Origin of the sequence: uncultured Ruegeria sp. (genome assembly GCF_947500045.1) — a bacterium.
GTDB lineage: Bacteria > Pseudomonadota > Alphaproteobacteria > Rhodobacterales > Rhodobacteraceae > Ruegeria.
This window is the reverse complement of sequence record NZ_CANMQQ010000002.1, coordinates 338,773-451,118: the sequence shown is the minus strand read 5'-3', so window position 1 is coordinate 451,118 and position 112,346 is coordinate 338,773. Positions and strand designations below refer to the sequence as shown.

Annotated in this window: 113 protein-coding genes, 1 tRNA gene, 1 pseudogene and 1 riboswitch (1 of these 116 running past the window's edge); of the genes and pseudogenes, 64 read left to right on the top strand and 51 right to left on the bottom strand. The window is 57.0% G+C overall.

The window, feature by feature from the left end:
- On the top strand, positions 1-237 hold the 3' portion of the coding sequence (locus Q1B46_RS05775; RefSeq protein WP_299945731.1) for a DUF6151 family protein. It extends 348 nt beyond the left edge of the window; only the last 237 of its 585 coding nucleotides appear in the window; its start codon lies beyond the left edge, outside the window; it ends in the stop codon at positions 235-237.
- Here Q1B46_RS05775 and Q1B46_RS05770 read toward each other — a convergent pair.
- The 5 genes from Q1B46_RS05770 to Q1B46_RS05750 form a co-directional block, all read right to left on the bottom strand.
- Complete coding sequence (locus Q1B46_RS05770) at positions 234-944, bottom strand: alpha/beta fold hydrolase (RefSeq protein WP_299945729.1); 711 nt, start codon at positions 942-944, stop codon at positions 234-236. The two genes, Q1B46_RS05775 and Q1B46_RS05770, sit on opposite strands and share 4 nt — an antisense overlap.
- 73 nt (positions 945-1,017) lie before the next feature.
- On the bottom strand, positions 1,018-1,632 hold the full coding sequence (locus Q1B46_RS05765; RefSeq protein WP_299945778.1) for a hypothetical protein: 615 nt from the start codon (positions 1,630-1,632) through the stop codon (positions 1,018-1,020).
- A 20-nt stretch (positions 1,633-1,652) separates the two neighbouring features.
- Positions 1,653-2,078, bottom strand: a complete 426-nt coding sequence (locus tag Q1B46_RS05760; protein WP_299945727.1) for a VOC family protein — start codon at positions 2,076-2,078, stop codon at positions 1,653-1,655.
- On the bottom strand, positions 2,078-3,070 hold the full coding sequence (locus Q1B46_RS05755; RefSeq protein WP_299945725.1) for an alpha/beta fold hydrolase: 993 nt from the start codon (positions 3,068-3,070) through the stop codon (positions 2,078-2,080). The genes Q1B46_RS05760 and Q1B46_RS05755 overlap by 1 nt, the downstream gene beginning before the upstream one ends.
- Positions 3,070-3,819: an alpha/beta hydrolase gene (locus tag Q1B46_RS05750; protein ID WP_299945723.1), complete on the bottom strand. Its 750-nt coding sequence runs from the start codon at positions 3,817-3,819 to the stop codon at positions 3,070-3,072. Before Q1B46_RS05750 ends, Q1B46_RS05755 begins: the two co-directional genes overlap by 1 nt.
- 215 nt (positions 3,820-4,034) lie before the next feature.
- Here Q1B46_RS05750 and thrS point away from each other — a divergent pair, with 215 nt between their 5' ends.
- The 5 genes from thrS to Q1B46_RS05725 all read left to right on the top strand — a co-directional run bounded on the left by thrS (position 4,035) and on the right by Q1B46_RS05725 (position 8,720).
- On the top strand, positions 4,035-5,993 hold the full coding sequence (thrS, locus tag Q1B46_RS05745) for a threonine--tRNA ligase (RefSeq protein ID WP_299945722.1): 1,959 nt from the start codon (positions 4,035-4,037) through the stop codon (positions 5,991-5,993).
- Between the two features lie 222 nt (positions 5,994-6,215).
- Positions 6,216-6,518 carry a DUF2282 domain-containing protein gene (locus tag Q1B46_RS05740; protein WP_299945719.1) on the top strand — a complete coding sequence of 101 codons (303 nt, stop codon included), beginning with the start codon at positions 6,216-6,218 and terminating at the stop codon, positions 6,516-6,518.
- A gap of 71 nt (positions 6,519-6,589) precedes the next feature.
- Complete coding sequence (locus Q1B46_RS05735) at positions 6,590-7,447, top strand: DUF692 domain-containing protein (RefSeq protein ID WP_299945717.1); 858 nt, start codon at positions 6,590-6,592, stop codon at positions 7,445-7,447.
- Entirely contained in the window at positions 7,444-8,205 is a 762-nt protein-coding gene (locus tag Q1B46_RS05730; protein WP_299945714.1) for a DNA-binding domain-containing protein, read from the top strand. Before Q1B46_RS05735 ends, Q1B46_RS05730 begins: the two co-directional genes overlap by 4 nt.
- On the top strand, positions 8,202-8,720 hold the full coding sequence (locus Q1B46_RS05725) for a DoxX family protein (protein ID WP_299945711.1): 519 nt from the start codon (positions 8,202-8,204) through the stop codon (positions 8,718-8,720). The genes Q1B46_RS05730 and Q1B46_RS05725 overlap by 4 nt, the downstream gene beginning before the upstream one ends.
- 1 nt (position 8,721) lies before the next feature.
- Here the strand turns inward: Q1B46_RS05725 and Q1B46_RS05720 are convergent, their stop codons facing one another.
- Together Q1B46_RS05720 and Q1B46_RS05715 are read right to left on the bottom strand one after the other, a co-directional pair.
- Positions 8,722-9,090: a hypothetical protein gene (locus tag Q1B46_RS05720; protein WP_299663746.1), complete on the bottom strand. Its 369-nt coding sequence runs from the start codon at positions 9,088-9,090 to the stop codon at positions 8,722-8,724.
- 42 nt (positions 9,091-9,132) lie between these two features.
- On the bottom strand, positions 9,133-9,450 hold the full coding sequence (locus Q1B46_RS05715; protein WP_299945709.1) for an ArsC/Spx/MgsR family protein: 318 nt from the start codon (positions 9,448-9,450) through the stop codon (positions 9,133-9,135).
- Between the two features lie 214 nt (positions 9,451-9,664).
- Here Q1B46_RS05715 and Q1B46_RS05710 point away from each other — a divergent pair, with 214 nt between their 5' ends.
- Positions 9,665-9,871, top strand: a complete 207-nt coding sequence (locus tag Q1B46_RS05710; RefSeq protein ID WP_074735253.1) for a cold-shock protein — start codon at positions 9,665-9,667, stop codon at positions 9,869-9,871.
- Positions 9,872-9,995: 124 nt separating this feature from the next.
- Here the strand turns inward: Q1B46_RS05710 and thyX are convergent, their stop codons facing one another.
- Positions 9,996-10,907: an FAD-dependent thymidylate synthase gene (gene thyX, locus Q1B46_RS05705; RefSeq protein ID WP_299945706.1), complete on the bottom strand. Its 912-nt coding sequence runs from the start codon at positions 10,905-10,907 to the stop codon at positions 9,996-9,998.
- A gap of 177 nt (positions 10,908-11,084) precedes the next feature.
- Here thyX and Q1B46_RS05700 point away from each other — a divergent pair, with 177 nt between their 5' ends.
- Positions 11,085-11,513 (top strand): VOC family protein, encoded by a 429-nt coding sequence (locus Q1B46_RS05700; RefSeq protein ID WP_299945776.1) that lies wholly within the window; start codon positions 11,085-11,087, stop codon positions 11,511-11,513.
- Between the two features lie 8 nt (positions 11,514-11,521).
- Positions 11,522-12,214 (top strand): DUF1194 domain-containing protein, encoded by a 693-nt coding sequence (locus Q1B46_RS05695; protein WP_299945704.1) that lies wholly within the window; start codon positions 11,522-11,524, stop codon positions 12,212-12,214.
- Positions 12,215-12,256: 42 nt separating this feature from the next.
- On the opposite strand, the gene Q1B46_RS05690 is transcribed toward Q1B46_RS05695, so the two are convergent.
- The 3 genes from Q1B46_RS05690 to Q1B46_RS05680 all read right to left on the bottom strand — a co-directional run bounded on the left by Q1B46_RS05690 (position 12,257) and on the right by Q1B46_RS05680 (position 13,478).
- Entirely contained in the window at positions 12,257-12,754 is a 498-nt protein-coding gene (locus Q1B46_RS05690; protein ID WP_299945702.1) for a winged helix DNA-binding protein, read from the bottom strand.
- 77 nt (positions 12,755-12,831) lie between these two features.
- A complete protein-coding gene (locus tag Q1B46_RS05685) occupies positions 12,832-13,089 on the bottom strand; it encodes a succinate dehydrogenase assembly factor 2 (protein WP_299945699.1) in 258 nt (85 codons plus the stop codon).
- Positions 13,086-13,478 carry a helix-turn-helix domain-containing protein gene (locus tag Q1B46_RS05680; protein WP_299663755.1) on the bottom strand — a complete coding sequence of 131 codons (393 nt, stop codon included), beginning with the start codon at positions 13,476-13,478 and terminating at the stop codon, positions 13,086-13,088. The genes Q1B46_RS05685 and Q1B46_RS05680 overlap by 4 nt, the downstream gene beginning before the upstream one ends.
- A 92-nt stretch (positions 13,479-13,570) precedes the next feature.
- Between Q1B46_RS05680 and Q1B46_RS05675 the strand changes: the two genes are divergently transcribed.
- Together Q1B46_RS05675 and Q1B46_RS05670 are read left to right on the top strand one after the other, a co-directional pair.
- The gene (locus Q1B46_RS05675; protein WP_299945697.1) at positions 13,571-14,773 is read left to right on the top strand and encodes a pyridoxal phosphate-dependent aminotransferase; all 1,203 of its coding nucleotides are present in this window, start codon (positions 13,571-13,573) and stop codon (positions 14,771-14,773) included.
- A gap of 14 nt (positions 14,774-14,787) precedes the next feature.
- Positions 14,788-15,189, top strand: a complete 402-nt coding sequence (locus Q1B46_RS05670; RefSeq protein WP_299945695.1) for a hypothetical protein — start codon at positions 14,788-14,790, stop codon at positions 15,187-15,189.
- A gap of 3 nt (positions 15,190-15,192) precedes the next feature.
- Here the strand turns inward: Q1B46_RS05670 and Q1B46_RS05665 are convergent, their stop codons facing one another.
- The 3 genes from Q1B46_RS05665 to Q1B46_RS05655 all read right to left on the bottom strand — a co-directional run bounded on the left by Q1B46_RS05665 (position 15,193) and on the right by Q1B46_RS05655 (position 18,421).
- Positions 15,193-16,548 (bottom strand): MATE family efflux transporter, encoded by a 1,356-nt coding sequence (locus Q1B46_RS05665; protein WP_299945692.1) that lies wholly within the window; start codon positions 16,546-16,548, stop codon positions 15,193-15,195.
- Between the two features lie 148 nt (positions 16,549-16,696).
- Positions 16,697-17,626: a polyphosphate kinase 2 gene (gene ppk2, locus Q1B46_RS05660; RefSeq protein ID WP_299945690.1), complete on the bottom strand. Its 930-nt coding sequence runs from the start codon at positions 17,624-17,626 to the stop codon at positions 16,697-16,699.
- A 186-nt stretch (positions 17,627-17,812) separates the two neighbouring features.
- Positions 17,813-18,421 carry a peroxidase-related enzyme gene (locus Q1B46_RS05655; RefSeq protein ID WP_299945688.1) on the bottom strand — a complete coding sequence of 203 codons (609 nt, stop codon included), beginning with the start codon at positions 18,419-18,421 and terminating at the stop codon, positions 17,813-17,815.
- Positions 18,422-18,975: 554 nt separating this feature from the next.
- Here Q1B46_RS05655 and Q1B46_RS05650 point away from each other — a divergent pair.
- The 5 genes from Q1B46_RS05650 to Q1B46_RS05630 all read left to right on the top strand — a co-directional run bounded on the left by Q1B46_RS05650 (position 18,976) and on the right by Q1B46_RS05630 (position 25,570).
- Complete coding sequence (locus Q1B46_RS05650) at positions 18,976-21,624, top strand: S1 RNA-binding domain-containing protein (RefSeq protein ID WP_299945685.1); 2,649 nt, start codon at positions 18,976-18,978, stop codon at positions 21,622-21,624.
- Positions 21,625-22,115: 491 nt separating this feature from the next.
- Complete coding sequence (parE, locus tag Q1B46_RS05645; protein WP_299945683.1) at positions 22,116-24,074, top strand: DNA topoisomerase IV subunit B; 1,959 nt, start codon at positions 22,116-22,118, stop codon at positions 24,072-24,074.
- Positions 24,071-24,619 (top strand): hypothetical protein, encoded by a 549-nt coding sequence (locus Q1B46_RS05640; RefSeq protein WP_299663768.1) that lies wholly within the window; start codon positions 24,071-24,073, stop codon positions 24,617-24,619. Before parE ends, Q1B46_RS05640 begins: the two co-directional genes overlap by 4 nt.
- Positions 24,619-25,035 (top strand): hypothetical protein, encoded by a 417-nt coding sequence (locus tag Q1B46_RS05635; RefSeq protein WP_299945680.1) that lies wholly within the window; start codon positions 24,619-24,621, stop codon positions 25,033-25,035. The genes Q1B46_RS05640 and Q1B46_RS05635 overlap by 1 nt, the downstream gene beginning before the upstream one ends.
- Before the next feature lie 256 nt (positions 25,036-25,291).
- Complete coding sequence (locus tag Q1B46_RS05630) at positions 25,292-25,570, top strand: hypothetical protein (protein WP_299945678.1); 279 nt, start codon at positions 25,292-25,294, stop codon at positions 25,568-25,570.
- Between the two features lie 22 nt (positions 25,571-25,592).
- Here Q1B46_RS05630 and Q1B46_RS05625 read toward each other — a convergent pair whose 3' ends face one another.
- The 8 genes from Q1B46_RS05625 to Q1B46_RS05590 form a co-directional block, all read right to left on the bottom strand.
- Entirely contained in the window at positions 25,593-26,363 is a 771-nt protein-coding gene (locus Q1B46_RS05625; protein ID WP_299945676.1) for an alpha/beta hydrolase, read from the bottom strand.
- A gap of 58 nt (positions 26,364-26,421) precedes the next feature.
- A complete protein-coding gene (locus Q1B46_RS05620; RefSeq protein WP_299945673.1) occupies positions 26,422-27,567 on the bottom strand; it encodes an iron-containing alcohol dehydrogenase in 1,146 nt (381 codons plus the stop codon).
- 67 nt (positions 27,568-27,634) lie between these two features.
- On the bottom strand, positions 27,635-29,017 hold the full coding sequence (locus tag Q1B46_RS05615) for an aldehyde dehydrogenase family protein (RefSeq protein ID WP_299945670.1): 1,383 nt from the start codon (positions 29,015-29,017) through the stop codon (positions 27,635-27,637).
- Positions 29,018-29,111: 94 nt separating this feature from the next.
- Positions 29,112-30,464: a glutamine synthetase family protein gene (locus Q1B46_RS05610; RefSeq protein ID WP_299945668.1), complete on the bottom strand. Its 1,353-nt coding sequence runs from the start codon at positions 30,462-30,464 to the stop codon at positions 29,112-29,114.
- 90 nt (positions 30,465-30,554) lie between these two features.
- A complete protein-coding gene (locus Q1B46_RS05605; protein ID WP_299663782.1) occupies positions 30,555-31,589 on the bottom strand; it encodes a TRAP transporter substrate-binding protein in 1,035 nt (344 codons plus the stop codon).
- 51 nt (positions 31,590-31,640) lie between these two features.
- Positions 31,641-32,960, bottom strand: coding sequence for a TRAP transporter large permease subunit (locus tag Q1B46_RS05600; protein ID WP_299945666.1), 1,320 nt, complete (start codon positions 32,958-32,960; stop codon positions 31,641-31,643).
- The gene (locus tag Q1B46_RS05595) at positions 32,957-33,538 is read right to left on the bottom strand and encodes a TRAP transporter small permease subunit (protein ID WP_299945663.1); all 582 of its coding nucleotides are present in this window, start codon (positions 33,536-33,538) and stop codon (positions 32,957-32,959) included. Before Q1B46_RS05595 ends, Q1B46_RS05600 begins: the two co-directional genes overlap by 4 nt.
- Positions 33,535-34,329, bottom strand: coding sequence for an N-formylglutamate amidohydrolase (locus Q1B46_RS05590; protein ID WP_299945661.1), 795 nt, complete (start codon positions 34,327-34,329; stop codon positions 33,535-33,537). Before Q1B46_RS05590 ends, Q1B46_RS05595 begins: the two co-directional genes overlap by 4 nt.
- 123 nt (positions 34,330-34,452) lie before the next feature.
- On the opposite strand from Q1B46_RS05590, the gene Q1B46_RS05585 reads away from it, so the two are divergent.
- Positions 34,453-35,322, top strand: coding sequence for a MurR/RpiR family transcriptional regulator (locus Q1B46_RS05585; protein WP_299945659.1), 870 nt, complete (start codon positions 34,453-34,455; stop codon positions 35,320-35,322).
- Positions 35,323-35,402: 80 nt separating this feature from the next.
- Positions 35,403-36,158: pseudogene (locus Q1B46_RS05580) on the top strand (hypothetical protein); the annotation flags it as partial.
- 7 nt (positions 36,159-36,165) lie between these two features.
- Here Q1B46_RS05580 and Q1B46_RS05575 read toward each other — a convergent pair.
- On the bottom strand, positions 36,166-36,840 hold the full coding sequence (locus Q1B46_RS05575) for a TIGR04283 family arsenosugar biosynthesis glycosyltransferase (RefSeq protein ID WP_299945656.1): 675 nt from the start codon (positions 36,838-36,840) through the stop codon (positions 36,166-36,168).
- Between the two features lie 73 nt (positions 36,841-36,913).
- Between Q1B46_RS05575 and Q1B46_RS05570 the strand changes: the two genes are divergently transcribed.
- Together Q1B46_RS05570 and Q1B46_RS05565 are read left to right on the top strand one after the other, a co-directional pair.
- Positions 36,914-37,651: a folate-binding protein gene (locus Q1B46_RS05570; RefSeq protein ID WP_299945654.1), complete on the top strand. Its 738-nt coding sequence runs from the start codon at positions 36,914-36,916 to the stop codon at positions 37,649-37,651.
- A gap of 113 nt (positions 37,652-37,764) precedes the next feature.
- Positions 37,765-38,703, top strand: a complete 939-nt coding sequence (locus tag Q1B46_RS05565; RefSeq protein ID WP_299945652.1) for an ABC transporter transmembrane domain-containing protein — start codon at positions 37,765-37,767, stop codon at positions 38,701-38,703.
- A 55-nt stretch (positions 38,704-38,758) separates the two neighbouring features.
- Here the strand turns inward: Q1B46_RS05565 and efp are convergent, their stop codons facing one another.
- A complete protein-coding gene (gene efp, locus Q1B46_RS05560; protein ID WP_299945650.1) occupies positions 38,759-39,322 on the bottom strand; it encodes an elongation factor P in 564 nt (187 codons plus the stop codon).
- Between the two features lie 219 nt (positions 39,323-39,541).
- On the opposite strand from efp, the gene Q1B46_RS05555 reads away from it, so the two are divergent.
- Positions 39,542-39,862: a DUF6280 family protein gene (locus Q1B46_RS05555; protein ID WP_008757056.1), complete on the top strand. Its 321-nt coding sequence runs from the start codon at positions 39,542-39,544 to the stop codon at positions 39,860-39,862.
- A gap of 64 nt (positions 39,863-39,926) precedes the next feature.
- On the opposite strand, the gene Q1B46_RS05550 is transcribed toward Q1B46_RS05555, so the two are convergent.
- The gene (locus Q1B46_RS05550) at positions 39,927-40,496 is read right to left on the bottom strand and encodes a cobalamin biosynthesis protein CobQ (protein ID WP_299945648.1); all 570 of its coding nucleotides are present in this window, start codon (positions 40,494-40,496) and stop codon (positions 39,927-39,929) included.
- Positions 40,497-40,556: 60 nt separating this feature from the next.
- On the opposite strand from Q1B46_RS05550, the gene Q1B46_RS05545 reads away from it, so the two are divergent.
- Entirely contained in the window at positions 40,557-42,014 is a 1,458-nt protein-coding gene (locus tag Q1B46_RS05545) for a cobyric acid synthase (RefSeq protein WP_299945646.1), read from the top strand.
- 3 nt (positions 42,015-42,017) lie between these two features.
- Here Q1B46_RS05545 and Q1B46_RS05540 read toward each other — a convergent pair whose 3' ends face one another.
- The 3 genes from Q1B46_RS05540 to Q1B46_RS05530 all read right to left on the bottom strand — a co-directional run bounded on the left by Q1B46_RS05540 (position 42,018) and on the right by Q1B46_RS05530 (position 45,025).
- Entirely contained in the window at positions 42,018-42,785 is a 768-nt protein-coding gene (locus Q1B46_RS05540; RefSeq protein WP_299945644.1) for a hypothetical protein, read from the bottom strand.
- A gap of 72 nt (positions 42,786-42,857) precedes the next feature.
- Positions 42,858-44,276, bottom strand: a complete 1,419-nt coding sequence (locus Q1B46_RS05535; protein WP_299945642.1) for a TolC family outer membrane protein — start codon at positions 44,274-44,276, stop codon at positions 42,858-42,860.
- A 95-nt stretch (positions 44,277-44,371) separates the two neighbouring features.
- Complete coding sequence (locus Q1B46_RS05530) at positions 44,372-45,025, bottom strand: protein-L-isoaspartate O-methyltransferase (protein ID WP_299945639.1); 654 nt, start codon at positions 45,023-45,025, stop codon at positions 44,372-44,374.
- A 227-nt stretch (positions 45,026-45,252) separates the two neighbouring features.
- Between Q1B46_RS05530 and Q1B46_RS05525 the strand changes: the two genes are divergently transcribed.
- Positions 45,253-45,326, top strand: a tRNA-Cys gene (locus Q1B46_RS05525).
- 32 nt (positions 45,327-45,358) lie between these two features.
- Here Q1B46_RS05525 and Q1B46_RS05520 read toward each other — a convergent pair.
- The 6 genes from Q1B46_RS05520 to Q1B46_RS05495 form a co-directional block, all read right to left on the bottom strand.
- A complete protein-coding gene (locus tag Q1B46_RS05520; protein WP_299945636.1) occupies positions 45,359-46,357 on the bottom strand; it encodes a glycosyltransferase family 2 protein in 999 nt (332 codons plus the stop codon).
- 95 nt (positions 46,358-46,452) lie between these two features.
- Positions 46,453-47,064, bottom strand: coding sequence for a class I SAM-dependent methyltransferase (locus tag Q1B46_RS05515; protein WP_299945633.1), 612 nt, complete (start codon positions 47,062-47,064; stop codon positions 46,453-46,455).
- Positions 47,057-48,064: a glycosyltransferase family 2 protein gene (locus tag Q1B46_RS05510; RefSeq protein ID WP_299945631.1), complete on the bottom strand. Its 1,008-nt coding sequence runs from the start codon at positions 48,062-48,064 to the stop codon at positions 47,057-47,059. The genes Q1B46_RS05515 and Q1B46_RS05510 overlap by 8 nt, the downstream gene beginning before the upstream one ends.
- Before the next feature lie 46 nt (positions 48,065-48,110).
- A complete protein-coding gene (locus tag Q1B46_RS05505; protein WP_299945628.1) occupies positions 48,111-48,671 on the bottom strand; it encodes a hypothetical protein in 561 nt (186 codons plus the stop codon).
- Positions 48,668-48,889, bottom strand: a complete 222-nt coding sequence (locus tag Q1B46_RS05500; protein ID WP_299945626.1) for a hypothetical protein — start codon at positions 48,887-48,889, stop codon at positions 48,668-48,670. Before Q1B46_RS05500 ends, Q1B46_RS05505 begins: the two co-directional genes overlap by 4 nt.
- A 291-nt stretch (positions 48,890-49,180) precedes the next feature.
- A complete protein-coding gene (locus tag Q1B46_RS05495) occupies positions 49,181-50,137 on the bottom strand; it encodes an NAD(P)-dependent oxidoreductase (RefSeq protein ID WP_299663923.1) in 957 nt (318 codons plus the stop codon).
- A gap of 145 nt (positions 50,138-50,282) precedes the next feature.
- Positions 50,283-50,489: riboswitch (cobalamin riboswitch) on the top strand.
- An 84-nt stretch (positions 50,490-50,573) separates the two neighbouring features.
- On the opposite strand from Q1B46_RS05495, the gene Q1B46_RS05490 reads away from it, so the two are divergent.
- The 7 genes from Q1B46_RS05490 to cobJ are packed head-to-tail and all read left to right on the top strand — an operon-like array spanning position 50,574 to position 58,542.
- A complete protein-coding gene (locus Q1B46_RS05490) occupies positions 50,574-50,954 on the top strand; it encodes a DUF1636 domain-containing protein (protein ID WP_299945624.1) in 381 nt (126 codons plus the stop codon).
- Entirely contained in the window at positions 50,951-52,006 is a 1,056-nt protein-coding gene (gene cobW, locus Q1B46_RS05485) for a cobalamin biosynthesis protein CobW (RefSeq protein WP_299945621.1), read from the top strand. Before Q1B46_RS05490 ends, cobW begins: the two co-directional genes overlap by 4 nt.
- A 3-nt stretch (positions 52,007-52,009) precedes the next feature.
- Entirely contained in the window at positions 52,010-55,303 is a 3,294-nt protein-coding gene (gene cobN / locus Q1B46_RS05480; RefSeq protein WP_299945619.1) for a cobaltochelatase subunit CobN, read from the top strand.
- Positions 55,300-56,427: a precorrin-3B synthase gene (cobG, locus tag Q1B46_RS05475; protein WP_299945617.1), complete on the top strand. Its 1,128-nt coding sequence runs from the start codon at positions 55,300-55,302 to the stop codon at positions 56,425-56,427. The genes cobN and cobG overlap by 4 nt, the downstream gene beginning before the upstream one ends.
- Positions 56,427-57,056 carry a precorrin-8X methylmutase gene (locus tag Q1B46_RS05470; RefSeq protein ID WP_299945615.1) on the top strand — a complete coding sequence of 210 codons (630 nt, stop codon included), beginning with the start codon at positions 56,427-56,429 and terminating at the stop codon, positions 57,054-57,056. Before cobG ends, Q1B46_RS05470 begins: the two co-directional genes overlap by 1 nt.
- Entirely contained in the window at positions 57,053-57,781 is a 729-nt protein-coding gene (cobI, locus tag Q1B46_RS05465; protein WP_299945613.1) for a precorrin-2 C(20)-methyltransferase, read from the top strand. Before Q1B46_RS05470 ends, cobI begins: the two co-directional genes overlap by 4 nt.
- Complete coding sequence (gene cobJ, locus Q1B46_RS05460) at positions 57,778-58,542, top strand: precorrin-3B C(17)-methyltransferase (protein ID WP_299945610.1); 765 nt, start codon at positions 57,778-57,780, stop codon at positions 58,540-58,542. The genes cobI and cobJ overlap by 4 nt, the downstream gene beginning before the upstream one ends.
- Here the strand turns inward: cobJ and Q1B46_RS05455 are convergent.
- The gene (locus tag Q1B46_RS05455) at positions 58,533-59,264 is read right to left on the bottom strand and encodes a cobalt-precorrin-6A reductase (protein WP_299945607.1); all 732 of its coding nucleotides are present in this window, start codon (positions 59,262-59,264) and stop codon (positions 58,533-58,535) included. The two genes, cobJ and Q1B46_RS05455, sit on opposite strands and share 10 nt — an antisense overlap.
- Between Q1B46_RS05455 and cbiE the strand changes: the two genes are divergently transcribed.
- The 13 genes from cbiE to mdoH all read left to right on the top strand — a co-directional run bounded on the left by cbiE (position 59,263) and on the right by mdoH (position 73,982).
- Positions 59,263-60,462, top strand: a complete 1,200-nt coding sequence (cbiE, locus tag Q1B46_RS05450; RefSeq protein ID WP_299945604.1) for a precorrin-6y C5,15-methyltransferase (decarboxylating) subunit CbiE — start codon at positions 59,263-59,265, stop codon at positions 60,460-60,462. The genes Q1B46_RS05455 and cbiE overlap by 2 nt on opposite strands.
- Complete coding sequence (locus Q1B46_RS05445; protein WP_299945774.1) at positions 60,459-60,827, top strand: cobalamin biosynthesis protein; 369 nt, start codon at positions 60,459-60,461, stop codon at positions 60,825-60,827. The genes cbiE and Q1B46_RS05445 overlap by 4 nt, the downstream gene beginning before the upstream one ends.
- Positions 60,824-61,618, top strand: coding sequence for a precorrin-4 C(11)-methyltransferase (cobM, locus tag Q1B46_RS05440; RefSeq protein ID WP_299945602.1), 795 nt, complete (start codon positions 60,824-60,826; stop codon positions 61,616-61,618). Before Q1B46_RS05445 ends, cobM begins: the two co-directional genes overlap by 4 nt.
- A complete protein-coding gene (locus Q1B46_RS05435) occupies positions 61,611-62,939 on the top strand; it encodes a cobyrinate a,c-diamide synthase (RefSeq protein WP_299945599.1) in 1,329 nt (442 codons plus the stop codon). The genes cobM and Q1B46_RS05435 overlap by 8 nt, the downstream gene beginning before the upstream one ends.
- Complete coding sequence (gene cobA, locus Q1B46_RS05430; protein ID WP_299945597.1) at positions 62,936-63,664, top strand: uroporphyrinogen-III C-methyltransferase; 729 nt, start codon at positions 62,936-62,938, stop codon at positions 63,662-63,664. The genes Q1B46_RS05435 and cobA overlap by 4 nt, the downstream gene beginning before the upstream one ends.
- Positions 63,657-64,400, top strand: coding sequence for a precorrin-6A synthase (deacetylating) (gene cobF, locus Q1B46_RS05425; RefSeq protein ID WP_299945594.1), 744 nt, complete (start codon positions 63,657-63,659; stop codon positions 64,398-64,400). The genes cobA and cobF overlap by 8 nt, the downstream gene beginning before the upstream one ends.
- Positions 64,401-64,481: 81 nt before the next feature.
- A complete protein-coding gene (locus Q1B46_RS05420) occupies positions 64,482-64,946 on the top strand; it encodes a DUF302 domain-containing protein (protein WP_299945591.1) in 465 nt (154 codons plus the stop codon).
- A gap of 79 nt (positions 64,947-65,025) precedes the next feature.
- The gene (locus tag Q1B46_RS05415) at positions 65,026-66,645 is read left to right on the top strand and encodes a thiamine pyrophosphate-binding protein (RefSeq protein ID WP_299945588.1); all 1,620 of its coding nucleotides are present in this window, start codon (positions 65,026-65,028) and stop codon (positions 66,643-66,645) included.
- On the top strand, positions 66,632-67,816 hold the full coding sequence (locus tag Q1B46_RS05410; RefSeq protein WP_299945585.1) for a CaiB/BaiF CoA-transferase family protein: 1,185 nt from the start codon (positions 66,632-66,634) through the stop codon (positions 67,814-67,816). The genes Q1B46_RS05415 and Q1B46_RS05410 overlap by 14 nt, the downstream gene beginning before the upstream one ends.
- A gap of 180 nt (positions 67,817-67,996) precedes the next feature.
- Entirely contained in the window at positions 67,997-69,367 is a 1,371-nt protein-coding gene (locus Q1B46_RS05405) for a tetratricopeptide repeat protein (RefSeq protein ID WP_299945583.1), read from the top strand.
- 33 nt (positions 69,368-69,400) lie between these two features.
- Positions 69,401-70,618 (top strand): OpgC family protein, encoded by a 1,218-nt coding sequence (locus Q1B46_RS05400; protein WP_299945580.1) that lies wholly within the window; start codon positions 69,401-69,403, stop codon positions 70,616-70,618.
- Positions 70,615-72,114, top strand: a complete 1,500-nt coding sequence (locus Q1B46_RS05395; RefSeq protein ID WP_299945578.1) for a glucan biosynthesis protein G — start codon at positions 70,615-70,617, stop codon at positions 72,112-72,114. The genes Q1B46_RS05400 and Q1B46_RS05395 overlap by 4 nt, the downstream gene beginning before the upstream one ends.
- On the top strand, positions 72,111-73,982 hold the full coding sequence (gene mdoH, locus Q1B46_RS05390) for a glucans biosynthesis glucosyltransferase MdoH (RefSeq protein WP_299945576.1): 1,872 nt from the start codon (positions 72,111-72,113) through the stop codon (positions 73,980-73,982). The genes Q1B46_RS05395 and mdoH overlap by 4 nt, the downstream gene beginning before the upstream one ends.
- On the opposite strand, the gene Q1B46_RS05385 is transcribed toward mdoH, so the two are convergent.
- Both Q1B46_RS05385 and Q1B46_RS05380 read right to left on the bottom strand, forming a co-directional pair.
- Complete coding sequence (locus Q1B46_RS05385) at positions 73,983-74,807, bottom strand: alpha/beta fold hydrolase (protein ID WP_299945573.1); 825 nt, start codon at positions 74,805-74,807, stop codon at positions 73,983-73,985.
- Positions 74,807-75,277, bottom strand: a complete 471-nt coding sequence (locus tag Q1B46_RS05380) for a rhodanese-like domain-containing protein (protein WP_299663963.1) — start codon at positions 75,275-75,277, stop codon at positions 74,807-74,809. Before Q1B46_RS05380 ends, Q1B46_RS05385 begins: the two co-directional genes overlap by 1 nt.
- 239 nt (positions 75,278-75,516) lie before the next feature.
- Here Q1B46_RS05380 and Q1B46_RS05375 point away from each other — a divergent pair, with 239 nt between their 5' ends.
- From Q1B46_RS05375 to selD, 7 genes are read left to right on the top strand one after another with little or no spacing between them, the layout of a single operon-like run.
- Positions 75,517-78,387, top strand: a complete 2,871-nt coding sequence (locus tag Q1B46_RS05375) for a monovalent cation/H+ antiporter subunit A (RefSeq protein ID WP_299945569.1) — start codon at positions 75,517-75,519, stop codon at positions 78,385-78,387.
- On the top strand, positions 78,387-78,746 hold the full coding sequence (locus Q1B46_RS05370; protein ID WP_074735349.1) for a Na+/H+ antiporter subunit C: 360 nt from the start codon (positions 78,387-78,389) through the stop codon (positions 78,744-78,746). The genes Q1B46_RS05375 and Q1B46_RS05370 overlap by 1 nt, the downstream gene beginning before the upstream one ends.
- Complete coding sequence (locus Q1B46_RS05365; protein WP_299945566.1) at positions 78,743-80,290, top strand: monovalent cation/H+ antiporter subunit D; 1,548 nt, start codon at positions 78,743-78,745, stop codon at positions 80,288-80,290. Before Q1B46_RS05370 ends, Q1B46_RS05365 begins: the two co-directional genes overlap by 4 nt.
- On the top strand, positions 80,290-80,787 hold the full coding sequence (locus Q1B46_RS05360; protein ID WP_299664042.1) for a Na+/H+ antiporter subunit E: 498 nt from the start codon (positions 80,290-80,292) through the stop codon (positions 80,785-80,787). Before Q1B46_RS05365 ends, Q1B46_RS05360 begins: the two co-directional genes overlap by 1 nt.
- Positions 80,784-81,053, top strand: a complete 270-nt coding sequence (locus Q1B46_RS05355; protein WP_299663972.1) for a K+/H+ antiporter subunit F — start codon at positions 80,784-80,786, stop codon at positions 81,051-81,053. Before Q1B46_RS05360 ends, Q1B46_RS05355 begins: the two co-directional genes overlap by 4 nt.
- 7 nt (positions 81,054-81,060) lie before the next feature.
- Positions 81,061-81,447, top strand: a complete 387-nt coding sequence (locus tag Q1B46_RS05350; protein ID WP_299945564.1) for a Na+/H+ antiporter subunit G — start codon at positions 81,061-81,063, stop codon at positions 81,445-81,447.
- 5 nt (positions 81,448-81,452) lie between these two features.
- Complete coding sequence (gene selD, locus Q1B46_RS05345; protein WP_299945561.1) at positions 81,453-83,612, top strand: selenide, water dikinase SelD; 2,160 nt, start codon at positions 81,453-81,455, stop codon at positions 83,610-83,612.
- Here the strand turns inward: selD and mnmH are convergent.
- Positions 83,603-84,655: a tRNA 2-selenouridine(34) synthase MnmH gene (gene mnmH / locus Q1B46_RS05340; RefSeq protein ID WP_299945559.1), complete on the bottom strand. Its 1,053-nt coding sequence runs from the start codon at positions 84,653-84,655 to the stop codon at positions 83,603-83,605. The genes selD and mnmH overlap by 10 nt on opposite strands.
- 150 nt (positions 84,656-84,805) lie before the next feature.
- Between mnmH and Q1B46_RS05335 the strand changes: the two genes are divergently transcribed.
- On the top strand, positions 84,806-86,458 hold the full coding sequence (locus Q1B46_RS05335; RefSeq protein ID WP_299945557.1) for a tetratricopeptide repeat-containing sulfotransferase family protein: 1,653 nt from the start codon (positions 84,806-84,808) through the stop codon (positions 86,456-86,458).
- Positions 86,459-86,509: 51 nt separating this feature from the next.
- Here the strand turns inward: Q1B46_RS05335 and Q1B46_RS05330 are convergent, their stop codons facing one another.
- Positions 86,510-88,087, bottom strand: coding sequence for a bifunctional metallophosphatase/5'-nucleotidase (locus Q1B46_RS05330; protein WP_299945554.1), 1,578 nt, complete (start codon positions 88,085-88,087; stop codon positions 86,510-86,512).
- Positions 88,088-88,195: 108 nt separating this feature from the next.
- Here Q1B46_RS05330 and Q1B46_RS05325 point away from each other — a divergent pair, with 108 nt between their 5' ends.
- From Q1B46_RS05325 to arsC, 3 genes are read left to right on the top strand one after another with little or no spacing between them, the layout of a single operon-like run.
- Positions 88,196-88,534, top strand: a complete 339-nt coding sequence (locus Q1B46_RS05325; RefSeq protein WP_299945551.1) for a DUF952 domain-containing protein — start codon at positions 88,196-88,198, stop codon at positions 88,532-88,534.
- A 49-nt stretch (positions 88,535-88,583) separates the two neighbouring features.
- Positions 88,584-89,642, top strand: a complete 1,059-nt coding sequence (locus tag Q1B46_RS05320; RefSeq protein ID WP_299945549.1) for a quinone-dependent dihydroorotate dehydrogenase — start codon at positions 88,584-88,586, stop codon at positions 89,640-89,642.
- The gene (gene arsC, locus Q1B46_RS05315; RefSeq protein ID WP_299945546.1) at positions 89,639-89,980 is read left to right on the top strand and encodes an arsenate reductase (glutaredoxin); all 342 of its coding nucleotides are present in this window, start codon (positions 89,639-89,641) and stop codon (positions 89,978-89,980) included. The genes Q1B46_RS05320 and arsC overlap by 4 nt, the downstream gene beginning before the upstream one ends.
- Here the strand turns inward: arsC and Q1B46_RS05310 are convergent.
- From Q1B46_RS05310 to Q1B46_RS05300, 3 genes are read right to left on the bottom strand one after another with little or no spacing between them, the layout of a single operon-like run.
- Entirely contained in the window at positions 89,977-91,293 is a 1,317-nt protein-coding gene (locus tag Q1B46_RS05310) for an MATE family efflux transporter (protein ID WP_299945544.1), read from the bottom strand. The two genes, arsC and Q1B46_RS05310, sit on opposite strands and share 4 nt — an antisense overlap.
- Positions 91,294-91,295: 2 nt before the next feature.
- Positions 91,296-91,814, bottom strand: coding sequence for a PaaI family thioesterase (locus tag Q1B46_RS05305; protein ID WP_299945541.1), 519 nt, complete (start codon positions 91,812-91,814; stop codon positions 91,296-91,298).
- A gap of 1 nt (position 91,815) precedes the next feature.
- A complete protein-coding gene (locus Q1B46_RS05300) occupies positions 91,816-92,235 on the bottom strand; it encodes a PaaI family thioesterase (RefSeq protein ID WP_299663990.1) in 420 nt (139 codons plus the stop codon).
- 117 nt (positions 92,236-92,352) lie between these two features.
- On the opposite strand from Q1B46_RS05300, the gene Q1B46_RS05295 reads away from it, so the two are divergent.
- The 8 genes from Q1B46_RS05295 to Q1B46_RS05260 all read left to right on the top strand — a co-directional run bounded on the left by Q1B46_RS05295 (position 92,353) and on the right by Q1B46_RS05260 (position 100,242).
- Complete coding sequence (locus Q1B46_RS05295) at positions 92,353-92,721, top strand: MerR family DNA-binding transcriptional regulator (RefSeq protein ID WP_299945539.1); 369 nt, start codon at positions 92,353-92,355, stop codon at positions 92,719-92,721.
- A gap of 174 nt (positions 92,722-92,895) precedes the next feature.
- Complete coding sequence (locus Q1B46_RS05290) at positions 92,896-93,297, top strand: MerR family DNA-binding transcriptional regulator (protein WP_039536426.1); 402 nt, start codon at positions 92,896-92,898, stop codon at positions 93,295-93,297.
- Between the two features lie 37 nt (positions 93,298-93,334).
- On the top strand, positions 93,335-95,116 hold the full coding sequence (locus tag Q1B46_RS05285; protein ID WP_299945536.1) for an acyl-CoA dehydrogenase C-terminal domain-containing protein: 1,782 nt from the start codon (positions 93,335-93,337) through the stop codon (positions 95,114-95,116).
- Positions 95,117-95,169: 53 nt separating this feature from the next.
- On the top strand, positions 95,170-95,382 hold the full coding sequence (locus Q1B46_RS05280; RefSeq protein ID WP_299945533.1) for a hypothetical protein: 213 nt from the start codon (positions 95,170-95,172) through the stop codon (positions 95,380-95,382).
- Between the two features lie 315 nt (positions 95,383-95,697).
- On the top strand, positions 95,698-96,336 hold the full coding sequence (locus Q1B46_RS05275) for a glutathione S-transferase (RefSeq protein ID WP_299945531.1): 639 nt from the start codon (positions 95,698-95,700) through the stop codon (positions 96,334-96,336).
- A 12-nt stretch (positions 96,337-96,348) separates the two neighbouring features.
- A complete protein-coding gene (locus Q1B46_RS05270) occupies positions 96,349-97,560 on the top strand; it encodes an acetyl-CoA C-acetyltransferase (protein WP_299945529.1) in 1,212 nt (403 codons plus the stop codon).
- Complete coding sequence (locus Q1B46_RS05265; RefSeq protein WP_299945527.1) at positions 97,560-98,048, top strand: cupin domain-containing protein; 489 nt, start codon at positions 97,560-97,562, stop codon at positions 98,046-98,048. Before Q1B46_RS05270 ends, Q1B46_RS05265 begins: the two co-directional genes overlap by 1 nt.
- A complete protein-coding gene (locus Q1B46_RS05260) occupies positions 98,041-100,242 on the top strand; it encodes a 3-hydroxyacyl-CoA dehydrogenase NAD-binding domain-containing protein (RefSeq protein ID WP_299945525.1) in 2,202 nt (733 codons plus the stop codon). The genes Q1B46_RS05265 and Q1B46_RS05260 overlap by 8 nt, the downstream gene beginning before the upstream one ends.
- Before the next feature lie 56 nt (positions 100,243-100,298).
- Here the strand turns inward: Q1B46_RS05260 and Q1B46_RS05255 are convergent, their stop codons facing one another.
- Positions 100,299-100,994: a Hint domain-containing protein gene (locus Q1B46_RS05255; RefSeq protein WP_299945520.1), complete on the bottom strand. Its 696-nt coding sequence runs from the start codon at positions 100,992-100,994 to the stop codon at positions 100,299-100,301.
- 282 nt (positions 100,995-101,276) lie between these two features.
- Positions 101,277-102,209 carry a DMT family transporter gene (locus Q1B46_RS05250; RefSeq protein WP_299945517.1) on the bottom strand — a complete coding sequence of 311 codons (933 nt, stop codon included), beginning with the start codon at positions 102,207-102,209 and terminating at the stop codon, positions 101,277-101,279.
- Between the two features lie 143 nt (positions 102,210-102,352).
- On the opposite strand from Q1B46_RS05250, the gene Q1B46_RS05245 reads away from it, so the two are divergent.
- Complete coding sequence (locus Q1B46_RS05245; protein WP_299945514.1) at positions 102,353-103,366, top strand: hypothetical protein; 1,014 nt, start codon at positions 102,353-102,355, stop codon at positions 103,364-103,366.
- Between the two features lie 3 nt (positions 103,367-103,369).
- Here Q1B46_RS05245 and upp read toward each other — a convergent pair whose 3' ends face one another.
- The 7 genes from upp to Q1B46_RS05210 all read right to left on the bottom strand — a co-directional run bounded on the left by upp (position 103,370) and on the right by Q1B46_RS05210 (position 109,762).
- The gene (gene upp / locus Q1B46_RS05240; protein ID WP_299664007.1) at positions 103,370-104,002 is read right to left on the bottom strand and encodes a uracil phosphoribosyltransferase; all 633 of its coding nucleotides are present in this window, start codon (positions 104,000-104,002) and stop codon (positions 103,370-103,372) included.
- Entirely contained in the window at positions 103,999-104,985 is a 987-nt protein-coding gene (locus Q1B46_RS05235; protein ID WP_299945510.1) for an adenosine deaminase, read from the bottom strand. The genes upp and Q1B46_RS05235 overlap by 4 nt, the downstream gene beginning before the upstream one ends.
- Positions 104,982-106,193 carry a phosphopentomutase gene (locus tag Q1B46_RS05230; RefSeq protein ID WP_299945507.1) on the bottom strand — a complete coding sequence of 404 codons (1,212 nt, stop codon included), beginning with the start codon at positions 106,191-106,193 and terminating at the stop codon, positions 104,982-104,984. The genes Q1B46_RS05235 and Q1B46_RS05230 overlap by 4 nt, the downstream gene beginning before the upstream one ends.
- Positions 106,190-107,497, bottom strand: coding sequence for a thymidine phosphorylase (locus Q1B46_RS05225; RefSeq protein WP_299945504.1), 1,308 nt, complete (start codon positions 107,495-107,497; stop codon positions 106,190-106,192). The genes Q1B46_RS05230 and Q1B46_RS05225 overlap by 4 nt, the downstream gene beginning before the upstream one ends.
- A 4-nt stretch (positions 107,498-107,501) precedes the next feature.
- Positions 107,502-107,894, bottom strand: coding sequence for a cytidine deaminase (locus Q1B46_RS05220; RefSeq protein ID WP_299945501.1), 393 nt, complete (start codon positions 107,892-107,894; stop codon positions 107,502-107,504).
- 97 nt (positions 107,895-107,991) lie between these two features.
- On the bottom strand, positions 107,992-109,095 hold the full coding sequence (locus Q1B46_RS05215; RefSeq protein WP_299945498.1) for a cupin domain-containing protein: 1,104 nt from the start codon (positions 109,093-109,095) through the stop codon (positions 107,992-107,994).
- A complete protein-coding gene (locus Q1B46_RS05210; RefSeq protein WP_299945495.1) occupies positions 109,058-109,762 on the bottom strand; it encodes a hypothetical protein in 705 nt (234 codons plus the stop codon). The genes Q1B46_RS05215 and Q1B46_RS05210 overlap by 38 nt, the downstream gene beginning before the upstream one ends.
- Positions 109,763-109,959: 197 nt before the next feature.
- Between Q1B46_RS05210 and Q1B46_RS05205 the strand changes: the two genes are divergently transcribed.
- Positions 109,960-112,233, top strand: coding sequence for an NADP-dependent malic enzyme (locus Q1B46_RS05205; protein ID WP_299945492.1), 2,274 nt, complete (start codon positions 109,960-109,962; stop codon positions 112,231-112,233).
- Positions 112,234-112,346 lie beyond the last annotated feature (113 nt).

Here is a 112,346-nt window from a genome sequence, read left to right as displayed (position 1 = left end):
ATCCCAAACACCAACGATCTTGGTCCTGTCACAACACGCGGATTTGTCCCCGGACACGACGGCAAACAGACCCATGAAAAAATCCGCTATGCCGCTTGGGGTCTGCTGAAACGGGTTTTGAAGTCGCGCCTGTCTGGAAGCTGGAAGAAAACGCCCTTCTTCAGTTCTGGAACTGGTGAACCGGTCGTACAACCAACTGTTCTAACCAAAGAAGAACGCGCAGCTTTCTACGATTAAACTAGACTCAGCGGTACCTGCAGCCAGCCCTGCAGCAGCGCGTTCACTGTTTCAGGGGTTTCCAGCGTCGGGAAATGTCCGGCCTCATCAATCACACGTAGATCCGCATCCGGGATGAGATCGGCAATGAAAGCATGCCTGCGGACCGGGATCTCAACGTCATGCGCGCCACAAATGACCAAAGTGGGCACCCTGATACGACGAAATGTGCCATGCTGGTCTGGTCGGCGTTGCTGGGTTCGCATCTGGCGTACAAACACATCAGGCCCCAGGGCCTCAGCCATTTGCAGAACATCGTTCAGGATTGGAATGCGCCGCGGCCCCGGAGCCAGCATGTCCGAGCCGATCACCTTGCGCATCACTTCGTCCAACTGGCCGGTCAGCGCCCCAACGATCAGTTCTTCGCGGCCTGCCGCAATCAGAGGAGTGTCGACTTGCGCATCGGTCGCCAACAAGCATAGACGTGTCACCCTTTCAGGTGCGCGCCGCACGATCTCAAGCGCGACGCCACCGCCAAGATCAAATCCACACAAGGCAAACCGATGCGGCAGTTGGTCCAGCAGACCCGACGCGATCTCTTCGATCCGCTCACCACCGGTGATTGGCGCAACTGTCACCGCGCGATCATGCGACAAGGCTGTGATCTGCGCCTCAAACAGTCGCGCGTCGCACATCAATCCGGGCAGCAAAACCAACGGCTCGATCACCTCGGTGCCCTCCGTTCGTTACTTGTGTTTTATTGCAGGATGAGAGGTTTGCCGAAGCCGGGCAAGCAAAACTTCAGGGATAGTTGATTGCTCTGAACGGTGGAAAATCCGCGTACCGCGCTTGCCTTTGGGCCAGCGTTTCTTCTGGATCAGTCCCGGCCCGCAACAGGCAGCCGCGCGGCGCAATATAGCTGTCGATCCGCCTTACAGGCTTGTGTCGCCACACCAGATTGAACGCGCAGAGTTTAGGAAAGAACCAGATTTCAGAATAATCCAGATGGTCATGCATCCACCACGCCAAATCCCGCCAATCGCGTCCTTTTGCATAACGATCAGCAAACCACGGAATTACCACAGACGCACCGGCCACGCGCGCGTCGCCTTCACCCCAGTCCCAGATATGGCACTCTAGCGGGTTGTCATTGCGGGCACAGTTCAACCTGTTTTCATTGCCAAACTGGTTCAGAGCGCGCGAGCGATAGCCCGAGCGCACCGCGATACGCCCAAAGGTCTCTTCCAAAGGATCCATCAGTGTTTCGCAAAACGCACGCCCCGTCTCAATGGCAAGATCAGGGTTGTCCGGAATGTTCTGCAGCGCGTGAAAGTTCCCGATCTCGGAATACAGGAAATCGCGCATGAAGAAATGCCGGGACAAACGCACGCGACCCAATGTCTCGAGGCTCCACATGCTGCCCGGTCGACGCATGTTCAGTACCCGTTCCAACGGAAGGAACCGTCGTCACCTAATGTCGAGAACGGGTTAAACGCAATTTCCCAGATTGTCTGGTCGGGTGCTCGAAAATATCCATGATGCCCGCCCCAGAAAACATCCGCGGCTGGCTTGATCACTTCTGCCCCAGCACGTTCCGCCCGCTCAAGCACCGCCGCCACATCTTCCTTCGCGCGACAATTGTAGCTAAGGGTCATCGCCCCACGCCCCAGGGTGGCGGCGTCTATCCCCATTTCGTCGGCCAGCGCGGCAAGCGGATAAAGACCCAACGTCTGCCCGATCAGATCAAATGCAATCACGCCATCCGGGCTGGTGACGCGCTGCCATCCCAGTTTTTCATAGAAAACTGCTGCAGTTTCCAAGTCTTCCACGCCAATTGTGATCAGGCTTACACGCTGCTCCATCACCGAATCCCTTGCTCTGACAACCAATCCAACATGCCGGTAACCGCCGCATCTGTCTGACCGGGCGACATCAAGTTCCCCGCCACAACGTGCGAGGCTGGATCATCCCCGGGGCCCATCGTAACCAATGAAACCGAGGCCGGGCCACCCCAAGCCTGCGCCACGTCATGCGTTCGGTCTGGCCGTACCACCTGATCGTCATCCGAGAACCAAAACAGCGCCGGAACCTGCGCCCCCGAAAAGTCCAGCGCATAGACCGCATCCACAAGGGCAGACATCGGTACAACCGCCTCCCATGGGTAAATCGTTGTCCAATACTTGTCCTTCTCGGGATCAGAGCTGGAAACATCCCGTTCTGGCCCCATCAGAATCGGCAACCAGCGACGGGCCCAAGGCAAAGATGGCGCCCATGCAGCAACCGTATTTACCCCAAAATTCGGAGAGACCAAAATCTGGGCGGCCACATCCGCTCTCAGTTCGGCATCCAGCGCAGCCGCCGCTGCCAAAGTACCACCCGTCGATGTTGAGATTACAACGACCTGTTCGCCGACCGCGCGTGCGGCGGCCAACCCTTCGGCCACGTCTCGCATCCAGCCCGAGGCCGTGCCTTGGGCCATTGCGTCACCGTCCCGCCCATGCCCTTGAAGCCGGGTGTAAACAAGGTTTGCGCCCAGCGCGTCCGCGACCCGGTCGGGCACTGGCCTTATTTCTTCCGACGAGGCCGAAAACCCATGAACATAGAGCACAGAATACGGTGTTCGCTGCTCGTAAAACCCGTCCCGCCAGACCACCCGTTTTTCGACGCCCGGCACGATGTCATCATAAGCGGATTCGATGCTTTCAAAATATACCTGAACGCCTTCGCCAAATTTGCGTGGATCGAAACGCGGGTGCAGGTCCACGGGTTCGCGGGGGCCAAAAACATAAGCCAGTCCACCAATCAGCACCAACCCCAACAGCAGACGCCCCAGTACCCAGCCAATTCGCTGCATCAGGTGTCTCCCATGACATCCCGTAGGGCCTGCTCAATCAACCCCAGGCAGGGCCCGTCCGAAAATCTGTGATCCGCGTCTTTGACAAGCAGCAATTGCATGTCAGACCCAGTGGCATGATCCAGCAAACGTACCGCCGTATCGGTCGAGACCGCCGTATCAGCAGTCCCCTGCAGGAATCGCACTGGGAATGGCAGATCAAGCGGCGCGCGCAACACCAGCCTCTCGCGCCCATCCTCGATCATCCGTTTTGTGATCACGTATGGTTCCATGTAATCCGAAGGCAGCTCCACATGTCCGACAGTTTCCAGATCAGATTTCTGCTGATCCGAAAATGACGCCCAATATCCGTCTTCGGTAAAATCGGGTGCTGCTGCGATCGTCACCGTGCCCGCAATCCTTTCGGGCATGACACGTGCCAGCAACAACGCTTGCCATCCGCCCATCGACGATCCCACAACAATCAACGGTCCATCGGTCAATCTCGAAACCGCGGCCAGCGTATCTTCGTGCCAGTCTCCAATGCACCCGTCGGTAAAAGCACCCGAGCTTTCTCCGTGCCCCGAATAGTCAAATCGCAGGAACCCCTGTCCACGCGCCTGCGCCCAGGTCTCAAGATGCACAGCCTTGGTGCCCTCCATATCCGACTTCAACCCGCCCAAAAAAACGATGGTCGGCCCTACCCCGTCGCTCTTGTGATAAGCCAAGCGGCGTCCTTGAGCCGTTTCCAGAAATTTCGCCTGTGCCATGAAACCCTCTTTGCTTTCCTCTGCATCATGCACGTCACCACGCACTTCGCAATTCACAGATCCCTTTTCATCTGGCTAAAAATACCTCGGGGAGCGCGAGGGGCAGCGCCCCTCGCTCCCGCCCTTGACACTCGCGCGACCACCTGCCACATGAGCGGAACACATAACCCGCAACCGGGCGTTCAGTGGGCGCCAAACCGACGAGGAGAGCCGATATGGCCCTAGACTCACAGTCAGTCTCCCTTACTTTTCCAGATGGTAACTCCCGATCCTTTGACGCAGGCGTCACGCCGGCGCAGGTCGCTGCCGACATCTCGACTTCGCTGGCTAAAAAGGCGATCTCGGCCACGGTAGACGGTCAGCACTGGGACCTGCAATGGCCCATCAATGCTGACGCACAGATTGCCATCCACACCATGAAGGATGAAGATCAGGCCAATGAACTGATCCGTCACGATCTGGCCCACATCATGGCCCGCGCCGTTCAGGAGATCTGGCCCGACACCAAGGTCACCATTGGCCCCGTCATCGAAAACGGTTGGTATTATGATTTCGACCGGGCTGAACCCTTCACGCCCGAAGACCTTGGCCTGATCGAAAAAAAGATGAAGGAAATCATCAACAAGCGCGATGCCGTGACAACGCAAGTCTGGGATCGCCAGCGCGCAATTGATTTCTACACCGCCAACAACGAGCCCTATAAGGTCGAGCTGATCGACGCCATTCCGGGCGATGAGCCGCTGCGCATGTACTGGCACGGCGACTGGCAGGACCTGTGCCGCGGCCCGCATCTGCAGCATACCGGTCAGGTTCCCGGTGATGCCTTCAAACTCATGTCCATCGCGGGTGCCTATTGGCGCGGCGACAGCGATCGCGCGATGCTTCAACGCATCTACGGCGTAGCCTTCACCGGCAAGGAAAAGCTCAAGGCTCACCTGCATATGCTGGAAGAAGCCGCCAAACGCGATCACCGCAAGCTGGGCCGCGAGATGGACCTGTTCCACATGCAGGAAGAGGCCCCGGGGCAGATTTTCTGGCATCCCAATGGCTGGACCATTTACACACAGCTTCAGGATTACATGCGCCGCAAACAGCGTGCCGACGGCTATCGTGAGATCAACACACCGCAGGTTGTGGATCGCAAGCTGTGGGAAGCCTCAGGTCACTGGGACAAATACCAAGAGCACATGTTCATCGTCGAAGTCGAAGAAGAACATGCCAAGGAAAAGGCAATCAACGCGCTCAAGCCGATGAACTGCCCCTGCCACGTGCAGGTGTTCAATCAAGGCCTGAAATCTTATCGTGACTTGCCCCTTCGCCTTGCTGAATTCGGCTCGTGCTCGCGGTATGAACCTTCGGGGGCGTTGCACGGAATCATGCGCGTACGCGGGTTCACGCAGGACGATGCCCATATCTTCTGCACCGAGAATCAGATCGAAGCGGAATGCGCGAAGTTCATCAACTTCCTCGCCAGTGTCTACAAAGACCTCGGCTTTGAACAGTTCGAGATCAAGTTCGCCACCCGTCCGGAAAAACGCGTCGGCAGCGACGAAAGCTGGGATCATGTCGAAGGCGCGCTGGAAGCTGCGATCAAGGCGACTGGACGTGACTTCACGTTGGAGCCTGGCGATGGCGCGTTTTACGGACCAAAGCTGGATTTCTATCTGACCGACGCAATCGGTCGTGTCTGGCAATGTGGCACATTCCAGGTCGACCCGAACCTGCCGGAAAGGCTGGGGGCGACGTATATCGCGGCTGACGGCAGCAAGCAGCGCCCCTATATGTTGCACCGCGCCTGCCTTGGTTCGTTCGAACGGTTCGTCGGAATCATGATCGAAGAACACGCAGGTAAATTACCTTTCTGGCTGGCACCGCGTCAGGTCGTCGTCGCCTCGATCACGTCCGAGGCGGACGACTATGTGATGGAAGTCGTTGAAACGCTCAAAGCCGCCGGTGTCCGGGCCGAAGCTGATATTCGTAACGAGAAAATCAACTACAAAGTCCGCGAGCATTCGGTTGGCAAAGTCCCGATCATACTGGCCGTCGGTCACCGCGAAGTTGATGAGCGCACCGTCAGTGTCCGTCGTCTTGGCGAAAAACAGACGCAGGTTCAGCCGCTTGAATCTGTAACAAAAGAACTGGGTCAGGCCGCAACACCGCCGGATCTGCTGTAACATTCAGCAGCAAATTGCCCGAAATCCGACCCCTTTTCTGGGGTCGGATTGAAACAAATAGCATTTTTCATTTCAAAAACAGTTTGTTAACCTACAAGAGTGCATGACGGTCTTTGACGGGGTTGTGAGACACGGGCTCGTGAATTCAACTCTGACCATCAAGCTACTACCTTTGTCATTGTCACAAGCAGACACACTAAGTCAGCAGAAGGAAAATTCGAGATGTCGAACACCGCAAAAACACTGGTTATCGCAAGCGCAGTTGCTGCAGCCGTTTCCGGCGCTGCCACAACCGCGACCGCCCAAGCCAAAGAGAAATGCTATGGCGTTTCGCTGGCAGGTCAGAATGATTGTGCAGCTGGCCCTGGCACCACGTGTGCAGGCACTTCGACCGTCGATTATCAAGGCAACGCATGGACCTTGGTAGACGCAGGAACCTGTGCCGATATCGAACTGCCCAAATCGGCAGACGGTGCAGCGCGCGAAGGTTCGCTTGAGCCGTTGGAGCGTGACCTGCCTGCATAAGACTGCCCGAATGAACCGGAAAGGGCGGGCACCATCGCCCGCCCTTTCTGTCGTGATCAGGGGATTTGCACATGTTGGATAATGCTCTCAGATCGAACCGGCTGCCTGCCGCACCGGGCGTCGGATATAAGCCGCAGCATTTCTCGCAGATCCTTGAGCATGCAAAGCCCGTGGCCTGGCTGGAGATTCATGCTGAAAACTACATGGGTGATGGCGGCCGCCCTCTGGCGCAGCTACGCCACCTATCCGAACAGTTTCCCATATCCGTTCACGGTGTCGGGCTTTCCATTGGTGGCGAAACACCGCTGGACCCCGAACATCTGGCCCGCTTGAAACATCTGGTTAGCTGGCTGAAACCAGCCAGCTTTTCTGAACATCTGGCATGGTCTACTCACGACAGTCATTTTCTTAATGATCTTCTGCCCCTGCCCTACACCGACGCCACCCTGGCGCGCGTGTGCGAACATATCGATCAGGTGCAAGAAATGGTCGGGCAGCAAATGCTGTTAGAAAATCCCTCCAGCTATCTGGCGTTCGAGGAAAGCACATGGTCCGAACCTGATTTCCTGCGTGAAATAGCACGCCGTACCGGCTGTGGGCTGCTGTTGGATGTAAACAACGTCTTTGTCTCTGCCACCAATCTGGATTTCTCACCACAGGGCTACATCGATGCTTACCCGCTGGAGCACGTGGCTGAGGTTCACTTGGGCGGTCATGACGAAGACGAGGACGAGCATGGCCATCCCCTGCTGATCGACAGCCACGGGCGCGAGGTGGTTGATCCCGTCTGGGCCTTGCTGGACTACGTTCTGGACAAGTCGGGCCCCAAGCCGGTGTTGATCGAATGGGATACCGATGTGCCGGACTGGCCGATCTTGCGGGCCGAAGCCGAACGTGCCCAATCCGCATTGGACAAGATCCCCGCATGAGTGTGTCGCAAACCACATTCCATGACGCTTTGCTGGACGCCAGCAGGACAGTTCCGGATGGCTTGCAGGACGCGCAGGCCAACGCTGTGGGGCGCCGTTTCAGTGTATATCGTAACAATGTCGCCGTCTCGCTGACCGAGGCAATGCATCAAGCCTTCCCGGTGATCACGAAACTGCTGGGGGCGCAGAACATGGATGGCCTTGCCGGGATGTTTTTGCGCCAGCACCCTCCGTCCTCGCCGCTGATGATGTTTTACGGTGCAGAATTTCCTGCCTTTCTGGAAGGCATGCAGCAACTATCGCATCTGGGGTACCTAGCAGATGTTGCACGCCTGGAACTGGCGCTGCGGCAAGCCTATCACGCTGCTGACAGCCAATCTATCGATGCCGAAGCGCTGAGTATTCCGCCCGAGGATTTGATGCGGGCCAAGCTGACGCTCGCTCCGGCGATGAGGATGCTGCGGTCAAACTGGCCTATTCACGCGATCTGGTTGTTCAATACCGAAGACGACGCCCCCAAGCCAGAAGCGGGTGCTCAGGATGTTCTGATTACACGTCCCGAGTACGATCCTGCCCCGCACCCTTTGCCGTTAGGAGGGGCAGCCTGGATCACGCGCATTCAGGACGGGGTTACTATCGGCGAAGCATTTGAAGCCACCGTGGCGGAAACGCCCGAATTTGACCTTGGAACCACTCTGGCACTGCTTTTGCAGGGCGGTGCAATAACTTCTGTGACTATCGAAAGGCTGGACACATGACTGCCCTGATCTCTACCTACAACGACACGATGGATAAAGTGGCCAACACATCCGGCTGGCTTACGCCAACGCTGGCCCGTGTCGTCTTTATCGCTGTCCTGTTCTTCTACTACTGGAATTCGGCTACGCTGAAGATCGACGGCTCGATCTTTTCACCATCCGCCGGTGCGTTTGGGCAAATCTTCCCCAAAGCCGCCGAGGCAGTGCTGTATGACGTCAGCCAAATGACTTTTTTCCAGCGGATCGTGATATTCATGGGCACAATCGCCGAATTCGCCCTGCCTACTCTATTGCTGATTGGCCTTTTCACCCGACTTGCCGCACTGGGCATGATCGGGTTTGTCTGGGTCCAGACTTTGGTGGACGTCACCGGCCATGGCGTAAAACTAGGCAGTTTGTTCAACGCAGCGCCTGACATCCTCGATCAGCGGGTGTTGTGGACATTCCTGTTGCTGGTGATCGTAATCAATGGTGCAGGTCCACTTTCACTGGATCGGTTGCTGCGACTGAAGTGAATTAGAAATGCGCTTTGGGCTCGTCCGGTTTTCCCGCTGCGAGCCCAAGCAATCCCGCCACGCCTGCAAAGGCAATCGGGAACATGGTGAAAACACCGAATCCAAAGGCATAATACATCCCTGCCGCAGAAATCAGCAGTAAAACACCTGCGATCAGCGCCCGGGAATGGGCCATAGCACCCCCAACAATTGCCAACAGCGGTGCCACGATCGAAGCGGTCTGGATCAAACCAGGGTTATCCACCTGCTCGGCAATCCCGTCGATCTCGCCGAACTGGTCGATCAATTCCACAAAGCCATAGCCGAAAAAACCGACGATCATCCCGATCAGTCCGGCAATGACGCCCAGTATCATGGCAGCGTTTCGCATTCACAGCTCTCCGATTGTTGCCCGTGTCACATAGGCAGTCATTCAAGCAACACCAAGGGCCTCACGGGTTTCAGGCGTCCAGCCCAGGTACATCTGGCCATCGGCTTCGATCAACGGGCGCTTCATCAAGGTTGGATGATCAATCAACAACTCAAGCACCGGTCGATTTCGCGTATCTTCATCCAGACCCCGCCAAGTTGTTGACCGCGTATTGAGCAAGGCTTTGCCGAAAGTCTCATAGGCCTCTGACAGGGTATTTTGGGGAACACCTTGCCCGCGCACGTCGATAAACTCTGCATTCGGAAGAGATTTCAATGCCTTGCGACATGTGTCGCAGTTCTTCAATCCGTAAAGACGCATAGTTTGGTTGATCCTGTCTTCGCTGCAAAATTGGGCAATTCCATTGGCATGGCCCGGTTATTCTTGATTTTTTACTTCACCGTGCAATGTTGAAAAAGGCAAAATACGCAACCCGGGCTGTATCGTGTGGGCGAACAGTGATGTGTTGCGGTCTTGCCAACCACTACCCCCACCGATTTGTGGGACAACGTGTAAGTAGAAGGAGACACGGGAAATGCCAACTGGCACCGTGAAATGGTTTAATACAACCAAGGGCTTTGGTTTCATTGCCCCCGATGAAGGCGGCAAAGATGTGTTTGTACACATCTCGGCCGTAGAACGATCCGGCCTGACCGGACTCGCTGACAATCAGAAAGTCTCGTACGAGCTTGAAGATGGGCGTGACGGTCGCCAGATGGCGGCTGATTTGAAGCCGCTGTAAGGCAAGGCCTGCCCCGGCGGGAAAGACAAAGAAGGTTGGCGGCCAATTTTCGGCCGTTAACCGTTAGCTACCCCCTAAAAACGCGCCCACTTCGGGACGCGCTGTTTTCTTTTTTTCTGGTTGATCAGCTTTCGCGGATCACAGCTTCAAACTCGCGCCATTCCCGCGCTGTCATGCCCGAGTTTTCCTGGTTGACCGCCTCACCACTCAGCATCCGGCGCAGGCATGTTACCATCTGTGCCGAGAGGTTGACCGCGCCCAGGCGGTAATCGTCGAACGCGCGATAGGCAAATGGGACCCAGTCGGCGACGATCTTGCACATGGTGTCAGCGTAAATCCGGATTTCGTACTGCGCATGTGGATCGGCGCGCAGGCGCAGGAAATGGAACAGATTGTGAAGGTCCACCTTCCAATACCATTGCGTGTAGATATTCGCAGGCAGGTTCATCCGCGCCAGTTCACGTGCCAACCCCTGCTGGCCATCCTGACCGATCATCGCTTCGTAGTTATCATAGCACCGAGCGCTGTCGGCCTTCAGTATCTCCAATACGCGCGCGGCTTCTTCGCCTTGCAGCGCGTCACCGCGGCCCTGATTGTTGACTTCGGATTGTGCCGCCACATGCTCGGGCGCGGGAATATAGAACTCTCGATCCAAGATCGAGTAACGGGCTGAATATTCATTCACATTCGCCGTCCGGTGGCGAATCCACTGGCGTGCCACGAACACCGGAAGTTTGACGTGCAGCTTGATCTCGCACATTTCAAACGGGGTCGAATGCCAGTGGCGCATCAGATAGCGGATCAGACCTTCGTCGTTCTGAACCGATTTGGTGCCTTTGCCGTAAGACACGCGCGCCGCCTGACAGATCGCAGCATCATCACCCATATAGTCGATGACGCGGACAAATCCGTGATCCAGCACCTGATGCGCCGTATACAGATGATCTTCCATACCTTCAGCAACGACGCGGCGGGTCGGGCTTGATTGTGCGCGTTGCGCATCAATCTCGGCCAATTGGTCGGAAGACAGCGGCATGAAATTATCCTTTCCAGCAATGAGTCGCCCACCACTATATATCGGCTTAGTAGCCACCGGAACCGCGATATGTGCGGCTTGGCGCGCAAATTCGGAAATGTGTCCGACCTGCCCCTCGACATGACATCGTTGCGCGCTAAGGTGCTGGGCATCACAATCAAAGTAAGGAAAGTCACGATGGGGCTGACATACCTCCACACCATGGTCCGCGTGCAGGACCTTGAAAAATCCTTGGCATTTTATCAGCTTCTGGGCCTGAAAGAGACGCGTCGCTATGAAAGCGAAGCAGGACGGTTCACATTGGTGTTCCTCGCACCGCCAGGACAGGAAGATGCCCCCATCGAGCTGACCTATAACTGGGACGGAGATGATAAACTGCCCAGCGATAGCCGCCATTTTGGTCACCTCGCTTATGGCGTCGACAATATCTATGAAACCTGCCAGCGCCTTCAGGACAATGGTGTTGTAATCAACCGTCCGCCACGCGACGGGCGTATGGCGTTCGTACGCTCGCCCGACAATATTTCGGTTGAATTGTTGCAGAACGGCGAAGCGCTGAACCCGGCAGAGCCTTGGGCAAGTATGGAAAGCGCCGGGCACTGGTGATCCGGTGGATGGCACCCTTGGGGCTGTTCTTTGCGGGCAGCCCCGTTTGGGCCGAGCAGTGTCGCCTTGCTCTGGCCCTTGCGATGGACATCTCAACCTCGGTTGATGCGACCGAGGATGCGTTGCAACGCAAGGGGTTGGCTGCTGCTCTGATCGCGCCAGAGGTGCAAGAGGCGTTCTTCAAGTCTCCGCTGCCTGTCGCGCTAGCGGTCTACGAATGGTCCGGTAACTTTAATCAGAAGCTTCTACTGGATTGGCAGATGATTGAAACTGCCGCCGATCTTGTCACAGCCGCACATGGCATAGGCTTGTCCGAGCGGTCTGCCAATGACTCCCCTACAGCGATGGGACACGCTTTGGCGTATGGTGCCAAACTTATGCAACGCGCCCCCCGTTGCCTTTTCCAAACCATTGATATTTCGGGCGACGGCAAGAACAATGATGGTTACGGGCCACAAATCGCCTACAAGCACTTTCCGTTCGAAAACACGACTGTGAATGGACTGGTGATCAACGCCGCCGATTTTGAAGGTGAAATGGACCTGATACCATTCTTTCAGGAAAACGTCCTGCATGGGCCCGGAGCATTCCTTGAGATTGCTGCGGGTTTTGAGGATTTCGAGCGTGCCATGCGGCGCAAACTTGAACGAGAGCTTAAGGGTTTGGAGCTCAGCGCCTGGCAATCGGGCAAGGTGGACTGATCGGCCTGAGCATCGGTTTCGTGCGCACCAACCTGTCGCGGATCAATAGATGTAACGGATTTGGTCAGTCCAGTACCGCTCAACCCGACGCAGGGAGTTGGTGATCTCATCAATCCCGTCGGCAGCAATCACGTCACGGTTTTGCAACCCTTCCGCATGACGCGCAAACAGCTCTGAAACGATATCACGAATCTCGCGCCCACGCGGGGTCAGGCGCACCCGAACCGACCGGCGGTCAATCTCGCACCTCTGATGGTGCATATAACCCATCTCAACCAGTTTTTTGAGGTTATAGCTGACATTGCTGCCCTGATAGTAGCCACGGCTCTTTAACTCTCCGGCTGTGACCTCATGATCGCCGATGTTGAACAGCAGCAACGCCTGCACTGCATTGATTTCCAAAACACCGACGCGTTCGAATTCATCTTTGATGACGTCCAGAAGCAAACGGTGCAGACGTTCGACCAGCGCCAATGCCTCAAGATAACTTGTCATGAACCCTTTGGTCCCCGGCGCGGTGACCTGCAATTCCATACTCATTCAATCCTCCGATTCATCGCGCTGTTTCTGAAAACATGACGCGAATTCCCGAAAAATCGGTTAAGCCAGAATATTACTTATTTTTGAAAGGTTTGTGCGATATCCGCAATCAGGTCGGCCAGCTGTACTGGAGGGTTGGCCTGACCTGTAACCCATTGATACAGGTCCTGATCATTTTCATGCAGCAAAGCATCGTAGGTATTCAGCCCGTCCTCATCCATCAATGACAGGTTGCGATCGGCATAGGCCGTCAGGATCAAATCCATCTCTTTGATACCGCGCCGCATCGAACGCATCTTCATGCGCTTGATCCGTGTATCCCGAGGCTCGGTCATTGCGCGCGTTCCAGCTTAAGGCGCATAGCCTTTTCCACACGGGCCAAACGCTCGGAACTGGCGCGCATCTCACCCCGGATGGAACGAAGCTCGACCACGAGATCGTGCAGTTCGGCATCTACGTTCCCATCCAGCGCGGTGGCGTCCGTGCCGTCGCCCTCACCGGTCAGCAACCACATGATTGACACGTTCAACATCCCCGCCATCATCGACAGCTTGTTGGCACGGGGCTCGGACAAATCATCCTCCCACGCGGTGATCGTCGCCTTTTTGACCCCAAGACGGCGGGCCAATTGTGTTTGGGTCATACCCGCCACTTCGCGCGCACCAGCAACGCGATCCCCGAATGTAGCGGTATCCGGTCCGAACCAGTCAGTTTCGTTATTCATCGGGGTCTCCAATAGGTGGAAATCAATTGGCTTGATCGATATTTCGGCGCACCCTATGACAGTCAGGCTGAACATACAAATCGAGGCCGTCCATGAGTTTCCTGTCTGCGACATTGTCACGCGTAAAACCCTCACCTACCATCGCGATGACGTCCAAAGCGGCAGAGCTGAAATCCGCCGGGCGAGACGTCATCGGGCTGAGCGCCGGAGAGCCTGATTTTGACACGCCACAAAATATCAAGGACGCCGCCGTCGCGGCCATCGCCGCGGGCAAGACAAAATACACGGCGCCGGATGGTATCCCTGAGCTGAAACAGGCCGTTTGTGCCAAGATGAAACGTGACAACGGGCTGGATTATGTGCCCGCCCAGATCTCGGTGGGGACCGGGGGTAAACAGACGCTTTATAACGCGCTGATGGCGACCCTGAACAAAGGCGATGAGGTGATCATCCCCGCGCCCTATTGGGTCAGCTATCCGGATATGGTTTTGCTTGCCGGTGGGACGCCGGTCGTCGTGGAAACCAGCCTTGAGAACAGTTTCAAGCTGACGCCTGAACAACTGGAAGCTGCCATCACACCGAACACCAAATGGTTCATCTTCAACTCACCCTCGAACCCCACCGGTGCGGGCTATAGCTGGGATGAGTTGAAGGCGCTGACCGATGTGTTGATGCGCCACCCCCAGGTGTGGGTGATGACCGACGATATGTATGAACATCTGGCCTATGACGGGTTTGAGTTCTGTACGCCTGCACAGGTTGAACCCGGGCTTTATGATCGGACACTCACCTGCAATGGTGTATCCAAGGCCTATGCCATGACCGGCTGGCGCATCGGCTATGCTGCAGGCCCGGTCGAATTAATTGCCGCGATGCGCAAGGTGCAATCACAATCCACCTCAAATCCCTGTTCGGTCAGCCAATGGGCGGCAGTAGAGGCGTTGAATGGGACGCAAGATTTTCTCGCGCCCAATAACGAGGTCTTCAAACGCCGCCGCAATCTGGTGGTGGATATGCTGAGCCAGATCGATGGCATCACCTGCCCCACGCCGGAAGGTGCGTTCTATGTCTATCCCTCAATCGCAGGCCTGATTGGAAAAACCACGCCTGCCGGAAGGGTGATCGACACAGACGAGGCTTTCGCGACCGCCCTGCTGGAAGAGGCCGCTGTCGCCGTGGTATTTGGCGCGGCCTTTGGTCTGTCCCCGAATTTTCGCGTCAGCTATGCCACCTCGGACGAAGCCCTGACCGAAGCCTGCACCCGTATCCAGCACTTCTGCGCCGCGCTGACCTAACCCCGGAGGATCATATGTCCACTGCCCTGCCCGAGTACTACTTTCGTGTCCGCGAGAACGGTGCCGCAGTGTTCAAGATCGACACGGAAAATCGCCAACGCCGGATCGAGATGGACCAGATCGCTGTGATCAACATCCGCAACGGCGAGGTTAAGCCGCAGGGTCAACGCGCCCTGACCGATACCGACAAAGCTGAAATCGCCCGTTGGATGGATGAGCGTAGGGAATTGCTGTCCCGCCGCGATATGGATGATATTCACCGCGCGGTCGACCACCTGAACCTCACCACGCAATGGGCGCAATCCAAAGCCACGGATGAGCAACTGGAAGAGATCACTGATCGGCTGTTGATGGCGATGCACGATCTGCGGTCAGTGCTGGTGCGCAAGAAATCTGACCGGTTCACTAAGGACTGAAGCCTATTCGGCGGGAGCAACGCCAACTTCGCGTACCGACCGCAACCAGAACCGTCCCATCAGCAATACAGCGGCAAGGGCCAATCCCAGCACGAGGCCAAGCCAGATGCCAATACCCTCCATACCTTGGGTGAATCCAAAGTAATACGAGGCCGGGATCCCGATTGCCCAATAGCTGAGCGCGGCCATCACCATCGGAATCTTTGCGTCTTGCAGACCCCGAAGCAGGCCCAGCGCGATGACCTGTGCACCGTCGACCAACTGGAACAGTGCCGCCATGGCCAACAGCCCGGTCCCTATTAGTACGATTTGTGGGCGTTTGGGGTCACCCGCCTCAACAAACAGTGAAATCAAAGGTTCGGCACAGGTCAGAAACAAAATGATTGTCAGGACCGACATGACCAAAGACATGGCCGTGATGGTGATTGCACCTTTCTCCAGATGCGCCCGATCTTTGCGGCCAAGCGCGTTGCCAGCCCGGATCGTGGCCACATTTGAAAGGCCAAGATGCACCATGAAAGTTGCCGACGTGAGGTTAAGCGCAATTCCGTGCGCGGCCAACGGGACTTGTCCAATCCAACCCATCATAAATGCAGACGTTGCGAACAGGGAAACTTCGGCCAAAGTAGTCAATCCGATGGGTACACCCAGCCGAAAAACCCTGCCGAACATCTCCCAATCAGGGCGCCAGAATCTTTGGAACAAACTGTGTTCTGGCAACGCCTTGACCGCGTAAACTACAACTGCCACCAAAGACACCAGTTGCGTCATAACCGACGCAATCGCAGCACCAGTTACACCCATTTCGGGCGCACCCCAATTACCGAAAATCAGTGCATAGTTCGTCAGGCCATTCACCACGGCGGCCACGACAGTGATCCACAAAACGATCTGGGTTCGTTCCAGAGCGGCCAGATAGGATTTCAGTACCATCACCAATAGTGCCGGGAATAGCCCCCAACCAGCGACCCGCAAATAGCGCGAAGCGGTTTCGGCGACCTCAGGTTCTTGTTCCAGTGCAATCAGAATGGGATGGGACCACCACAGCAACGGTATTATCACGATGGCATAAAGCAATGACAACCAAAGCCCCATACGGGTAGCGCGGCGAATGCTGGTCTCATCCTCTTCTGCAGCTGAGGTTGCTACCATGGGCATTACCGCCAGCCCAAAACCGGCACCAAATAAAAAGAGCACAAAGAAAAAGCTGCTTGCCACCGTCACCGCTGCCAATGCTTCAACACTGTACCTGCCCAACATGACAGTATCAGTCAGCCCGATTGCAAACTGGGCCAGGTGCCCGCCAATCAAAGGGAGCCCTAACACCGCGATCGCGCGGATATGGCCGGGATATGTCATGACCTTGCTCATCCCGCCAGCCTTAGGCCTGCCCTTGACCAGAGACAAGAGCCCAACCAAAAAAATCAAAGTGAGACTCAAATCAGCTAAGCAATGAAAAGCCACCACCCCGCAGGGTGCTGGCCGCGCTTACACTTTGTTCCCGCAATTAGGTAGTTTTGGAATCAGGGTGTAATGCCGTTCCGAGGATGTGATCTGAGCGTTGGATTACATGATGGGCCTGTCCGACGATCAGCGGATCAGGTTCCCCCACGATCCGGTCGTCCTTATCGGGATAGTCCAGCGTAGACAGGAAGTGACGCATGCAGTTCAGGCGTGCGCGTTTCTTGTCATTGGATTTGACAATGGTCCAAGGCGCATCTGCGGTGTCCGTGTAAAAGAACATCGCCTCTTTCGCCTCGGTATAATCATCCCATTTGCTCAGGCTGGCCTTGTCGATCGGAGATAGCTTCCACTGCTTCAGCGGATCGGTCTCGCGACTCCGGAAGCGGCGTTGCTGTTCTTCCTGCGTGACAGAAAACCAGTATTTATAGAGCTGAATACCCGAGCGCACCAGCATCCGCTCCAACTCGGGCGTTTGCCGCATAAACTCCAGATATTCATTGGGCGAGCAGAAACCCATGACCCGTTCAACACCCGCACGGTTGTACCAGGACCTGTCATAAAAAACCATTTCACCGACAGTCGGAAGTTGTTGGACATAACGCTGATAATACCACTGCCCCTTTTCCTCATCCGTCGGTTTGTTCAACGCAACGACCCGCGCCAGACGTGGATTAAGGTGCTCCATGAACCTTTTTATGGTTCCGCCCTTTCCCGCAGCGTCGCGACCCTCAAACAACAACACAAATCGCTGCCCGGTGTCCCGCGCCCATAATTGGACCTTCAGCAGCTCTGCCTGCAGCTCGGCTTTCTGCGCCTCATAATCCTTGCGCGCCATCTTACGGCCGTACGGATACTTACCGCTTTCAAAAGCCTGCCGGATTTTCTCGGGGCTGGGCGAAGGACTGTCCGCTGCGGGGATAGTTACAGCTTCGATCCGGGGTGATTTCTGTGTGATCTGGGGCTTGGCATCCATGCATGTTCTCCTCGGTTCCACGGTCCGGGGAACGACTAGCACGTGGCTTCAGTCCGCGCTTTGACTGGTGTCAATTTGCCTATGGGTTTCCCGCTGTCCGGACATGAAAAGCCAAACGATCCTCGCTGATCACACTGAACAGCCGCCACTTCAGCATCGGGGAATGGTGGCCCCTCGTTTCCTCGCTCACCGATGTCCCCAATCGTCTGGATTGTCCGAGTTGTTTGGCGACAGCCCCAGAACATCCCCGTCGGTCGAACACCCCAGCCCAAGCACGGTCCTGTTCGCATAGGAAAAATACGAACACACCTGGTTGATCTCAAGGATCTCTCCGTCTTCCCAACCGGCATTGCGCAGGGCGATGATATCCGCCTCGGTCAGATCGCCCGGTGCCTCGGTCAATTTACGCGCATACCCCATCGCGGCCACTTGCGCCGGGTCCAAAGGGGCCGAAGCAGGGTCACCCGCTTCAATCGCGGCCCGGATCGCATCTCCGCGCGCTTCATCTTGCAACAACCGCTGCAGCCCGGAAAAGTGATGTTCAACACAATACCCGCACCGATTCAGCGCACTGACCCAAACACCGAGCACTTCCAGAAACCACTTGGGCACCGTATTGGCCGAGTGGTGCAGCACATTCTTGTAGACCGCCATATGGGCTTCCATCGAATGAGGCCGCAACGAATGCGCCATCATGATGTTATCGACATTGTTATCCGGCCCGGTCACACGGTCATAGAGTTTACGCAGCTTACCCGTCGCCTCAGCGTAGGGGATGGTTTTGATCCAGCTCATTTGGGTTCCTGTTGTCTCGATTGCTTCGTGTCCGCAGACTAAGAGCGCTTTGATCAGGTAGCGAGACGAAATCGACGAGTATTCACTAAGAGCCCACTCCCGCCATTGCCACAAGGAAAGAATGCTGCAATCGCGAAAGGGCGCTCACTGCTCGAAGCAGACGTCCGACCAAACTCCAAGCCCCAGCTAGCGGATCTAGGCAATCTCTCGCTGCATTGGTCATGAGGCTGGACAAACCAGACATTTGCCAGGGTCCAGCTATAGCACTTCTGCACGTTCGACTTGCTCAGCAAATGGGCATTACGTGGCAACCACTTGCGGCACATCATCTCTAAGTGCTCGATGAGTTCGACATCTTCACCATAGAAAAGTAACTTTTTGGCTTGAAGGTTAGAGCAAGTATTTTGTTAGCCCAGTGGGTAACTCAAGCTTGGCGAAGAAGCGAATGGCTACAAAGATCCTGTTGCACCGTTTACTCCTTGCCAATGTCGATGCAAGCCGTACAAATACTACAACGCAACATCTTGTGCTGCCTCAATAATATAGGAAAAACTATGTTCACGGAAAGTGATGTAGAGCAGAAATTTGTTTATGGGCTTCTGACCAAAAGTTCTCCAGATGGCTTGGATTTCTTTCCTGATGATATCCAAACAAAGCGCGACATTCGGAAGATAGTGATTGGTAAGGGGCGTAGTCAAAAACTCTACTATCCTGATTACGCTATAGTTATCGATGGGGTCCCCTCTTTGATTGTTGAGGCGAAAGAGCCAAACGACGATAATCTTGAAGAGGCTTTTCGTGAAGCTCGACTGTATGCGCATGAGATAAATGCGTTGTATGATAATAGAGTAAACCCATGTGAGCGAATTATTGCGACAAATGGGTTGCGGCTGATAGCTGGGTTTTCGGATCAACAGAGCCCTGCAATTGATCTAAACGTTGAGAATTGTAGTGTAACAAACCAAGATTTTATTGACCTTCTGAGGTTTGGCGGAAGAGATGTCGTAGCGTCAAGGGTTTCTGCTATCAGATCTGAAATACGCGGTGTGGCCAAGTACACCAAGCCTGTTTTCTCTCTGGGCGGAAAATCAGTAATCAACGAATCTGTTGGTGCAAACGATTTTGGCTCGAACGTTTCTCTCGAATATCAATCACTATTCAACCCGGAAACCATTGAGGAAAAGGCCGGGATTGTAGAAAATGCCTACATCCGATCTAAACGCCGGGAGTCTCATGTGGCCCCTATCGACAGGGTTCTACGTGCAACTATTCCGCCTCACCAGAGAGACTCTAACACTATTAACGACACAGAGAACCCGACGGAGATTTTCGAGACACTAGGAACTTTCGAGAATAGAGATCGGCTGAAAAACGAACTGTGCTTATTGGTCGGCGGCGTTGGAGCTGGAAAGTCAACATTTACGGAATTTTTGAGGTTAAAAGCCCTCCCACAAAGTCTCGTACAATCCACGCGGTGGGTTAATGTTGACTTGAACAATGCACCGTTGTCAAAGACTGAGATATACGACTGGATATTAGACGCGATATCAAAAAAAATACGATACATTTTTCCGGAAATAGATTTCGAATCCTTGGACTTCTTAAAAAAACTGTACTCAAAGGAGTTGGGTGCGGTTGCTAAAGGGCGAGCCGCATTTTTCCCACCAGATTCAATCCAGCACCTGGAAATACTGGCTGAGGAAATGAAGCGCTTGCAGGGAGACACCAGGCAGACGCTTGTAAATTTGATTTCTCTTCTTTTCGAAGAGAGAGGGCTTCTCCTAGTGATTGTCTTGGACAACTGTGACAAGAGAACACGGGATGATCAGTTGTTAATGTTCGAGGTCGCAGCATGGTTGAAGAATGAATTTAGGTGTCTAATTTTTCTACCTCTTCGGGACACGACTTACGATACTTACTCAGACCTCCCACCGTTGGATACCGTAATTAAGGACTTGGTATTCCGAATTGAGGCACCGCTTCTGGAAAAAGTGCTGTCTGCGAGAATGGGATACCTATTGAGATCTGTCGGTAGCAATCCGGAAAAATTCAGATTCAGTACGGAAAATGGTGTAATAGTAAGCTGTGGCAGAAACGAAGTTGCGAACTTTATGCGGTGTATCATCACCACTCTGTTTCAAGACAAGCACTTCAAATCTATTATCAAAGGATTGGCTGGACGAAATATTCGCCGAGGGCTCGAAGTAGTTCTGGATTTTTGTAAGTCAGGACATATCAGCGCTGATGACATCCTTAAGATGCGCCTCTCGAACGGGGAATACCGCTTACCCTCCCACTTGGTTTATCGAGTGCTCCTAAAAGGAAATCGTCGTTACTTTAGCGATGAAAAGTCTAGGCTAGTCAATGTTTTTCATTCTGACCCACGAGACGAGCTTCCAGATCCGTTCGTTCGACTAGATATTCTATGTTGGCTCAAAGAGAACTTCAAAGTTTCGGGCCCAAACAACACAAAAGGTTTCCACAAAGTTGAAACCTTAGTTCAAGTGATGCAAGGTCTCGGGCATGCTAGGGAACGCACTATTGCTGAGGTAGCATCACTAGTGCAATCAGAACTAGTCATGACAGAAGGATTAACGAAGACTGTTGACATAGATGACTTGGTTGTATTGACAGCGTCTGGGTTCACTCACCTCAACGTAATTCGAAACATCAACTATCTTTCAATTGTCTCGGAAGACACCTTCTTCAGGGACTCCATGGTGGCCAACAGAATTGCGGACAACCTTGTTGGGAGAGGTCTTTTCAAGGCCGGTTCAAAAGATGCCGCGCTAAGCAGTAGTGTTTCCCTGGTGAACTACTTAAGTGGTTACGGGTCGCAGTTTTTTCTTGAAAACCAGATAGCACCAGATAGCTTTTCATGGTCACACACTGAGATGGTTGCTAGCCTCACGAGATTTGTTGAGTCAAAAGAGGTAAAGAGTGATGGCTACTCAGCAAAGAGTCGCATCGCGGAAGATTTCCCACGCGGATCAGAACACTTGGGTCAAGTTGCATCAATTCAGAACTACGGCATTTTTGTTGAACTTGATTCGGGAATGGACTGCTTTGTGCATCAGTCAGACTTTGGCAAGTCGTCTCATGTAGTCTTCAGTGAACTGGAGGAAGGTGATCAAGTCATTGTAAAGATAAAAGAATACAATACAGCCAACGAACGACTGAAAGGGTCGTTAGTAGAATTTTAGGGGATTGATAGCATATTGCGAGCCGTGGTAGGATCCGAAAAAAATAATGCAGTGCCACAACATATATCTTATGAAACGGCAACCTTTGGATGAACCAAAGGTTGCCGTATGATTTTGTTGGGTGACCCAGTGGCTTTGGCCTCAAGGTTGGGCAACATGGCGCGGCAACCGACTATACCCAAATTAGAAGTGCACGCTTTTAGCTGCCAGCTGCCCAGTTGACTCGCAGCATTTGTTCCCGACCCCAATAGACACGCGTCGTGGCTCAAATCTAGCGCAAGGTGTTTTCCCGGCTGAATGTCGGCTTCAGAGAAGCTCGCCAGACTTTACAAGCGCAAAGACAGCGCAAAGCGGACGTTTGGACTTGGTTGGTTGCAAACGCAGCGAAGGACGGCTTGGTGGCCAAACCACCCACAACACCTCGCGCCCCTCTTCCCCCGGACCACATCACCTGCCATAATGGAGGAAACTTAAAAACAAGAGCAGCCCATATGCCCGACGAACTGTTGACGCCAGAAGCGACCACCATATATGACGCCTCGTCCATCGAGGTGCTCGAAGGCCTGGAACCGGTCCGCAAACGCCCCGGCATGTATATCGGTGGCACGGATGAGCGTGCGCTGCACCATATGGTGGCGGAAATCCTCGACAACTCGATGGACGAGGCGGTGGCGGGTTACGCGAACCGGATCGAGGTGGAGCTGCACGCAGATTACGCCCTGACCGTGCGTGACAACGGGCGCGGCATTCCTATCGATCCGCATCCCAAATTCCCGGACAAATCCGCGCTTGAGGTGATCCTGTGTACCCTGCATGCGGGCGGCAAGTTCTCGGGCAAGGCTTATCAGACCTCGGGCGGTCTGCACGGCGTCGGTGCCTCGGTGGTCAACGCCCTGTCGGATTCGATGGTGGTTCAGGTGGCCCGCGACAAACAGCTTTTTGAACAGCGGTTCTCACGCGGTATCCCTCTGGGCCCGGTGGAAAAGGTTGGCGCGGCCCCAAACCGGCGCGGCACCACGGTGACTTTCCACGCCGACCCCGACATCTTCGGCCACCACAAGTTCAAACCCGCCCGACTGTTCAAATCCATCCGCTCTAAGGCTTACCTGTTCTCGGGCGTCGAAATCCGCTGGAAGTCCCACATCGACGATGGCGAGACCCCGACCGAAGCGAGCTTCCACTTCCCCGGCGGCCTTTCGGATTACCTGAAGGAAACGATGAACGGCTCTTCGACCTATGCCGAGCAGCCCTTTGCCGGTACCGTGGACTTTCAGGAAAAATTCAACGCACCCGGAAAGGTCGAATGGGCGATCAACTGGACGCCTTCGCGCGATGGGTTCATCCAGTCCTACTGTAACACCGTTCCTACCCCCGAAGGCGGCACCCATGTGGCAGGGTTCTGGGCCGCCGTCCTCAAAGGCATCAAGGCTTACGGAGAGCTGATCAACAACAAAAAGGCCGCACAGATCACCCGTGACGACCTGATTACGGGCGGCTGCGCGCTGGTGTCCTGTTTCATCAGTGAACCGGAATTCGTCGGCCAGACCAAAGACCGGCTGGCCACGGTCGAGGCACAGCGGTTGGTCGAAAACTCCGTCCGCGACCATTTCGACAACTGGCTGGCCGCGGACACGAAATCCGCCGGCGCTATCTTAGACTTCCTCATCCTAAGGTCTGAGGAACGTCTGCGCCGACGGGCCGAGAAGGAAACACAACGCAAGTCCGCCACTAAGAAACTTCGTCTCCCCGGCAAGCTGGTGGACTGTAGTAGTTCAACACGGGACGGAACCGAATTATTCATCGTCGAAGGAGATTCTGCGGGCGGATCTGCAAAAATGGGTCGCAACCGCAAAACGCAGGCCCTTCTACCCCTGCGCGGCAAGATCCTGAACGTGCTGGGCGCGGCCAGTTCCAAGCTGGGCACCAATGCCGAGATCAACGACCTGACCCAAGCACTGGGGGTTGGCCTTGGCACCCGCTTCAACGTCGATGACCTGCGCTATGACAAGATCATCATCATGACCGACGCGGATGTAGACGGCGCGCATATCGCGGCGCTGCTGATGACCTTCTTCTTCACCCAGATGCGCCCGATGATTGACGCGGGCCACCTCTACCTCGCCTGCCCGCCGCTGTATCGCCTGACCCAAGGCGCCAAACGTGTCTATTGTCTGGACGAGGCCGAGCGGGACGAGTGGCTGGAAAAAGGCCTGGGCGGCAAAGGCAAGATCGACGTCTCGCGCTTCAAGGGTCTGGGCGAGATGGACGCCAAGGACCTGAAAGAGACCACGATGGACCCGGCCTCGCGCAAACTGATCCGCGTCACCATCGACGAGGACGAACCCGGCGAGACCGGCGATCTGGTCGAGCGCCTGATGGGTAAAAAACCCGAACTGCGGTTCCAGTACATTCAGGAAAACGCGCGGTTCGTGGAGGAGCTGGATGTTTGAATAACCCCAAATCCAAGTTAAATAGAGCCCATACTGGTATCCCGGAGGTCCCAGATTCAGGTGCATCTGGAAACCAAAAACACACTTCAATCGAAGGCGAAGTTTTACCTCCTGTGACAGAGGCGAAATACGCAAGCGGTGAATTCGTCGGAACCGTCAAGCGAATTGCGGAGGAGAACGTTCGTGGGATTTCAGGAGCAAACACTTCTTATCTGATTGCCGCTAGACTGAGGGAGTTGGAACAGGAGAACAACGAACTTAGGTCTCAAAATAGAGATTTAACAGAACAGGTTGCCGACCTGAAAAGCGACCTAGCATTATCGCAGGCTGATGTTCGCGTTGAAAGAGAGAAAAGAGACTCTGCAAAGTCGGAGAAGAAGTACTCAACAGCAATTCTGGTCGCGGCCGGTATTCTGGTGACTTTGGCATTTGTCCCAAACGCGGAACCCTTGGAAGGTCGCGATTGGGCAATTCTGGGCGTTGCGGCAATAGCCTATCTCGTTGGGATTTTTGGTACCGCATTTTTCTCAAAAGGGAAGTCATAATGATCGACTCTGCTTTGATGCTAATGGACGTAGTTGATCGCGGCGTACCGAACCTCGAGAGGATTCCAATAAAAGTCGAAGAAGACTTTTATCTTCAATATCAATGGATCGGGATCGGAATAAAACAACCAAATAGCCACATCTTTCCTATCAATGATAACTCCATGTGGCTCGGTATGGGGTGGGTAAAAAAAGGGGATTGGATATTCGTCTACACCGGGAAGGGTGAACCAAGATCCAACAGAATTCCCGGTCTAGAAAATTCGATATATACCGTTCATTGGAATCGAGAGGCTACACTGTTTTCGTCCGACGAGATCCATCCTTATTTGCTTGAAGGGTTAGTTAGCCTTCCTCCAGCTTTCAATGATGCCCCACAGCAAAGTGGACTTTTCCTTGAATCCGGACAGCCGTGAAAAGCGAGCAGAGACTGCAAATTACCTGTGTCGCAAAGTGGTTCGTGCCTGCGGCTAGAGCGAATGCGTAGTGTTTCAATCCTTGCAGGGCTGCAGGACTGATATCCTTGCCCAAATCCACCTTGAACATCCCCTTGCCTAACCCGCTGATCCCGTTCACACTTCCCCTCAATCCGTCATCCAAGAACGACATTTGAGGTTCCGAGCGTCCAAGACCCAATTTCAACGAACACGAGATTTCGAACGGGAGGACGACATGAAAACATTAACCCTCGGGCTGGCTCTGACCCTGCTGGCCTCGGCAGCCCCCGCGCAGCAGATGCTCAGCACCGCATCCCCCATTCCGGACGGGGCTGAAACGCGGTTCTGTTATTATAAAGGCATGGCCTATTCCGAAGATGCATTTGTTCTGATGACGGGCGACAACACCGTCACCTCAACCGTCAACACGCGCGAGGAACGGCTGCTACGGTGCTATCGCAACAGCGACGGCACTCTGACCTGGCGACCTCAGAGCACGTTTTCAACCAATTGATCGGCGATAAAAGGTGGGCGCCCTAGCCCACCTTTTGATCCAACCAATCCGCAATCTGCCCGGCGGGGTCTTCCCATCCCGGCTCCATAAACAGGAAATGCGCGTGGTTTTCGACGGGCAGAAACGTCGCGCGTTCTCCGTAGAGTTTCGCCAGCGCGCGGCAGGTGTTGGGGTTCACGGCCCGATCCTCGGTGCCCGATACGATCAGCACCGGGCAGTCGACCTTGTCGATATCCACCTTCATTGCGTGGTGGTCATCGAACATCCAGAAGAACATCTCAAACATCACCCGCCCGCTTTCAGCGCCCAGCTGGTCGAACACCTCATGCTGCTGCGCCTCGGGCATTTTGTTCAGCGCAAAGGGGGCCATCAGGTCGAAATCGACCCGCATGGGCTGTTTCCAGAACGCACCGCCCTCCATCAACGCGCGCGGAACGGCGCGTTCATCGTCGGTTTCGGGCAACGTGCCCCACGGTGCGTTCGGGTTGATCAGAACAATCGCGCTGGCCAACCCGCGCGCCGCCACCTGCTGCGCCACAACACCCGCGATGGCATGACCCAGCAAGATGGGCTTGCTGTCCAAACCCTGCACAAACTCGGCAATATCATTGGCGTAATCCGTAACGCTGGTATCGGTCATGCTAGGGTCAGGCTCGGCCTTCGGATCGCCGCCATGAAACCGCAGTGCAGGTGTATGAACCGTCCAGCCAAGTGCGCGGAAAAAACCCGCGTAGTCCTTCATACACCACGGCCCAGCGAAAGCGCCGTGGATCAGAACAATCTCTTTTGTCATGAAAATCTCCCTCACCTACACTCAGAATGCATGATGAGGGAGAGTGCGCGCAAGAGGCTTAGAGGGCTGCTTTGAAAAGCACCGTCAGGTTGTCTTCAGTCAGCTCAATCGGGTTGCCGCCGCAGGACGGATCAATGATCGCCCCTTTGACCAACTCGGGGATGGCGTCCTCGGTCACGCTCAAATCGGAGAGCTTGCGTGGGATACCGAGGGCGTCGTTGAACTCCTGTACAAATGTGCGGAAGCCGTCGAAGCCGCCGTCGATGCCCAGATAGTTCGCGGCGTGCTGGAAGCGGTCGGCGATGGCGGGTGCGTTGAAGTCCAGCACCGTGGGCATACAGACCGCGTTGGTGGTGCCGTGATGGGTGTTGAACACCGCGCCTATAGGGTGGCTCATCGCGTGAATGGCGCCAAGACCCTTCTGGAAGGCGGTCGCACCCATCGCCGCCGCGCTCATCATTTGGGCGCGGGCCTCGATATCGGTGCCATCGGCATAGGCGCGCGGCAGGTAGTCCTTGACCAGCCGCATCCCTTCTAGCGCCATGCCTTGGCTCATCGGGTGATAATGCGGGCTGGAATAGGCCTCAACGCAATGGGCGAACGCATCCAAACCGGTGCCTGCAGTGATGAAGTTGGGCATACCCACCGTCAGTTCGGGGTCGCAGATCACAACCGTGGGCAGCACCTTGGGGTGAAAGATGATCTTCTTGGCATGGGTCTCAGAGTTGGTGATGACACTGGCGCGCCCCACCTCGGACCCGGTGCCGGCGGTGGTTGGCACGGCGATGATTGGTGCAATGACATCAGCATCGGCGCGAGTCCACCAGTCGCCGATATCCTCAAAGTCCCACACGGGCCGCGTCTGACCGGCCATGAAGGCCACCATCTTGCCCAGATCCAGCCCCGAGCCACCGCCAAAGGCGATCACCCCGTCATGGCCACCGGCGTTATAGGCCGCGACCCCCGCATCGAGGTTCTTTTCATTGGGGTTCGGATCCACGTCGCTGAACAATCCGCGGCCCAACCCGGCCGATTCCATGATGTCCAGCGTCGCTGTAGTAATCGGCAGATCGGCCAGCCCCTTGTCGGTGACCAGCAGCGGTTTCTTCATACCGGCGGCGGCGCAGGCCTCGGGCAATTCCTTGATCCGCCCGGCGCCGAATTTGATTGCGGTCGGATATGACCAGTTTCCAACAAGTGACATGTCAGGTTTCCTTTGTATTTTGGGGCCTGCTCTGGCGAGGGCGTAAGTTCAGAGCAGGCCGGCGCCCTTAGCCCGTGACCTTTTTTAGGTGATAGGATTTGGGACGTGTCAGGTTGTGGTAGCCGATGACGGACAAGCCACCACCGCGACCGGTATTCTTGCAGCCCGTCCAGCACAGGCCAGGGTCCAGATAATCGGCCCTGTTCATAAATACGGTGCCGGTTTCAACCTGGTCGCCGACCCGAGCGGCACGGTCAAGATCGCGGGTCCAAAGACTGGCAGTCAGGCCGAATTCACTGTCATTCATCAGCGCGATGGCCTCTCCATCCGAGGACACTTTCATGATGCCCACCACGGGGCCAAAGCTCTCATCCCGCATTACGCGCATGTCATGAGTCACGCCTGTCAGGATCTGCGGCGTCAGGTAGGCACCGCCATCATCCTCGGCTAAGGTTTCGATATGGGCCACTGCGCCTGCTGCGACCGCCTCGGCGATCTGCGCGCGCACCTCATTGGCAAAGCGCACATTGGCCATCGGGCCAATCGTTGTCGCAGTGTCCAATGGGTTGCCCAGCTTGTAGCCCTTCACGATCTCCACCGCCTTGGCAACGAAGTCATCATAAAGGCTTTCATGCACGTAAATCCGTTCGATCCCACAGCAGCACTGGCCCGCGTTGAACATGGCTCCGTCGATCAGGGTATCGACGGCCGCATCCAGATCGGCGTCTTCCATGACATAGCCCGGATCCTTGCCGCCCAGTTCTGTGCCAACACCGGTAAAGGTCCCCGCCGCCGCGCGTTCCATCGCCTGGCCACCGCCGACCGAACCGGTGAAGTTCACGAAGTCGAACGCATTGCCCGCGATCAGATCATTGGTCACGTCATGGCTCAGAAAGATATTCTGGAACACATCTTCCGGCACACCCGCTGCATGGAAAGCCCGCGCCATGCGTTCGCCCACCAGCAGGGTCTGCGTGGCATGTTTCAGGATCACGGTATTGCCCGCAATCAACGCCGGTGCAACGGTATTAATTGCCGTCATGTAAGGATAGTTCCAGGGCGCCACCACAAAGACCACACCATGCGGGATGCGCTTGATGTAGCGTTTGAAACTCGCGTCCTCACCCACCGCGATATCAGCCAGAGCCGTCTCGGCAATCTCCGCCATATGGCTGGCGCGTTCATTGAAGCCGCCAAACTCGCCGCCATAGCGCACCGGGCGCCCCATCATATGCGCCAGTTCCGGTACGATCTCATCATTCATCGCGCCAACGGCGGCAACACCTGCCATCACAAGATCAATTCGTTCCTGCAATGGTCGCGCCGCCCAGCCCGATTGCGCAGCTTTTGCCTGCCTCGCGGCTTCAAACGCCGCCTCGCGCGATACCACTTCGCGCTCTGCAAAAACCGACCCATCAATCGGTGAGATGCATTTCAACATCTGCCCCATATCCACTCCATCTCCGAAAGAAACAGGATCCCCTGTTTCATCTGGCTAAAAATACCTCGGGGTGCGCGAGGGGCTGGCCCCTCGCTCCGACCCTCTAAGCTCGCTCGAACCCGCGTGCTATTTCCCAATCGGTCACCACACGTTCGAATTCTTCGATCTCCACCTCAGCCGCGCGGGTATAGTGATCGACCACCTCATCGCCCATGGCCGATCGCAACATAGCCGATCCATTCAACGCATCCCGCGCTGAGCGCAGGTTGCCGGGGATCATCCCGGTCTCGCCCTGATAGACATCCCCTTGGGTCGGAGGCTGCAGCTCCAGCCCCTGTTCTATGCCAGCGATCCCGGCTGCCAGCATCCCCGCCATCGCCAGATAGGGATTCATGTCCGAGCCCGGTATTCGGCACTCCACCCGAACCGATTTGGTTCCATCGCCGCACAGGCGGAACCCGGCCGTGCGGTTGTCCACCGACCAAATGATCCGCGTCGGCGCAAAGGTCCCCTTCATGAACCGCTTGTAGCTATTGATGTAGGGTGCCATGAAATAGGTGTAATCGGCGGCGTATTTCAACAGACCCGCCATGTAGCATTTCATCACATCCGACATGCCAAGCGGATCTTTTTCGTCGAAAAAGATGGGGCGCCCCTCCGCCCAAAGCGACTGGTGGACATGGGACGAACTGCCGACCTTTTCATGGTGCCATTTCGGTAAAAACGTCGCCGCATGGCCATGCTGCCAGGCAATCTCTTTCACGGCGTTCTTGGCGATCGAGTGATACTCGGCCGTCTCCATCGCCGCCGCATATTTGATGTTCAGTTCTTCTTGCCCAGTCTCGGCCTCACCTTTCGAGTTCTCGACCGGTATCCCCGCATTCCACAGATGGTTGCGGATCGGGCGCATCACATGCTCTTCCTTGGTGGTCTGAAGGATATGGTAGTCTTCGTTATAGCCCGAGATCGGCTCCAGATCACGGAAACCTTCTTTGCGGATCTGATCAAAACTTTTCTCGAATAGAAAGAACTCCAGCTCCGTCGCGCACATCGCGTCATAACCCATCGCTTTCAGTCGGTTCACCTGACGCTTCAGGATCGACCGAGGCGCATGCGGCACCTCTTCATGCGTATGATGATCCAACACATCGCACATCACCATCGCCGTGCCTTCAAGCCACGGCACCGGGCGCAGTGTGCTCAGATCAGGCTTCATCACATAATCGCCGTACCCCCGCTCCCAACTGGTCGAGGCATAGCCATCCGGTGTTCCCATCTCCAGATCCGTGGCCAGCAAGTAATTGCAGCAATGCGTCTCTTCCCACGCACCTGCAACAAAGTGACCCGCATGGAAGCGTTTCCCCATCAAACGACCCTGCATGTCAACCATACACACCAATACAGTATCAATCTCACCAGCAGAAACCTGCGTCTTAAGGTGTTCGAGTGTCAGCATAAATTACCTCAAAATGCGCGAGAATTTTCGACGAAAATTCTTGACCCATATAGCGACCGGCCCGCCAGAAAACGGGCCGGTCAAGTTTCATCAGCCGTAGCGATAAGGCCGCCCGGCCTTGAGCATTTCGGCATTGTAGCGTTTGAAGATATCCACGACCTTTGCCTTGGTCTCAGATTCCGCCGCAATCTCATCCCAGAATTTCACGGCCGCTCCTTCAACGGTAGCCCATTCCTCATCTGGGATGGTCGTCAACTGCATCTTTGTGCCGTTGACCCGCAGATTGGCCTCTCCGCCCCAATACCACCACTGGCGATAGTAGTGTGACTGATCACAGCAGACCTTGAACAGGGTTTGCAGATCTTCAGGCAGCTCGTTCCAGCGGTCCATATTGGCAAAGAAGTGACCCGCCCAAGCACCCGAGATGTTGTTGGTCAGGAAATAGTTGGTCACATCCGCCCAACCAACGGTGTAATCTTCGGTGATGCCCGACCATGCGATACCGTCCAACTCACCGGTCTGAACCGCGACCTCGATATCTTCCCATGGCAGCGTCACCGGCACCACGCCGAACTGCGACAGGAACCGACCCGCAGTTGGGAATGTGAAGATACGTTTGCCCTTCATGTCCTCCAGCGAGTTGATCGGATCCTTGGTCGCGAAATGGCACGGATCCCATGCACCAGCGCTGATATGTTTGACCCCAACTTTGGAGTATTCTTCGTCCCATATCTCGTTCAGGCCCCACTGGTTGAACAGAACCGGCACGTCCAGCGAATAGCGCGAGGCAAAGGGGAAGTAGCCGCCGAACACGGTGACCTCAGTGGGCGAGGCCATCGAGTCATCATCGGACTGCACCGCGTCGATTGTGCCCTTTTGCATGGCGCGGAACAGCTCTCCAGTCGGAACCAGTTGGTCGGCGTAGAACAGCTCGATCTGCATGCGGTCGCCAGCGATCTTGTTGAACATCTCGATGGCCGGATCGATCACATGTGCAGCCAGTGCTGGCCCAGCATAGGTCTGCATCCGCCATGTAATCGTACTTTGCGCAAGCGCTGGTGCGGCCAGAGGCGCAGCAGCGACCCCTACCCCGGCAGTTTTCAAAAACTTACGTCTTGTCGTCATGTCAATTTCCTCTCCGTTGAAGTTTATGTGCCCGTTTGCCGGGCCTTCTAATTATTTTCCATAAACATAACCGGGCAGCCAAAGGGCGATCTCGGGGAACATCATGATTATCACGAGCGCCAGAACCATCACGCCGACAAAGGGAAAGATCGAGCGATAGATGTCTTTCAGACTGATCTCTGGTGGGGCCATCGCACGCATCAGGAACAGGTTATATCCGAAAGGCGGCGTCATATATGCGATCTGCGTGGTGATCGTATACAGCACACCATACCAGATCAGGTCAAAACCCAGCGCACCGACAAGCGGCACATAAAGTGGGGCCACGATGACCAGCATCGCCGTGTCGTCCAGGAAAGTACCCATGACGATAAAGCTTAGCTGCATCAGGATCAGGATAACCCAAGGTGACAAACTCAGCTGTTCGGTGAACAGGCTGTCGATTGCCTTGACCGCGCCCAATCCATCAAACACAGCCCCAAAGCCTAACGCGGCAAGAATAATCCACATGAACATGCAGGATATGGCCAGCGTCTGCTTGGTGCAGTCCTCAAAGATTTTCCACGTCATCCGGCGTTTGAGAACCGATGCCACCAGTGCTGCCAGCGCCCCAAGTGCCGAGCTTTCGACAAGCGAAGTCCAGCCATTGACGAATGGGATCATCATTGCTGCGAAGATAATCAGCGGCAACGCGCCCGCACCCAGCAATCGGAGTTTCTCGGCCCGTGGTACTTCGTGCGCGTCTTCCATCGCCGGGCCAAGCTCTGGCTGAATGCGACAGCGTATCCAGATATAAAGGATAAATAGCGATGCCATCAGCAGCCCCGGTACAATCCCAGCCAGCCACAGCTGACCGACAGGTTGACGCGCGATCATGGCGTAAAGCACCAGAACAACCGAAGGCGGCACGAGGATACCAAGGCTCGACCCGGCCTGAATGACCCCTGTCACCATCGTCTTGTCATACCCGCGTCGTAGAAGTTCGGGCAAAGCGATCGTTGCCCCGATGGCCATGCCGGCCACGCTGAGGCCGTTCATCGCCGAAACCAAGACCATCAGCCCGATTGTGCCAATCGCCAGCCCTCCGTTCACAGGTCCCATCCAGACGTGGAACATGCGATAGAGGTCATCTGCCAACCGGCTTTCGCTAAGGACATAACCCATAAATATAAACATCGGCAGCGTGAGCAGTGGGTACCACTTCATCAGCTTCATCGCAGCCGAAAAGGGAATGTCCTGTCCACCTGTGCCCCATAGCACCAGCGCCGCTATGGCCGCGACTGCGCCGATAGCACCAAAAACGCGCTGGCCGGTAAAAAGCATCAGCATCATCGAGGCGAACATGAAGATGGCGATATATTCTTGGCTCATGCCCGCCTGACCCCGATTTCCTGCCCGTTGATCCGCGCAATGTCTTTGAAAAACTCGGAAATTGCCTGCAGCAGCATCAGGAAGAAACCGAACACCATGATCGCCTTAACCGGCCAAATATAGGGTCGCCACGCCGTGGATGAGCGTTCGAGTCTTCCGATTTCCTCGCTTCCGGTGACGAGCCCTGTGAAGTAGGCAACCGGCTCATCCCCCCAATATCCCAGGCTGTAGGCCGTCGAACCCAGCCCCCCATAGAACAGCACACCGAGATAGAGAATAAGCAACAGCACCGTACAAGCGTCGAACCATGCTTTCCGACGCGGGCTCCAGTTATGATAGAAAAGATCCATGCGTACGTTCGAGCCCATCTGGATCGAGTACGGACCTCCGATGATGTAGTAGGTCACCATCGCAAACTGCGCCATTTCCAGCGTCCAGAGAGACGGCAGAAAGAAGGTTTTCGAGATCGAGGACCACAGCAGGATACCCATCATCACAAACAGGCCCCACATCATGATCCGCCCGATCCGATAATTCATCGCATCGACCATGCGCACATATGCGGCCATCAACTTCATTGCACGACGTCCTCGCCCCGAACGACGCTCAGCGTTTTGTCTATCCAAGGAACCAGATCATTGGCTATGGCCTGTTGTTGTTCCGGCGTTTCAACCAGGTCGTTGCGAATTTCGATCATGACGTTCAGCAATCCGCGAGGTGCGGCATGACAATCCAGCGTATGCGCCACGCCGTCTAACGCTGAATACGGCTCATTCAGGCGCGTAACCAGCGGCAGGTCTGAGGGCGTATTTTCCAGCATTTTCAAAGCAAAGCGATCGTCTTCACCATGCAGCAGACCCAATTCGACGGACCGGTTCTGCCCGCGATAGACCGGTGTAAAGCTGTGGATTGTCACCATCAGCTCTAGCGTATCCCGATAGCGGTCCAACATCGTCTCAAGTTCGGCGCAAAAAGGCCGATAGATTTTATCGACCCGCGCCTTGCGTTCACTTTCAGACAAAGAAGCGTTCCCTGGGATGGCGAAATCCTCACTTTGGGAAGGCATCGCATCGCTGGCTTCAGGTGGACGATTGCAGTCATACACAAGCCGCGAAACGCCCCCATAGACCGTTGTTGCAGACATCTGTCGTGCAATGGCTTGTGCCACCGGCAGTGCACCGGGGTCCCACGCGATATGACTGCGCAAGGCCTTCGGGCTTAGGCCCAAATCTTCCAGCCCCTCTGGAATCCGATGCGTTGCATGTTCACAAACCACGATAACCGACGGTTTACCCGTTGGTTCCAGCGTGTGAACGGCCGGCCCAAAATCCAGATGCCCAGCAGGCGAAAGGCTGTCAGGTGATTCCATGGGGAAAGATTTCTACACCCATCAATCTCCTGTCAATAATTTTCCTGAAAAAAATTCACCATAACTGTTTCGGATGTCAAAATTTATACATATGATAGCGAACAACTAAAAAAGGACTATTCTGTGCGCGTAACTGAAAGGCTCCTTGCCCATCGTGAAACGATGACCCCATCCGAGCGGCAGTTGGTGAATGTGCTGCTGGATGATTATCCAATGGCGGGCCTTGGCAGCATTACGGAACTGGCCAGCATCGCTTCGGTTTCGACCACCACGGTTGCGCGGATGCTGCAAAAAACCGGGTTTGGGGGCTATCCCCAGTTTCAAGCCGCAATCCGGGGCGAAGTAAAAGAGATGATCTCGGGGCCAGTTGCCAAGCGGGATGTGTGGCAGAATGATCTGCCGGAAGAACATATTCTCAATCGGTATTCCCGGCAGGCCCTGGAAAACCAGCGCCGTTCGATTGATGAGGTGGATCCGGAAAAATTCGACAGTTTGTGCCGGATGCTGTGCGATCCGGATCGGCGCATTTTCATAACCGGAGGGCGCATTACCGGGACACTGGCGCAATATCTGTATCTTCACCTGCAGATGATACGTCCCGACGTAAAGCTGCTATCTGATGCGGCCTCTTGGACGCATGATCTGCTGGAAGTGCGGGAAGGCGACGTATTGGTGGCCCTGGATGTGCGACGGTACGAAAACACCACCCTACTGATCGGGCAGCTCTGCCACGAACGAGGGGCCGAGGTTGTGCTGCTGACGGATCAATGGCGTTCCCCCATTCACCAACTTGCGAAACACACATTCGCCGCGCGCATCGCGGTTCCGTCAGCTTGGGACTCCATGGCCTCACTTTTGGTTCTGCTGGAATGCGTAATCGCCGAAATGCAGGAACGTCTGTGGGACAGCGTCAAAGAACGCACGGAAGAACTGGAACAGGCGTTCGACCGGACGAAACTGTTTCGCAAATTTGGCCAAAGCTCTGGGTCCTGACGTTGCTGTCGAAGTGTCACGAGATACAACAGCGCGTGAACACAGTTGTCTGAGACATCTCAAACCGTACACTCTGCCACATGACATTCATTGCCGACAATCAACTGCCGTTACTGATTCTTTCGTTTCTGATCGGTCTGCTCGGAACGGGGTTCCTGTTTCGCAAACCTGCGGGCCATCGGGCCTGGAAACTAGCCGATCTGGTTTGGGTCGTATTGGGCGGGATTGGCGCGCTGGTGGCCGTATTGGCCGGGCTCTATACTTCGGACAGTTCGCGACTGGACCGGCAAATTGACGTGGCCTACGCGGCAACTCTGGCCTTTGATCGCGATGCCGCACGTTTCCGACTGCGATTCTGCGACCCGGCCTATGATCCAGATACAGCCGTTTTATGCGAAAAGGTCGAGTTCCTGTCTGCCTCAACCGCCAGCAACGCCGATTTGCCGCTGTTCATCGCGGTCACCAACGAGGTCGCACCGCTGCAGGGCCTGCATTTCCTGTTCGGCCAGACCGCAAAGGACGATATGAAAGACGCCCGGGGCATGGCCGCCAAAGCAGATGCCTTTGATATCCAGCAGTTTCTGGTTTTCACCTCTCTGGACGAAACCACACAAGCTGCCGTCGACAACATGCGCCGCAAAGTACCTGCCATCGCCGGAGACTATCTGATCCTTGCCCAAAGCTACGATGATCTAATTGATCAAGTTGGCAAACTGAAGGAGGAGTGGGAGTATTTGCAGGCTAACGCCCATATTCTGGTCCTGCAGATCGTCGCCTTGTGTCTGGTCAGCTTTGCAGCACCATTTCGCCTTGGGAAATCCGTCGTAGAATTGCGCACCGCCTTTATCCCCGGTACGCCTGAGCCAGCTTCTTCGGATCAGCCCCAAGAAAGTAGCGCATCAGGGTCCAAAGATTCCGCGCGCCGCGCCGAAACCAGCCCTGACGGATATAGCGTTCCGCACTCGTAACCGCGTCAGCGTTCAACAATACAGCGCGCGGCAAGGCGCGGATCAGGGCGACATCCTCCATCAGCGGCTGATCCGGATATCCGCCTGCTGACAGATAAGCCTCTTGCCGCACCAAGAGGCCCTGATCGCCGTAGGGTAACCCGAACAGGCGGCTGCGCAAATTCGCCCAACCGGCGACCCAGAGCGGCCCCAGACCATTTGCACGGAACCGCAAACGAAAGGATGCTGGCCGGTCTGAGTTCAAATGCTCTGCCACTACAGCAGTCCAGCTCGGCTGCAACTCTGTATCGGCATGCAGGATCAGCAGCCACTCGCCCGAGGCTTCGGCGCAGCCTCTTTGCAATTGCCCGCCGCGCGACGCAGGGCCGGTGACGATCCGGGCCCCAGCCTCATCCGCCATCTCAAGCGTTGCATCGTCCGAGCCAGCATCGCTCACAATCAACTCACGGATCAGGCCCTGTTGCAGCCCCTCCATCAACGATTGCAGGGTTGCTGGCAAATCACGTTCCGCATTCAGGGTTGGGATCACGATACTGATTGGGGCGGACACGTCTTAAACCCTCTGGTCATGGCAGCGCGATCTCCTATATCACGAGGCCAGACCAAATGACGAGGATCAACCCATGCCCAATCGCCGCATTCTGCGCCTGACCGGCAAGGATACAGACAGCTTTCTGCAGGGGCTGATCACAAATGATGTCCAAAGGCTGGACGATAGGCTGGTCTACGCCGCCCTCCTGACCCCGCAAGGCAAGTATCTGGCCGATTTCTTTCTCAAACGGGACGACGTATCGGTGTTGCTGGATGTGGCCGAGGATCTGGCCGACGGGCTGGTTAAACGCCTGACGATGTACAAGCTGCGCGCTGACGTCTCGATCGAGGATACCGAGCTTAATCTGCAACGCGGCACTGGCCCGGCGCCTGATGGCGCCCTGCCCGATCCTCGGCATCCCGATCTTGGATGGCGGGCTTATTCCCAAACGCCCGAAAGTGATGATGATACCGATTGGGACGCGATCCGCGTCCGTCATTGCATCCCCGAAACCAGCATCGAACTGACGCCGGATAGCTACATTCTTGAGGCTGGTTTCGAAGCGCTGAATGGGCTGGATTTCAAGAAAGGCTGTTATGTCGGTCAGGAAGTCACCGCACGCATGAAGCACAAAACCGAACTGCGCAAAGGCCTGCGCGTTGTTGAGATTTCTGACACCGCCCCGGTTGGGACCGAGATTCAGTCAAATGGGAAACCCGTGGGAACAGTGTTCACGCAATCCAATGGCAAAGCGATTGCCTATTTGCGACTGGACCGCGCCCAAGGGGACATGCAGGCGGGTGAAGCGATTGTGCGTCTGTCCAGCTGACACCTTGCTGACAGCATCCTAGGAACAACTATCACCCTCTGGTCGTGTTTTCGCTGGTACCTATCGCACTGCGCGGTAACACTGACACCGGAACTTCAAGAGGGATAAAGAACATGTTCCGGCTGTATCGGGCGATTTGGCGGGCCAGCGCGGGTCGGCAAGTTATTCTTATTCTGCTGTCGCTGGCAATTGCAGGGTTGGCCGCAGTTCCACTGGAATTTCAGCGTGACATCATCAATCACCTAACATCGGCAAATGTCGGGGTCGAACGATTGCTGACGTTGGGGGCTGGCATGCTGGCCGTTATTCTTCTGAGCCTTGCCCTGAAATGGGTGCTGGGCTATCGCGCGGGCACATTGGGCGAAGACCTGATCCGTCTGATCCGGCAACGCCTGTTGGTGCGCGCATCTGACCTTAACCAAACCCAAGAGTCCTTTCGCAAAGGAACCATGAGCACTGCCGTATCTGCCGAGGCCGAAGAACTTGGAAAATTTGCTGGCGGTGCCTTTTCTGACCCGGTCGTTCAGATAGGAACCCTAATCAGCGTGATTGGTTATATCTCGTCCACGCAGCCAGGGTTGGGCCTGATCGCATTTTCAATGATTGTTCCCCAGATTGTCATTGTTTTGGTTTCGCAACGGCGCGTGAACGTCTTTGTTGCCGAAAGGGTCCGCATCCTGCGCAAGTCGACCGACCAACTGACGACCGAGGATATCGAAGCAGTGTCGGCGGATATCAACGCCCTGTTTGACGATATATACGAAACGCGCCGCCGCATGTTCATCTGGAAACTGTCTGCCAAGTTTCTGCTCAGCGTCATTAACGGCGCGGGCACGGTCGGCATTTTGATGCTGGGCGGATGGCTCGTGTTACAAGGGCGCACGGATGTAGGCACCGTGGTCGCGGCCACCAGCGGACTAAGCCGCATTCAAGGCCCAACCGCGTTTCTGATTGCGTACTATCGTCAGGTCAGCGCCAATCGGATCAAGTTCGAACTGATGCTTGAGCTGTTCGGCCCCGAGCCCGAGCGATACCGGCGTCCACGGCGCTGACAACAAAAAGACCGCATCAGGGTGATGCGGTCTTTTGATTTGGCTCTGGCAAAGTTCAGGCGCGTTCAGAGTATTCCATGGTGTCTGTGTTCACGATGATCATCTCATCCTGACCGACAAACGGCGGAACCATAACTTTGACACCGTTGTCCAATATCGCAGGCTTGAACGAATTCGCAGCGGTCTGCCCTTTGACGACCGGCTCGGTCTCGACAATTTTGCAGGTCACTTTTTGCGGCACCGTCGCGTTCAGCGCTTCACTTTCGTAGAACTCTACCACAATTGTCATGCCGTCCTGCAGAAACGGACGACGCTCACCCAACAGCTCCGAAGGTAATTCGATCTGTTCGTATGTCTCGGAATCCATGAACACTAGCATGCCGTCGGATTCGTACAGGAACTGTTGATCCTTTTGTTCCAGACGCACGCGTTCCACTTTGTCGGCTGACCGGAACCGTTCGTTCAGTTTCGAGCCGTTGCGCAGGTTGCGCAGCTCGACCTGTGCAAAAGCGCCGCCTTTGCCGGGCTTTACGTGATCTACCTTAACAGCTGCCCACAGCCCGCCGTTATGCTCAAGCACATTGCCGGGGCGAATTTCGTTCCCATTTATCTTGGGCATTACATAAATCCTTCACAAACGGTTGATGCGTCAGTTCTTGTCCCTATATCTGGCGTAACCACACCTGACAAGACAACGAAACCTAGTGCTGCACCTGCAGCAAGCCATGCAGTTGACGCAACGTAGTTATGCAATTTAGGTGTATCCGAATCGCATGTAATAGGTCATAAGGACCGTCACGCCAAAAAGTGCAAGAGCAAGAAAAACGGGAATGACGAGATGAGAGATTTCGTTGACGGCACGGCCTTTAATAACGAACAAGGCAATCGTGCACGTAAACTTTTCGCAGCCGTCGTACTGGCTGCACTGGATGATGCCATTGCTGACGACAAGAAGTATGGCAACGGTCCGGAACAAATAGCCCGCTGGGCGCGTTCGCGCGACGGGCGTGAAGTATTGTCATGCGCCGGTATCGACCCCAACGAGCGGGTTGTTGGCGGATTGATGGAATTCGTTGGCCGCGGCGTACGGACGTCTGTTGCGCTGTCACGCGAAGAAAGCGAACGCCGGAATGCGGCTCAGCAGGCTGAAGCGGCCTGATTGACCCCCGCCTCCGATTGAAAAAGCGCGCCCTACCTTTGGGGCGCGTTTTTCGTTGGCCTGATCAAAAATACATTATCCATTGCCGCGCGACCCAAAGCTCGGCCGCCAACAACAACGCAAAGAAAAGCTTTGTCGAAACCGAAAGGCCCCGGTGCCAAAGGACGACATAGGCGGCGACGCAGATTCCCATCGAAATCGGCGCAGCCCAAACTGCGTGATGCGTGCTGTCCCAATAGCTGATGGGGCTATCAAAGACCCACGAACTGATCGGCCAGAACTGTGGGCGACCATCCCCCGCGTGCAAAAAGAAATCCATCACCAGATGCAGCAGCCCTGCCGACGCGCCTATGGCCAGCAGGTGCCAGCCGCGCCACAGCCCAATCCCAAGCGCCGCCGCCCACAGAAAGAACGAATTATCGATCGCGAAAACAGTTTGCCATGCTGGTGAAAAGTAAAGCTGATCGAACACCACATGTGCCGAGATGTTCAGGATGTACAGCGAGACGCCCGCCATCACATACAGCGACAGGTCTGGCAGCAGCGATCCGAACAAAGCGGCCCACAGCGCCGCCCTCCTGGCTGGGCGCGCAAAAGCGGCGGCGCCAATCAAAAGATGCGCTGGAGTGTTCATCTGGGGCTTTTCCTTTGGCCTTAAATCAGGTCATCTGCGCGTCAACATAGGAGAATGGCCATGGCGCGGTCCATCATGATTCAGGGCACCGGCAGTAATGTCGGCAAATCGGTGTTGGTGGCCGGTCTGGCGCGTGCCTATACACGGCGCGGGCTGAGCGTTGCTCCGTTCAAGCCGCAGAACATGTCAAATAACGCAGCCGTTACGGAAAACGGTGGCGAAATCGGTCGCGCGCAAGCCCTACAGGCGCGGGCCGCGAAGCGGACTACGCATACCGATATGAACCCGATCCTGTTGAAGCCCGAAACCGATACGGGCGCCCAGATCATTCTTCAGGGCCAGCGCGCAGGGACCATGAAAGCGGGTGATTACCGCAAAGATAAATCAAAGCTTCTGGCGGCGGCCCTGGAAAGCTTTGAACGTCTTTGCAACGATGCCGATCTTGTCCTGATCGAAGGCGCGGGCAGCCCGGCCGAAACCAATCTGCGCAAAGGTGACATTGCCAATATGGGTTTTGCCTGCGCAGCGAATGTTCCAGTTGTGCTGGTGGGCGATATCCACCGGGGCGGAGTGATCGCACAGATCGTTGGAACGCAGGCCGTTCTGGATACTGGGGATCAGGAATTGATCCGAGGCTTTGCCATAAACCGGTTCAAGGGCGACGTGTCCCTGTTTGACGAAGGGCGCGACGATATCGCCGCCCGCACCGGTTGGCCCTGCGTCGGTGTGGTGCCCTGGTTCCATGATGCATGGAAACTGCCGGCAGAAGATATGATGGACATTCGCTCTTACGCCGGAGGTGCGTGTAAGATCGTCGTGCCGCAGTTGGAGCGTATGGCCAATTTCGATGATCTCGACCCGCTTTCCGCCGAACCAAGTGTAACGGTCGAAATCGTCCCAGCAGGCCGCCCCCTGCCCGGGGATGCCGATCTGGTGCTCTTGCCCGGTAGTAAATCCACAATTGGCGATTTGGCCTATTTCCGGGCTCAGGGTTGGGACGTCGACCTCTATGCCCATGTCCGCCGTGGCGGCCACGTGCTGGGTCTATGCGGAGGATATCAAATGCTGGGGAAAACCATCGCGGACCCGGATGGCGTCGACGGGCACCCGGGACGGGTCGAGGGGCTTGGCCTGTTGGATGTCACTACCACCATGGCCGGTGACAAGCAGGTTACCCTGCGTTCCGCAACCGCCCTGCCCGGTAATGAACCAGTCAGCGGTTATGAAATCCATATGGGTCGGACCGACGGGCCGGATTGCGCCCGCGCCTGGCTGCAGATCGAAAGCCGCCCAGAAGGCGCTGCCAGCGCCAATGGACGCGTGCGCGGCAGCTATCTGCACGGGATATTCACATCAGACGCATTTCGCGCCAGCTATTTGGCTGAACTGGGCGCCACGTCGGAAACCACCTATGAAGATGGTGTTGAACAGGTATTGGACGACCTTGCCGATCATCTAGAACTGCATATGGATCTGGATCTGCTTCTGTCGATGGCGCAAGCACCAGATCGGGGCTAAGCCTTAGTCCCTGTCGGGCGCGGCAATGACACGCGATATCTCGCGACGGACCATCTTGCGCAAATTCTTAGTGATCCGCTCCCCAAGCGCGCCCTGCAACTCTTCCCGAACGATCTGCGCCACAAGATCACGCAACTGTTCTTCATCAACAATCACACCAGCAGGTTTCTGGGCCTGCTTCGCGACCACGGCCGGATCACGAATAAAGGTTGCCTCGGCCGTTGTCTCTGTCTCAGGCTCAGGCTCAGGCTCAGGTTCAGCGACTTTGGATTGTGCGAAACCTTTTCCTACCGGCCATTCAACGGCTTTTGTCTTAGTACCGGAATATTCATCATCGCTTTCGCCATCCGGCTCCCACTGGTCTTCGGTCCGGGCTATGGCAGCTTCCAAGGCTTCGATCTTCGCGCTTAAACTGCCTGCGAGATCACGCTTTGGTTTTTCGTCATTTGCGTCAGCGCCATCAGCACGCACGCTGTCACCTGGCTGTAAACGCATAGGCGCTTCTGGATTGCCCGGCGCATTCGCGGCCTGATTTGCCGTACCCTCATGAGCAGTATTCTGAGGCATCAACTTCAAAGGTGCGCGTTTCTGGACGATCAGCGGTTCCTCGCTGACACGCAGCGCATCCGTCAAAACCAGCCGCCCCGGCTTGGGTGCCGGGGTCGAAGGGACAAAGATAAATTCCGATTCGCCACTTGCGTCTTCATCGACCATTCGTTTGACCGACGAGAGAACGTCCTGAATATTGGCGCTTACAACACGATCTGACATTTTTTCTACCGCTCTAACCTTGGTCCGATTGTAGCCAATCCGGACCATCGCCACAACAGGTAGCGATACCCTTTAATCCCGGCGCAATGCCTTGAGCACCCGATCCAGATCGCGGCTTTGCTTGCTGACCTGCGACGGCGCTTTTTTCACAAGGTTGTAATACAACGTCGGATCATAGATCTGCACCGCCAGGCCCAGCCGTTCCGCCGTTAGCAATCCTTGCGCCTGCAGCAGTTCATACGCTGCCCGAGACCGTTCGGTCCGCGAGGCAACTTCGGCCAATTGCGCATCCAGCAAATCCTGCTGCGCGTTCAGAACATCAAGGGTTGTTCGTGCACCCAGCGTCGCCTCTTCACGAATACCATCGAACGCAACTTGTGATGCACGGACACGCTCGGTCGATGCCCGCAAACTGGCAGCTGCGGCCTGGAAGGCTGCATACCGGTCGGCGACCCCTTGCGTGATGTTCTTCTGGACATTCAACAGATTCGCACGCGAGGCATCGCGTGTTGCCATGGCCCGACGCACCGCTGCGGCCAAGCCACCACCAGAATAGATCGGCTGATTGAAGTTCAGCGAGATCGTCGCCTCGTTGATATAATCGTCGTTGTCATAGCTTTCAGTAATGCCCGCATCGGCATTCAGGCTGACATTCGGCCCCAGATTGGCGCGCTGCTGCTGCACAATCAAATCCAAAGCACGAACTTGGTGCTGCGCAGAAAGAATTGCCGGGTGGTTACGCTGCGCCAGATTGACCGCATCGGATTCCGAACGCGGCAGGTTCGGCAGCCTTGGCTGACCTGCTGTCCGCCCTGACCTTTTGCCAACGGCGTTTACGTATTCAGCCTGCGCAATACTCAGATTACCACGTGCGACAGCCAAATCCGCTTGCGAACTGGCCAACTGCGCTTCTGACAAGGCAACATCTGTCCGGGTGACTTCACCAACTTCGAAGCGGTCCTGAGAGGCGCGAAGTTCTTCCGCGGACACTTCGACGTTGTTCTCGCGGATCGCAACCGTTTCTTCCTGCAGCAGAACACCCAGATAGGCATTGGCTGCGCGGATCAGGATTTGCTGTTCGATATCAATCAAGGATTGCCGCGTCGATAGCACCGTTTCTTGCGCAGATTGCTTGCCCAGAACAGATGCGCCACCATCATAGATCAACTGACCTAACGTGAGGCCCGAGAAAAAGCTGGACGGCTCGCGAGTACTGATCGCGCTGCTCGTGTTCGTTCTCGTATAGTCACGGCTCACCCGCACGGTCCAGTTGATGATTGGGCGCAGCGCGGACAGTGCGATGGCGACATCTTCATCTGCCGCGCGCAGCAGGGCCCGGTTCTGCTCAAGCAAGCCGCTGGTGTTATAAGCACCGATAAACGCATCCGTCAGGTTGTCAGCCCAAACCGAGCGTCCGGGCACGACACTCAATGCGATGCCCGCCGCCAAAGTCAGGCCTTTGACCAACTTTCCTGTCGTCGTTCCGTGCATAACCAAATCCTCTCAAATCGAAATTACGCAACCACCGAGGCAGTTTGCGCCGCTGTTTTCAAGTAATCAAGGCATCAAAATACTTCTATCGCCAACTATAGCGAAAATGCACACTCAGCGCAAAAGGCAGGCAAAACGGGGGCGCTGGCATTGAAGGCATACCGCCAAGACACACGACCCGCCGACTTGAGACCCACACGAACGGTTCCTAGGTCACCTTCCATGAACAGGCAAACGATCCGGCCTCTATCCTTGAGTTGATCCAGCAGAGCGTCTGGCAACTGCTCAACCCCGCCCTGAATCATGATGACATCATAAGGGCCGTGCTCGTCCGCGCCCTGCTCAAGCGGGCCTGTGTGGACGATGGCATTGTCGACATCCGCTTCCATCAGAACAGTCTGCGCTTCGGCCGCCAAGGCTTCATCGGATTCCACAGCCACAACCAGTTCCGCCATTCGAGCGGCAATAGCGGTCGAGTATCCAAGCCCCGGAGCGATATCCAGGACCACCTCATCATTGGAAATATTCACAGCATCCAACATCTTGGCCAGTGTCCGGGGCTCAAGCAGGCAACGCCCTCCTCCCAACTCTACCAGGTCGCCGACATACGCCGCCTCACGCTGCGAGTCTGGCACGAAATTCTCACGCGCCACAGCCAACATCGCATCGATGATAGGAAACTTAGTCACGTCCGACGGCCTGACCTGAGTATCAACCATCGTAAGACGCCGGGCTGCGAAATCTGTCATATGACCGCTCATTCCTTGTCAATCTGCTATCAGGCTTGTGCCATATCCGCCCGCCCGCAGCAACGGGCCAGACGCCAATTACTGGCGCGGCAAAAAGCACTCACTCGGCGGGCGCATCGATTTTCCTTCAGGGACAGGAATAATCGCATTCAATACTCTGGACGTTCATCCTGAAAGCTGATAGAACGCCCACCACACCACGGCAAGTGATTGATATTACTTGAAAAGGCGAGTTGGCGGAGTGGTGACGCAGCGGATTGCAAATCCGTGTACACCGGTTCGATTCCGGTACTCGCCTCCATTTATTTCCAAGCACTTAGCTCTCTCCACGATTCAACGGACGGGACGGTTGATCTTGTAACGGAGCAAGAATGCTCGGAAATCCGCCCAATCGGGTCTTTGACATAATTCGGCAATCTTCTTTTTGTGCCAAGTACAGGCCGCTGCATGTAACGAGGCCAGTTGATCATCTGACATCAGGCGATCCCGCTCGGTCAGGGCCTGCTTCCAAAGCGGCAGAATGGACCGATCCTCAACAAGGTTGGCATTCATGTTGCGCCAATAAACCTCGGCCTGGTCGCCGTGAATGTGGTTGGTTTTGCCCCGGTCGCGTTTAACCATAAACGACCCGATTGAGCGGGTCACATAGTGATGAATACGTGCGAAATCATGGCGATATCCGCTTGTGGCGCGCCACGTCACAGCTTCGGGGTCAAGCAGCTGACCTCCGCCATCGACCCATTTGATCTCGGACATACGCTCGGGCGCCACCCCTTTGGGCCGGTGTGGGCCATATCGTGTAAACAGCCCGTTGTTGCGCGTGATGCTCTTCAGCCCGCCCGCGACCCCCGAATAAAAACCTTTTTCGGTATCACAAAGAAAAAACTGCGCTGCGACCGGAGTATCGTTAAAGTTCTCAATACCACCGCATCCGAATATCTTCCATGCAAAGGACGCAACATCGAAAGGCGCGCCTGCGGTATCCTGAAGTTTTCCCAGCAGCTTGTGCATGGATGGGTCAGGAAGACGGATGTTCAGATATTCATCGACGTCCAATGAAAACGTCCAGTCCGCATCCAGAAACTTCGGATGCGAACGAACACGCCTGAGCATCGTGTTCTGCGGGCTTTGATTTGGTTTGACCGAATTGTCGACATGGGTCGCAACGCCAAGTTCCCCAAGCCGTTTCGCGATCAGATCGGTGCCATCGTCGCAGTCGTTGGTGTAGATGAGGAAATGGTCAACGCCAAGCGACAGGTAGTAGGACACCCAATCAATCATGAATGGGCCTTCGTTTTTCATCGTCGTGTAGACAACTATCCTGTCAGTCATAGAAAATCCTGCGGTTGAACCAAACTCGCGCCATCTTCGGCAGGCCTATGCCGGATCTCAACATCCCCAAGTCGGTAGGAAATTGGCTTCATTGATTAGAGCTTTTGAACCGCTACCTGAGCGCCTTTGATCGCCTTAAGACGCAAACTCGCCGAGTTTGACCCAAGGAACTCGTGGAACGCACGCATCACTCCATCTTTCCACCACCCTCGACGGTGGTAGTCATCTAACATGATGACGCCACCTTCGATCATCTTCGGCAACAGCGCATCCAAATCCGCTTTGACCCCTTCATAGGAATGGTCGCCATCAAGATAGGCAAACCCGATGCTCTGATCTTCGAACAAGCGCAGCGCAGGAACAGAAAAGTCACGAATAACCGACACTTGCCCCTTTGCTATCTCTGATGCGTATGTATCTTTCACCGCTTCATAGATCTGGTCCATGTCGTTCTGGCTGCGCGCGCCTGCCAAAGAAGCACCGCCATCAGAGTCGGGCTGCACTCCCCATGGATCGATGAGGCACAGCTTAGAAGGCTTCAATACATCGAGCAATATCCGCGAAAACTCACCCCGCCAAACGCCGATCTCAACACTGAGCCTTCCGTTGGGCATAGTCCTGAGCATTTCGCGCCTCAGCGCATCTTTCCGCTCACGCTGCTGTTGTTGTTTATTGCGGCGGTCTTCGGCGGACACAGGTTCAGCCATGCGCTTCTTCTCCGGTATGGGAATTCTGCAATGCATCGACCAGATCAGCCCAGTCCGTCCGGGCCTTCAGCTCTTCGGCTTTCGCTTTGTGCCATTCACAGGCTTGATGATGGAGGTCTGCCAGCTGTGGATCAGCCATCATTTTGGCCTTGATCTCATGCATGGCAGGCATGTGATCCAGTATGGAGCGATCTTCGGTGTCGTTATGGTTCATCACCAGCCAGTATTTCAGCCCCTGATCCTGACCAACATGGTTGGTCCGGCCTCGATCACGTTTGACCAGAAAGCTATCGGTGCTGCGGACGGCATAATGATGAATACGCGCGAATTCATGACTGAACCCGCGCCAAGCCTTCCATTTCACTTGGTCCGCAGGATAGAGGTTTCCGCCTGCATCCCTCCACAATACGCCCTCGTAAGGCGCATCAGGGTTTGGTGTATCTTCGGGATTGGTCCGGGGTCGATGGGCGCGAAATCGGCTGAACTTACCGTTGTTTCGAAACAGCGTTTTGAAGCCTTTTGTCCGGTGATGAGGGTATCCTTCTTCTGTGGCGGCAAGAAAGAAAGTCTCAGGAACAGGCTGGTCCACAAAATCGTTCAGGCCGGCATTCCCAAACATGCGCCAACAGATCGAGATTGCGTCTGCTTCTCCGCTGGCATCGACAAGGCTTTGGATATCGCCCTGAGGCAAACGGATATTGATATACTCGTCCACATCCAGGCTCATGATCCAATCAGAAGACAAATAGCTTGGGTGGCTGCGTGACAGCGAAAACGCCCGGTTTTGCGGCGTGGCGCGCGGCCCCAGTCGGTTTCTTTCATGATGCGCCCAGCCCAATGCCTGCAAACGCTCACCCATCGCGTCGGTGCCATCGGCGCAATCATTCGTATAGATCAGAATGTCATCAAAGCCGATTGCGCGGTTGTAGGCCACCCAATCGATCATGAAAGGCCCTTCGTTCTTCATCGTGGTCACGATAAGAAAGGTCTCATTCGCCATATGTTGTTCTCTTGCCTGTACGAGTAACGGTCTGTTGTTGACCTGTTTAGAATAGCCTCAGAATTTTGTCCAACTCGGCCATTACCTCTGATGGTGCAACCTGTCTGGCGACGCTGGCCATCCGGGTCTGTGCCTTTTCCCATTGTGCACCACCAAACTCTGCCGATGCATGTCTGACACCATCGCTGATCGCACAAGTATCTGTACTATCTATGAAAAACGGATAATCCGAACCCAAGTAGTACTCTGCATCATGAACCTGACGGTTCACCAGAACATTGGCCCTGACCGCGGCTGCATTGAAACCTTTGGTGAAGGGCTTGGACGACAGGATTCCGCGGGTCAATGATGGGCTCGGGTCGCGCGTGCATATGTGGAAGTTGGCGTCGGACAGTTGCGCGATAAAGGCGCTTACGTCGCCTTTCCCATCGCAACCGGGAACAACGGCTTTTTCCGCCATTTCAGGCGGTAAGACCACGTTGTCGGGCAAGCCGAAGTAACCCAGTTGAAACTGGTCGACCGGCACTGATCCTGCGGCAAAACGTGGATCTGCATGATGGCGCAGATAGCGCATCTTTACGCCCGGTGTCGGGTCAAGTGCGCTCAATACCCGCACAAGTTCCGCTCGGCCTCATAAGAGGCAGCGATGTGTACATCGACAAATCGGCGACACGCATGCGGTCGCGAACTTTTGGGTGCAAGAGCTACTTCAAAGGCATAGCGCTCTGACAAATGCGCCTGCGCCATGGCCGCCAACTGATCGACCCGCATCGCCTTTCCGCCCATTGCCTTTTGGCCGATCCGATATGCGAAAACGACTTTCATCTCTGATGGCCCTGCACATGCGATGCATAACAAGCGCCTGCGCTGTGCGTTGCCAAGCTCTCACGAACAAAGATGCAGGGTGCCGCAATCTCAGGCGCGGTGCTCGGGCGGGATCGGACTGATTCCAAATTGAGATTTCCTTAGCCTGACTTCGTACACAACGCAGACGACCGGCATCGCAAGACAGCGCTCGTGAGGCCGTGTCAGGTCGCAACACATCACAAACCGCCCGCGATTTGAAGTGGTTCTGACCGCGCAGTCGCAATCGGTGTGAGGTGTGTGCCAGCGGTTTCAGGCATTCTGTCGGTTTTGGGGGATCACCTCATAGCCCGGTTCTTCTGGCTCATCGTCCTGCATCTCGGGTGGAAAACCCGGCGCCCGAATATCCAGACCTGTGGCGTCTTCGAGGCGCTTGATGATGTTCGGCGACAGCTCGCGATCACCATACCGTTCGATACCATCCTCAAAGATTTTGATCATCACCGGGTTCATCTCAAGCGGCACCCCGGCACGGTCGGCGACCTCCTGAAACAGGCCGATGTCCTTTTTGACCAGATCCATGGTGAACGAGATATCGCGCGACCCATTCAGGATCACCTGACTTTCTGTTTCATGCACGAAAGAGGTGCCCGAAGATATCTTGATCGCCTCGTAGGTTGTGCCAAGGTCCATCCCGGCGGCCTTTGCCGTCACCAAAGCTTCGGCACAGGTGATCAGATTGGCCGTTGCCAGATAGTTCGTAAGCACTTTTAGAACCGAAGCCGATCCCAGATCACCCGTGTGCAAAACGCGGCGCCCCATGGTGGTCAGGAAGGGCAGGATGCGCTCAAATGTCTCCCGATCACACCCCGCGAAGATCGAGATATTCCCGGTCGCAGCCCGATGGCACCCGCCGGACACGGGGCAATCAACAGCAGCGCCGCCGCGTTCGATCACCATGGCACCAAGGCGTTTGACCTCGGCTTCATCGGTTGTTGACATTTCCATCCATATTTTGCCTGGCGCAACTTCGGGCAGCATCTCTTGCATAACCGCATCCGAAGCGGCAGGAGATGGCAGGCAGGTGATCACGGCATCGCAATCGCGCATCAACTGGGCCGGACTTTTGGCAGCTTTGGCACCTTGTGACACAAACCCATCCACCAAATCCGGATTCAGGTCATGAACACTCAGATCAATCCCGTTGCGCAGAAGCGATCCTGACAGTTTGCCGCCCACATTCCCCAGCCCAATAAAGCCTACTCTCATACACTGCTCTCCCTGATTGTCGTTTGACGCCCATGCGAGCACGCCCCCCGCCCTCAGTCATGCCGTCCAGCGACCCCCAGAGGTCGCTTTTCTGCCCCGCTGTACACTGTTGAGCGTAACGCGCTTGACAATGGGGGTGATGCTGCCCCAAGAGCCTTGTGTTGGTGTCTGCGACAGCAGATGAAAAGGGAATGCGTCAACGGTTTATCCGTCAAACGCAGCCGCCCCCGCGACCGTGACCGGAGAGGGTGCCCAAGCCACTGGCCTGCAAGGCCGGGAAGGCGGGACATCCGACAGAGCAAAGCTCTGACATCCGCAAGCCGGGAGACCTGCCAACACCCGAAGATGAAACCGGACGGGGTGTTCCGGTGTCGGGTCAAAGGCGACCCGCATGAAACCCCGTCCCCCACGAAGAGGATTTGGGGGGATGAGAGACATGACCGAGACCGCACCGGTCGAACTGCTGGTCTGCACTACCTGCCGCCGCGGGTTGCCTGTTGAAGATGACGCGGAGCTGCCCGGTGCTTTGTTGCACAAGGCGCTTGAACAGGCAGACCTGCCCGCAGGAATCACACTGAAACCCGTGGAATGCCTGTCAAACTGTGACGAGGGGTGTTCCATTGTATTGCGTGGAGGTCCAGATCGCTGGACCTTCGTCTACGAACACCTCAGCGAAACCGATCACGTCGAAATCATTGTCGAGGGCGCAACCAAGTACCTCGAGGCCGAAGATGGCCTCGTCAAATGGCGTGAGCGCCCGGAACATTTCCGCAAGAACTGCGCGGCCCGTATTCCCCCGATTGGAGCCCTGAAATGAGCAATCTCGAAAAACTCCCCGTTACCGTGATCACAGGCTTTCTGGGTTCTGGTAAAACCACGCTGGTACGCCACTTAATGCAGAACCCTCAGGGCAAGCGTCTGGCTGTTGTGGTCAATGAGTTCGGCGATGTCGGCGTCGATGGCGATATCCTGAAATCCTGCGCCATCCCCGATTGCCCGGCTGAGAATATCATGGAGCTGTCGAACGGCTGCATATGCTGTACCGTGGCCGATGACTTCATCCCCACGATCGAAGCCCTTATGGCGTTGGAGCCCCGCCCCGATCACATCTTGATCGAAACTTCGGGTCTGGCACTGCCCAAGCCCCTGCTGAAAGCCTTCGACTGGCCCGATATCCGTTCCAAAATAACGGTGGATGGGGTGATCGCACTGGCCGATGCAGAAGCTGTCGCCGCCGGTCGGTTTGCTCCGAATGTCGAAGCCGTGGACGCCCAGCGCATGGCCGATGACTCGATTGACCACGAAACGCCCCTGTCCGAAGTGTTCGGGGATCAGATATCCTGCGCTGACATCATCCTGCTGACCAAGCCCGATCTGGCCGGTCCCGAAGGCGTTGCTAAGGCCAAGGAAATCATCGCCGCCGAAGCCCCTCGCCCTCTGCCCGTTGTTGAAGTTGCGGAAGGTGCCGTGGATGTTCGAGTCGTGCTGGGCCTTGAGGCCGCAGCCGAGGATGACATGGACGCGCGCCCTTCGCATCACGACGGCCACCACGATCACGAGCATGATGATTTCGAAAGCATCATCGTTGAGCTGCCGGAACAGGCCGACCCCGCCGATCTGGTCGCCAAGATCGAACGTCTCGCCAAGGAACTGAATATCCTGCGCGTCAAAGGCTATGCCGCCGTTCAGGGCAAACCCATGCGTCTTCTGGTGCAGGCGGTAGGTGCCCGCGTGCGTCACCAGTTTGACCGCCCATGGGAACCCGGGGAAGAGCGCCGCTCTCGTATGGTGGTCATTGCCGAGCATCACGACATTAAGGAATCTGAAATCCGCGATATCCTCGTGGGTGTGCGAGAGGCCGCCGAGTAAGCCATGCACGTCGTCTTCCGCGAAAGCCACGGGCTCGAGGAAACCGAGACCCCAACCGATCTGGGCCAGAGCCCGGCGGATCTGGTGGTGTTGTCTTTCTCGGACAGCGACCTTGGTGCTTTCGCGGCCGGATGGCATCGCGGTGGCGGACCCGAAGGGCGGATGCCAACCCTGCGGCTGGCAAATTTGACGGCGCTAAAGCATCCCCTTTCGGTCGACACATATGTCGAACAGACGCTGGAAGGTGCGAAGGGCATCCTGATCCGCCTGATCGGCGGGGTGCCCTATTGGTCTTACGGGCTGCAGCAGGTTCTGGCCCTGGCGCAGGCCAAAGGGATTGCTCTGGCCGTCCTGCCTGCGGATGGGCGCGAGGATACGCGTCTGGATGACTACTCCACCCTGCCCGTCTCGACCCTGCGGCGCCTGTCACATCTCTGCGACACCGGCGGCGAGGTCGCGGCGCAGGCGGCATTGGCGCAGATGGCGTTGGCCGCGGGGCTTTACGCCGGGCCGGTGATCGGGGCCAAAACTCTGCCCGAATACGGCGCATGGTGCCCTGATCGCGGGGTAATACCGGCTAGCACCGCGTTCGAGGGGGACGAGCAACGGATCGTCGTGACCTTCTATCGCGCCTATCTGACCTCGGCAGACACAGCACCAATCGCGGCGCTGATCCGCAGCCTGCGGGCGCGTGGGATCAAGGCCGTGGGCCTATTTGCTCCGTCTCTCAAAGCGCCCGTCGCCGCCGATTGGCTGCGTGAGACCATCGTCGCGCTTCAACCCTCGGCGATCATCAACGCGACCTCTTTCTCGGGCAAGGGCGCATCGGGCACATCCCCTCTGGACGCGGCAGATGTACCCGTTTTTCAGGTCGCCCTCGCCACTTCACGCCGCGATGCGTGGGCCAAGGCGGAACGGGGACTTTCGCCTGCTGATCTTGCCATGCATGTGGTCCTGCCCGAGGTGGACGGACGCATCAACGCAGGCATCGTTTCATTCAAGGAACCAGGTAGGCGCGATCCACACCTGGAATATTCGCGGTTTGCACACCGGGCCGAGTTGGAACGGATCGAGGCCGTCATTGACCGCGTGACCGGCTGGCTGAACCTGCATGACAAGCCCAAGGCACAACAGGTGCCCGCGCTGGTGCTGTCGACCTATCCCGGCAAGGATTGGCAAATGGCCCATGCTGTGGGTCTCGACGCGCTGGCCTCGGCCGAGGCAATGCTATCTGATCTGCAAAGCGAGGGTTATGATACCGCGCCCGCTGAGCCGATCGCTGAGTCCTTGTTGGACACGTGTATCTCGTGGCCGTTGCAGGACTATGTGAATGCATTGGCCAATCTGCCCCAGCAATTGCGCACAGACCTGCAAACTGTCTGGGGTAAGCCAGAAGACGACCTAGCCTTTGCCGATGGCGCGTTCCAATTCACCGCCCTGCGTCGTGGCAAAGCACTGGTTGCACTGCAGCCCGAACGCGGCACGCCAGATCTGCGCGATGACGACTATCACGACCTCTCGCGTACTCCGCGCCATAGCTACGTTGCGTTCTATCTTTGGCTGCGCAAAGGCCTCGGCGTGGACGCGCTGATCCATATCGGCGCGCACGGCACGCTGGAATGGCTGCCGGGCAAATCGGTTGCCTTGTGCAACGAATGCTGGCCCGAAGCATTGATTCGCGATCTGCCGGTGATCTACCCGTTCATCGTCAACGACCCTGGTGAGGCGGCGCAGGCCAAACGTCGGATCGGGGCCGTTACGCTGGGCCACATCCCGCCACCGATGAAAGAAAGCAGCACACCGGATCGCATGGTACGGCTGGAATCTCTGTTGGATGAGTTTTCGAACGCCGACGGGTTGGACCCCAGACGCCGCGACCGTTTGCAGGAAGACATCCGGGCCGAAGCTCAGACCATCGGGTTAGAGAGCGATCTGGGCCTAGATCAGGCCACCTGCAGCGCCGAAGCAATCACGCGCATCGACCGCTTCGTCTGCGACATCAAGGAAAGTCAGTTTGGGGACGGGCTGCACATCTACGGGCGCACGCCGGAAGTGACGGGGAGTTTCGACCCCGTGCCTTCAGCCCATGCCGAACGCAGCGCCTTAATTGATGCGTTGGCCGGGAAACAGATCGCGGCTGGGCCGTCCGGCTCACCCTATCGGGGACGCACGGATGTGCTGCCAACGGGGCGGAACCTTTACACCACCGATCCACGTTCGGTACCGACCCGTGCGGCTTATGCACAAGGTTTAAAACTGGCCGAAGAACTGGTGCGCCGCCACCTGCAGGAAGAAGGCGATTACCCGAAAGGGCTGATCGTTGACCTTTGGGGGTCCGCCACCATGCGCACGGCGGGCGAAGAATTCGCCATGGCGTTGCACCTGCTGGGCGTAAAGCCGGTTTGGGACAAGGGGTCCGAGCGGGTTTCGGGCATCGAGGTTCTGCCCATCACCGACCTCAGCCGTCCGCGACTGGATGTAACCCTGCGGGTCTCGGGCCTGTTTCGGGACGTGTTCCCGACGCTTTCGGCACTTTATGGTCAGGCCGTGCGCGCATTGGCTGACCGGGATGAAGCGCCCGATTGGAATCCTTATGCCGGTCAAGAGCCGTCAGCCCGAGTCTATGGCCCTGCCCCCGGCAGCTATGGTGTTAACATGACCCAGCTGTCCGAGACCTACACCGATGAGGCGCGCGAACACGCGGGGCAAGCTTGGCTTGAAGCCAGTTCCTTTGCTCTGGAAGGCGAACACATCGCGCAGGACAAGGATGGGATCACCCAGCGCGTGGCCAATGCCGACAGCTTTGTCCACCTCCAGGACCTGACCGAGACCGACCTGTTGCTAGCCAATGATTACGCCACGCACGAGGCCGGGTTCGCGGCGGCCAAGAAGATTACCGGCGGCAGCGCTCAGTTATATCATTTGGACAATACCAAACCGGAAACTCCCCGCGCCCGGACCCTGCCCGAAGAAATCAGCCGTGTTGTTCACGCCCGCGCGGCCAACCCCGGTTGGATCGCGGGCATGCAACGGCATGGGTTCCGGGGCGCGGCCGAGATCGCCGCGACGCTGGATCACATGGCCTCGTTCGCACATCTGTCTGGCACGGTCGCGCCGCACCTGTTTGATCTCTACCACGACGCTACCCTTGGGGATGCGGCGGTCGATACCTTCCTGCAAGAGGCCAACCCACAAGCACATCAAGCCATGCAAGACCGTTTCCGCGCATTGCTGGAAGCAGGGTTGTGGAAGACCCGCCGGAACTCGATCCGCGCCGATCTGGAGGGGTTGGGATGAGTGCCCCCATCGTTCAGGGTTGGTGCCCCGGCGCTCATCGGCCAATGATGTCGGGCGATGGTCTGGTCGTGCGGGTACGCCCCCGGCTGGCGCGTCTCACCACAACTCAAGCATTGGGCCTGTGTGAGCTGGCAGAGCGGTTTGGCAATGGCACGATCGACCTGACCAATCGCGCCAACCTGCAACTGCGCGGTGTGGCCGAAGGTGATCATCAACCACTGCTCGCTGAACTGGCAGCGCTGAACCTGTTGGACCCGGAACCCGGTATCGAAATTCGCCGCAACATTCTGGTTTCACCGCTTTATCAGGCCGGTGATCTGACTGCACGACTGGCACAGGAACTGATCGATCGCCTGGCAGAACTGCCTGCACTGCCTGCCAAATTCGGATTTGCGGTCGACACCGGATCAGAGCGTTTGTTGACCGGGGATTCAGCAGACATTCGGTTGGAATGCGGCCCAGATGGGCTGATCCTGCGCGCAGACGGGGCCGAATCTGGGCGGCACGTTTCCGAGGCAGAAGCTATCGATCAACTGCTCGCGCTAGCGCGGTGGTATGCTGACATCTACACACATGACACCCGCCGTATGTCCCGTGTGGTCGCCAAGTGCGACTTGCCCCCGGACTGGCAAGGCAGCAAGCCCGGCCCGGTTGGTAACCTATTGCATCCCGGAACTTGCGATCTGGGCGTGTACTATGGTGCCGCATTCGGGCAATTGCCTGCGCGGGCGCTTCATAACCTGATCCAAAACAGCGGCGCGTCTGCTCTGCGGGTCACTCCGTGGCGTTTGATTCTGCTGGAAGGCGGGTTTTTTGTTCCAGCCCCAGAATTTGTTGCCTCTGGCACTGACCCGCTGATGACCACCGACGCCTGCCCCGGTGCCCCGTTTTGTCCGCAGGCCCAGGCGGAAACCAGAGAAATTGCCCGCGCATTGGCCGCACGCGTTCCGGGCACCCTGCACGTGTCCGGATGCGCCAAGGGCTGTGCTCGAATGGCGTCGGCAGATATTACTTTGGTGGGTGAAAACGGACGATTTGATCTTGTCAAACAAGGCCGCGCGGGGGATGAGCCCAGCCGACGCGGCCTAAGCCCCGAAACACTTTTGACCATGGACTTCACCTGATGCCCTATGAATACGAGACCGACGGCGCCGCGATCTATAAGCAGAGCTTTGCCACCATCCGCTCTGAAGCTGATCTGGCCCGCTTCGACGTCAACGAAGAACAGGTAGCCGTGCGCATGATCCATGCCGCCGGGATGGTCGGGTTGGAAGAGTTCGTGCATTTCTCGCCCGGTTTCGTCACTGCCGCCCGCAATGCGCTTGAAGCAGGCGCGCCGATCCTATGCGACGCCCGCATGGTCAGCGAGGGTGTGACCCGGTTCCGCCTGCCCGCAGGTAATGAGGTGATCTGCACCCTGCATGACGAACGCGTCCGCCCCTTGGCCGCTGAGATGAGCAACACGCGCTCTGCCGCCGCGCTGGAGTTGTGGCGTCCGCATCTGGAAGGCGCATTGGTCGCTATCGGGAACGCCCCGACCGCACTGTTTCACCTGTTGAATATGCTCGAAGACCCCGATTGCCCGCGCCCAGCCGCTATCATCGGCTGCCCCGTTGGCTTTGTCGGTGCCGTAGAATCCAAAGACGCGCTTTGGGAAGCGCAACCGGTACCATCCTGCATCGTCAAAGGCCGCTTGGGCGGCAGCGCGATCACAGTTGCAGCGATCAACGCCATCGCGAGCCGTGCGGAATGAGCGCTGGTAAAATATACGGCGTGGGCCTCGGCCCCGGTGATCCGGACCTTATGAGCGTTCGCGCGGACCGTTTGCTGCGCACTGCCCGCCACGTGGCATTTTTTCGCAAACCCGGTCGCTCGGGTCAGGCCCGCAAAATCGTGAATGGAATGATACCCGGCGATGCCATCGAATTCCCGATGGAATATCCCGTTACGACCGAAATCCCTGTGACGGACCCTAGGTATAACGAGCTTCTTTCGGTATTTTATGAAGACTGTGCCGCGCATCTGAAATCTCTGACGGAAAACGGTGAAGAAGTTGTGGTCCTGTGTGAGGGTGATCCATTCTTCTACGGATCATTCATGCATCTTTACAGCAGGTTGCGAAGCAAAACAGATGTCGAGGTTGTGCCCGCCATTACCGGCATGTCTGGCGCATGGACCGCAACCGGAGACCCGATAACATGGGGTGATGACGTCCTGACCGTTCTGGTCGGCACCTTGCCCGAAGAAACTTTGGTCGAGCGCATGGTCCAAACTGACGCGTTGGTGGTCATGAAGATCGGGCGCAATATCGACAAAGTAGAACATGCTTTGAAACGCGCCAATCTCTATGACCGCGCGTGGATCGTCGAATACGCCCAGATGCCGAACCAGAGAGTCTGTAAGCTGTCCGAAAATTGCGAGGGGATCACGCCTTATTTCTCGATCATTCTTGTCCATGGTCAGGGACGACGACCATGAGCGGCTGGGTCAAAATCGCGGGCCTCGGTCCCGGAAACGAAGCACTGGTGACGCCCGAGGTGACAGCAGCTTTGACCGAGGCAACAGATGTCGTGGGATACATTCCCTATGTGGCGCGGATTGCCGAGCGTGAGGGGCTCACCCTGCACGCCAGCGATAACCGAGTTGAGATCGACCGCTCTCAACACGCGCTGCAGATGGCGGCAGAGGGCAAGCGTGTTGTGGTCGTATCCTCCGGCGATCCGGGCGTGTTTGCGATGGCCGCCGCTGTGTTCGAAGCGCTGGAAAACGGGCCGAACACGTGGCGCGATGTTCAGATCGAGGTGCTGCCGGGGATCACCGCGATGCTGGCCGCTTCGGCCCGCGCAGGCGCTCCGCTGGGACATGATTTTTGTGCTATCAACCTGAGTGACAATCTGAAGCCATGGTCTCTGATTGAAAAACGGTTGCGCCTCACCGCGCAGGCGGATTTCGCCATGGCATTCTACAATCCGCGGTCGAAGTCTCGCCCAGAAGGCTTTGTAAAAACGCTGGAAATCCTGCGCGAGGAATGCGAACCGGAACGCCTGATCCTGTTCGCCCGCGCGGTATCGCGCGCGGATGAAGCGTTACGGATTTCGACGTTGGCCGAGGCCACACCGGACATGGCGGATATGCAGACCGTTGTGATCGTCGGTTCGTCATTGACGCGCATGATCGAGCGCGACGGTCCTCCGATCGTGTATACACCAAGGTTCACACCTGCCAAGGATCAGGTATGAGCAAGCCAGTCCAAGACCTGAACGACGTCTGCAAACTCGGCCCGCTGCGGCAGGGTCGGACGGTCGATCATCAGGACCGGCAGGCCCAGAGCCCGCGCCGCCTGCAGCTTGGCGCGCGCGCCGGTGCCGCCGGCGTTCTTGGACACGACCAGTTGCGTACAGTGACGCTCCATCAGCGCACGGTCTTCTTCGACAGTGAACGGACCTCGCGAAACGATCGCCTCGTAGTTGGGCAGCGGCACTGCGTTCGGTGCGTCCACCAGCCGAAGAAGATAGTGGTGCTGGGGCTGGGCAGCGAAGTCCTGCAGATGCATGCGACCAACGGCCAGGAACACACGCCGGGCCGAACCGGCCAGCGCGTCAACCGCCGAAGCGATATCCGGGACGTGCTGCCAGGTGTCACCCTCCTCCGCGTGCCAGGCAGGTCGTGTCAACGCAGCCAATGGCGTCGCCGTCGCAGCGCAGGCCATTACAGCATTGCGGCTCATCTGCGCGGCGAATGGATGGGTCGCGTCTACGACATGGCTGATTTCATGGTCGCGGACATAGCGCGCCAATCCTTCTGCACCACCGAACCCGCCCACGCGCGTTGGCACGGGCTGCGGGCGGGGGGTGTCAACACGGCCGGCATAGGAGTAGGTGGCCGCAATGCCTTGCTCGGCTACGGATTTTGCCAGAGCATTCGCCTCGGTCGTACCACCAAGAATCAGGAGGTTGGGCATGTCTGAAGCTCCGTGGCTGACCGTTCTGGGTTTAGGCGAAGATGGACTGGATGGCCTGCCGCCCGCAAGTCGTCAAGCACTGGATCGTGCCGAGGTCGTCATGGGTCCGCCGCGTCACCTATCCCTAATCCCAAACAGCACCGCTGAACGGATCGAATGGCCCGCCCCTTTTGCCGATGGCCTGCCGATCCTGACCGGACTACGTGGTCGGCAAACCGTTGTTCTGGCCTCGGGTGATCCGTTCTGGTTTGGTGCAGGTTCGGTCATCGCACGGAATTTCGACGCTGCTGAATGGATCGCCCTGCCCGGCCAGTCGACCTTTTCGCTCGCAGCTGCGCGGCTTGGTTGGCCGCTTGAAAACACGTTGACCTTTGGACTGCACGCCGCACCATTGACCCGTTTGCGCCCTCATCTTGCGCCCGGCTTGCGCGCCATTCTCTTGCTGCGTGATGGCAAAGCTGTTGCAGAGCTTGCGACCTATTTGGGCGAAACCGGCTTTGCCGATTGCGCCCTGCATGTGATGGAGGCTCTTGGCGGTCCCCGCGAGCGCGCGCGCAGCGTGTCATTGACCGAGGCGCTTTTGGGGACGTTCGAACACCCGGTCTGCGTCGGAATAGATGTCGCCGGTGAGGGACGCGCCTTTCCCAAGGCATCGGGCAAACCGGATGACATCTTTGAAACCGACGGCCAGATCACCAAGCGACCCATCCGCGCGTTGACACTGTCAGCTTTGGCACCACAGCGGGGCGAGCATCTATGGGATATCGGCGGCGGCACCGGATCAATCAGCATCGAATGGCTGATGTGTGATCCGACCTTGACCGCAACGACGATCGAGCCGCGTGCAGATCGGGCCGAACGTATTCGCCGCAACGCGAACGCCCTTGGGCAGGATCGGTTGCGCGTTAAGCACGGAACCGCACCGGAAGCGTTGATTGATCTCGACCTGCCGGATGCTGTTTTCATTGGTGGTGGCCTGAGTGCGGACCTGTTGAACTGGCTGCACGCGAATCTTCGCTCGGGTACCCGTCTGGTCGCCAATGCGGTAACATTGGAAAGCGAGGCGCTGCTGGCTGGATGGCACGACAAGCAAGGTGGTGATCTTCTGCGTATTGAACTGGCCCAAGCGTCGCCGCTTGGGCCTCGACGTGGTTGGAAATCTGCCTACCCCGTGGTTCAGTGGAGCGTCACGCTGTGATCGTGGCGGGGTTCGGTTTCTCATCTTCCGCCACATTGGCCAGCCTGCGGACCGTCTTGGAGCTGGCCGCAGAAGGACAAAACGTCAATGCGCTGGCGACTGTCGCAGACAAAAACGGACATGCGGCCATTGCCGCACTTGCAGAGGCAACTGGACTGCCAATTCATTTCGTCCCGGCAGACGATCTTGCCGAACAACGCACCCTCACATGCTCGCCCCGCAGCCGCGCCACATATGGTACCGGTAGCGTTGCAGAAGCATCCGCTCTTGCTGCTGCCGGGCATGGCGCGCGGCTGATTTCACCCAGACAAATCTCGGACGACCGGCTTGCAACCTGCGCCGTCGCCATCGGAGGACATTCATGACCGTTCATTTCATCGGCGCCGGACCGGGCGCTGCCGATCTGCTGACCTTGCGCGGGCGCGATATCATCGCGTCCTGTCCTGTGTGCTTATACGCAGGCTCCTTGGTTCCAGAGGAAATTCTGAGCCACTGCCCAGAAAGCGCGAAGATTGTGAACACCGCCCCCATGGATCTGGATCAGATCATGGCCGAGATCGAATGGGCGCACAAAGCCGGGAAAGACGTGGCCCGGCTGCATTCCGGGGATCTGTCGGTGTGGTCGGCGATGGGTGAGCAAATCAGACGGCTGAAAGACATGGGAATCCCGGTCAGTGTCACGCCCGGTGTGCCATCCTTTGCTGCCGCTGCCGCTGCGCTGGGGACCGAACTAACACTTCCAGGATTGGCGCAATCCGTAGTGTTGACCCGTACGCCCGGGCGCGCGTCGTCAATGCCCGAAGGCGAGACGCTGGAAAACTTTGCCCGTACCGGTGCAACGCTGGCCATCCACCTCTCGATCAGCAATCTGGATACAGTCATCGCCGATCTGATCCCCGCCTATGGCGCAGATTGCCCGGTGGCTGTGGTCTACCGCGCCAGTTGGCCGGATGAGCGGATCATCCGTGCAACCCTGTCGACATTGAAAGACGCGCTGGACGAAAGCATCTCGCGCACGGCGTTGATCTTGGTTGGCCCGGTGCTGGCAGGCGAAGGATTTGACGAAAGCTGCCTGTATTCCAAAACATATGACCGCCGCTATCGTCCACAAAGTGCAGACAGCCCGTGGTCAAGCTGGAGCCCCGAGAATGAATGAACCGATACCTAACCCTCCGGGACTTCTGATTTCAGCGCCATCATCGGGCACCGGAAAAACGACGGTCATGTTGGGGCTGCTGCGTGCTCTGGCCGAGGACGGGTTGACGGTGCAACCTTTCAAAAGCGGGCCGGATTATATCGACCCTGCCTTTCACCGGGCAGCGGCAGGACGCGCCTCGTTCAATCTGGATAGTTGGGCGATGGGCGAGCCACTGCTCGGCGCAATCTCAGCGCAGGCTGATGGTGCGGATATCGTGGTGGCCGAGGGGTCAATGGGCCTGTTCGATGGTGTCGCCAAACCCGGAGAGTTGGGTCATGGATCAAGCGCGGAGACAGCCCAACGCATGGGCTGGCCCGTGGTTTTGGTTCTGGACGTCGGTGGTCAAGCCCAATCGGCTGCGGCAACCGCGCTCGGGTTTCGGATGTATAATCCTGACCTGCCCTTTGCGGGTGTCATCCTGAACCGCTGCGCCAGCCCCCGTCACGAGCGCCTGACCCGGTTGGGGATGGAGCGTGCTGGGTTACCAGTTCTGGGGGTGCTTCCGCGCCGAGGTGATTTGACGTTGCCCGAGCGGCATCTGGGCTTGATTCAAGCTGTCGAACACCCTGATCTGGAAACTGCGATTGCCGGGTATGCTGCGTTTCTGCGTGAACATGTGGATCTGGATGCGATCAAACGGGCGGCCTCCTCAGGCCCCTCTGGGCCATCGTCGGCCGCGTTGCCGCGACCCCCGGCGCAGCGAATCGCGCTGGCCCGGGATGCGGCGTTTTCGTTTACCTACCCGCATCTTTTGGAAGGTTGGCACAACGCTGGCGCCGAGATACAGCAGTTTTCGCCACTAGCGAATGAGGCACCAGCCGAAAATGCCGATCTGGTCTGGCTGCCCGGGGGATACCCAGAGCTGCATGCAGGGACTTTAGCCGCAGCAGATACCTTCCTGACCAGGTTGCGAAAACACGCGGAAACCCGGCCTGTACATGGTGAGTGCGGGGGGTACATGACGCTGGGAGAAATCCTGATCGACAAGGATGGTACCCCACATCAGATGGCAGGATTGTTGGGCCTGAAGACCTCTTATCAGAAGCGCAAATTCAACCTTGGCTATCGCAAGGCGGAACTGTTGGCCCCGATGCCGGGTTTTGCTACGGGAGCCACTTTGCGAGGGCATGAGTTCCACTATTCCTCGATCATCGAGCAGCCTGACGCACCTTTGGCGCGGGTCTTCGATGCTGAAGGGGCTGAAGGCCCGCAGACAGGATCACAACGCGGCAACGTCACCGGTACGTTCTTCCACCTGATTGCAGAGGCCTCGGCATGAGCGGGTTTGTCTCCTTCATTGGCTCCGGTCCGGGTGATCCCGAGCTGCTGACGCTCAAGGCCGTGGACCGGATGCAGAAAGCGGATGCGGTGCTGTTTGACGATCTCAGCAGCGGCCCGATTCTGACCCATGCACGTGACGATGCCGATCTGGTCGGTGTTGGGAAACGCGCGGGTCGCCCCTCACCCAAGCAGGACCACGTCAGCCGGTTGCTGGTGGAGTATGCGCAAACCGGTCAACACGTTGTGCGGTTGAAATCCGGTGATGGGGGTTTGTTTGGACGCCTGGAGGAAGAACTCGTCGCCTTGCAAGCTGCCGGTATCGAGTACGAAATCATTCCTGGCATCCCTTCTGCCATCGCGGCGGCCGCCGCTGCGGGAATCCCGCTGACCCGACGCCTGACCGCGCGTCGTGTTCAGTTCGTCACCGGGCATGACGTGAGTGGCAAGCTACCAACCGATCTTAACCTGCCGGCTTTGGCCGACGCTGGGGCGACAACCGTCGTATTCATGGGCAAGCGCACTTTTCCATTGCTGGTCGAGGCATTGAACGCACATGGCCTGCCTTCAGACACCCCCGCGCTGATGGCCGAGTCTGTTTCGACCCCCGAACAATCTCTGCATCGCTCGACGATCGGAGAGTTGTCGGAGAAGCTGCGCACCGAAATCGGAACCGCCCCGGCGTTGATACTGTACGGTCCGCTGGCGGAGTTCGATGATGTATGACCTGACCTTGATCGGAATCGGCACGGGCAACCCCGACCATCTGACCTTTCAGGGGGCGCAAGCGATCAGGGCTGCGGACCTGATCCTGATCCCGCGCAAAGGAGAGAACAAAGCCGATCTTGCGGGACTGCGCGAAGACATCATAGCACAGGTCACGGATACCCCTCCGGTTATCGCCTATTTCGACGTCCCAAAACGTCGGGCCAAAGATGGTTATCTGCGTGGCGTTGATGAATGGCACGATGCCATTGCCTTGCGCTGGCAAGAGGCGATTTCTGCTCACCCGAACGCTCAGAAAGTGGCGCTGCTGATTTGGGGTGACCCATCACTTTATGACAGTTCACTTCGGATCGCGGCGCGGCTTGACCCGCACCCGTCGGTCCAAGTGGTTCCGGGCATAACTGCATTGCAAGCATTGACCGCAGCCCATGCGATACCGATCAACGATCTGGGCGCGCCTTATGTCGTGACCACGGGCCGCCGTATTCGCGATGAAGGCTGGCCTGACCCGGCCTCGAAAGTTGCGGTCATGCTGGATGGAGAATGCTCATTCCAAAGCCTCAGGATGGAGGACTACGACATCTGGTGGGGGGCTTATGTGGGCATGAAAGAAGAAATCCTGATCAAGGGACCGCTGGCGGATGTGGCGCAGGACATTCTGAACACGCGCGCGCGGGCCCGATCTGATCACGGCTGGATCATGGATATATATTTGCTGAAAAAGCGCATCGCATGAAATGCGGCACGCACGGGATTGTGAGCACGGTTTCAGCGTTTATCTGCCATCTATTCCTCATCCAAAACGGAGGGGAATAACATGAAGGCGCTCTGGATTGCGATTTGCCTGCTAGCCATGCCCGCATGGGCCGACGGCATCGAGCCCCTTTCCGGTTGGGCGGTTTACCCCAGCGATAAAAATTATGAAAACCTGGTTGAAGACACCAAAGCTGCAGTGAAGAATAACGGCCTGATCGTGGTGACGCAGGCCGGACCGACCAAAGCCGCTGCTTCGCGAGGGATCACCATTCCGGGCAATCGGGTGATCGGTGCATTCAACAATGACTTCGCCGTTCGGGTTCTTGAAACCTCGACCAATGCGATGATCGAAGCCCCAATTCGCTTTTACGTGACCGAGAACAAAGACGGCACCGCTACCCTGTCCTATAAGACACCGAGCTTTGTTTTTGCTCCATACGCAGATGAAGGTGGACAGGCGCTGAGCGAGATTGCCGCCGAACTGGACACAAAGTTTCAGGCCGTCGCGGAAAGCGCCGTCAAATAGTCACACTGACGTGAACCTGCTTGCGTCCGCGCCTGTCCTCCGCAATCTGCTGAAAGATACAATTGTCGGAGCTTGATTGATGCAGGACCTTTCTCCTCGTGCCGCAGACCTGTTGGCACAGCGCCTTTTTGAGGCCGGATGCCGCCACGCATTCGGAATGCCCGGTGGCGAGGTTCTGACACTGGTGGACGCGCTGGAACGTGCTGGCATCACCTTTCACCTGACGAAACACGAAAACGCCGCCGGTTTCATGGCCGAGGCGGTGCATCATCGCGATGGTGCGCCTGCGATTCTGGTGGCCACGCTTGGACCCGGCGCGATGAACGGGATCAACGTGGTCGCGAACGCGCTGCAGGATCGGGTGCCGATGATTGTGCTGACCGGCTGCGTCGACGCGGATGAGGCGCTGACCTATACCCATCAAGTGATGGATCACGCGCAGGTCTATCGCTCGATCACCAAAGGCACTTTCATGTTGACCGCAAATGGGGCCGATATCATCGCTGATAAGGCGGTGTCGCTGGCCAACCAGCCGCGCCCCGGCCCGGTTCATATCGATGTGCCGATCTCAGTCGCTGATACGCGCGTGGAGGGTATCAAACACCGCCGTCTGGCCAAGGTCGCCCCAGTGGCCCCCGGGGGCGAATGTCTGGAAAAGGCGCGGCGCTGGGTGGCTGATGCCGAGCGGCCTTTGGCCATCATCGGTCTGGATGTTCTTTATGATGACTCCCGCAGCGTGGTCCGGGCGTTTTTAGAGCATTTCAGTATTCCTTTTGTGACCACCTACAAGGCCAAGGGCGTGGTGCCCGAAGATCATCCGCTGTGTTTGGGTGGTGCCGGTCTGTCACCTCTGGCTGACAAGCATCTGATCCCATTGGTCGAACAGGCCGATCTAGTGTTGTGCCTGGGCTATGATCCCATCGAAATGCGCCCCGGCTGGCGCGAGATATGGGACCCCGAGACCAAGCGAGTCATTGATATCTCAGCCGTCGTCAACGATCATTACATGCATCAGGCAGGCCTCAATCTGGTCGCTGATACCGGTGCAACGCTGGAAGCAATCGCCAAGGGCAATCCGGCACGTAAGACATGGCCGGGTGAGGAACCAACTCAGGTCAAAGCCGCTCTTGCACAGGCCTTCCCGACCGATGAAGACTGGGGACCGGCGGCAATCATCGCGGAAACCCGCGCTGTGCTGCCGCCCGAAACCCTTGCCACTGCGGACAGCGGTGCGCATCGCATTCTTCTCAGCCAGATGTGGGATTGTTCCGAGGAACGCGGACTGATCCAATCCTCGGCGCTCTGCACCATGGGCTGTGCCGTTCCGATGGCAATCGGGTTGAAACTGGCCGAACCCAATCGACCCGTGATCAGCTTCTCAGGTGATGCCGGGTTTCTGATGGTCGCCGGAGAGCTTTCGACCGCTTCTGAAATGGGTGGGAATCCAATTTTTCTGGTCTTTGTCGATGCCAGCCTTGCGCTGATCGAGTTGAAACAACGGCAGCGCCAGATGGGCAATCACGGGGTGGATTTCAATCGTCACGATATTGCCGCCATGGGTCGCGCCTTCGGCGGGTACGGACACACTGTGCGCAGCCGCGGCGAGTTGCGGGACGCGCTGGATAAGGCATTGAAAGCCGACAAGTTCACTGTCATTGCTGCGGAAATCGACCGTGGAGGATATGATGGCCGCATCTGAAGGACCGCTGAAAGGCGTCAAGGTACTGGACCTGTCGCGCATTCTGGCCGGACCTACTTGTACCCAGCTATTGGGTGATTTGGGGGCAAGCGTCATCAAAATCGAAAACCCGGCCACTGGCGGTGACGATACACGGCAATGGGGACCTCCTTACGTCGAGGATGCAGATGGTAATCGCTCGGATTTGAGTGCCTATTTCATGTCGTCCAATCGCAACAAGAAATCGGTCGCTCTGGATATCGCCACACCTGAAGGTCAGGCCGAGATCAGGCGATTGGCGTCTCATGCCGATATCCTGATCGAGAATTTCAAACCCGGAGGCCTTGCGAAATACGGGCTCGACCACGCCACCCTGTCAAAAGAGTTTCCCGGCCTCGTTTACTGTTCAATCTCCGGCTATGGGCAAACCGGCCCCAACGCACCGAAGCCGGGATACGATCTTATGGCGCAAGGCTATGGTGGGGTCATGTCTTTGACCGGCGATGCCGAGGGGACGCCGATGAAAGTGGGCGTCGGAATCGCTGACGTAATGTGCGGCATGTATGCCTGCGTCGGTATTCTGGCAGCCTTGCGTCACCGCGACCTGACCGGTGAAGGTCAGCAGATCGACCTTGCGCTGGTGGATTCACAGGTGGCCTGGCTGATCAACGAAGGCGTAAACTACCTGACGTCGGGCAATGTACCCCAGCGGCGCGGCAATGGGCATCCAAACATCGTGCCATACGATGTTTATGCCACATGCGACGGGCATGTGATTCTTGCAGTCGGAAATGACAGCCAGTTCACACGGTTTTGCAGTTTCATCAACAAACCAGAGCTTGCGGGCGACCCCCGATTTGCGACCAACCCAGCCCGCCTTGAAAATCGCGACGCCTTGAATGCGATCCTGCGCCCGGCGGTGCAAGCGCTGGACACGAGCAGCGTAATCGCCGGTTTGGAAAAGCTGAAAGTGCCGGTTGGTCCGGTACAAACACTCGATCAAGTATTTGCGTCCGATCAGGTCTCCGCACGGCAGATGCAGATCACTATGCAAGCCGCACCAGGTGAGGTGCGACTGATCGGGAATCCCCTGAACTTGTCGCGCACACCTGTAGCATATCGCAGTGCGCCTCCGATCTGCGGGGCCGACACACAGGCCGTTCTGAACGCGAAAAACCCTTTCGAAGACTGAAACACTTTGCCTGTTTAGGCGGCAAGTTGCTGAAACATGCCCTTGAATCGGCGGTTTTTTTCGCGTTTCACACACACGTGTTTTCACCAATTCGAGAGCAGTGTCGATACTGTTACGACCCGGCAGCACACTCTGCTACATCGAACAATACAGAATACCGCAATCAGATTGGACCCAAGTATGAAACAAGACGTCTTTGGACAGATGAACACCCTCAGCCAGCCCGCAAGCGTCGAGGCCTGGAATGGTGTTCTCCTTGGGTTCATGGCACATGCCGCCGTAACGCCGCAGCACTTGGGCAGAGTGCTGGAACTTGAACCTGATTTCGCGCTGGGTCACGCGATCAAAGGTCTGTTCATGGTTTTGCTGGGTCGGCGCGAGATGCTTCCCGTGGCGACCGAAGCGCTGAACGCAGCCAATGCCGCAATGGGTCGTCAACCTGTCACAGCCCGTGAACGGCTTTATGTCGAGGCGCTGGCTTTGTACATGGCTGATCTGCCCTCCCAGGCCGTACAGAAATTCGAAGAAGTGCTGCGTGCGCATCCCACCGATTCTCTGGCCATGAAGCTCAGCCATGCGACACGTTTTGTTCTGGGCGATTCTGAGGGTATGCGCCGGTCGATTGAGCGTGTGATGCCCGCCTACGAACCGGATCACGCAGGGCGCGGGTATCTGCTGGGGTGCCATTCCTTCGCCCTTGAAGAAACCGGCGCTTATGAAAAAGCCGAAATTGCAGGGCGTCAGGCACTGTGGATGGTCTCGGACGATGCCTGGGGCCTGCACGCCGTGGCGCATGTGCACGAGATGACAGGCAATGCGCAACTGGGTCTGGACTGGCTTGCCGGGCGCGAGGACGCCTGGGCACATTGCAACAACTTCCGCTATCACGTCTGGTGGCATAAGGCGCTGATGCATCTGGACCTCGGTCAGGTTGATCAGGTGATGGCGCTTTACGACCACCACATCCGACAGGACAAAACCGACGATTACCGCGATATCTCGAACGCCACCTCGTTACTGTCTCGTTTGGAGCTTGAGGGTTTTGACGTCGGCAACCGCTGGGAAGAACTGGCCGATCTCAGCGCTGCCCGCACCGAAGACGGATGCCTGATTTTCGCCGACCTGCATTACCTGCTGGCCCTGACCGGTGACAACCGCCCGGACGCAACAACCAAGATGCTGCAGCGTATCCAGAAGGATGCCCAGCGCAATCAGGGCGACACACCGATCCGCATGTCCGATCCCGGCGTTGCCGCAGCCAAGGGGCTTGAAGCCTTTGGCGAAGGGCTTTACGGCCAAGCCTTTGATTTTTTGTCAAATGCGCGAGGTTCAATGCAACTGGCGGGTGGCAGCCACGCCCAACGTGATGTATTCGAGCGCATCACAATTGATTCCGGCCTGCGCGCGGGCCGCCTGGATGAGGTCGAGCACATCCTTGATGACCGCCGCGCCAAACGCGCAGGGGGCGAGGACAACTACGCACATGCCCGCCGCGCCCTGATCGAGGCCGCACGCGACAGCGGCGACGCGCAAAGCGTCCCCGCCGAATAACAACAAAAAAAGACCAAGAAGGACAGAACTTGTATGGCGACTGCATCGCCCGCTTCTGATTTTGCTCCGGTGGCGTCCCAGACTGCTGCCCCTGCCCGCACGCGCGATCCGCGTCTGGATTTCTATCGCGGCATCGCGATGTTCATCATCCTGATTGCCCATATCCCGAACGATCCGTGGGCCAAGTGGATTCCCGCGCGGTTCGGATTCTCAGACGCGACTGAAATTTTCGTTTTCTGCTCGGGCATGGCCTCGGCAATTGCATTTGGCGGCGCCTTTCTGCGCAAGGGCTGGTGGTTGGGCACTGCGCGCGTGAGTTTCCGCATCTGGCAGGTCTACTGGGCCCATATCTGCCTCTTCTTCTTCGTCGCCATGACCATGGCCGCGTTGGATCAGTCGGGATTATTCGAGAAAACCTATGTCTCATCCCTGAACCTGCAGCATTTCTTCAATGACCCTGCCTCGCAGATCGTGGGGCTGTTCACTTTGACCTATGTGCCCAACTACTTTGACATCCTGCCGATGTATCTGGTGGTGCTGGCGATGATGCCGCTGTTCATGGGGCTCCATCGCATCGGGTTCTGGGCGGTCGCATTGGCTTCGGTCACGATCTGGCTTGTCGCTCAATACGATTACCTTGATCTGCCTGCCGAGCCTTGGTCGGATCGCCAGTGGTTCTTCAACCCATTCGGCTGGCAATTGCTGTTCTTCACCGGATTCGCCTTCATGCGTGGCTGGATTCCGGCCCCTCCGGTGTCGAAAACCTTGATCTGGGCAGCGGTCCTGTTCCTGATTCTCTCGATGCCGTTTGGCTCGTGGAAGGTTTTCACATGGATCAATGCGGTAGCACCCGATCTGGCTGACGAAATCCGCAAGGTCTGGCCGGTAACAAAAGAATTCCGCAACAAGACCGACTTTGGCTTGTTCCGTTATCTGCATTTCCTTTCGCTGGCATATCTGGGCTGGGTGATCGCGGGTGAGCATGGCCATCGTCTGATCGCGACCGGCCAAGGGGCAGCCGCCAAGGTGTGGCAATCCCTGCTGACCGTCATCACCAAGGTCGGGCAGCAATCGCTTGCGGTGTTCGTATTTTCCATGGCTGCAGCACGGCTTATCGGCGTCGGACTGGATCTGAGTGGGCGGGATGTTGCCAGTGTTTTCGCTGCTAACATGATTGGCTTTGCCATGATCATCGGCGTGGCTTATCTGGCCGCTTGGTTCAAGTCTCATCCTTGGAAATCGAAGAAATGAATTTTACTCGTCGCGCATTTCTGGCCTCATCAACCGCTTTGGCCCTCGCCCCGGCAGCATACGCCACGGGTGGTGAGACTCCGTTTAGCCGGGAAGATGTCATTGCCATGGCCCGCGATCTAGCCAGCCGCGACTATGCCGAGCGTGAGATGGTTCCACAGGAATGGCAGGACCTGACGTACCAGCAATATCGCTCAATCCGATTCCGGCTGGACCGTGCGCTTTGGTACGAGACCGAGACGCCCTTCAACGTCGATTTCTTTACCCCGGGCCTGTATTTCCCACGCACCGTGAAGGTTTCGACGGTCGAGGACGGGATCAGCACACCTGTCGCCTTCGATCTGGCAATGTTTGACAAATCCGAGGACGTGCCCGAGCTGCCCATCGACGACACGCTGGGCTTTTCCGGCCTGCGCCTACGCACCGAAATGCACCGTCCCGGCAAAACCGATGAGTTCTGCGTCTGGCAGGGCGCCAGCTATTTCCGCGCCATCGGCTTACACGAGGTGTATGGCCTGTCCGCCCGTGGTCTGGCGCTGAAGACCGGCGATCCGGATGGTGAGGAGTTCCCAGAATTCATCCGGTTCTGGCTGGAACGCCCCAAACCGGGTCAGCGCGCTATGGTTGTGCACGCTCTGATGGACAGCCCCAGCGTCACCGGCGCGTACCGCTTCGACGTCACCGCCGGTGCGGATTGCGAGATGAATGTCGAGGCTACGCTGTTTCCGCGCACCGAACTGACCCATGTCGGTATCGCGCCCGGCACATCGATGTTCCTGTTTGACCAAACCAACCACAGCCGCTTCGACGATTTTCGCCCCGCCGTACATGACAGCGATGGTCTGTTAATCCGCAATGGTGCCGGAGAAGTCCTGTGGCGGCCGTTGGCAAACCCGACCCGACTGCAAATCTCGTCTTTCGTGGATACCAATCCACGCGGATTTGGTCTGATGCAGCGAAAGCGAGAGTTCTCGGACTATGCAGACCTTGAGGCGAATTACCACAAACGCCCCGGTCTGTGGGTCGAGCCCAATGAAGATTGGGGCAAAGGTACTGTCACGCTAGTTGAAATTCCGGCGGATCAGGAGATCTATGACAACATCGTCGCCTATTGGCGCCCGATGCAGCCTTACATTGCGGGCAGTCAAATTGACCTCTCGTATCGTCTGGTCTGGGGGGAGGAGCCCCAACGCACACCAATGCCGCGCGTGATCAACACCGCGATGGGCGACAATACCTTTGGCGATGGCCGTCTTGCCGTGATCGATTTTGAAGACAGCGATCTGTTCGATGACCTCGATGCAATCACCGTCTTCGTGGATTCGCCGCATGCCGAAACGTCTGACGGTGTGCTGCAGCGTAATCCCGACACAGGCGGTCTGCGACTGGCATTCTCGTTCGAATCGGGTGAACGAAACCACGTGGAGCTGCGCGCGCAGCTGTTGAAAGACAAACAGCCGGCCTCTGAAGTCTGGCTTTACCGTTGGACTTCATGAGCCGCGATCTTCATATCATGCCGCCAGAGGCCCCGCTGGCGATGCCAGCGCAGAACTTTGCGCAAGGATTTCGTGACGCGCAAGTGCCTGCGGGCGGTCGGAAAGTTTCTGCCGGGTTCTGGCGTGCGCTGGCTTTCTCTCCGGCGATGGCCGCGGCTCTGGGCTTGCTCTGGGTCATGTCCGATTGGTTCAGCGCCGAAGGGATCAATCTGGTCGAAGCCATCCTGCTGACGCTGATCTCGTTCAACTTCTTCTGGATTTCTTTTACCGTCTGCACCGTATTGTTGGGCATGGTCTCGCTGTCCCGACAGGAACAGCCAAAACGTGAAGGCCGTCTGCAACCCTTGCGCGTGGCGCTATTGACACCCGTCTATAACGAGGTGCCATGGAACGTGCTGGGTAACGCCCGCACGATGCTTGAGGACCTACAGAAACGCGGTGATCAGCACCACTATGCGATGTTCATTCTGTCCGACACGCGCGACCCCGAGATCGCGGCACAAGAACAGGCCAGCGTCGAAGCAATGCGGACAACCTTGGCGCCAGGCCTTGAGCTCTACTACCGCCGACGTCCCGCGAACACCGATCGCAAGGTGGGCAACATCGCAGATTGGGTCAGCCGTTGGGGCGCGGATTGGGACGCGATGCTGGTGCTGGATGCCGACAGCCTGATGACCGGTCGCGCAATTAGGCGTCTGACCGACGCGCTGGCGCGCGACCCCCGCGCGGGACTGATCCAAAGCTATCCGCAACTAATCGGCGCGCAATCGGTCTTTGCCCGAATGCAGCAGTTCGCCAATGGCGTCTATGGGATTGCCTTTGCCGAAGGCCTTGCACGGTGGTGCGGGCAAGAGGGCAACTATTGGGGCCACAATGCCATCATTCGCACCCGCGCATTTGCATCAAGTGCTGGTCTGCCCAAACTGCGATCGCTCAGCGGGCAGGACAAGCTGATCATGAGCCACGATTTCGTCGAGGCCGGTCTGTTGCGCCGCGCCGGATGGGCCGTGCGTTTCCTCCCGCGTATCCGCGGCTCGTATGAAGAGACACCACCCACCCTTATCGACCACGCCATGCGCGATCGCCGCTGGTGTCAGGGCAACCTGCAGCACTTGAAACTGCTGGGTTCGACCGGGTTCCGGGCTGTGTCACGGTTCCACATGTTCCACGGCGCAGTGGGATATCTGATGTCACCGCTGTGGTTTGCCCTGCTGGTGATGTGGGCACTGATCGGTCAGGGGGAAGAAGCCTCGGTCCTGCATTATTTCAGCCCGGACAACCCGTTGTTCCCGCAATGGCCCGAGATGTCCGAGACGCGCCATGTGCTGATCATTCTGGTGATGTACGCCATGTTGCTGGCCCCCAAAGTTCTGGGCGTGGCAGCCCTGCCGCTCAGCGGTGTGCGTTATTCCGATTTTGGCGGAACGCGCAAGTTCTTCACCTCGTTTCTATCCGAGGTTGTCCTGTCGATCCTCTATGCTCCCATTCTAATGGTGCAACAGATGATCGCCGTATTCCGCACCGCTTTTGGTATCCAAAAGGGCTGGTCCCCGCAGGCCCGTGACGGCGGCAGCTATGGGTTGCGCACGCTGATACTGTGCCACGCGTTGGAAACCGTCAGCGGCGCGGCGCTGGGTGTTGGTATCCTTGCCGGCCTGGTTTCGGTCTGGCTGGCCCCGATTGCAATCAGCCTTGCGCTGGCGATCCCGCTGTCTGCACTCAGCGGCGTATCGGCGGGCGCTGCGCGCCGCATGGTCGGAATGCGTGAAGATTTCAGCGAGCCCGCCATCACACGCTCGGCCCGCCGCTATCGAGATGAGCTGAAACGCGTGATCGAGGGCAAGGGCATCGTCACCCCGGCAGAATAATCAGCTGCCGGGCAACCCTTCGTACCAATCCACCATCATGTCGGCCCAACCTTTGGGTACAGTATGACCGCCGGGGAACAATGCAAATTCCAGTGCGCTGCCTTCAGCGCAACCCATCCAGTTCCGACGCATGAACTGGCCCGTGGTTGAAAACCCGCTGGGTTTGGTATCAACACATTCATTGGCAATGCGCCAGATTTCCAATCCTGCGAAGATATCACCTTGATGGTACATTCCTCCGCCCAGAAGACGACCCTCAAGCGGCACCACATTGTCGGTCCAGCCATGGGTGTGGAACATCCGAACCGGTCCCTCACAGGCCTCGGGGTGCGGACGCCAGAATCCGCCTGAAACAGGCACGTAGGCCGAAAAGGTTTCGGGCGCTTCGCAGGCGAGATAGTTTACCATAAAACCCCCGGCTGAGAATCCACCTAAAACCACTCGATCGCTGTCGATACCGAACCGCTGTGCCGCATCTTCGACCGCTTCGTTTAGAAACGCCGTCTCATTACGATCTCCGAAACCAGGGTAGAAGTTCCAGCTTTTGGTGCCGCCACGGTCGGGCCGTTCCAGACCTTCAGGCGCCATCACGGCATAGCCGCGCGCGATCAAAGGGGCGACCATACCGCGGTTATTCATGGTTCCGCTGCCACTTCCGCCATACCCGTGCAGGAAAACCACCAAAGGCGGGTTGTCAGCGTCCGGGAGTTCGATGTGATACTCACCCGAGGTGGTTTCACAAGTTCCCTCGTCTGGTCCACACGCGGCAAGCGCCGCTTGCCCCGCAACTGCCAGGCAGAATGACACCCAGTAATGCGTCTTCATCACGTCCCCTCTGAAAAAGCCTCAACCGGTAACCCGGCGCGCACCCAACCCGGCCCAGCGGCCGAGCCAAGCATCCCCTCGGGCACGTCAATGACATTTGTAAAACCAGCTTTAGTGAGTTGATTGCTCAACCGCGCCGACCGGACCCCACGGGCACAGATCAACGCAACAGGAGCTGAAGTATTGCCATCCGTCAGCTGCGCCAGCGCTTGCACGAAATCCTCGCGACGCATGTCCAGCGGCTGTGCGCCCTGACCAATGCCAGTGGCGCGCCATTCGCGCGGAGTGCGAATATCCACCAAAAGAATGTCCCCCGCTACTGCCTTCTGATGGGCCTTGGCGACATCCAGTTGATCGCCCGAATAATCCTGCGGAATCAACCGGTATTCGCGTATCGCGAATCCCGCGCCAATGGCAGCGATTCCGCCCAGCACAACCCACCTTCGGGTACGGTTATTCGTATCCGCCATACGGCGTTCTCCTGCAGTAACAGGTTGTATTTATCACACGCAAAATCGTAGCGCTTTCGGGAAATTCGACCACCAGATCAAGTTCACGTCATTATCTCGCTGGTAAATAACACCAAAGCAGGTAACTCCTACCCAATATGTGTCCTTTAAAACCTTTCAAAACCTTGCAATTTCCGAGCAGTCAATAAATTATCCCTAGCAAATCAGTCATCTTGACCGCCCAGATCGGAGTATCGCACTTGTCCCTATTCCTTATCGCGGCCCTTCCCTTCCTCGGAGCTGTCTTTCCAGCCCTGCTGATCCGGGCAGGACGAAACGCAGCGGCATCGGCGGCGGGGTTGACCACGTTCCTGGCTCTTATGGGATTGCTGATCCACATCCCAAGCGTGATGCGCGGAGACGTGGTGACCGCGCGGTTCGACTGGATACCGGGGCTGGGCCTGAACGCAAATTTCATGCTCGACGGGCTGGGGTTTCTGTTTGCGCTGCTGATCCTTGGCATTGGCCTGCTGATAATCCTCTATGCCCGGTTCTACCTGTCACGCGAAGATCCGATGGGGCAGTTCTATACCTATCTGTTGCTGTTTCAGGGTGCGATGGTCGGGATCGTTCTATCTGACAATATCCTTCTTTTGCTTATTTTTTGGGAGCTTACGTCACTCAGTTCATTTCTTCTAATCGGATATTGGAAGCACCTGCCCGAGGGGCGGCAAGGTGCGCGCATGGCGCTGGCTGTTACCGGTTCAGGTGGTCTTGCGATGATCGCCGGAATGCTGATCCTGGGTAACATCGTAGGATCCTATGACCTGAGCGATATCCTGCAAAACAAGGAGCTGATACAGGCCTCGCCCTATTATCTGCCTGCACTGATCCTGATCCTTTTGGGGTGCTTTACCAAATCCGCGCAGTTCCCATTCCATTTCTGGCTGCCACACGCCATGGCCGCGCCTACCCCGGTTTCAGCCTATCTGCACTCGGCCACCATGGTGAAGGCCGGGCTGTTCCTGATGGCGCGGATGTGGCCCGTTCTGGCGGGCACCGATGCTTGGTTCTATATCGTGGCGACGACCGGACTGGTCACCATGCTGCTGGGCGCGGTGATTGCGCTGTTCAAAGATGATCTTAAGGCGTTGCTGGCGTTTTCGACGGTCTCTCATCTGGGTCTGGTGACGATGCTGCTGGGTTTTGGCACCAAGATTGCGGCGGTTGCCGCCATCTTCCACATCATCAACCACGCGACCTTCAAGGCCGCCCTCTTCATGACTGCCGGTATCATTGACCACGAAACCGGGACGCGTGATATCAAACGACTGGGTGGGCTGCGCCACCTGATGCCAATCACCTTTACGATCGGCACCATCGCGGCCCTGTCGATGGCCGGGCTGCCACCGTTGAACGGGTTCCTCTCGAAAGAGATGATGCTTGAAGAGACGGTTCACACCACCTGGCTGCATTCGCACTATCTGGTGCCAGGGCTGGCGCTGCTGGCAGCACTATTCTCTGCAGCCTATTCCTTCCGCTTTGTCGGTCACGTGTTCCTGGGGCCTGCGCGGGAAGACTATCCCGCGCATCCACATGACCCGCCTGTTGGTCTTTGGTTGGCGCCAGCTTTCCTTGTGGTCCTGGTTGTTGTGATCGGCCTTTATTCGGCGGCCATCGTCGGCCCGCTGGTCGCGGTTGTATCCAGTGCCGTGATTGGTGGCGAAAAGCTGCCCTATTATTCACTGAAGCTGTGGCACGGCTTCACGCCCGCGCTTTATATGTCCGCGGTCGCGACGTTGGGCGGCCTGTTCCTGTTGTCGCTGCACAAACGCGGTGAACGGCTTTGGAATGCGCTGCCTCGACCCGAGGCTAAGGTGATATTCGAGGCGATCATCGGGGCACTGACCCGCATCAGCCGTTGGTTTACAGATGAGCTGCATAATGGCGTGATCAGCCGCTACGCCATCATCTTTGTCGCGTTCACGGTCGGGCTTGGCTACTACGCCTACTCGACTGGTACAATTGGTGTTGAAACGCGCATTCCACTGCCAGCGCAACCGATCCCGATTGTGGGCTGGATTTGCCTAGTGGGTGCGACGCTGGCAATCATGTGGTTCCACCGCAACCGGCTGCTTTCGCTGGTGTTGATCGGAGTGGTTGGCCTGATCATTTCCATGGCCTTCAACTACCTCTCGGCACCTGATCTGGCGCTAACCCAGATCTCGGTCGAGGTCGTGACGATGATCTTGCTGCTGCTTTCGTTGAACTTCCTACCGACCGAAACACCATGGGACAGCAGCGCGGCCCGCCGCTGGCGCGATGCCGCGATTTCAGTTGTCGCCGGTATCGGCTCGGGCGCGTTGATCTACGCCCTGATGATGCGGGATTTCGCCTTTCCCACGATTTCAGAGTTTCATTTGGCCAACTCGTACAAAGGCGGCGGGGGCACCAACGTCGTGAATGTGATCCTCGTCGACTTCCGGGGCTTTGATACCTTTGGCGAGATCATCGTGCTGGGCATCGCCGCGCTAATCATCTTCGCCCTGACCGAGTCGGTACTGGGCACCAACGTGCGCGGCTACCTGCTGAACCGCAAACCGCATTGGCCGCAATCGGGCGACTCGCACCCGCTAATGATGGTTGTCGCCACGCGGGTTATGATGCCCATCGCCCTTATGGTTGGCGCCTACATCTTCTTCCGCGGCCATAATCAGCCCGGAGGCGGATTTATCGCAGGCCTCATCGTCGCCATCGCCTATCTGATGCAATACATGGCAAGCGGGTACACATGGGCCATCGAACGGCAGCGGTTCTATTATCATGGTACCATCGGCTGGGGCGTTTTGATTGCCGCCGCCACCGGTCTGGGTGCTTGGTTCAATGATCGTCCGTTCCTGACCAGTGATTTCGGGTATATCCACTGGCCCCCGCTGGAAGAGTTCGAATGGGCCACCGCAATTCTGTTCGATACCGGCGTCTTCCTCGCGGTATTGGGTGCTGTGATGCTGGCACTCGACAGCCTGTCGCGCTTTGCATGGCAGCCCGGAATGGCGCAGGAATTCCCGATGGATATCAACCCTCTGCGGGACGACCCTCCTGAAGAAGAACAAGAGAAGGAGCAGGTCTGATGGAAGCGCTCGTAGCCTCTGCAGTTGGCGTCATGACTGCCGCCGGGATTTTCCTGATCTTGCGTCGACGGACGTTCCCTGTGATTCTTGGCCTGTCATTGCTGACCTATGCCGTGAACGTGTTCCTGTTTGCCACTGGCCGGTTGGCGCTGAATGCACCAGCCGTTTTGAACAAATACGAAGACGTGCCCTATACCGATCCGCTCCCGCAGGCGCTGGTACTGACGGCCATCGTAATCTCGTTCGGGATGACAGCGGTCATCGTCATGATCGCGCTTTCGGCCTATCTGTCCTCGAAAGATGACCATATCGACATGAGCGCAAGCGACAGCGTGGACGCGCCGGGAGAAGACGCATGAACCACTGGATCGTTGCGCCGATCGTCCTTCCCGCGATCCTGGCCCCGTTCATCATCATGGTCCTGCGATACCATCTGGACCTGCAGCGCATCTTTTCGGTTGCAGGTGTAGTGGCGCTGTTGGGCATCGCGTTGACCATCACTTCGCAGGCCACGACCGGGGAAATCCAAGTCTATGAGCTGGGTGATTGGCCTGCTCCATTCGGTATCGTGCTGGTGCTGGACCGGATGTCGGCGATGATGGTTCTGTTGACCGCTTTGCTGGCCCTGCCAATTGTGCTTTACGCTATCGGATCGGGATGGGATGACAGGGGCAAGCATTTCCATGCCTTATTCCATTTCCAGCTCATGGGGGTATGCGGAGCCTTCCTGACCGGCGACGCCTTCAACCTGTTCGTTTTCTTCGAAGTTCTGCTGATCGCATCCTATGGCCTGATGACCCATGGGGGCGGTGCCGTGCGACTGAAAGCCGGCGTGCAATACGTCACCTATAACTTGCTGGCATCGACCTTGTTCCTGTTTGCGCTCGGGACAATCTATTCTGTGACCGGCACACTCAACATGGCTGATCTTGCGGTCCGCGTGGCAGAAATTCCACCGGAAGACACAGCGCTTCTGCGCGTAGGTGCTGTGCTGTTGTTATTGGTCTTCTGCGTCAAGGCCGCCGTGCTGCCCCTGCATTTCTGGCTGCCCGCAAGCTACGCCAATGCGCCGCTGCCTGTGGCCGCTTTGTTCGCGATCATGACCAAGGTTGGTGCCTATTCTATCCTGCGGGTCTACACTCTCGCCTTCGGACCAGACGTTGCCGTGACCGAAGGGTTGGTCGGCGCATGGTTGCAGCCTGCGGCGCTGGTAACACTTGCGGTCGGGGCCATTGGCATCCTGGGTTCGCAGCATATCGCACGCATGGTCGCCTTTTGCGCCATCACCTCGATGGGTACGCTGTTGGTTGCCATCTCGCTGTTCAGCGAAGTCGCAACAGCTGCGGCGTTGTATTACATTTACCACTCAACCCTTGCCACAGCGTTGTTATTCCTTGTGGCGGACATGGTAATGGAACGTCGTGGTGGGGCTATTACTCCGACGAATCCGATGCCTCAAACTGGTTTGGTTGCGGCTTTGTTCTTCGTTGGCGGAATTGCGATGGCCGGTATGCCGCCACTTTCTGGCTTTGTCGGCAAGCTGCTTGTTCTGGACGCCTCTAGGAATGCTCCGGATGCAAATGCAGTCTGGGCGGTTATTCTTATCGGATCGTTTATTACCATCGTCGGGCTGGCCCGCGCGGGAACACTGATATTCTGGAAATGCTATGATGCGCAGGTCGTTCCACCTGTTGAGGCTGTACGCGATGAGGGCACTGAGACCACGATGTCAGCACCCGAGCCGCACCCAGGTCTTGCCTTCACTGCGGTCTTTGGCGCGGTTCTTGGTCTTGTTCTGCTGACGCTGTTTGCGGGCCCCGCCCTGGAGTACACCAACAAGACAGCAGAACAATTGTTTACACCCGAGAACTACATCTCGGCCGTGCTGGGGAGGGAAGAATGATCAAGCTGCTGCACCGGATATTTCCCCACCCTCACCTGACCATTCTGCTGACGATTGTCTGGGTACTGCTGGCAAACAAACCGTCACTGAATTCGCTTGTGTTTGGGTTGCTTCTGGGGGTCATTATTCCTTTCATCACGCAGCCCTACTGGCCCGATCGACCCAAGCTGCGCAATTGGCCGATGGTCATTGAATACATGCTAGTGGTTTTGTGGGACATCGTGATAGCAAACATAACGGTTGCCCGGATCATCCTATTTAAACGGGATGCCGATCGTCAGCCCGCGTTTGTCAGCATTCCTCTGGAACTGAGAACGCCCGAGGCGATCACAGTGCTTGCCGGCACGATCACCATGACGCCGGGCACCGTCAGTTGCGACCTGTCTGCACAAGGGCATAACCTGCTGGTTCACTGTCTGGACGCGCCAAACCCCGAAGACGTGCGGGATGAAATCAAGCACCGCTACGAGCGTCGCCTCAAGGAGATTTTCGAATGATCGAATATGCGATTTCCTTTGCATTTGTCTGTTTCGGAGCGGCAATCATGATGTGTCTGTGGCGGATCATCACCGCAGATGGCGTTGGCACTCGCGTGTTGGCATTGGATACGATGGTGATCAATACCATCGCCCTGATGATCCTTTACGGCCTGAGATTGGGCACCGAGATATTCTTTGAGGCCGCCATGATCATCGCCATGCTGGGCTTTGTCTCAACCGTTGCCTATGCGCGCTTTATGCTGCGCGGCAATATCATCGAGTGAGGGCAGTATGACATTCATCTTCGAACTGCTCATCGCCTTCTTCCTGATCGTCTCGGGTATCTTTGGCTTTGTCGGATCTTTCGGCATGATCAAGCTTAAGGACCCGATGTCACGCCTGCATGCGCCGACCAAAGCGACGACGCTGGGTGTTGGGGGCGTGCTGCTGGCGTCGATCACACATTCTGTATTGCTCGAAGGCAAGCTCTCGCTTCATGAGTTGCTGATCACGCTATTTCTGTTTTTAACCGCCCCGATCACGGCCCTGTTCATTGCCAAATGGCACATTCACCGTCATGAACAACCCAGCGATCTTCCGGATGCGGGCGAGGATGAGCTTTGGGCTACCCACGCAGTCGAGCAGGTCGAAGACGTCCCGGACCACAGCGCGAACTGAAATCAATGCACACACCTCCGCTGCCCCTGACCCGTGATCTGGTTCTGATTGGCGGGGGGCATACGCATGCGCTGCTGCTGCGGAAATGGGGAATGAACCCGCTGCCCGGCGCACGTGTAACCGTGATCAACCCGGGGCCGACCGCGCCCTATTCGGGAATGCTGCCGGGTTTTGTCGCGGGTCACTATCAGCGGTGGGAACTCGACATTGATCTGATCCGTCTGGCCCGTTTTGCTGGTGCGCGGGTGATACTGGGCGCAGTTGAAGGCATCGATTCTGACACGCGGCACGTTCATGTCCCCGGACGCCCACCGGTGGCGTTTGATGTCGCCTCGGTCAATGTCGGTATTACGTCCGATATGCCAGCTTTGCCCGGGTTTGCCGAACATGCTGTCCCTGCCAAGCCACTTGGCCCTTTCGCGGCGCGATGGCAGGGGTTTCTTTCGGAAACCGGGCCAGCCTCGATCGCCGTGATTGGCGGTGGCGTTGCCGGTGTTGAACTGGTCATGGCGATGGCATATGCACTGCGATCCAAAAGGCGCGAAGCGCGGGTCACGTTGATTGACAATGCCACCGCTTTGACAGCCGCAGTCCCCAAGGCCTCGGCCACGATCCGGCAGACAATGGAGCGCCTCGGGATCGAAGTTCTTGAGAACGCTTCGATTCAACAAATATCCGAGGGTCAGATTGATCTGATCGACGGCCGCCAAATCCCCGCCGAATTCATCACCGGCGCGGCGGGCGCGCGACCCTATGAGTGGATATCAGATAGTGGCCTCGCCCTTCATGATGGCTTCATCAATGTGAACGCATATCTGCAATCCAGTAATCCCACGATTTTTGCCGCCGGTGATTGTGCCCACCTGTCCGATAATCCACGCCCCAAGGCGGGTGTCTATGCGGTGCGCGAGGCGCCAGTTCTGTATGACAACCTGCGCTCGGCGCTGGGTGCAGGGCAAATGCGTCGCTATGTGCCGCAGAAGGATTATCTGAAACTTATATCGCTGGGTGGCAAGTCCGCACTGGCAGAACGGCTGGGGACTTCGTTCAGCGGGCCGCTCATGTGGAAATGGAAAAACCACATTGACCAGCGGTTCATGAACCGGTTCCGAAACCTGCCCAAGATGCCTGCCCCTGCCTTGCCTCGGCATTACGCGGCGGGGGTACAAGACGCGCTGGGAAAGAAACCCATGTGCGGTGGATGCGGCGCCAAGGTTGGCCGAGGGGCTTTGCAGGCTGCGCTGCGGGACGTTCCACAGCTCGATAGGCCGGACCTGACGCCCCTGCCGGGCGACGACGCGGCGGTGTTGCGAACGGGCGATGCCCAACAGGTCATGACATCAGATCACCTGCGCAGCTTCACCAATGACCCCGCATTGATGACCCGCATTGCCGCCGTTCACGCGCTTGGCGACATCTGGGCGATGGGTGCGCAACCGCAAGCCGCAACTGCCACGATCATCCTGCCCCGCATGTCTGCTGAGCTTCAGCAGCGCACAATGGCCGAGATCATGCGTGTCGCCAGCGAAGTCATGCATCAGGCCGGGGCGGCGATCGTGGGTGGCCACAGCTCGATGGGTGACGAAATGACCGTTGGTTTCACGCTGACGGGGCTTTGCGAAGCCGAGCCCATCACGCTGGGTGGTGCAAAGCCCAATGACGCCCTGATCCTGACAAAACCGCTGGGCAGCGGCGTTCTGATGGCTGCCGAGATGGCGGGTCAGGCGAAAGGCGCTTGGGTCGCGGCGGCGTTCGAACAGATGGTACAGCCGCAAGCTGAGGCATCCCGCATCCTGCGTAACGCTCATGCAATGACCGATGTCACCGGGTTTGGTTTAGCCGGTCACTTGCAGGGCATGTGCGAAGCATCAGGGTGCGGCGCAACGCTCTTGCTTACCGCGATCCCGGTTATGGCAGGCGCAATGGAACTAAACGATCAGGGGATCCAATCCACGATCTATGCCGATAACCGCGCCATCACCCCGGAACTTCCGACCGGAGGCAAGGGCGACTTATTGTTCGACCCGCAGACAGCCGGAGGTCTTTTGGCAGCCGTCGCGGCTGAAGAGGCTGAACAACTATGCACCAAATTGCAGGCGGCTGGGTATCCTGCTGCCTTGATCGGTCACCTGAATGCGACGCCAGGTCTGCGCATTCAAAGCTGACCCAATATCTTTTCGATCCGAACCGCCATTGCTGACAGCCCAGCATCGTCGAGTGATGGGGCATCAATATGTGCGATCACCTCGGCACGCTGCGCTTTGCGCGATTTGGCGTAGGCCGGATCATAATGCTGTGCCATCAACGCCTGCGTCAGCCCGCGTTTGTCCCCGGCATCAATCATGTCCAGCCAACCGTCCACAACTTCATGGCCGCGGTGAAACCGCAAGGGCGACAATCGATCACGCAGTTGTTCGCTATCTGAAAGGATGTCGTCATATGCGGAAACCAGATAGGCAGCGCGCGCCTCGATCGGAGCCGTGATCTGGATGCGAGGTGCCGAACACAGCGCCGACCAAAGGCTGGGTGGAAGGATCAAGTTTCCGATCTTGGACGATTCAGCCTCAACCACGACAGGCCGCGCTGTGTCCAATCCACTCAGAGCAGCGGCCAAAGCGGATTCAAAGGCTTTCTGAGCAGGCTGACCACCTGGCCTTTCACCCAGCAGCGAACCCCGGTGATTGGCCAAACCTTCAAGGTCCAGCACTTGAACGCCAAGCGCCTGCAAATACGCCAACAGATCGGTTTTGGCCGTTCCGGTATACCCATCCAGCGCGACCAACCGATAGGGCAGCGCATCATCATAGAAGAATTGCTTTACCAGTCGACGATAGGTTTGGTACCCGCCCTCAACTGCCTCAGCCCGCCAGCCAATTTGTTGAAGCATCCATGCGAAAGACCCCGACCGCTGCCCCCCACGCCAGCAATAGACCAACGGCTTCCAGTCGCCCTCATGATGGCTGAGGTGTTTTTCAATGTGATCTGCCGCATTGCGAAACACCAGCGCAGCCCCAAGTTTCCGGGCCAGAAACGGGCTCTGCTGGACGTAGATCGTACCAACCCGCGCGCGTTCTTCGTTATCCAGAACCGGCAGATTGATCGCACCGGGCATGTGATCCTCGGCAAACTCGGCCGGGCTGCGCACGTCGATAATCGTATCAAACTTGTGGTCGTAGAGTTGCGGCAAACTGGAAAAATTCAAAGTCATGCCAGCGGTCTACCGTGCATGCGCGCGAAATAAAAGCGAGCGGTCGATCGCAACGTCGGAATGACGCTGCGATGAGCCATTGCAATACGATCTCGCTTGGGTAATGAACCTTCTATATTGGCTTCATACTGACATGGGACGTGCACTCAAATGGCACAACAGACCCCAAACACCCTCAAGAGCAAAGCACTGAGCGATCTCGGGGCGGGAAAGCTGCCGCAGGCGTTGAAAAAGGCGCAGTTGGGCATCAAGAAATTTCCCAAGGATTCAGATTACCAAGCCATCGCGGGTTTTGTGTTGACCGAGATGGAACGGTACAAGCAAGCCGTCCCGCATTTCGCCGCAGCATCGCGTATGAAGCCAGACGAAGCGCAATTTGTAGAAAATCTGGCCAATGCGTTGATGCAGACGGGCCAGATTCCGCGCGCGCTGTCTTATGCTGAACATAAGTTGCAGCAGTTCCCCGGCAACAAGGAGTTGACCCGGGTTATCGATGAAATCCAACTCAAAGGGCAGAATTGGCGTTTAATCATCGATCATGCCTCCCAAAAACTGGCAACTGACCCCGACAATGCCGATCTGCTTGCGTCGCGGGCCCGTGCATATGGGCAAATAGGATATGCACAGCATTGTTCTGAGGATATTTCACGAGCCTACGAGTTGGCGCCCGAAAACGAAGACATAGCCATCCGAAAAGCGGTTGATCTACATCAAACCGGGGACAAGGGCGGGTCCAGGCTGGTTTTACAGACTGTTCTTGACGCAAACCCTGCGTCTGCGGCAGCGCTCTACCAGATGTCGATGATTGCTAATGAAAAGCAATCAGAGCAACTTGCCAATGCTATCGAAATTGCCATTTCGCATAGCGACCATTCCGATTCACTGCTCGAGTTCGCAAAGGCGAATGTGACTTTGACACGCGATGGATTGAGTGCTGCGTTGCCTGAGTTCGCGCGCGCCAATGCAGCGCAGCATGATACCAACCCCTATAACTTCGCCTTGGAAGAGAAAAAGCAAAGCGATATTTGCAACCTTTTCTCCACAGATGGTCCAGTTGTGGCTGCGGATCATGATCGTGCCGCCAAGCCGATCTTTGTGATCGGGCAACCCCGTTCTGGCACCACATTGATGGAATTGATGCTGAGTTCCATTCCCGGTGTCGCGGGTTGTGGGGAACTTATGCTGGGGGCTGATCTCTCGCAGCCGTTTGTCGACTCGGGCGATCCGTTCGATGCAAAATCCGCATCGAAATTTGCACAGGAATTCCGCAGGCTGATGCCCCCGATCCCCAATGGTACAACTGCCTTCGTCGACAAGATGCCCCACAATTATCAGTGGATGGGTTTTCTGCTAACGGCCTTCCCGGATGCGCGTGTCATCAACATGATGCGCGACCCTCGGGATGTCGGTCTGTCCAAGTGGATCAGGCGTTTTCCGGAACCGGGGTTGCGCTATGCGTCGAACTTGCAGGCGATCGCCCATTCGGCCAACCTTTACAAGCGCTACATGGCGCGATGGGACAAGCTGTTCGGCAATCGTATCTTAACCGTTTCTTATGAAAATCTGGTCGCCGAGCCCGAGACTCACAGCAAAAGCATCGCCGCTTTCTGTGGCCTCGATTGGGACGTGCAGATGATCCACCCCGAGCAAAACACCAAACAGGTGCTTACCGCCAGCGTTGATCAGGTGCGCAAGAAAATCTCGACCGGGTCTATAGGGGGCTGGCGCGATGTCACCGATCACATTCAGCCCCTGCTAGAGGGCCTCGATCCGGCGCTTTGGCCTGAATATACGTTTGACTGAACCAAAAAAGGCCGCCTGCGAAAGGCGGCCTTACTGTTAGCGGTGAATGCTTCACTTCTGTTTGATACGCCCGTCCAGATACGGCTGATACGGGGCATTCTCGGCTAGGTATTCCGCCGTTACATCCGCCAGATCAGGTCCGAAGTCATAAGCATTCTTGTCTTCACCCGAGAACACGCTGTACCCATCGCCGCCGTTACGGACGTAGTTGTTTGTGACAACAAGATAGGTCGCTGCAGGATCAATAGGCTCATAGCCACCGCCATTGGCAACCATGACTTCGACGATCCGGCCTTCGTTCGGGGCAACCGACGCATCCCAGGTAAAGGTCATGCCCGCCACCTGTGGGAACCGGCCCTTGACCTCTTCGACCTGGCTTACACCGTTTTCGAGCGCGTCAATCACTCCCTGACCACTGATTTCAAAGGTCGAGAGTGTGTTCTGGAACGGTAGAACCGTCAGAACCTCGCCCATGGTTACTTCACCCGGATCGATCGAGGCGCGCAGCCCGCCGGAATTTGCGATTGCAAGTTGAACGCCTTGATCGGCAACCCGTGCAAGCATCGCGTCGGCAACTAGGTTGCCCATCTCGCATTCTTGAATGCGACAGATCGACCGGTCACCTTCGATCGAGGCCGCCGATTCAGCTACAACCTTGTTGCGAATCTCTTCCAGTGGTGCGGCCAACTCGGCGATGCGGTCCAGCGATCCCTGATCCTCAGCAACGGCGTTGTCCATGATCAACGGCTCACCGGCTGCCGAGACAACATTGCCATCATCATCGAAGGTCACGTTCAGTTCGCCCAGGAACTTGCCATAAGCATAGGCCTGTACGATCTGCACCCCGTTCACAACAGTTGGGTACGGCCCCACAGCCTTGTCCGATGTGTTCGACAGGTAGGTGTTAGAATGCCCGCCCACGATCACGTCGACACCTGTGGTTTCCTGCGCCACGCGCTGATCCACACCATATCCTGAGTGGCTGAGAACAATGATCTTGTTCACACCTTCACCGGTCAACTTGTCCACTTCAGCCTGAACCGCAGGTGCTGGGTCCGAGAAGGTGATATTCGGGCCAGGCGAGGCGAGGTCATGCGTGTCTTCCGGTGTCAGACCAATCAGGCCAATCTTTTCACCACCCACTTCGATCACAGTGGATTTCTTGATTTTGTCAGTCAGAAGCTCTTCATCCGCGATATCCGCATTCGACATCAGCACCGGGAAATCGACCGAATCGATAAATCCGCGTAGAATTTCGGGGCCGTCATCAAACTCGTGGTTACCCACTGTCATCGCGTCATAGCCGAGCTTATTCATAAATTCGGCAGCAACTTTGCCTTTGTAGTAGGTGTAGAACAATGAGCCCTGAAACTGGTCTCCCCCATCCACAAGGATCGAGTTTTCAGCCCGGCCACGCGCGTCTTCGACCGCAGTCACCAAACGCGCCGAACCGCCAAAGCACTTACCTTCGGCGTTGTCTTCATCCCCACAACCACTGTCATATTTGTTGATCGGCTCAATGCGCGAGTGAAAATCATTGGTATGCAGGATCGTTAGCTTGTACTCAGCAGCGGCCATGCCTGCAGTTAGGCCGAGTACCGCTGCAGAAGCGAGAAAACGAGTGAACATCTTAAAACTCCCTATCGTTGTTTTTCGTGATCGTGCGCCGTGCATCGCAAAGAGTCAAAGGGGGAAATCCGGCTTGATTCCATCTGCTGCGCGGGGCATCAGACCGATATGCTGATTTACAAGATTTTCCGGGCCGACGAGTGGGCCCATTTGCAGGCGCAAGGCGCCTCAGACGGTGCGCCCATTGATGTGGCCGATGGTTTTGTCCACTTCTCGACCGCTGAACAAGCAGCCGAAACTGCAGCAAAGCACTTCGCCGGTGTCGAAGGGCTGACGCTGTTGGCTTGTGAGGCGGATTCCATGGGGGGCAATCTGAAATGGGAAACCTCGCGCGGTGGTGCGCTGTTTCCCCATCTCTATCGCCAGATTCGCATCAGCGATGTGGTGTGGTCTTGCGACCTGCCTTTTGATGGTAAAACACATCAATTTCCGGAGGAGATGGCATGACGACAGCATCCCTGATCTGGCGTTCCTGCAGAAATAAGGCCCTGGCCGGATGAAACTGACCGAGAAACTTGGGCTGGCTGCCCTGCATCGTTTGGATCCTGAAGTTGCTCATGGGTTGTCGATCAAGGCCTTGAAGTCCGGTCTTGCACCGTCGCCCGGACCGGTAACGTCTGAGCGGTTGAAAACACAAGTGGCCGGGCTTGATCTACCCAACCCAGTCGGTTTAGCCGCCGGTTTCGACAAGAATGGTGAGGTTCTTGGCCCGCTTTCCCGCGCTGGTTTTGGCTTTGTTGAAGTTGGTGCTGTGACGCCACGCCCTCAGCCCGGGAATCCAAAACCACGTCTGTTCCGGCTGACCGAAGACCGGGCTGCCATCAACCGTTTCGGTTTCAATAATGAGGGCATGGACGTGATGGCGGCCCGCCTTTCACACCGCCCCAAGGATGCGGTGATTGGCCTCAACCTCGGAGCTAACAAGGACAGCGACGACCGACCCGGCGATTTTGCAAAGGTTCTGGCCCATTGCGCCGCTCATCTGGATTTTGCCACGGTCAATGTTTCATCACCGAACACCGAAAAGCTGCGCGATTTGCAAGGCAAGGCTGCGCTGAGCGTGCTTCTGAGTGGAGTTATCAACACCCGCAACGCGCTGCCCCGCCCGCTACCCGTGTTCCTGAAAATTGCGCCCGACCTGACGGACGCTGAATTGCAAGACATCGCCGAGGTCGCGCGCGAGACAGGTGTCGATGCGGTGATCGCCACCAACACAACTTTGTCGCGCGAGGGATTGCATAGCCCGGACAAAGATCAGGCGGGCGGGCTTTCTGGTGCGCCGTTGTTCGAAAAATCGACACGCGTCCTGGCACAACTCAGCCAATTGACCAACGGAGATATTCCCCTGATCGGTGTCGGCGGTATCAGCACAGCCGAACAAGCCTATGCCAAGATTTGCGCAGGCGCGTCAGCGGTCCAATTCTATACAGCAATGGTTTATGGTGGAATATCTCTTGCCGCTGAAATCGCCAGCGGGCTGGACAGGCTTCTGGCGCGCGACGGGTATACATCCGTTGCGCAAGCAGTCGGCAGCAAGCGAAAGGATTGGCTATGATCGAGTATTGGCACAACCCGCGTTGTTCCAAATCGCACGCAGGTTTGGTTTTGTTGGAAGAAAACGGTGCAAAGGTCAAAGTTCGAAAGTACCTTGAAAACCCGCCCTCAACCAATGAGCTTAACCAGTTGCTGAAATCCCTTGGTATATCTGCGATCGAACTGATGCGGACCAGCGAAAAACAGTTCAAAAAACTGGGCCTGACCAAAACTTCTGCCGAAGAAACGCTGATCTCGGCAATGGCCGAGTATCCGATCCTGATCGAGCGACCGATTGCTATCGCGGGCGGCAAAGCCGCTATCGGACGCCCGCCAGAGAACTTGCTTGATGTACTTTAGGCGATCCGGGCCTCCAGTTTTGGATACCGCCATCCAAGCGTCACCCCGCGCGCGATGTTCAGAACCATCAGTGCCGCCCAAAGACCGTGATTGCCCAGGGTCGGTACAAGTACGAACAGGGCCACTACATAGATAACAACCGACTGTATCATCGCGTTGCGCATATCGCGGGTCCAGGTCGCCCCGATGTAGATACCATCAAACATCCAGCTTGCTACCCCGATGACCGGTGCCAGAGCAGCCCAATGCAGATACTCGCGTGCGGTCACTCGGACTTCGGGCGAAGTTGACATCAGATCAATCAGCGCAGGACCGGCCAGATAAAACACCAGCCCTAGTCCGACGGCCCCGCCAACACCCCATTGTGACGCCAGAACCGAGGCTCGCCTGACCTTTTGGCGGTCGCGCGCGCCAACAGCGCCACCCACCAATGCCTCGGCCGAGAAGGCGAAGCCATCCAGCGCGAAGGCGGTGATTTCGAGAAACTGCAGCAACACCTGATTGGCCGCCAGGTTCACATCACCCAGATCGGAACCTACAAACAGAAACGTAGTGAACGCGCCCGTCAGCAGAACCGAGCGCACCATGATATCGCCGTTTACCTGCATCATCCGACGAAGCCGGGCGAGATCAAATATCCGGGGCCAATCGCACCATTGCTTGCCGCCAAACGCATCACCACAAAGCCACAGGCCCAGCGCAAGGCCTGTCCATTCGGCAATCAGCGTCGCGATGGCGACGCCTTCAACGCCCCATCCCAGGCCAAGCACAAACCATAAATCCAGGGCGATATTCAGCCCGTTCATCCATATCTGCAGGACAAACACGCCCCGTGTTCGTTCGACCGCAATCAGCCATCCCGTAACCGCATAAAGGGCAATTGTTGCCGGAGCCCCCCAGATGCGAATCTCGAGATAGGCGCGCGTCAGGGATTCGACTTCAGCGCTGGCAGGCGACAGCGCAAAAGCCCCCATGAATACCCAAATCTGGGCGGCGATGAAGAACAGCCCTGCGACCCCGCCCAGCAGCAGGCCCCGCATCAGCAAAGCACCGGTTTCAGCGGTGTCCCCAGCACCGCGCGCTTGTGCCGCCAGCCCGGTAGTGCCCATTCGCAGAAAGCCGAAAATCCAGTAGATCGCCGACAGAATTACCGCCCCCATTCCGACCGCGCCGATCGGAGCAGCCAGCCCCATCTGGCCGACAACGCCCGTGTCCACCGCCCCAAGGATCGGGACGGTGGCATTGGACAACACAATCGGCAAAGCAATCTTCAGCACCCGCCTGTGCGTGAGGGGCGCGTTGGCGTGTTCCATGCTCACGCCTTGGATGTCGGAGATTGCGGCATCAGGAAATGCCCCGTGCCCTGGGCAAACAGTTTGGCGTGATTGTCCTGCCATGCCTCGACCCTGACCGAAGCATAGCGACGACCCGATCGGTTGATAAAGGCACGCGCATAGGCATCACGCGGTAACCCGGACCGCAGGTAGTCGACAGTGAAATCAATTGTCTTCGGGAACCGGATATTCTCATCCGTCAGAATATCATCGGCACCAATCTCGCCGCTCTCGATCCTTGGGAACATATGCTCCCAACTCAGCGTGATTACAGCGGTGACTTCAAGGAACGCTGCCGTCACCCCGCCATGAATGGCGGGCAGGAACGGGTTGCCGATCAGCTTGTCATCAAAATTCAGCACTCCGGTCAGCTCATCCCCGCGCCGATCAAAGGTGATGTTGAGGAATTGAATATACGGCACGCCTTCAACCAGCGCCGTCAGCGCGGCGTCACGGCGTTGTTTGACCAATTGCATAGGTTCAGGACGGGGACGCGCCATCTCAGCGACCTTCCACGGTAAATGCACCTGATGCGGTCGCAACCGGGCGATCCCCATCGTCATCCGTCGCCGTCGCGCGAACGAAAGCCACGTTGCGGGTGATGTGATAGCAGGTGGCGCGGGTCCGGATGCTTTGTCCCGGTGTCGCCGCCCGCATATAATCAATGCGCAGATCAATGGTGGCCGTCCCGCCGGGCGCTGATGGATGGCTCATCACGGCAGCGCCACAGCAGGTGTCCAGCATCGCCGAGACCGCACCGCCATGGATCACTCCGGTGCGTGGATCACCGATCAGTTGTTCGTTATAGGGCATCGAGATTTCCGCCTCGCCTTCTCCGATATGGGTCAGATCAAGCCCCAAGGCTTTGGCGTGTGGAATCGCCTCGATGAATTGCCGCGCTAAAACTGTCTTATCGACCATGGGGTTGGGTCCTGTTCTTGTATCTGCCCCTTTATGGGCTTGCGTTTGCGCCAAGGGCAAGCCCACCTGTTGCGCTTGCCGCAACGACGACCTAGGTTGCTGCCAAGGAGACCCCGAATGTCCGACACCCGTTTGTCATTCAAAGAAATGTGCGCCGAGTTCGACGTGACCCCGCGCACCTTGCGCTATTACGAATACATCGAATTGCTGCAACCCGACCGCGAAGGCCGATCACGGTTTTACGGACCACGCGAGTGCGCGCGAATGAAACTGATCCTGCGCGGCCGCAAGTTTGGATTTCCTCTGGAAGAGATTCGGCAGTGGCTGCTGATCTACGAAGACAAAGGCAATCAGGCACAGATGGCGACCTTCATCGAGATGGCAGATCGCCAGATGGAAGAACTGCGCCAGCAACGCACGCAGCTGGATGAGGCGATGGATGCGCTTCAGCAATTGCGCGACCAAACGGCTGAACTGTTAAAGTAGGCACCTTCCCTTGCGGCAAGAAAATTGCCAAAAACCTCCCCTTACGCGATCGGATGTTACGTCAACCTGTTTGTGACGCAGCGTCCACATTACGTAAACGTCACTTGTGTGTTGTAAAACGCTCATCAACTGCGCAACTCAATCTGCATGACGCCAGTGATGAGAGTTTGAACCATGACCGAAGATCTGCTGACCATCCGCGAGATGTGCGAGACATATGATGTCACGCCCCGCACTTTGCGGTTCTACGAGGCCAAAGAGCTTTTGTTTCCGATCCGCGAGGGCCAGAAGCGCCTGTTCACCAAACGGGACCGCGCGCGCCTGAAATTGATCCTACGCGGCAAGCGCTTTGGCTTTAGCCTCGAAGAAATCCGCCAGCTTCTGGACTTGTATCACGTGGGTGACCAGCAGCTGACCCAGATGTCCCGCACTTATGAGATCGCGTGCGAACGTCTGGCAGACATGGAATCGCGCCGCGAAGAACTGACGCAGGCCATCGACGAACTGAAAGAGCAGTTGCGCTGGGGCGAGAAGGTTATCGCCTCGATGAAACAGGAAAAGAAGGCGGCTGAATAAGGCCGACCTCCGGACATATGAATTAAGGGAGTTTCACATGCCCGTCTACAACGCGCCAACCAAAGACATGCAGTTCATTCTGCACGACGTTCTGAAAGTCTCACAGTCGGACATCCCCGGCTATGACGAACTGGAGGCCGAATTCACCGGCGCTGTTCTGGAAGAAGCCGGCAAAGTCGCCACCAATGTTCTGCACCCGCTGAATGTTGTGGGCGACACCGAAGGGTGCCGGTTGGAAAACGGCATTGTGTACACCCCGACTGGTTTCAAAGACGCCTTCGAGCAGATGAAAGAAGGCGGCTGGCCTGGCCTCGACATGCCGGAAGAGTATGGCGGCCAGAACATGCCCTACGTGATGGGAACTGCCGTGGGCGAGATGTTCTCGGGCGCAAACCAAGCGTTTGTAATGTACCAAGGCCTGACCCACGGCGCGGCCTCGGCGATCTTGGCGCACGGAACCGACGAGCAAAAAAATAAGTACCTACCAAACATGGTCAGCTGCGAGTGGACCGGCACCATGAACCTGACGGAACCGCATTGCGGCACCGATCTGGGCCTGATGCGCACCAAGGCGGAACCGCAAGGCGATGGTAGCTACAAAATCTCTGGCCAGAAAATCTTTATCTCGGCTGGCGACCACGACATGGCCAATAACATCATCCACCTGGTGCTGGCCAAAATCCCCGGCGGACCCGAGGGCATCAAAGGCGTATCGTTGTTCATCGTGCCCAAGTTCATTGTCAACGAGGACGGCACCCCGGGTGAACGCAACGGTGTTTCTGTCGGCAAGATCGAAGAAAAGATGGGCATCCACGGCAACTCGACCTGTGTCATGAACTATGACGAAGCCACCGGCTGGCTGCTGGGCGACGAACACAAAGGCATGCGCGCCATGTTCACCATGATGAACGAAGCGCGTCTGGGAGTTGGCATGCAAGGCCTGTCACAGGCCGAAGCCGCATATCAAAACGCCGTTGAATACGCCAAGGACCGTCTGCAGGGTCGCGATGTGACTGGTGTCAAAAACCCAGATGGCCCTGCCGATCCGCTGATCGTTCACCCGGACATCCGTCGTAACCTGATGGATCAGAAAAGCTTTACCGAAGGCGCGCGCGCGTTCATCCTGTGGGGTGCGATCATGATCGACAAGGCGCACCGTTCGGGCGACAAGGACGCGGACGGGCTGATCTCACTGCTGACGCCGGTCATCAAGGGCTTCCTGACGGACGAAGGCTACGACATGACCGTTCAGGCGCAGCAGGTTTATGGTGGCCACGGCTACATCGAAGAATGGGGCATGTCGCAATACACCCGCGATGCCCGTATCGCGATGATCTACGAAGGGGCCAATGGGGTTCAGGCGCTGGATCTTGTGGGCCGCAAGCTCGCCCAAGATGGCGGCAAGCACGTCATGGCGTTCTTCGAGATGATAAAAACCTTCTGCAAGGAAAACGGTGGCAAGGACGAAGTCTATGACAAGGCCTTTATCGAACCACTAAAGGCCGCGTCCAAAGACCTGCAAGCCGCTGGCATGTATTTCATGCAGGAAGGCATGAAGAACCCAAACAACGCTCTGTCCGGCTCGTATGATTTCATGCACATGTTCGGCCATGTCTGCCTGGGGCTGATGTGGGCGCAGATGGCCAAGGCCGCTCAGGACGCGTTGGACGGTGGTGCCTCGGACAAAGAGTTCTACGAGACCAAGATCAAAACGGGTCAGTTCTATATGGCGCGCCGCCTGCCCGCGACTGCGATGCATCTGGCGCGCATTCAAACAGGAGCGGACACAGTAATGGCACTGGACGCTGCGAGCTTCTGATCTCACTGTGGGTTCGGGCGTCATAACCCGAGCCCAGCGACGGAGGAGACAAGATGCCAAAACGATTTCGCCTGACCCGACGATTTCCTGTCGCCATGACCGAGGACGGGTATCGCAAGCTGCGCGGCTTCGCGCGCGACGCCGGGCTGGATGAAGGTGAGGCTCTTTCGTTTCTGTTCGAAAATTTCAACAGTGTAATCGATGAGGAGAATCTGACGCACAGACTGCGGATCTTCAATTCAGAACTAGAGGCGCGAAAGCGGTGAAGCTGGAATACCAAACAGACGGCGCGCCATTGAGGCCCGCTTTTTCCGCCTCCGGCGGCCGTATTTGGAACAAGAAGAAGAAACGGACGTACGTCCACCCCGCCATCCGGGTACTGATCTCACTAGGTGGCACTCAGCCGGGACGGCGGGGCTTCTCCTCGTGCGGTCATCGGCTCGGCAGCCTGTACCGCAAGAGGACAAAAACAGCATTAACCTTAAGAAACCGTTACGGGGAAGACGTGCAACCTGCCCTTCTTCTCGTTTCAAATACGGAATTACCAACCTAGCCACATACACCACGGGAGGGGTGATCACATGACCATCAAACTTCATTGCTTCGGAGAAAGCGGAAACTCGTACAAGGCGGCACTGGCGCTGGAGATGTCTGGTCTTGATTGGGAGCCAGTCTTCGTGGATTTTTTCAACGGCGAGACCCGAACCCCAGAATTTCGCGCCGAAATGAACGAAATGGGCGAAGCCCCGCTCCTGATTGATGGCGATTTCCGCACCAGCCAATCGGGTGCAATTCAGGCCTATGTCACCGAGAAATCGGGAAAATTCGGCGGCAAGGATCGCGATGAGAATTACGAGATTTTCAGATGGGTTCTGTGGGACAACCACAAGCTTAGCTCGATGGCCGGATTGACCCGTTTCCTGATCAATTTCCTTCCGGAAAAACACCGAAACCCGGACGTCATTGCCTTCAATCAAGGACGGCTTAAAGCGGCGTATCAAACGCTGAACACCCACCTCGATGGCCGCGACTGGATTGTAGGCGACGGTGTAACCAATGCCGACATAAGCTGCTGCGGTTACCTTTATTACCCCGAACCGTTCGGCTTTGATCGCGCCGACTGGCCCCATATTGACACCTGGTTGACGCGCCTCAGCGAACAGCCCGGTTGGAAACCCCCCTATGACCTGATGCCCGGCAGACCGTCGGATCGAGCTTAAGGAGAAGACCCCATGACCGAAGCCTATATCTATGACGCCTTGCGCACCCCGCGCGGCAAGGGCCGCAAGGATGGCAGCCTGCACGAGGTGACCTCGGTGCGCTTGTCCGCCCTGACCCTGAACGCGATGAAAGAACGCAACAACCTGGAAGGTCACGCCGTCGAGGATGTGATCTGGGGCAACGTCACCCAGGTGATGGAACAGGGCGGCTGTCTTGCACGCTCAGCTGTTCTGGCCTCGGATCTTGACCAATCGATCCCCGGTCTGGCAATTAACCGTTTCTGCGCCTCGGGTATGGAGGCCGTGAACTTGGCCGCAAACCAGGTCAAAGGTGGCGCAGGCGAAGCCTACATCGCGGGCGGTGTCGAGATGATGGGCCGCGTGGCCATGGGCAGCGATGGCGCTGCGATTGCGGTCGATCCGACACTGGCGATGGACACCTATTTCGTCCCGCAAGGTATTTCGGCTGATATCATCGCAACCGAGTACGGATTCAACCGGGATGACGCCGACGCGCTGGCGGTAGAATCGCAAAAACGTGCAGCCAAAGCCTGGGAAGAAGGCCGCTTCGACAAATCGGTCATTACCGTGAAGGATCAGAACGGCCTGTCCATTTTGGACCGTGATGAATACATGCGCCCCGGTACAGACATGCAGTCGCTTGGCGCACTGAATCCGTCATTCGCAATGATGGGTGAACAGATGCCGGGCTTCGACAAGGTGGCGATGATCAAGTACCCGCATCTGGAGCGGATCAACCACATCCACCATGCGGGCAACAGCTCGGGCATCGTGGATGGTGCTGCTGCGGTTCTGATCGGCAACAAGGAATTCGGTGAGAAGTACGGCCTGAAGCCCCGCGCACGTATCAAAGCGACCGCCAAGATCGGTACAGATCCGACCATCATGCTGACTGGCCCAGTGCCGGTGACCAAGAAGATCCTCGCCGACAATGGTATGAAGATCAGCGATCTGGACCTGTTCGAAGTGAACGAAGCTTTCGCCTCGGTCGTGCTGCGGTTCCAGCAGGCGTTCGATGTTGATCCGGCTCTGGTAAACGTTAACGGCGGGTCTATCGCGATGGGGCACCCGCTGGGCGCAACCGGAGCGATGATTATCGGCACACTGCTGGATGAGCTTGAGCGTCAGGACAAAGAAACTGGTCTGGCCACGCTGTGCATCGCATCCGGCATGGGTGCGGCAACGATTATCGAGCGCGTCTGATGCCCAAGATCGATCTTTCTCAAATCCCGTTTCGGAACGGTTCAGGCTATCCCGGCAAGCTTGCGAAAGCAGGCGACGACCGTTACGTCCAGCCCTTGGGCGATGCGAACGGTTTGACGCAATTTGGCGTCAACATCGTGCGGCTTGAGCCGGGCGGCCTATCTTCGCTGCGCCATTACCACATGGAGCAGGATGAGTTCGCCATCATGCTAAGCGGCACCTGTACGCTGATCGACGATGATGGTGAGCACGAAATGCAGCCCGGCGATTGCGCTGCCTGGCCTGCCGGTGAAGCCAATGGACATCACCTAGTGAACAAAACCGATGCGCCTGTGACCTTCCTAGTGGTGGGCACACGGACCCCGACCGAGACCGGCTATTACAGCGACTTAGATATGATGGTGAAGTTTAACCCCGACGGTTTCGCCTTCACCCGCAAGGATGGCAGCCCGCTGACGGCTGATCAGATTGGAGAAGACAATGACTGATTTCACTCTGAGCAAAGACGCGGACGGCGTTGCATTCATCACTTGGGATGTCCCGGGTAAATCCATGAACGTCCTATCCCGCGAGGCCTTTACTCTGGTCGGTGAACTGATCGATCAGGCACTGGCGGATGATGAGATCAAAGGCATCGTCATCACCAGCGGCAAAGAAGGCTCGTTTGCGGGTGGCATGGACCTGAGCACACTGGCCACGATCCGTCAGGAAGCTGGGGATGAACCGGCGCAAGCTCTGTTCGATTTCGTCATGAGTGGCCACCACATCCTGCGCAAACTTGAGTTGGCTGGGATGGACCCCAAATCCAAGAAAGGCGGCAAGCCAGTGGCTTGTGCCATCAATGGCACCTGCGCCGGGATCGGAACCGAGATCGCGCTGGCCTGCCATCACCGTGTCATGACCAACAATCCGAAAGCCAAGATCGGTTTGCCAGAGATTATGCTGGGTATCTTTCCCGGTGGCGGTGGCACCATGCGCTACAGCCGTATGGTTGGTGCGATGGCCGCCGCCCCGGTCCTGCTGGAGGGCAAGATGATGGACCCGGCCAAGGCTAAGGGCGCACAACTGATCGACGCTGTGTCAGACGATCCAGTCGCCGCGGCGAAAGAGTGGGTTCTGAACGCCAAGGATGCCGATTTAGTCAAACCGTGGGATGCCAAGGGCTACAAGATGCCCGGCGGCGCGCCGTACCACCCCGCTGGTTTCATGACCTTTGTCGGTGCAAGTGCCATGGTCAACGGCAAGACCCAAGGCGCGTTCCCGGCAGCCAAAGCGTTGCTGAGTTCGATCTACGAAGGCGCGCTGGTTGACTTCGACACCGCCCTGAAGATCGAAGCCCGCTGGTTTACCAATGTCCTGATGAACCCTTCGTCCTCGGCGATGATCCGGTCGCTGTTCCTGAACAAGGAGGCGCTGGAGAAAGGTGCCGTACGGCCCAAGGATGTGCCCGACCAGCGGGTCAAGAAGATCGGCGTTCTGGGCGCGGGCATGATGGGGGCCGGTATCGCCTTGGTCTCGGCACAAGCTGGGATGGAGGTCGTTCTAATCGACCGTGATCAAGAAGCTGCCGACAAGGGCAAGGCCTATAGCGAAAGCTACATGGACAAGGGCATCAAGCGCGGCAAAGCAACGCCTGAAAAGAAAGAGGCCATGCTGGGCCAAATTACCGCGACCTCGGATCTGGATCACCTGAAAGGCTGTGATCTGATCATCGAGGCCGTGTTCGAAGACCCGAGCGTGAAGGCCGAGATGACCAAGAAGGTCGAGGCGATCATCCCTGAGGATTGCATCTTTGCCTCGAACACCTCGACCCTGCCGATCACTGATTTGGCAAAGGCCAGCGTGCGGCCCGAGCAATTCATTGGCATCCACTTCTTCTCACCAGTTGAAAAGATGTTCCTGGTCGAGATCATTAAGGGCCGCGAAACTGGCGATCGTGCGGTTGCCAAGGCGCTGGACTATGTGCGTCAAATCCGGAAGACGCCAATCGTGGTCAACGATGCGCGCTTTTTCTATGCCAACCGCTGCATCATTCCCTACATCAACGAGGGTGCGCGTATGATCACCGAGGGCGTCAGCCCCGTTCTGATTGACAATGCCGCGCGCCAGTTGGGCTTCCCGGTGGGACCGATCCAGTTGACGGATGAGACCTCGATTGATCTTGGTGCCAAAATCGCGCGGGCCACAAAAGCGGCGATGGGAGATGACTATCCCGAAAGCCCCTCGGATGATTTGATCTTCTGGATGGAAGAACAGGGTCGCTTGGGTCGCAAGGCCAATGCTGGCTTCTTCGACTATGACGAGAAAGGAAAACGCGTCGAGTACTGGAAAGGGCTACAGCAGAAATACCCGTTGGCTGAAAACCAGCCTGACCTGATCGAAGTGCAGGAACGTCTGATGTTCGCACAGGTTCTTGAAGCGGTTCGCGCGCTGGAAGAAGGCGTTCTGGAAGATATCCGCGAAGGCGACGTGGGCGCGATCCTTGGCTGGGGCTTTGCACCTTGGTCGGGCGGTCCGCTCAGCTGGCTCGACATCATCGGCACGCCTTATGCCGCTGAACGCTGCGATCAACTGGCCGAAGCCTATGGCGAGCGTTTCACCTGCCCGGCGCTGCTACGCGAGATGGCGGATAAAGGGCAGAGCTTTTACGGGCGCTTCTCACCCGAAGCAAAAGCCGCGTAGTCGATTGATGCAGGCGCGTGATACCATGCGCCTGCATTGTTTTTCCTAACGACGGGTCAGTTCTGCCATTCAGGCCGCAGAAACAGTGCTGGGACGTCGGGTCTGCCCGGACGCCCCGGGCGTCGCACTCCGACCTGTGGACGTATCGGGAAAATCGGATCCTGTGGGACCGGCGCAGGCAGTGCGCCCAACGGGTTCGCGAGGGGCGATATATCACCCTTGATCGCAACCGCGTCGATCAGCAGATCGGCATCCTCGGCGTCAGCAACCTGATAGGTGCCAGTCGCACCTGCAGCACCAGTCATCCTGCCCGCCGGACAATAGGCCTGAAAACCACCCTCAATAAAGACAACTTCATCGTCATCAAAAAACAATGACGTGACATCAAAGGTTTGGGCCGGTGCCCGAGATTGCAACTGCGCCACACCGCTGAGCATGCGGGCGGGCACGATTGATATCCCCTCGACCCCCAGCCCCAGCTTTCCCTGATCCAGCGCCATGCCCTGTTCAGGCATCAACCAGACGGGCCGTCCGTTGTAGGCCGCGCGCGACGGGACAAGCACCGGCAGATGCTCGGCCCGTCGCTCATCCTCGGGAACAACGATACGGTCGACGCTGGCGCGTCTGAGCTCGCAAAAGCCATGATCCAGTGTTCGCACCAGATCACCTGCGACCAGTCTTTCAACCGGTTTCCAACCGCTGGTTGTTGCAACCTTGGTTCCGTGCAGCAGGCCCCCACGACGCACTGACACAGCTGTCCCCGAAAAGGCCCTCAGGCCTCTGTCTTTTTGTTTCGAATACCCCGAAACACTCACTACTTCTAACACGTGCCTTCCCCCTTTTGGCACCTTCAAACAATTCAGAAGGGTGAAACCTATGTGCCTCAAAGGGGCTTAGTTTTGCCACATTTGCGGCGAAATTGGGTCAACTTTGACACGTTTCGCCGGAAATCTATGAACAAAGCCGTGTATGAAGACGCATTTGACCACTTCTGAGAAACGAGCCCAGCCAGCAATTCCGATTCCTGCCCGCTGTCAGCCCGCCTGCGATTGCCTTGATTGCAATTGACGCTCTCTCCAGCCCAGCAAAACCCCGGCTGTTGCGATCATCGCAATTCCAATGATCTGCATCGCACCAACTGACTGCCCCAGGGCCACCCAGCCAAACAGAGGCCCAAAGATCATGACTGAGTATTCGAACACAGCGACATATGACGGCTCGCCCAGTTGATAGGCTTTGATCAACATAAAGACCGCAATCGTGGAAAAGACCGCCTGCACCACGACCCAAAATAAGGCATCGTGCATGGGCCAGACCCAGCCGCGCATTACAAAACCATCTGGTCCCGTCGGAACCTCAACCGGGAAAAGCGCCAGCCAGATCAACCCCACTGCCCCCGCGATGGCGAGCGTCACAACCAATCCGGCCAGCAACGCGACGGTGCTTTCGTTGGAACAATATGCACGCGTCACAACCGCACTCAGCGCATAGCAAAACCCACCGGCCACTGGCAGCAGGGTTCTAACGTCAAAGGCCTGAGGGTCGGGTTGCAGCACACAAAGGATACCGGCAAAGCCCAACAGGGCTGCGGTAATCCTCCAAGGGCCGATATTTTGCTTTAGGAACAGGGCCGATATGATCAGCACAAAGATTGGTGATGTAAACAATCCGGCCAACGCTTGCGCAATCGGCATCAACGCCAATGCACTGAAATAGAACAGCATCGCAAACGTGAACAGGATGCTGCGCAGCGCGACTACGCCAAAACGGCGCGGCCTGAGACTGCCCAAGCCCAGCAGCGACAAGCAGACAATCAGCGGCAGCATCAACAGGGCGCGGCTCAGGTGGAATTGCCAAAGCCCGATGATCTCGGCCAGACGAATCACATAGTTGTCGATGACCCCGATAATTGCCATCGCACCGATCATCAGCATGGACGCGTAAAATGCGGATTTGTTTTGTTCCACCTGTACGCCCACCTTTGTTGCAATTTCGGTTATCCCGGCACGGCACAGTCAGCATATTTCCGGAACCCTGTCCAACAGGTTTGCGCCGTTGGAATTCAACATGCTAGACTCAGGTCAAAATAATACTCGAGCAGCATTACCTCATGACCGCACTTAAACAGTATCAGCGGATCGAAGCCACCGGTCTGTGGCGCCCCTCGCCGAATGCGCAACGGCGCGAGGTTGTGGTCTCGATTGGCGAAGCCACCCTGACGATCTCGGATTTCAATGACAGCGCCCTCACCCACTGGTCACTGGCCGCGTTAGAGCGACAGAACCCCGGAGCTTTTCCTGCGGTATTCAATCCAGATGGTGATCCAGGCGAAACGCTGGAACTCGCGCAATCGGAAACCACCATGATTGATGCGATTGACCGTCTGCAACGCGCCATCGACCGCGCCAGACCGCATCCCGGACGTTTACGCTGGCTCAGCGTTGCAGGTGTCTTGATTGCGGTTGTTGCGGTTCTATTACTGTGGCTGCCCGGTGCCTTGCAGCGCCACGTCGTTGCCGTAGTACCCGAGGTTAAGCGGCAAGAGATTGGCGATACGATCCTGCAGCGGATCGAAAGGGTCTCGGGCAAGGCCTGTTCATCTCCAGATGCCCTGGATTCATTGGATCGGTTGGCGCGGCGCACCGGAGTCCGCAAAATTGTGATTCTTCCTGCAGGTCTGCCGGACAGTCTGAGCTTGCCGGGGGGTACAGTCCTACTGAATCGGGCCTTGGTAGAGGATCACGAAGACCCCGCCGTTGCAGCAGGGTACGTGATTGCCGCGCGCGCGCGCGCAACACAGCAGGATCCGTTGGATGACCTGTTGAACCGAACGGGCCCAACTGCTGCATTTCGGCTACTAACCACCGGAGAGTTGACACCCAAGATCGTGGACACTTACACCGAAGAGGTCCTGTCTGGCCCTCAGCCGCAGCTTGATGATGGCGATCTTCTGGCGGTGTTCGCGCAGGCCGCGCTGCCTTCGACACCCTATGCCTATGCGCTTGATATAACGGGTGAGTCGGTGCTTGGCTTGATTGAAGCCGATCCAATGGCGGGCCGCACATTGGAACAGGTATTGCCGGACCGCGATTGGGTCCGGCTGCAGAATATCTGCGGTCAGTAGCGCCTATTTGGTTCCGAACATCCGGTCCCCGGCATCCCCAAGCCCCGGCATGATATAGCCCTTGGAGTTCAACTCTCGGTCCAGCGCTGCCGTGACGATCTTGACATCAGGGTGTGCCTCTTTCATGCGCGCCACGCCTTCCGGAGCGGCCAGCAGGCAGAGAAAGCGGATATCTGTCGCACCCTGCTCTTTCAGCAGATCAATCGCCGCAGCCGAGCTGTTGCCCGTGGCCAGCATCGGGTCAACGGCAATGACCAAACGATCCTTCAGCCCTTCGGGCGCTTTGAAATAATACTGAACCGGTTTCAACGTCTCTTCGTCCCGGTAAAGCCCCACGAACCCAACGCGGGCCGATGGGATCAGTTCCAACACCCCGTCCAGCATGCCGTTTCCAGCCCGCAAGATCGAAACCAAAGCCAGTTTCTTACCCGCCAGAATGGGCGCGTCCATCTCTTCCATCGGAGTTTCGATGTGGCGCGTGGTCAATTGCATCTCGCGTGTGACCTCATAAGCCAGCAGCAGCGTGATCTCGCGCAGCAACTGCCGGAACACGGCGGTCGAGGTACCCTTGTCCCGCATGAGCGTCAGTTTGTGCTGCACCAGCGGGTGGTCGACGACGGTCAGGTGATCGCTCATGATGTCTCCAGTCTTTTCTTGACCCGCGCGCGGGTCTCTTCATCGCAAAAGGCCGCGTTCAGGGCCGTTTCATTCAAGGCTGCAAAATCTTCGACCTGCCAGCCGAATGCCGCGCCCAGCATCTCATATTCGCGCCGCATCGTGGTATGGAAAAACGGCGGATCGTCGGTGGACACCGTGACCTTTACGCCTGCATCGCGCAGTTTTGCAATCGGATGGGCGGCGAAATCGGGAAACAGGCCCAGAACCACGTTTGATCCCGGACAAACCTCTAGCGTGATGCCCCGGTCGACCAGCTCATGCACAAGATCCGGGTCCTCAATGGCCCGGACACCATGTCCCACACGCTCAACCCCCAGATCACGGACAGCGTCGCGTACACTTTCGGGGCCGCCGAACTCGCCCGCATGTGTGGTCAACCGCAAGCCAGCCTCGCGTGCGCACTCGAACGCCCATTTGAAATCACCCTGCGCTCCAACGGCTTCGTTACCGCCCATACCAAAGCCCGTGATCCATTCCCCCGCAGTTTCAGCTGCACAATGGGCGCTGCGCTTGGCCTGTTCCGGCCCGAAATGGCGCACGCAGGTCACAACACCGCGCAGGGTAATACCAAACTTGCGCTCGGCCTCATCGGCTGCGTCCTGGATCGCCGTCAGGTAATCTTTCCACGCCAGCAAATCACCACCGCCACAAAAGTCAGGACTTAGGAAGGTTTCAGAGTACACGACACCGTTGGCAGCGCTCTCTTCCAGAATGGCCAGTGTCAGGCGGCGGAAATCTTCTGGCGACTTCAGAACTTCGCAAGCGGCCTCATAAACACTGAGGAAATGGGCAAAATTGCGAAAATCGTAAGAGCCATCGGATTTGAAGATACGGCTCAGATCCACGCGCTTTTCATGCGCGAGCTGACGGATGAAAGCCGGAGGTGCAGCGCCTTCGTGATGCAGGTGCAGTTCGATCTTGGGCAAGTCGGCCACGGTCATAGAAAACTCCGCCCCGGCCCTTGCGCCGGGATGTTCAGGTGGTGTGCGATGCTGGTGGCAACGTCGGCGAAGTTGACACAGCCAATCCCGCCCGAACCTTGCCCCGCAATCAGTACTGGCACTTGTTCACGCGTGTGGTCCGTGCCGGTCCAGCTAGGGTCATTACCGTGATCTGCGGTCAGCAGCAACAGGTCCCCGGGGTGCAGTTTTTGCACGATCTTGCCAATCTCACGGTCGAACCACTCTAACGCGCGGGCATAGCCGCTGATGTCCCGGCGATGGCCATAAAGGCTGTCAAATTCCACGAAATTGGCGAAAGTCAGGCTGCCATCGTTAGCCTTGTCCACAAGGTCGGACAGATGGCCCATCAATTCAGCGTCCGAACCTTTGTGCAGCGTGTCGATCCCCTGCATCGAAAGGATATCACCGATCTTGCCCACGGCATGTACGCTGCGGCCTGCGTCCTGCACCCAATTTGTCAGTACGGGTGCCGGTGGGACGATGGCAAAGTCCTTGCGGTTGGTGGTCCGGGTAAATCCCGTCTCAGGTGATCCGATGAAAGGTCGCGCGATTACGCGACCAACCTTCATCTCATGTAATCGAGGCGCAAGTGCCCTGCACATATCCAGCAAACGATCAAGGCCAAAGCTATCTTCATGCGCCGCAATCTGGAACACGCTGTCGGCAGACGTATAGCAGATCGGCCAGCCGGTCCTCATATGCTCCGCGCCCAATTCGGCAATTATCGCCGTACCCGAGGCGTGGCAATTGCCCAATATACCTTCGGTCCCCGCCGCTTCTGCGGCAGCAACGCTCAGCGTTTCGGGAAACGCAGGCTGACCATCCGGGAAATAATGCCAGTCCCACGGCACAGGCAAACCCGCCAGTTCCCAATGCCCTGAAGGCGTATCCTTACCCGGTGAATGTTCACGCGCGCAGCCCCATCGACCCTGCGGCTCTGCCTCTAGCCCCGGTGTTGGCGCACCTGAAGCCAAGCGCGTCGCAGCGCCAAGTCCAAGCGCATCCAGATTGGGCAGATGCAGCGGTCCCGAGCGCCCATCTTCCGCGCGCCCTGCGGCACATGCCTGGGCAATATGGGCCACCGTGTTCGCACTAGTATCAGGCGTGGTGCCGTTATAGAACTGGTCGGCATCCGGCGCGCCGCCGATACCAACTGAATCCATCACGACAAGAAAGGCGCGGCTCATGCGCTGATCCTTTCGTGCACATGCGGCGGTTGATCTACAGGCGCATCGCTGAGCGATATCGCATTCAGCACCGCCTCGGACGCCAGTCGCGCCGCATCTTCGCGCGCGGCGTGGACCACGGCCAAAGGTGCGCCTTTCTGGACGTGCTGACCCAATCGCAAGATGCCCGACAATCCAACCGCCGGGTCGATCTCATCACTTTCGACCTGCCGTCCACCACCTAATGCGACCACGATCAGGCCCAGCGCCTCACCATTTATGGCTGAGATATACCCGTCGCGCGGCGCAGGTACTTCTTGAATAACGCTGGCTTCAGGCAGGAACCGCGCCCAGGTATCGACGAAATGTACTGGGCCTCCGACGGCTGCCATCATACGACCGAACCGTTCGGCGGCCCGGCCATCTCGGATCACCTCAGCGATCTTTGCCCGACCTTCTTCAGCCGACACACACATGCCCGCATCCGCCATCAACACGCCGCCCAGTTCGGCAGAAATTTCGGCCAAGGGCGAAGTCTGCCCACTGGTCATAACTTTCATGACCTCAGCCACTTCCAGCGCATTACCCAGCGCCGGGGCCAAAGGTTGGTTCATATCGGTGATCACTGCCGAGGTCCGGCAACCAGCCGCATTTGCGGTCTCGACCAACGCCTGCGCCAGCCCGCGCGCATCATCAAGTGTTTTCATGAACGCGCCGCTGCCCACCTTGACGTCCAGCACCAGTGCATCGGGGCTGGCGGCCAGCTTTTTGGACAGGATCGATGCGGTAATCAAATCGAGACTTTCCACCGTCGCCGTCACATCCCGCACCGCATAAAGCCGCTTATCTGCAGGGGCGATCTGACCGGTCGCACCAACAATGGCGGCCCCGACCTCATCTAGGATCTGCGCCAACCGCGCCTGCCCGACCTGTGTCGTGACGCCGGGGATCGCCTCGAGCTTATCAAGCGTACCACCGGTATGGCCCAGCCCCCGGCCCGAAATCATCGGAACATAGGCCCCGCATTCCGCCAGCGCCGGGGCGAGTACAAGGCTGACGCAATCACCGACCCCACCGGTCGAGTGCTTGTCGATCACCGGGCCATCCACATCCCAAGTCAGTACTTCGCCACTGTCACGCATGGCAACAGTCAGATCAGCCCGACCCTGCGCGCCCAGCCCACCCATGCAAACCGCCATGGCAAAGGCCCCCGCCTGCGCGTCACTGACGCCGCCATCCGCCAGTCCCTGAGCAAACCAGTGCAACTCGGCCTGTGTCGGTACTTTGTGGCGGCGCAACTTGGCGATAATAGAACGCGCGTCCATCTGGTCAGGTGTCCGTCATATGCGCAGCGCCAAATGCGCCGGGCAAAAGATCAGCGATTGTGGTTCTGGTTTCCAGACCGTCAGCAGTAGCCATGGTCACGACCACTTCGCCCTTCCCGAACTCGGCCAGCTTCTGGCGGCATCCTCCGCACGGGGGCACCGGTTGCGCACTGCTTGCAACAACGTAAACTTCGGTCAGTTCTGTGTCGCCAGCTGCCACCATGGCGGCAATTGCACCCGCTTCGGCACAGGTCCCTTCGGGATAGGCCACATTCTCGACATTACAACCTGTGTAAACCGCGCCCGAACCCGAGCGGATCGCCGCCCCTACCTTGAAATTCGAATACGGCGCATGGGCATTTTCCCGAACAGCCAAAGCAGCATCTTTCAAAGACATGACGATTCCCAGTTTTTGATCACTTGGTCAGAATGCCCTACCCTAAATGAAAGCACCCGGGAATTTGAAGCCCCCGGGCGCGGATATCCACCGGTCTTTAACCCAGCGTCGTGTTGAATGTTCCGGGCAGTGTAACTTCCAGCAGTTCGACATCGTCAGACGGGTCAGACAGCCGGGTTCGCATTCCGGGCGGAATGACAAAGGCGTCGCCTTGCTCCAACCGATAAGGCTCTCTCCCCTCACCCTCCAGCGTCACTTCCCCGTCCATGACGAAAGTAAAGTGGATATCCGTATCGTGGCTGGCCCATTCGGACTGTCCCTGACCGCGGCGCACGACCTGCACGCCCGCGACGCCCTTGGTATTCTCGGCAATGGTGGTGTCGCGGCAGATATAGCCCGGCAGACGGAACGACACCCAGTCTGCGTCCTTGGCCTGATTGTAGACAAACCGCTGGCCCTGCCATTCCCGGTCTGGGCGATAATGCGGCGTGGGAAGATCCATTTGGTGGTCGATTTCCGTGACGTGCTCGGCCGGAACGCCGATCTCGATCACCTGCACGTTGTCCGATGCCTCAAGCACCCGGTGGCGGATTTCCGGTGGCTGGATAAAGCAATCCCCGGCCGTCAGACGCAGCCTGTCACCCTGATCCTCATAGACGACATCGACCCAGCCGTGGATGCAGAAGATCAGTTGAAACCCAACCTTGTGAAAATGAACCATATCCGGCACCGGACCGCCATCGGGTATGCGGATATGGCTCGCGATGATCGAGCCCCCAAGCCGATCTGGCACCAGATCGCGATAATGCATTCCCGCCCGACCGATGATCCACGGCGCCTGATCCTTAAGCCTGCGAACGACGAACGAATGAACCGTGTCCGGCATCACCATGGGCGGGTTCAAATCCTCGATCTCGATCCGGGTGCCGTTTGGTGCCGTCAGGCGATGCTGGCCATCGGCAAAATCGTCCGGGTTTGAGGTCAAAATCCGCAGCGTTCCCGGTTCTTCAGGCGCATCCTTCTCGATCCGCAGGCGCAGACCGTGGCCGGAGAACACGGCAACCCGTGGATCATCCGCCGGATAGATCATATCCATTCGCATCCCCAACACTTTGGTGTAAAACGGGATATCGTTGCGGAGCTCCTGCGTTGGCAGGCGGATTTCAGCGCGCGTCAGGATTTCGCCGGGATTGCTGGTCATACTGTTTCTCTTCGGAATTGGATTTTGGCCATCCGATCAGAACGGCGGCCAAAATGCCAATTGAAAAGTACATTTCCAGCGTTTCTTCCATCACAAACAGACGCACGGCCATCTCGACCGAAAGGCTTTCATCGAAGATTCCGCTGAGCTCTTCGAGAAGTTGTGCCAACACAGCGACACTTCCGGCCAAGAAAAAAATCTTCAGAAAAGGCGCGCGAATTTTGAAGGCCCGTATGCTGTTTGGTATCCCATGCCAAAGAATGCCGCCCAGGATAATCACTGTCAGGACAACTCGTACTGCAGTCACATCCAGCAGCGTATCAAGCGCATCAAGGATTATAAAAGGCAGGCGGCCTTCCGTGTACACATCCGCTTCCAATTCGCGCTCGGCCAATAGCAGGCACACCAGTGCAATATACAGCCGCGAGATACCTCGGTAACGCATCAGAGCGACAAGTCCGGCAAGGAACAATGCAGCTGCTGAAATCGTCTCGATCAGCCCGCCCTCGTGGTTGAAGGCGGCAGCTGGCATGGGCCAGATCATGACCACGCAAAGAAATGAAACTGCCAGAGAAAGCCCGACAAACAGGGCAACCTGATTGGGGCCAAGCCCCACCGAGGGGTTGGAAAATTGCGCGTCCGCACAAGCTTTGTCTTCATAACTCATGATGACATTCGCAGCTTCTAGTGTCCTTTGGGTGCCCCGGAATTGGCTGTACATAAAAAACTATGTAACAAATCTCAACCAGCGTCTCTCTAAAGTATCCGTGAAGGTTGTCTTCAGCAGTTGCCTGAGGTGGCATAGCCAAGCGCTGAGAAATAGTTTAACCATCAAACAAATTCTGGAACGGAGTTGAATTGCCGATGTCTGACACACCGAACCTGCGACAGGCCGCGCTTGACTATCACGCCCATCCAAAACCCGGAAAACTTGAGATCAGGGCCACCAAACCGATGGCAAATGGCCGGGACCTAGCGCGGGCCTATTCGCCAGGTGTTGCCGAAGCCAGTCTTGAGATAAAGGCTGATGCCGCCAATGCCGAGAAATATACGGCGCGTGGCAACCTGGTCGCCGTTGTCTCAAATGGTACTGCGGTTCTGGGGCTGGGTAATATCGGTGCATTGGCCTCCAAGCCCGTGATGGAAGGCAAGGCCGTCCTGTTCAAAAAGTTCGCAGGCATCGACTGTTTCGATATCGAGGTGGATCAGCCTGATCCCGAGAAACTGGCGGATATCGTCTGCGCGCTCGAGCCGACCTTTGGTGCCATCAACCTTGAAGACATTAAGGCACCGGATTGTTTTATCGTCGAAAAACTGTGCCGGGAACGGATGAATATCCCGGTCTTCCACGACGATCAGCACGGTACCGCCATCGTCGTTGGCGCTGCTACAAAAAATGCCCTGCATGTGGCGGGCAAGAAATTTGAGGATATCAAAGTTGTGTCCACCGGTGGTGGCGCAGCCGGGATTGCCTGCCTCAGCATGTTGGTGAAGCTTGGTGTCAAACGCGAAAATATCTGGCTGTGTGACATACGCGGGCTGGTCTATGAAGGCCGCGCCGAGGATATGAACCCACACAAAGACCAATTTGCGCAGAAAACCGACCTGCGCACATTGGACGATGTGATCCCAGATGCCGACCTGTTTCTGGGGCTGAGCGGGCCAAACGTGCTCAAGCCCGAAATGGTTGAGAAGATGGCCAAAACTCCGATCATCTTTGCGCTGGCCAATCCTACGCCCGAGATCCTGCCTCAAACAGCGCGCGAAGTTGCTCCTGATGCCATCATCGCCACTGGCCGCAGCGATTTTCCAAATCAGGTGAACAACGTATTGTGCTTTCCGTTTATCTTCCGGGGCGCGCTGGATGTCGGTGCGACTGAAATCAATGACGAGATGCAGATCGCCTGTGTCGATGGCATCGCCGATATGGCCCGCGCGACAACCAGCGCCGAGGCCGCTGCGGCCTACAAGGGTGAACAACTGACTTTTGGGCCAGATTATCTGATCCCCAAACCCTTCGATCCGCGCCTGGTGGGGGTTGTGTCGTCAGCGGTTGCGCAGGCCGCCATGAAGAGCGGAGTTGCAAAACGGCCAATTGATGACCTCGAAGCCTATAAGGAGCGCTTGAACCAGAGCGTGTTTAAATCTGCGCTGTTGATGCGGCCTGTATTTGAAGCTGCCGCTGTCGCATCCCGCAGGATCGTTTTTGCAGAAGGCGAGGACGAGCGTGTTTTGCGGGCTGCGCAGGCAATATTGGAAGAAACCACGGAAACTCCGATCCTGATCGGCCGGCCGGATGTTATCAACGCACGGTGCGAAAGGTTGGGCCTGACAGTCCGGCCAGGTCAAGACTTCCAGATCGTGAACCCTCAGGACGATCCTCGCTATTACGACTACTGGAGCTCGTACCATCAGATCATGCAGCGGCGGGGGGTCACTCCGGATCTGGCCAAAGCCATCATGCGCACCAACAATACCGCCATTGCAGCAATCATGGTGCATCGCGGCGAAGCCGACAGCATGATCTGCGGCACGTTCGGTGAATACCGTTGGCATCTTAATTATGTTGAACAGGTTCTGGATGATGGGGGTTTGCGTCCACATGGCGCGCTTTCACTGATGATCCTGGAAGATGGCCCTTTGTTCATTGCGGACACGCATGTAAGGCAATTGCCAACACCAGAGGAACTGGCCGAATCCACCATAGGGGCCGCCCGTCACGTTCGGCGGTTCGGACTGGACGCAAAGATCGCATTCTGTTCGCAATCGCAATTCGGCAACCAAGCTGAAGGATCCGGCAAACGCCTTCGGGCTGCGCTTGAAATACTCGATTCCGAACCCCGAGATTTCAGTTATGAGGGCGAAATGAACCTGGATCTGGCCCTTGATCCAGAATTGCGCGCGCGTATCTTCCCAAACTCCCGCCTGGAAGGTGCTGCAAATGTCCTGATATTCGCCCATGCGGATGCAGCCAGCGGTGTGCGCAATATCCTGAAGATGAAGGCAGATGGGTTGGAAGTTGGACCAATCCTCATGGGGATGGGAAACAAGGCCCATATCGTGACACCGTCTATCACGGCCAGAGGATTGTTGAACATGGCAGCAATCGCCGGAACACCTGTGGCACATTACGGATAAGCCAGAAGACTGGCACAAGCGGGCACTGGATCAGGTGCCCGTTTTGATTCTGTTAGCGTTGTCATTTTTGCAGCTGAAGTTTGCAGATTTGCAAAATGGTGGTCGCAGATACC

Coding starts and splice junctions, on each gene's coding strand:
- Q1B46_RS05765 (WP_299945778.1), bottom strand. CDS start 1,632: ATGTGGAGCCTCGAGACATTGGGTCGCGTGCGTTTGTCCCGGCATTTC.
- Q1B46_RS05760 (WP_299945727.1), bottom strand. CDS start 2,078: ATGGAGCAGCGTGTAAGCCTGATCACAATTGGCGTGGAAGACTTGGAA.
- Q1B46_RS05755 (WP_299945725.1), bottom strand. CDS start 3,070: ATGCAGCGAATTGGCTGGGTACTGGGGCGTCTGCTGTTGGGGTTGGTG.
- Q1B46_RS05750 (WP_299945723.1), bottom strand. CDS start 3,819: ATGGCACAGGCGAAATTTCTGGAAACGGCTCAAGGACGCCGCTTGGCT.
- thrS (WP_299945722.1), top strand. CDS start 4,035: ATGGCCCTAGACTCACAGTCAGTCTCCCTTACTTTTCCAGATGGTAAC.
- Q1B46_RS05740 (WP_299945719.1), top strand. CDS start 6,216: ATGTCGAACACCGCAAAAACACTGGTTATCGCAAGCGCAGTTGCTGCA.
- Q1B46_RS05735 (WP_299945717.1), top strand. CDS start 6,590: ATGTTGGATAATGCTCTCAGATCGAACCGGCTGCCTGCCGCACCGGGC.
- Q1B46_RS05730 (WP_299945714.1), top strand. CDS start 7,444: ATGAGTGTGTCGCAAACCACATTCCATGACGCTTTGCTGGACGCCAGC.
- Q1B46_RS05725 (WP_299945711.1), top strand. CDS start 8,202: ATGACTGCCCTGATCTCTACCTACAACGACACGATGGATAAAGTGGCC.
- Q1B46_RS05720 (WP_299663746.1), bottom strand. CDS start 9,090: ATGCGAAACGCTGCCATGATACTGGGCGTCATTGCCGGACTGATCGGG.
- Q1B46_RS05715 (WP_299945709.1), bottom strand. CDS start 9,450: ATGCGTCTTTACGGATTGAAGAACTGCGACACATGTCGCAAGGCATTG.
- Q1B46_RS05710 (WP_074735253.1), top strand. CDS start 9,665: ATGCCAACTGGCACCGTGAAATGGTTTAATACAACCAAGGGCTTTGGT.
- thyX (WP_299945706.1), bottom strand. CDS start 10,907: ATGCCGCTGTCTTCCGACCAATTGGCCGAGATTGATGCGCAACGCGCA.
- Q1B46_RS05700 (WP_299945776.1), top strand. CDS start 11,085: ATGGGGCTGACATACCTCCACACCATGGTCCGCGTGCAGGACCTTGAA.
- Q1B46_RS05695 (WP_299945704.1), top strand. CDS start 11,522: ATGGCACCCTTGGGGCTGTTCTTTGCGGGCAGCCCCGTTTGGGCCGAG.
- Q1B46_RS05690 (WP_299945702.1), bottom strand. CDS start 12,754: ATGAGTATGGAATTGCAGGTCACCGCGCCGGGGACCAAAGGGTTCATG.
- Q1B46_RS05685 (WP_299945699.1), bottom strand. CDS start 13,089: ATGACCGAGCCTCGGGATACACGGATCAAGCGCATGAAGATGCGTTCG.
- Q1B46_RS05680 (WP_299663755.1), bottom strand. CDS start 13,478: ATGAATAACGAAACTGACTGGTTCGGACCGGATACCGCTACATTCGGG.
- Q1B46_RS05675 (WP_299945697.1), top strand. CDS start 13,571: ATGAGTTTCCTGTCTGCGACATTGTCACGCGTAAAACCCTCACCTACC.
- Q1B46_RS05670 (WP_299945695.1), top strand. CDS start 14,788: ATGTCCACTGCCCTGCCCGAGTACTACTTTCGTGTCCGCGAGAACGGT.
- Q1B46_RS05665 (WP_299945692.1), bottom strand. CDS start 16,548: ATGACATATCCCGGCCATATCCGCGCGATCGCGGTGTTAGGGCTCCCT.
- ppk2 (WP_299945690.1), bottom strand. CDS start 17,626: ATGGATGCCAAGCCCCAGATCACACAGAAATCACCCCGGATCGAAGCT.
- Q1B46_RS05655 (WP_299945688.1), bottom strand. CDS start 18,421: ATGAGCTGGATCAAAACCATCCCCTACGCTGAGGCGACGGGTAAGCTG.
- Q1B46_RS05650 (WP_299945685.1), top strand. CDS start 18,976: ATGTTCACGGAAAGTGATGTAGAGCAGAAATTTGTTTATGGGCTTCTG.
- parE (WP_299945683.1), top strand. CDS start 22,116: ATGCCCGACGAACTGTTGACGCCAGAAGCGACCACCATATATGACGCC.
- Q1B46_RS05635 (WP_299945680.1), top strand. CDS start 24,619: ATGATCGACTCTGCTTTGATGCTAATGGACGTAGTTGATCGCGGCGTA.
- Q1B46_RS05630 (WP_299945678.1), top strand. CDS start 25,292: ATGAAAACATTAACCCTCGGGCTGGCTCTGACCCTGCTGGCCTCGGCA.
- Q1B46_RS05625 (WP_299945676.1), bottom strand. CDS start 26,363: ATGACAAAAGAGATTGTTCTGATCCACGGCGCTTTCGCTGGGCCGTGG.
- Q1B46_RS05620 (WP_299945673.1), bottom strand. CDS start 27,567: ATGTCACTTGTTGGAAACTGGTCATATCCGACCGCAATCAAATTCGGC.
- Q1B46_RS05615 (WP_299945670.1), bottom strand. CDS start 29,017: ATGGGGCAGATGTTGAAATGCATCTCACCGATTGATGGGTCGGTTTTT.
- Q1B46_RS05610 (WP_299945668.1), bottom strand. CDS start 30,464: ATGCTGACACTCGAACACCTTAAGACGCAGGTTTCTGCTGGTGAGATT.
- Q1B46_RS05605 (WP_299663782.1), bottom strand. CDS start 31,589: ATGACGACAAGACGTAAGTTTTTGAAAACTGCCGGGGTAGGGGTCGCT.
- Q1B46_RS05600 (WP_299945666.1), bottom strand. CDS start 32,960: ATGAGCCAAGAATATATCGCCATCTTCATGTTCGCCTCGATGATGCTG.
- Q1B46_RS05595 (WP_299945663.1), bottom strand. CDS start 33,538: ATGAAGTTGATGGCCGCATATGTGCGCATGGTCGATGCGATGAATTAT.
- Q1B46_RS05590 (WP_299945661.1), bottom strand. CDS start 34,329: ATGGAATCACCTGACAGCCTTTCGCCTGCTGGGCATCTGGATTTTGGG.
- Q1B46_RS05570 (WP_299945654.1), top strand. CDS start 36,914: ATGCCCAATCGCCGCATTCTGCGCCTGACCGGCAAGGATACAGACAGC.
- Q1B46_RS05565 (WP_299945652.1), top strand. CDS start 37,765: ATGTTCCGGCTGTATCGGGCGATTTGGCGGGCCAGCGCGGGTCGGCAA.
- efp (WP_299945650.1), bottom strand. CDS start 39,322: ATGCCCAAGATAAATGGGAACGAAATTCGCCCCGGCAATGTGCTTGAG.
- Q1B46_RS05555 (WP_008757056.1), top strand. CDS start 39,542: ATGAGAGATTTCGTTGACGGCACGGCCTTTAATAACGAACAAGGCAAT.
- Q1B46_RS05550 (WP_299945648.1), bottom strand. CDS start 40,496: ATGAACACTCCAGCGCATCTTTTGATTGGCGCCGCCGCTTTTGCGCGC.
- Q1B46_RS05545 (WP_299945646.1), top strand. CDS start 40,557: ATGGCGCGGTCCATCATGATTCAGGGCACCGGCAGTAATGTCGGCAAA.
- Q1B46_RS05540 (WP_299945644.1), bottom strand. CDS start 42,785: ATGTCAGATCGTGTTGTAAGCGCCAATATTCAGGACGTTCTCTCGTCG.
- Q1B46_RS05535 (WP_299945642.1), bottom strand. CDS start 44,276: ATGCACGGAACGACGACAGGAAAGTTGGTCAAAGGCCTGACTTTGGCG.
- Q1B46_RS05530 (WP_299945639.1), bottom strand. CDS start 45,025: ATGACAGATTTCGCAGCCCGGCGTCTTACGATGGTTGATACTCAGGTC.
- Q1B46_RS05520 (WP_299945636.1), bottom strand. CDS start 46,357: ATGACTGACAGGATAGTTGTCTACACGACGATGAAAAACGAAGGCCCA.
- Q1B46_RS05515 (WP_299945633.1), bottom strand. CDS start 47,064: ATGGCTGAACCTGTGTCCGCCGAAGACCGCCGCAATAAACAACAACAG.
- Q1B46_RS05510 (WP_299945631.1), bottom strand. CDS start 48,064: ATGGCGAATGAGACCTTTCTTATCGTGACCACGATGAAGAACGAAGGG.
- Q1B46_RS05500 (WP_299945626.1), bottom strand. CDS start 48,889: ATGAAAGTCGTTTTCGCATATCGGATCGGCCAAAAGGCAATGGGCGGA.
- Q1B46_RS05495 (WP_299663923.1), bottom strand. CDS start 50,137: ATGAGAGTAGGCTTTATTGGGCTGGGGAATGTGGGCGGCAAACTGTCA.
- Q1B46_RS05490 (WP_299945624.1), top strand. CDS start 50,574: ATGACCGAGACCGCACCGGTCGAACTGCTGGTCTGCACTACCTGCCGC.
- cobW (WP_299945621.1), top strand. CDS start 50,951: ATGAGCAATCTCGAAAAACTCCCCGTTACCGTGATCACAGGCTTTCTG.
- cobN (WP_299945619.1), top strand. CDS start 52,010: ATGCACGTCGTCTTCCGCGAAAGCCACGGGCTCGAGGAAACCGAGACC.
- cobG (WP_299945617.1), top strand. CDS start 55,300: ATGAGTGCCCCCATCGTTCAGGGTTGGTGCCCCGGCGCTCATCGGCCA.
- Q1B46_RS05470 (WP_299945615.1), top strand. CDS start 56,427: ATGCCCTATGAATACGAGACCGACGGCGCCGCGATCTATAAGCAGAGC.
- cobI (WP_299945613.1), top strand. CDS start 57,053: ATGAGCGCTGGTAAAATATACGGCGTGGGCCTCGGCCCCGGTGATCCG.
- cobJ (WP_299945610.1), top strand. CDS start 57,778: ATGAGCGGCTGGGTCAAAATCGCGGGCCTCGGTCCCGGAAACGAAGCA.
- cbiE (WP_299945604.1), top strand. CDS start 59,263: ATGTCTGAAGCTCCGTGGCTGACCGTTCTGGGTTTAGGCGAAGATGGA.
- Q1B46_RS05455 (WP_299945607.1), bottom strand. CDS start 59,264: ATGCCCAACCTCCTGATTCTTGGTGGTACGACCGAGGCGAATGCTCTG.
- cobM (WP_299945602.1), top strand. CDS start 60,824: ATGACCGTTCATTTCATCGGCGCCGGACCGGGCGCTGCCGATCTGCTG.
- Q1B46_RS05435 (WP_299945599.1), top strand. CDS start 61,611: ATGAATGAACCGATACCTAACCCTCCGGGACTTCTGATTTCAGCGCCA.
- cobA (WP_299945597.1), top strand. CDS start 62,936: ATGAGCGGGTTTGTCTCCTTCATTGGCTCCGGTCCGGGTGATCCCGAG.
- cobF (WP_299945594.1), top strand. CDS start 63,657: ATGTATGACCTGACCTTGATCGGAATCGGCACGGGCAACCCCGACCAT.
- Q1B46_RS05420 (WP_299945591.1), top strand. CDS start 64,482: ATGAAGGCGCTCTGGATTGCGATTTGCCTGCTAGCCATGCCCGCATGG.
- Q1B46_RS05415 (WP_299945588.1), top strand. CDS start 65,026: ATGCAGGACCTTTCTCCTCGTGCCGCAGACCTGTTGGCACAGCGCCTT.
- Q1B46_RS05410 (WP_299945585.1), top strand. CDS start 66,632: ATGGCCGCATCTGAAGGACCGCTGAAAGGCGTCAAGGTACTGGACCTG.
- Q1B46_RS05405 (WP_299945583.1), top strand. CDS start 67,997: ATGAAACAAGACGTCTTTGGACAGATGAACACCCTCAGCCAGCCCGCA.
- Q1B46_RS05400 (WP_299945580.1), top strand. CDS start 69,401: ATGGCGACTGCATCGCCCGCTTCTGATTTTGCTCCGGTGGCGTCCCAG.
- Q1B46_RS05395 (WP_299945578.1), top strand. CDS start 70,615: ATGAATTTTACTCGTCGCGCATTTCTGGCCTCATCAACCGCTTTGGCC.
- mdoH (WP_299945576.1), top strand. CDS start 72,111: ATGAGCCGCGATCTTCATATCATGCCGCCAGAGGCCCCGCTGGCGATG.
- Q1B46_RS05385 (WP_299945573.1), bottom strand. CDS start 74,807: ATGAAGACGCATTACTGGGTGTCATTCTGCCTGGCAGTTGCGGGGCAA.
- Q1B46_RS05380 (WP_299663963.1), bottom strand. CDS start 75,277: ATGGCGGATACGAATAACCGTACCCGAAGGTGGGTTGTGCTGGGCGGA.
- Q1B46_RS05370 (WP_074735349.1), top strand. CDS start 78,387: ATGGAAGCGCTCGTAGCCTCTGCAGTTGGCGTCATGACTGCCGCCGGG.
- Q1B46_RS05365 (WP_299945566.1), top strand. CDS start 78,743: ATGAACCACTGGATCGTTGCGCCGATCGTCCTTCCCGCGATCCTGGCC.
- Q1B46_RS05355 (WP_299663972.1), top strand. CDS start 80,784: ATGATCGAATATGCGATTTCCTTTGCATTTGTCTGTTTCGGAGCGGCA.
- Q1B46_RS05350 (WP_299945564.1), top strand. CDS start 81,061: ATGACATTCATCTTCGAACTGCTCATCGCCTTCTTCCTGATCGTCTCG.
- selD (WP_299945561.1), top strand. CDS start 81,453: ATGCACACACCTCCGCTGCCCCTGACCCGTGATCTGGTTCTGATTGGC.
- mnmH (WP_299945559.1), bottom strand. CDS start 84,655: ATGACTTTGAATTTTTCCAGTTTGCCGCAACTCTACGACCACAAGTTT.
- Q1B46_RS05335 (WP_299945557.1), top strand. CDS start 84,806: ATGGCACAACAGACCCCAAACACCCTCAAGAGCAAAGCACTGAGCGAT.
- Q1B46_RS05330 (WP_299945554.1), bottom strand. CDS start 88,087: ATGTTCACTCGTTTTCTCGCTTCTGCAGCGGTACTCGGCCTAACTGCA.
- Q1B46_RS05325 (WP_299945551.1), top strand. CDS start 88,196: ATGCTGATTTACAAGATTTTCCGGGCCGACGAGTGGGCCCATTTGCAG.
- Q1B46_RS05320 (WP_299945549.1), top strand. CDS start 88,584: ATGAAACTGACCGAGAAACTTGGGCTGGCTGCCCTGCATCGTTTGGAT.
- arsC (WP_299945546.1), top strand. CDS start 89,639: ATGATCGAGTATTGGCACAACCCGCGTTGTTCCAAATCGCACGCAGGT.
- Q1B46_RS05310 (WP_299945544.1), bottom strand. CDS start 91,293: ATGGAACACGCCAACGCGCCCCTCACGCACAGGCGGGTGCTGAAGATT.
- Q1B46_RS05305 (WP_299945541.1), bottom strand. CDS start 91,814: ATGGCGCGTCCCCGTCCTGAACCTATGCAATTGGTCAAACAACGCCGT.
- Q1B46_RS05300 (WP_299663990.1), bottom strand. CDS start 92,235: ATGGTCGATAAGACAGTTTTAGCGCGGCAATTCATCGAGGCGATTCCA.
- Q1B46_RS05295 (WP_299945539.1), top strand. CDS start 92,353: ATGTCCGACACCCGTTTGTCATTCAAAGAAATGTGCGCCGAGTTCGAC.
- Q1B46_RS05290 (WP_039536426.1), top strand. CDS start 92,896: ATGACCGAAGATCTGCTGACCATCCGCGAGATGTGCGAGACATATGAT.
- Q1B46_RS05285 (WP_299945536.1), top strand. CDS start 93,335: ATGCCCGTCTACAACGCGCCAACCAAAGACATGCAGTTCATTCTGCAC.
- Q1B46_RS05280 (WP_299945533.1), top strand. CDS start 95,170: ATGCCAAAACGATTTCGCCTGACCCGACGATTTCCTGTCGCCATGACC.
- Q1B46_RS05275 (WP_299945531.1), top strand. CDS start 95,698: ATGACCATCAAACTTCATTGCTTCGGAGAAAGCGGAAACTCGTACAAG.
- Q1B46_RS05270 (WP_299945529.1), top strand. CDS start 96,349: ATGACCGAAGCCTATATCTATGACGCCTTGCGCACCCCGCGCGGCAAG.
- Q1B46_RS05265 (WP_299945527.1), top strand. CDS start 97,560: ATGCCCAAGATCGATCTTTCTCAAATCCCGTTTCGGAACGGTTCAGGC.
- Q1B46_RS05260 (WP_299945525.1), top strand. CDS start 98,041: ATGACTGATTTCACTCTGAGCAAAGACGCGGACGGCGTTGCATTCATC.
- Q1B46_RS05245 (WP_299945514.1), top strand. CDS start 102,353: ATGACCGCACTTAAACAGTATCAGCGGATCGAAGCCACCGGTCTGTGG.
- upp (WP_299664007.1), bottom strand. CDS start 104,002: ATGAGCGATCACCTGACCGTCGTCGACCACCCGCTGGTGCAGCACAAA.
- Q1B46_RS05235 (WP_299945510.1), bottom strand. CDS start 104,985: ATGACCGTGGCCGACTTGCCCAAGATCGAACTGCACCTGCATCACGAA.
- Q1B46_RS05230 (WP_299945507.1), bottom strand. CDS start 106,193: ATGAGCCGCGCCTTTCTTGTCGTGATGGATTCAGTTGGTATCGGCGGC.
- Q1B46_RS05225 (WP_299945504.1), bottom strand. CDS start 107,497: ATGGACGCGCGTTCTATTATCGCCAAGTTGCGCCGCCACAAAGTACCG.
- Q1B46_RS05220 (WP_299945501.1), bottom strand. CDS start 107,894: ATGTCTTTGAAAGATGCTGCTTTGGCTGTTCGGGAAAATGCCCATGCG.
- Q1B46_RS05215 (WP_299945498.1), bottom strand. CDS start 109,095: ATGACCAGCAATCCCGGCGAAATCCTGACGCGCGCTGAAATCCGCCTG.
- Q1B46_RS05210 (WP_299945495.1), bottom strand. CDS start 109,762: ATGAGTTATGAAGACAAAGCTTGTGCGGACGCGCAATTTTCCAACCCC.
- Q1B46_RS05205 (WP_299945492.1), top strand. CDS start 109,960: ATGTCTGACACACCGAACCTGCGACAGGCCGCGCTTGACTATCACGCC.